This is a genomic window from Amycolatopsis sp. NPDC051903, from assembly GCF_044452505.1.
In the GTDB taxonomy this organism is placed as follows: Bacteria; Actinomycetota; Actinomycetes; order Mycobacteriales; family Pseudonocardiaceae; genus Amycolatopsis.
This window is the reverse complement of the sequence record NZ_JBITBT010000002.1, coordinates 240,813-352,841: the sequence shown is the minus strand read 5'-3', so window position 1 is coordinate 352,841 and position 112,029 is coordinate 240,813. Positions and strand designations below refer to the sequence as shown.

The window sequence follows — 112,029 nt, the reverse complement described above, 5'->3', positions numbered from 1 at the left end:
TCGCGGCGGGTGCCGCGGCATCGGCGGCGCTGCTGTCCGATGAGGACGTTGCGGACGAAGGGGTCGTGCCGGGCTCGGGAAAGGCGTCCGGGTGCCTGTCCGGGCTGGCGCCGGGGGAGCGGCGGTCGGCGAGCTGGGTGTACCCGAGTGGGTCGGGGTTGACGCACGAGGTCACGGCGTACCCGGGCCGGTCGGGTGCCGAAGTGGTGTCGGCGACGCAGTGTGCGGGTCAGGTGCTGGCGGTGCCGCCGCAGCCGGGTGTGACGGGCCAGCGGGCGTGGTGCGACGGTTCGACGTGCACGGTGCTGGTGGCGAAGGGCGAGTTGGTGTCGGCGTTGTGCGTGGTGGCGAGCACGCCGGCGCGGGCGGCGGACGCGGCGAAGCGGCTGTTGCCGCGGGTGGTGGCGAAGCTGGTCGCTCAGCCGTAGCGGTGGAACCACTCCTGAACGCCGGCGCGGCCGTCGGGGATGAACGGGCTGGCCGGGTCGAAGACCCACGCGCGGAGGTCGTCGAGTGGCATCCAGCGGCCTTCGGCGATCTCTTCGGGCTGGTGGCGGATGGGGCCGTCCCAGCGGACTTCGAAGGCGAAGTTGTGGCAGTGGACGGTGCCTTCGTCGTAGATCTTGGTGAACAAGGGTTCCGGTTCCACTCCGTGGACACCCAGTTCTTCGGCGAGTTCGCGGCGGGCGCACTCGGCGGGGGTTTCGCCCGCGGCGACGACGCCGCCGGCCCAGCAGTCCCAGGTGGACGGGAAGATGTCCTTGTCCGCGGTGCGCAGGTGGACGTAGACGGACTTCCCGTCGCCCGAACGGACGAGCACGACGCCGGCGGCGTGCCAGAGTCCTTCGGCGCGCACGTGGGAGCGCAGTGCCTGTCCGACGGCGCGGCCGGTCCGGTCATAGAGGGCAACGAGTTCGTCACTGCCTGGCATGGGGGCATCGTCGCACGCGTGCACCCCGTAGGGTGTTGGGTATGCGCCGGATCATGGGAACCGAAGTCGAGTACGGCATCGCCGTGCCCGGGGACGCCACGGCGAACCCGGTGCTCACCTCGACGCAGGTCGTGCTCGCCTACGCGGCGGCTGCTGACATTCCGCGGGCCCGGCGGGCCCGGTGGGACTACGAGGTGGAGTCGCCGTTGCGCGACGCGCGCGGGTTCGACCTGACGGGGCCGGGTGGGCCGGGGCACGATCCGGACGTGGAGGACCTGGGGGCCGCTAACGTCATCCTGACGAACGGTGCGCGGTTGTACGTGGACCACGCGCACCCGGAGTACTCGGCGCCGGAAGTCACGAACGCGCGGGACGCGGTGATCTGGGACAAGGCCGGGGAACGGGTGATGGAGGAGGCCGCCGTGAAGGCGGCGACCGTGCCCGGGCAGCCGGCTTTGCAGCTGTACAAGAACAACGTGGACGGCAAGGGCGCGAGCTACGGCACGCACGAGAACTACCTGATGGCGCGGTCGACGCCGTTCACAGCGGTGATCGCGGGGCTGACGCCGTTCTTCGTGTCGCGGCAGGTCATGTGCGGTTCGGGGCGGGTGGGGATCGGGCAGCAGAGCGAGGAAGCCGGGTTCCAGCTCTCGCAGCGCGCGGACTACATCGAGGTCGAGGTCGGGCTGGAGACGACGCTCAAGCGCGGGATCATCAACACGCGCGACGAGCCGCACGCGGACGCGGACAAGTACCGGCGGCTGCACGTCATCGTCGGTGACGCGAACCTGGCGGAGTACTCGACGTACCTGAAGGTGGGGACGACGGCGCTGGTCCTGGACCTCATCGAGTCGGGGATCCGGTTCGACGAGCTGAAGCTGGACGAGCCGGTGCGGGCGGTGCACAAGATCAGCCACGACCCGACGTTGAAGACGAAGGTCGAGCTGGCGAACGGGAAGAAGTTCACGGGGCTGGACCTGCAGTTCGCCTACCACGAGATCGCGGCGTCGAACCTGGAGCGCACGGGCGCGGACGAGGCGTCGAAGGAGGTTCTGCGGGTCTGGGGCGAGGTGCTGGACGCGCTGGCGCGGGATCCGCAGGAGTGCGCGGACCGGCTGGACTGGCCGGCGAAGCTGCGGTTGCTGGAGGGGTACCGGGAGCGGGACCAGCTGGCGTGGGGTGCGCCGCGGTTGCGGCTGGTGGACCTGCAGTACTCGGACGTGCGGCTGGCGAAGGGCCTGTACAACCGGCTGGTGACGCGGGGCTCGATGAAGCGGCTGGTCACGGAGGAGGAGGTCCAGGCGGCGATCACGACGCCGCCGTCGGACACGCGGGCGTACTTCCGGGGCCGGGCGCTGGAGAAGTATGCGACTTCGATCGCGGCCGCGTCGTGGGATTCGGTGATCTTCGACGTGGGCAAGGAGTCGCTGGTGCGGATTCCCACGCTGGAGCCGTTGCGGGGGACGAAGGCGCACGTCGGGAAGCTGCTCGACGCGGCGGCGACGGCGGAGGAGCTGGTCGAGGCCATCACCGGCTCGGACTAGGCCGAGGCGGTGGATCGGGACCGCGGTGTTGCCCCGAATGTCGGGGCCGCTGGGTAGGCTAGGAATCATCGGCCACACCGGGAGGCGAGATGGCGCAGGAGAAGATCGAGAAGCACGGCGGCGGCGACTCCGACGAGGAGTTCGAGGCCACCGGAGCGGCGGGCCAGGAGCGGCGCGAGAAGATGGGCGAGGACGTCGACACCATCCTCGACGAGATCGACGACGTGCTGGAGGAGAACGCCGAGGACTTCGTTCGCGCCTACGTGCAGAAGGGCGGCGAGTAGTCGTTCGCGGCCGGTGACCGTCCCCGGGCACACCCGGGGGCGGCGCCGGTCGGCGTGCCGCCGCGGGGTTCGCGGTGGTGTCGTGGCACGGTGTCGGCACAGCGCGCGCCCGGGTGTTCGCAGGACGGGCGCACAGCACAGATGGGAACCAAGAGCACGTATGGACAACACCTCCCCTCGGGCGGGTTTTTCGGGACCGGGCCTGCCTGCCTCCTACTTCTCGCCGGCGTCGTCGTCGTTCGCGGACTTCGTGCGGGAGCAGGCGCCTGAGCTGTTGCCGGCGCGGCGGGTGCCGTCGTCGGGCGCGGGTGAGCTCGGGGTGCCGCACGGGACGACGATCGTGGCGCTGACGTTCGCCGGGGGTGTGCTGATCGCGGGTGACCGGCGGGCAACGTCGGGGAACCTGATCGCGAGCCGGGACATCGAGAAGGTGCACGTCACGGACGAGTACTCGGCGGTGGGGATCGCGGGGACCGCGGGCCTGGCCGTGGAGATGGTGCGGTTGTACGCGGTGGAGCTGGCGCACTACGAGAAGATCGAGGGTGTGTCGCTGTCGCTGGACGGCAAGACGAACAAGCTGGCCGGCATGGTGAAGGCCAACCTGGACATGGCGATGGCCGGGCTGGCCGTGGTGCCGCTGTTCGTGGGGTACGACCTCGAGGCCGAGGACGCGAAGCACGCGGGCCGGATCGTGTCGTACGACGCGGCGGGTGGCCGGTACGAGGAGAACGCCGGGTACGCGGGTGTGGGTTCGGGTTCGTTGTTCGCGAAGTCGGCGCTGAAGAAGCTCTACGACCCGGATGCGGACGTCGAGGCGGCGGTGCGGACGGCGATGGAGGCGTTGTACGACGCCGCGGACGACGACACCGCGAGTGGCGGGCCGGACCTGGTGCGGCGGATCTTCCCGAGCGTCGTCACGATCACCGCGGAGCAGGGTGCGGTGCAGCTGCCCGCGGAGCAGACGGGCGCTGTCGCGGAGGCCGTGGTCGCGGGCCGGGCCGAGCGCAACCACCACCGGCAGAGCTGAGTGCCGTGACTTTCCCGAACGCTGAACCTTCGACCGCCGGTACACCGGAGAACGTGGAGCCGACACCGTGACGATGCCGTTGTATGCCTCTCCCGAGCAGTTGATGCGGGAGCGTTCCGAGCTGGCGCGCAAGGGTATTGCGCGCGGGCGGAGCGTGGTGGTCTTGAAGTACTCCGGCGGGGTGCTGTTCGTGGCGGAGAACCCGTCGGCGACGTTGCACAAGGTGTCGGAGATCTACGACCGGATCGGGTTCGCCGCGGTGGGCCGGTATTCGGAGTTCGAGAACCTGCGGGTGGCGGGGATCCGGCACGCGGATCTGAAGGGTTACCAGTACGACCGGCGTGATGTGAGTGCGCGGGCGCTGGCGAACGCTTACGCGGCGACGCTGGGCAGCATCTTCACCGAGCAGCTGAAGCCGTTCGAGGTGGAGGTGTGCGTGGCGGAGGTCGGGGCGAACCAGTCGGAGGATCAGCTGTACCGGCTGACCTACGACGGGTCGATCTTCGACGAGTCGCCGTTCGTGGTGATGGGCGGGCAGACGGAGCCGATCGGATCGAAGCTGAAGGACACGGTGGATCCGGAGAACGATCTGCGCACGGCGCTGGCGACGGCGATCGAGGGGTTGCGGGCGAGCGCGTCGTCGTCGAACGGCAACAACGGCGGGTCGGAGCCGGATCAGATCAAGCTCGAGGTGGCGGTGCTGGACCGGGAGCGGCCACGGCGTGCGTTCCGCCGGTTGACGGGGGCGGCGCTGGATGCGTTGCTGCCGGAGCCGCCGGCGAAGGACGAGGGTGACAAGCCGTCGGAGTCGTCGGAGTCGTCGGATGAGGGTGGCTCCGCGAAGGAGTGACGCTGCGAAGTGTGTCGGGTGGGCCGTCCGGGTTTCCGGGCGGCCCACCTGGCGTTTCGGGGTCGTTCAGGACGCGGGGGCGCTGGCGGGGCGGAAGTGTTCGTCGGCGAAGGCGAGCAGGTAGGGCAGGGTCGCGCGGGCGGTGTGCCAGGTGTGGTTGAAGCCGTGTTCGCTGTGGACGACGGCTTCCTGGTCGCGGCGGTGGAGGGCGTCGGCGATGCGGCGGGCGGTGGCGACGTCGGTGGGGGCGCCGGTGCCGACGGCGAGCATGACGGCGATGGGCTGGGGGAAGGCCATGGTGGGCAGGTAGCGGCGCGGGGTGTTGGCGGCGACGGCGGCGGGGTGGCCGCTGAGGATGCCGATGGAGTCGTTGAGGTCGTCGTAGGGCAGGGCGATGACGAGGGTGGCGAACTCGTCGAGGTGGTGCAGGCCGGTGTTGAGGGCGGCGAACCCGCCGCCGGACATGCCGCCGAGGGCGCGGTGGCGGCGGTCGGGGATGGTGCGGTAGCGGTGGTCGACCGCGGCGACGACCGTTTTCGCGAGGTAGGTCTCGAGCTGGGGGCCGCCGGGTACGTCGAGGCCTTCCCAGTCCTTGCTGGGCGCGCCGGCGGTGAGGTCGACGCTGACGGTGATCATCGGGGCGATCACGTGCTCGGTTTCGAGGCTGCGCAGCGTGTCGGGGGCGGCGCCGGAGGTGAGCCAGTCGCGGGGGCCGCCGTAGGGGTAGCCGTGGATGAGGTAGACGACCGGGTAGCGGCGGGCGGTGTTGGCGGGGTCGGTGTAGCCGGGCGGGAGGATCACGTAGTTCTCGCCGGAGGGCACGGCGTGGGCGGGGTCGGGCAGGCTCAGCACGTCGATGCGCTCGCCGCTGCCGGCCGGGCCCGGGTGGGTGGCCGCGGCGCTGTCGGGGGCGGCGTCGGGTTGGTCGACGCCGTCGTCGAGGAGCATGCCCACGGCGTCGGCGGCGCCGGAGCCGCGTTCGAACAGCCGGCTGAGGTCGTCGGGGGTGCGGACGTAGCCGACGTAGCCGTTGACGGCCGTGACGGCGGCGACGAGGAAGAGGACCGCCGTGCCCGCGGTGCCCCAGCGGCGGGCGCGCCGGTGGTGAGCCAGGGCGATGCTCACGGCGAGCACGGCGACCGCGGCACCGGCGGCGGTGAGCCAGATCAGGGGCGATTCGAGGGGCCCGAGGTCGCGCGCGTGGGCGGTGATGTCGGGTGGCAGCACGGGATCCGCGGCGGGGTGCGCGGTCATCGCGCCGCCGCGGGGCGGGGGCGGCGAGTGGCGCCGTGGGAGGGGAAACGCACGTGGGGGTCCCTGCCGGGTACGGGAGCGGGCAGGGGCGCCCGCAGCTGGCAAGATCAACCTACGGGCGGGGTGCTGTGGATTCGTTGAGAGCGGGTAAAGCGCGGGTCAAGCCCGGTCGTCGGGGTTGCGGTAGATCGTGAGCGCGCTGGGGCGGGCGCGGAACACGAACTCGTTGCCCAGCGGGCCGACCTCGCCGTCGGTGGCGACGCGGCGGTTGCCGTCGAGCAGTTCCACGCGCAGTTCGGGTACGTCGAGCTGCTGGTACACGTGGCTCGCGTTGAGGCTGTTGCTGATCATCGCCAGCAGGAACCGGGCCCGGGAGTAGGGCAGGTCGGCGCGCAGGTAGCGCACGTCGAGCAGGCCGGTGTCCAGGGCCGGGCGCCGGGAGGGGGCGAAACCCTTGGGGGAGTAGGTGCCGTTGCCGACGAAGATCAGCCAGACCTCGGCGCGCCGGCCGTTGAGCAGAATCGGCAGGGGTTTGGCGCGGCGCAGCACGCGGGCGAGCGCGAGCGCGGCCGCGGGCCACTTCGGGTGCTTCTCCTGCAGCTTCTCCCGCAGCCGCACCATTTCCGGGTAGCCGCCGAGGCTCGCGGTGTTGACGAACCAGCGGTGCCCGGCCTCGCCCGCGCCGTGGACTTCGACCTCACCGAGGTCGATGCCGACCGCGTTGCCCGCTTCGGTGGCGGCGTCGGCGTCGGGCATGGAGCGCACGCCGACGTCGCGGGCGAAGTGGTTGAGCGTGCCAGCGGGGATGAGGGCGAGCGGCAGTCCCCGTTCGGCGGCGACGGACGCGACGGCGGCGACCGTGCCGTCACCCCCGGCGACGCCGAGGGCGCGCACGGTGCCGCCCCGCGCGTCGATCTCGGACTTGAGCTGTTCGCGCAGGTCCTGGTGCGCGTCGGGGTAGAGCAGCGTGGCCTTCGGCCAGGCGTAGCGGACGTCTTCGGTGGGGTCAAGGCCGTCGACGCCGGAGTGGGGGTTGACCAGGGCCAGCATGTCCTCGCCGTCGCGCATCTCGGGCGCCTCGGCGGTGTGGGCGGTGTGGGCGGGCACGTCGGGGTGCAGGGGCCACCAGTGCCGCGTCAGCGTCGCGACGGTGACCCCGATGACCACGCCGGCGCCGACGTCGCTGGGCCAGTGCACCCCGGTGTGCACGCGCGAGTACGCGACCGCGCCGGCCAGCGGGGCGAGGGCGAGCCCCGCGCGGGGCGACTCCATCGCCACGGCCGTGGTGAACGCGGCCGCAGAAGCGGCGTGCCCGGACGGGAACGACGAGGACGTCGGGCGCTTGCGCAGCCGCCGGTGCTCGGGGACCTCGTCCTCGGCGGGGCGCCGCCGCGGGAACACCGGCTTGCCGAGCAGGTTCGCCGCCGCGCTCGCCCCGGCGATCGCGGCCACCCCGCGCAGGGCGCCCCTCCGCGTCGCGCCCTTGCGCGTGGCCAGCAGAGCCGCCACGACCCACCACAACCGGGATTTGTTCGCGGATTTGGAAAGCCAGCCGAGGAGGTCGTCGGCGCGCGTGCGCGGCAGCGCCGCACTGCGCGCGATGAGGGCCCGGTCGGTGCGTCCGACCTTCCGGAACGGGCGGCTGAGCTGGTGGAACACCGTCGCTGACCTCTTCTCCGCCAGGGGTGGCGCCGCGCCCGGTTCAGGCCGGTTCCGCGCGGTGTTTCTCGCGTTTGCAACGTACCGACCGCGTGTCGCCGCCCGAACGGCGCACCTCAGGTGGGGGTGCAGCGCCTACTCTGGTGGGATGCAGCGGCGGATCTTTGGCATCGAGACCGAGTTCGGGGTCACGTGCACCTTCCACGGTCAGCGCAGGCTCTCGCCCGACGAGGTCGCGCGGTATCTCTTCAGGCGGGTCGTGTCGTGGGGACGCTCGTCGAACGTGTTCCTCTCCAACGGCTCCCGGCTGTACCTCGACGTCGGGTCGCACCCCGAGTACGCGACGGCCGAGTGCGACGACCTCACCCAGCTGGTCACCCACGACAAGGCCGGTGAGCGGATCCTCGAGGACCTGCTGGTCGACGCCGAGCGGCGGCTGGCCGACGAGGGCATCGGCGGCGACATCTTCCTGTTCAAGAACAACACCGACTCGGCGGGCAACTCCTACGGCTGCCACGAGAACTACCTCGTGACCCGCGCCGGCGAGTTCTCCCGGATCGCCGACGTGCTGCTGCCGTTCCTCGTCACCCGCCAGCTGATCTGCGGCGCGGGCAAGGTCCTGCAGACCCCGCGCGGCGCCGTGTACTGCCTGTCGCAGCGCGCCGAGCACATCTGGGAGGGCGTCTCCAGCGCCACCACCCGGTCGCGGCCCATCATCAACACCCGCGACGAGCCCCACGCCGACGCCGAGCGCTACCGGCGCCTGCACGTGATCGTGGGCGACTCGAACATGGCCGAGCCGACCACGATGCTCAAGATCGGCTCCGCGAACCTGGTGCTGGAGATGATCGAGGCGGGCGTGCAGTTCCGCGACTTCACCCTGGACAACCCGATCAGGGCGATCCGCGAGATCAGCCACGACCTCACCGGCCGCCGCCAGGTGCGCCTCGCCGGCGGCCGCGAAGCGTCGGCGCTGGACATCCAGCGCGAGTACCACGCCCGCGCCGTGCAGCACCTCAAGGAGAACGGCTCCACCCCGGCCAACGAACGCGTCGTCGAACTGTGGGGCCGCGCCCTGGAAGCGGTGGAGCAGCAGGACTTCAGCAAGATCGACACCGAGATCGACTGGGCGATCAAGCACCGCCTCGTCGAGCGCTACCGCGCCAAGCACGACCTGGACCTGTCCAGCCCGCGGGTCGCGCAGCTCGACCTGGCCTACCACGACATCCGCCGCGGCCGGGGCATCTTCGACCTGCTGCAGCGCAAGGGCCTGGTCCGCCGCGTCACCGACGACGGTGAGATCGAGGCCGCGAAGGACACCCCGCCGCAGACCACCCGCGCGAAGCTGCGCGGCGACTTCATCGCCGCCGCGCAGGCCGCCGGGCGCGACTTCACCGTCGACTGGGTGCACCTGAAGCTCAACGACCAGGCGCAGCGGACCGTGCTGTGCAAGGACCCGTTCCGCTCGGTCGACGAGCGGGTGGAACGCCTGATCAGCTCGCTGTAGCCCCGGACCACCGCCGAAGGGGCCGTCCCGCACCGCCGGGACGGCCCCTTCGGCGTTCCCGACGAAAGTCGCCACCGGGGTGCGGCAGGATCGGCGGATGCGTGTCGTGCGTGCGTTGCTGGTCCTGTTCGGTGCCGTCCTCCCGCTCGTCGCCGGCGGCGTCGCGTCCGCGGCTCAGCGGCTCCCGTCGTGGCAGCTCACGCCCACCGGGACCACGGCGCAGTTCCGCGGGCTTTCGGCGGTCAGCGGCCGCGTGGCGTGGGTCAGCGGCACCGGGGGCACGGTGCTGCGCACCACCGACGCCGGGCGGACCTGGACACCGGTCGGCCCGTCGGGCGCCGGCACCCTGGAATTCCGGGACATCGAGGCGTTCGACGCCGACCACGCCGTGGTCCTCTCGATCGGCCCCGGCACCGACTCCCGGATCTACCGCACCGACGACGCCGGCCGGCACTGGCGCGAGACCTTCCGCAACCCCGACCCGGCCGCGTTCTACGACTGCGTCGCGTTCTTCGACCCCCGGCGCGGGCTGGCGATGAGCGACCCCGTCGACGGGAAGTTCCGCGTGCAGGCCACCGCCGACGGCGGCCGCACCTGGCGGCAGGTGCCCGAGGCCGCGTTCCCGCCCGCGCTGCCCGGCGAGGCCGGGTTCGCCGCGAGCGGCCAGTGCCTGACCACGTCCGGGCCGTTCGACGCGTGGCTCGCCACCGGCGGCGGCGCCACCGCCCGCGTGCTGCACACCGGCGACGCCGGCCGGCACTGGACCGTCGCCGCCACCCCGCTGCCCAGCAGCGCCTCGGCGGGGGTGTTCGCCCTGGCGTTCCGCACGCCGTGGCAGGGCGTCGCCATCGGCGGGGACTTCGCCGACCCCACCGCGCCGGGCCCGGCCGTCGCGCTCTCGGGCGACCGCGGCCGCACTTGGCGCACCCCGCCGCAGTACCCGGCGGGCTACCGGTCGGGGCTGGCGTGGCTCGGCGGGTCGGTCCTCGCCGTCGGACCCGGCGGCAGCGACGTAAGCCGCGACGGCGGCCGTCACTGGAGCTCCTTCGACACCGGCAGCTTCGACACGGTCGACTGCACGCCGCTCGGCAGCTGCTGGGCCGGCGGCACCGCCGGGCGCGTCGCCCGGCTGGCGCGCTAGAGGACCTGCCCGGTCGGGCGGACCATGATCTCGTTGACGTCCACCGTCGGCGGCTGCTCGAGCGCGTAGAGCACGGCGCGGGCCACGTCGTCGGCCTCGAGCTTGGGCTTGCGCTTCTGTTCGTCGGTGAGGATGTCGGTGTCGGTGATGCCAGGCTGCACCAGCGTCACCCGCACGCCGGTGCCCACCGCCTCTTCCCGGATCCCCGCGGCCATGCCGCTGACCGCCCACTTCGTCGCCGAGTACAGGCTGCCCTTGCGCGGGTAGCGGCCCGCGACCGAACCGGTCAGCACGAGGTGCCCGCCGGATTCGGCGAGCGCCGGCAACGTCGCGCGTGCCGTGAGCGCGGCGCCGTAGACGTTGGTCAGCACCAGCTCCCGCCACCGCTCGGGTTCCGCGCCGCCGTCGCCGAAGAACGACACCCCCATGCCGATCCCGGCGTTCGCGAACACCGCGTCGAGGCGGCCGAACCGGGCCAGCACCGCCTCCACGGCACGCGAGATGCCCGGCCAGTCGGCCACGTCGGCGGCCAGCGGCAGCGCCCGCTCTTCGCCGAGTTCCGCCGCGAGCGGTCCCACCGAGCCGGGGTTGCGTGCGACGAGCCCCACGCGGAACCCGGCGGCCACGGCCCGCCTCGCCGTCGCCGCGCCGATCCCCCGCGACGCTCCGGTCACCAGCAGCACACGTTCAGTCATGCCACCCAGGCTAGGGGTGTCCGCGCACGCACGAGAGGCGGCGAAAAACCCGCCGAGGCACGCCGACGCGGGTTCGGGGAACCTCACGAACGAGGACGAGAAGGAGAGCTAGGGTTAACGGGTGTCCACCGCACGCGCCGAACGGCTGGTCAACCTCGTGCTCGCCCTCCTGTCCACCCGGCAGTACCTCACCGCCGAGCGGATCCGCGGGATCGTGCCCGGGTACGCCGACGCGGTCAGCGACGAGGCCTTCTTCCGCACGTTCGAACGCGACAAGACCGAGCTGCGGGAGCTCGGCATCCCGCTGGAGACCGGTCGCAACTCCGCCTTCGACCCCGTCGAGGGCTACCGCATCGCCCGCCGCGACTACGAGCTGGGCGAGATCGACCTGGCCCCCGACGAAGCCGCCGCGGTCGGCCTCGCGGTGCGCCTGTGGGACTCGCCCGAGCTGACCGGCCAGGCCCAGGGCGCGCTCGTGAAGCTGCGCGCCGCCGGAGTGGAGGTCGACGACCAGGCCAACACCGTGATCGAACCCCGGGTGCGCGCCGAACCGGCTTTCGGGCCGCTGCTCGCCGCCGTGCAGCACGGCCAGGCTGTGCGGTTCGAGTACCGCCGCAGCGGCTCCCCGGAGCGCCGGATGCGCGAGCTCGAACCGTGGGGCGTCGTGTCGTGGCGCGCCCGCTGGTACGTCGTCGGGCACGACCGCGACCGCGGCGCCACCCGCTGCTTCCGGCTGTCGCGGGTCACCGGCGCGGTCACGCCCGTCGGCCCGCCCGGCGCCGTGACCCGCCCGGAAGGCGTCAACCTGCTCAAGCTCGTGTCGGTCACCGGCACTGGCGACGAGCAGAACCCCGTCACGACCGCCCGGCTGTGGATCGCCGACGGCCGCGCCGCGGGCGTCCGCCGCCGAGCGCAGGTCGTCGGCCGCGAAACCATCGGTGGCGAAGAGGGCGACATCGTCGAGATCGGCCTGTACTTCCCCGAATCGGCCGCCGACTGGATCGCCGCCCAGGGCCCCGACGTGCTCGTGCTCGAACCCGACGTGCTGGCCAAGTCCGTGCACCACCGGCTCGAGGCCGTCCTCGCCCGCGCCGAGCAGGGGAGCGCCCGGTGAGCGGATCCGGAGAGCGCATGCCGCGCCTGCTGGCGCTCGTGCCCTACCTGCTCGCGCGCCCGGGCGTGCGGATCGACGAGGCGGCCCACGACTTCGACGTCACCCCCCGGCAGCTGCGCAAGGACCTCGAGCTGCTGTGGATGTGCGGCCTGCCCGGCTACGGCCCCGGTGACCTCATCGACCTGTCCTTCGAAGGCGACACCATCGTCGTCACCCACGACGCCGGCATGAGCCGGCCCCTGCGCCTCACCGGCGGCGAGGCCACCGCCCTGCTCGTCGCGCTGCGGGCGCTCGCCGAAACCCCCGGCGTGGTCGACGGCGACGCGGTCCGCCGGTCCATCGCCAAGATCGAAGACGCGGCCGGGCAGGCCCAGCCCGCCGGGGTCGTGGTCGGCGGCGGTGTCCGCGAAGGCAAACGCGCCGCGAAGACCCGCGAGGAGGTCGCGGCCGCGCTGCAGGCCGGGCGCGCCCTGCGGATCCGGTACTACACCGCGTCCAAGGACCAGGTCACCGAACGCACCGTGGACCCGATGCGGCTGCTGATCGTGCAGGCCGTCGGTTACCTCGAAGCGTGGTGCCGCCGCGTCGAAGGGGTGCGGCTGTTCCGGCTGGACCGCATCGACGAGCTGACCGTGCTCGACGAACCGGCCGCGCCGCCCGCGCACGCCCGCCCCACCGACCTGTCCAACGGCGTGTTCTCCGCGCGGCCCGACCAGCAGGAGGCCGAGCTCGTGCTCGACCCCGACGCGCGCTGGGTCGCCGAGTACTACCCGTGCGAAGAGCTCGACGAGCTCGACGGCGGCCGGTTGCGAATCCGGATGCGCTACGCGGACGAGTCCTGGATGGTCCGCCTGGTCCTCGGACTCGGGGGAGATGCGCAGGTGGAGAGCCCCGTCACACTGGCCGACGCCGTTCGACGGCGAGCGGCCGACGCGGTGGCCCGATCCCGTCACCTACCGTCAACCTACGGCCGTTAAGGTAACCCACGTGTCGTACTTGCCCACCTACGTGCTGCTCGCGGCGGGCCTGCTCGTCCTGATCCTCCTGCTGGTGCGGACGATCAGAGTCTTGCGCGGCTTCCGCCGCACGGTGAGCATGGTGGCTGAGGACACCCAGGACCGGACCGGGCTCATCCGGGCCCGGTCGGCAGCACTTCGCGTGGCCGTGGCGCAGCGCCGCGAGACACCGGAAAACCAGTAAAATCGGCAACGACTCGAAACAAGGAGGCCACCCATGAACGCGCTGCAGCCGTGGCACATCATCCTGCTGGTGCTCGTCGTGGTTCTGCTCTTCGGAGCCAAGAGGCTTCCGGACGCCGCCCGCTCCATCGGCAAGTCCATGAAGATCTTCAAGGCCGAGACCAAGGACCTCACGGGCGAGCAGAAGGCCGAAGCCGAAGAGGCCGAGACCCGTCAGCTCCCGCAGTCGACGGCCCCGGCGCAGGACCAGCAGGTCGCCGACCTCCAGCGCCAGCTCGACGAGCTGAAGAAGCAGCAGGGATCGTCGGCCGACCAGCCGCAGAAGAACGCCAGCTGAGTCCCACCCGCACCACCCGGTCCCCGGTCCGCGGAGCGCGCTGAACCCCGGTGCGCTCCGACGGGCTATGACGAGAACGGAAAGACCAGTGGCGGAAGCCGCCAACGGCGCAGGTGCCGGCCGCAGCAGCAAACGGACCAGGCGCAGCCGTCGGAAGAACCCCGACGGCACGATGACGCTCATCGAGCACATCTACGAGTTCCGCCGCAGGCTGGGCTTCGCCCTGCTGTTCGTGGTGATCGGCGGCATCTTCGGGTTCATCTGGTTCGAGCAGCACCTTGGCCCGATCCCGTCACTGGGCAACATCGTCACCCAGCCCTACTGCGCCATCCCCCCCTCGCAGCGGTTCGGCGGCGACCAGGGCGGCTGCAAGCTCCTGCAGACCGTGCCGTTCGAAGCGTTCACGATCCGCCTCAAGATCGGTATCGCCGCCGGCGCGGTCCTGCTGTCCCCGTTCTGGCTCTACCAGTTCTGGGCGTTCATCGCCCCGGGCCTGTACTCGAAGGAGCGCAAGTACGCGCTCACCTTCGTCGGCTTCGCGTCCGTGCTGTTCGTCGCCGGCGCAGTGCTCGCCTACCTGCTCGTGCCGCACGCGCTGGCGCTGCTCGCCGGGTTCGGTCAGGAACAGTTCGTCACGGCGCTCACCGCGGACAAGTACATCTCGTTCATCCTGTCGCTGCTGGTCATCTTCGGCGTGAGTTTCGAACTACCGCTGATCATCGTCATGCTCAACATGGTCGGTGTCGTCAAGTACCAGCAGCTGCGCAAGTGGCGCCGCGGCATCCTGTTCGCGCTGTTCGTGTTCGCCGCGTTCGCCACCCCGGGCTCCGACCCGTTCTCGATGCTCGGCCTCGCCGGTGCGCTCACGATCCTGTTCGAGATCGCCATCCAGATCGCGCGCATCCACGACCGCAAGCGCGACAAGATCCGCGAAGACGAGGGCTGGGACAAGCTCGCCGACGACGAAGCCGCGCCCTTCAACTACACGCCGAGCACCGTCGAAGAAGACGAGCCCGCGACCTCGCCGCGCGCCACGACGACCGACGACATCACGTAGGCGCCCGTGGGCGTGAACGCAGCACTGGCCGTGCACCCGGCCTCCGGCCACGGAGCCGCCGCGCGCATCGCCGAAGCCGTCGCCGACCGGCTGCGCCCCGCCGTCGACCGGCTCGACGTGCTCGTCGCCACGAGCGTCGAGGAATCCCGCGCCCTCATGCGTTCCTCCCACACCGAGGGCCTCGACGTGCTCGTGGTCCTCGGCGGCGACGGCGCCGCCCACCAAGGTGTGCAGTTCTGCGCCGACCACGACGTCGCCCTCGGCCTCGTCCCCTCCGGCACCGGCAACGACCTCGCCCGCGCCCTCGGCACCCCACCCGACGCGCTCCAGGCCGCCGACGCCCTCGCCGCCGCGCTGCGCACCGGCACCCGGCGCCGCCTCGACCTCGGCCGCACCGCCGACGCGTGGTTCGCCACCGTCCTGTGCTCCGGCTTCGACGCCGCCGTCAACGCCCGCGCCAACAACCTGCACTGGCCCACCGGACCGCGCCGCTACGACGTCGCCATCCTCGCCGAGCTCGCCGCCTTCACACCCCGCCCCATCACCCTCCGCACCGACGAGCAGACCCTCGAACTCGACGCCACCCTCGTCGCCGTCGGCAACACCCCGTACTACGGCGGCGGTGTCCCCATCTGCCCCCGCGCCACCCCCGACGACGGCCTGTTCGACGTCACGATCATCGGCGCCGCCGGCCGCCTCCAGCTGCTGCGCCTGCTGCCCGGCCTGCGCACCGGCGCCCACCTCGGCCACCCCGCCGTCCGCACCCTGCGCACCCGCACCCTCGCCATCGACGCCCCCGGCACACCCGACGGCCGTGACTGGCCCGCCTACGCCGACGGCGAATCCCAGGGCACCACCCCCGTCACCGCCACGTGCGTGCCCGGCGCGCTCACAGTCGTCGCCCCGCTCCCGTAACCTGCCGGTCACCGAACGGTCGGCACGCCGCGTGCGGACTGTCGGTGCCGTGTGGAACCCTGAGTGGGTGGCCAGTAGCCCTTCACCATCCCCGGCCGAGGCCTATGCGGTCTCGCGCCGCCGCGGCAAGTACCCCGAGCTGACGCGCTTCGCCGGCGAGGTGTCCTTCGAGTTCGACGAGTTCCAGGTCCGTGGCTGCGAAGCCCTCGAAGACGGCCACGGGGTGCTCGTGTGCGCGCCGACCGGCGCCGGCAAGACCGTCGTCGGCGAGTTCGCGGTGCACCTGGCGCTGGCCGAGGGCCGCAAGTGCTTCTACACGACGCCCATCAAGGCGCTGTCGAACCAGAAGTACGCCGACCTCGTCGACCGCTACGGCACCGACGCCGTGGGCCTGCTGACCGGCGACACCTCCATCAACGGCAACGCCCAGGTGGTCGTGATGACCACCGAGGTCTTGCGGAACATGCTCTACGCCGGCAGCTCCAGCATCCCCGAGCTCGGCTACGTCGTGATGGACGAGGTCCACTACCTCGCCGACCGCTTCCGCGGCGCCGTGTGGGAGGAGGTGATCCTCCACCTGCCCGAACACGTCCGCGTCGTCGGGCTGTCGGCCACCGTGAGCAACGCCGAGGAGTTCGGCGAGTGGCTCGTGGAGGTCCGCGGCGACACCACCGTCGTCGTCGACGAGCACCGGCCCGTGCCGCTGTGGCAGCACATGCTGGTCGGCAACCGCCTGCTGGACCTGTTCGCCGGTCAGGACGAAGCCGACCCCGGCGCCGAGCTGAAGATCAACCCCGGCCTCCTGCGCCGCACCGAAGAGATCGGCCGCTTCGCCCCCGCGTCGCTGCGCGGCAACCGCGGTGGCCGTCGCGGCGCGCCCCGACCGCCGCGGTTCCGCCCGCCCTCCCGCGTCGACGTCACCGAACGGCTCGACGCGGCGGGCCTGCTGCCCGCGATCGTGTTCATCTTCTCCCGCGCCGGCTGCGACGCCGCCGTCGCCCAATGCGTGCGCTCGGGCCTGCGCCTCAACGGGCCCGAGCAGGTCGAGGAGATCCGCCGGATCATCGACGAGCGCACCGCCGACCTGCCCGAAGGCGACCTCGGCGTGCTCGGCTACTGGGAGTGGCGCGAAGCCCTCGAACGCGGCTTCGCCGGCCACCACGCCGGGCTGCTGCCCGCGTTCAAGGAGACGGTGGAGGAACTGTTCGTCCGCGGCCTGGTCAAGGTCGTGTTCGCCACCGAGACCCTCGCGCTCGGCATCAACATGCCCGCCCGCACCGTCGTGCTCGAACGGCTGGTCAAGTACAACGGCGAAGCCCACGTCGACCTCACCCCGGGCGAGTACACGCAGCTCACCGGTCGCGCCGGGCGCCGCGGCATCGACGTCGAAGGCCACGCCGTGGTCGCGTGGCAGCCCGGCGTGGACCCCAAGCAGGTCGCCGGCCTCGCCTCCACCCGCACGTACCCGCTGCGCTCCTCGTTCCGGCCCGGCTACAACATGGCCGTCAACCTCGTCGCCCAGGTCGGCGCCGACGCCGCCCGCGAGCTGCTCGAACAGTCCTTCGCCCAGTTCCAGGCCGACCGCTCCGTGGTCGGCACCGCCCGCCGCATCGAACGCAACAAGGAAGCCCTCAAGGGCTACGCCGAGGCGGTCACGGGCGACTTCGACGAGATGCTGGAGTACGTCGAGCTGCGCGCGAAGATCTCGGCGCGCGAGAAGGCGCTGTCGCGGCAGAACACCGCCGCCCGCCGCGCCGGCACCGCCGAATCGCTGGAGAAACTGCGCAAGGGCGACGTGATCGCCGTGCCCGCCGGCCGCCGCGCGGGCCTCGCCGTGGTCGTCGACCCGGGCCTGGACCCGATCCGCGAACCCCGGCCCGTGGTCGTCACCGAAGACCGCTGGTCGGGCCCGCTGTCGGTGGCCGACTTCCCGGCGCCGGTCGAGCCGCTCGGGCACATCCGCCTGCCCAAGCACCTCGAGCTCCGCTCGCCCAAGACCCGCCGCGACATCGCGTCGTCGCTGCGCAACGCGGGCATCGCCCTGCCCGGCCGGCAGCGTCGCCGCGCCGGCGCGGGCGACGACGCCGAGCTGAACTCGCTGCGCCGCGCCCTGCGCGCCCATCCCTGCCACGGCCTGGCCGAACGCGAGGCGAACCTGCGCTGGGTCGAGCGTTACCAGCGGTTGCAGGCCGAAACCGAGCAGCTCGAACGCAAGGTCGCCGCCACCACGCACTCGCTGGCCCGCGCGTTCGACCGCATCCTCGCCCTCCTCGGTGAACGCGGCTACCTCGGCCCCGGCACCGGCGAGGACCGCGTCACCGAGCACGGCCACCGCCTCGCCCGTCTCTACAGCGAGTCCGACCTGCTCGCGGCCGAGTGCATCCGCCACGGCGTGTGGGAGAACCTCGGTCCCGCCGAGCTCGCCGCGGTGGTCTCGACCCTCGTGTTCGAAGCCCGCCGCGACACGGCGGGGGAGCCGCGGCTGCCCGGCGGCGCCGTGCCCAAGGCCTGGGAGGAGACCACCAAGCTGTGGGTCGACCTCACCGAGGACGAACGCCGCCACCACCTCGACCGCACCCGCGAGCCCGACGCGGGCTTCGCGTGGCCGGTCTACCGGTGGGCGCGCGGCGAATCGCTCGAAAAGGTCCTCACCGCCGCCGAAACCAACGGCCAGGAGCTCTCGGCCGGTGACTTCGTGCGCTGGTCGCGTCAGGTGATCGACCTGCTCGACCAGATCCGCGACGTCCTCGGCAAGGCCGACCCCGTCGGCGCCGCCGCCGCGGACGCCGTGCGCGCCCTGCGCCGCGGCGTCGTCGCGGCCGGTGGCGCGTGAAATCGGCGTTACCCGAAAGGCGTTCGCGGGCACGCGGAGGTCACCGGTCGGACAGGGTGTGCGTGGACGCGTGTGCTCGGCCCCGACCTGTGGTTGGATCGCGCACGACACCGTGGGCCGCAGCCCCTCCCCGCGCGGGTGGAGCTGCGGCCACAGGCGAACAAGGCGGAGGCAAGCGATGAGCACGCCGTATGGCGGCAACGACCCCCAGCAGCCCCAGTACGGGCAGCAGCCGCAGTACGGGCAACAGCCGGGCGGCGCCTACCCGCCGAGCGGGCCGCAGGAACAGCAGCAGCCCTACAACCCGCAGCAATACGGCCAGCAGCAGCCCCAGCCCTACGACTCGCAGCCCACCCAGTGGGTGCAGCCCTCGCAGCCGCAGCAGCCCCAGTACGGCCAGCAACCGCAGTACGGGCAGCAGCCCGGTGGCTACACCCCGCCGCAGCAGCCGCAGTGGGGCCAGCAGCCGCCCCCGCAGCAGTACGGGCAGCCGTATGACCCCAACCGCCCGCAGCAGCCCCAGTACGGACAGCAGCCCGGCGGTGGCTACCCGCAGAGCGGGCCCCAGCAGCAGCCGCTCTACGGCCAGCAGCCGCCGAGCGGGCCGCAGGCCCAGCCCGGCCAGTACGACTACGGCCAGCCCACCGCCATCGCCCCGTCCGCCGGAGGCTCCGGTGAGCAGCCGAAGTCGAAGAAGGGCCTGTTCATCGGCGTCGGCGCGCTCGTCGTGGTCGTCGCGGTGGTCGCGGTGCTCGGGTTCGTCGCACCGGGCTTCTTCAAGACCGAGGTCTTCAACAACACCCAGATGCAGACCGACGTCGCGAAGCTGCTCACCGACACGTACAAGATCGAAGGCGTCAGCGGCGTCACCTGCCCGGCCGAGCAGAAGGTCTCCGACGGCGCCACGTTCGAGTGCACCGCGACCATCAACGGCAAGCCGCAGCAGGTGAAGATCACCGTCAAGGGCACCGACGGCAACTACGAGGTCTCACCGCCCGCCGCCGGCTGACCGGCGGTAAATCGGTGGACCACCCCGCGCGCGGCACAGGATGATCCGCTCATGAGCGACCACACCGTACGGCTGCTGAAGACCGCCGAGGAGCACCGCGCGGCCTGGAACCTGTTCCGGTCGTCCCTGCACGTCAAAGACGGCAGCGACGAGGAGTGGGAGCGCGTCGCCGACGCGCTCCAGGCCTCGCGCCGGTTCGGCGCCTACGACCCCGAGCTGATCGGCACGGTGTACGCGTTCGACGCGGAAACGGTCGTGCCCGGCGGCGCCCGCGTGCCGCTCGCGGCCGTCACCGGCGTCGGGGTCCGCGCCGGCCGGACCCGCCGCGGGGTGCTCAGCTCGATGATGTCCGCGCAGCTGCAGGACTTCGCCGAACGCGGTGTCACGCTCGCGACCCTGCACGCCAGCGAGGGCGTCATCTACGGCCGCTACGGCTACGGGGTCGCCACCCTCAGCCGCGACCTCACCGTCGAGCGCCACCGCGCCCGGCTGCGGCCCGACGTTCCGGCCGGCGGCGAGGTCAGCGTGTTCGGCCTCGACCAGGCCTCGATCCAGTGGCCCGACCTCTACGACGCCACGAGCCTGACCCGTGCCGCCGCGATGACCCGGCCCCCGTACTACTGGCCCCCGCACGAGAACTACCTGCGCCGTGAATCGAGCCCGATCGAGACCGCGGTGCACCGCGGTCCGGACGGCGTCGACGGCTTCGCCGTGTACCACGTCAACCGCGACGCGGGCCGCCAGAAGATGAGCGTGCTGCAGTTCCAGTACACCAACCCGGCCGCGTTCGCGGGGCTGTGGCGGTTCCTGCTCTCGGTCGACCTCGTCGACGAGATCTCCGTGCTCGCCCGGCCGCTCGACGAACCGGCGGAGCTGCTGTTCACCGACCCGCGCGCGGTCAAGATCACCGGCGTGGAGGACGAGCTGTGGCTGCGCGTGGTCGACGTCCCGGACGCGCTCGCCGCCCGCACCTACGCCCCGGCCGAACCGGTGGTGCTCGAGGTTCGGGACCCGCACTTGCCCGCTAACGACGGCCGCTACCGCGTGAGCGCGGACGGCGCGCAACGCTGCGACTCCGAGCCGGCGCTGCGCCTCGACGTCGCTTCGCTCGCGATGCTCTACTTCGGAGCGTGGCGCGCGTCCGACCTCGCCGACACCGGCCGGATCGAGGTCCTCGACGCGGCCGCCCCGGCGCACGTGGACACGCTGTTCGGCACGCGCCGCGCCGCGTGGTGCGGTACTTTCTTCTGACCTTGACGAAGGGCCCGCAACCGGGCTCCGGGGCGGAGGAGCGGGGACATGCGCGCCGTGGCGGTGCTGGGTCTGTGCGGCCTCGGGCTGCTGCTCACCACGAGCTGCTCGACCAACCCCGACCCCACGCCGCCCACGAAAACCGTGACCGTCACCCCAACCGCCGGCGCGTCACCGGGCAGCACCGGCAGCAGCGCGCCGCCGACCACGGGGCCGGGCCGGGTGTTCGACGCCAAAGCCATGAACGCCGCCGTGGCGAAGATCCTCACCGGCACCTACCAGCTGCACGACGTCGGCGAGGTCAGCTGCCCCGACCGGCAAGCCGTCACCGACGGCTCCACGTTCCAGTGCGTGGTCGAGATCGCGGGGGAGCCCAAGCGCGTGCCCATCACGGTCACCGGCACCGGCGGCGACTACCGCGTCGACGCCCCGCGATAACCGCGTGCGCGGGCGCGCCCGGCTTGGTTGGATCGCGGGATGAGTGACTTCGCGGTCCGCCCGATCACCGACTACGAACGCCGCCCCACCTTCGACCTGCTGCTACAGGCACTGCACTCGCCGCTGCCGACGGACGACGCGTGGGCCCGGTTCGGGGATTCCTGGGCCGCACCCGGGAAGTTCGGCGCCTTCGCCGCCGACCGTCCGATCGGGATCACGAGCGGATTCCCCACCACGATCGCCGTTCCCGGCGGTGCCTCGGTGTCCGCGACGGCGGTCGACGGTGTCGGCGTGCGCGCGGACTGGACCCGCCGCGGGGTGCTCACCGCGCTGATGTCCGCGCAGCTGACCGATCTCGCGGCGCGGGGCACCACCATCGCGTGCCTGCACGCCAGCGAAGCCGTGATCTACGGCCGGTTCGGCTACGGCCCGGCCGCGCTGAGCGCGACCGTCGAAGTCACCCGGCCCGCCCGGCTGCGGGACGGCGCCGCGGCCGGCGGCGCTGTGCGCCTGCTCGACCCGGCCGAGGCGCGCGACCTGATTCCCGTGCTGTACCACCGGATCGGCCTGCACCGGCCGGGCATGATCGCCCGGCCCGAACCGTGGTGGCCCATCGCGCACGACCGCCGAGTCACCCGCGACGGCGGCTACCGCGTGGCCGTCCACACCGGACCCGACGGCGACGACGGCTTCGCCCTGTTCTGCAGCGTGGACCAGACCACGCCGGGTGGTCCCGACCACGGCCCGCTGCTCGAAGTGCGCGACCTGCACGGCGCGAACCCCGAGGCGATCACCGCGCTGTGGGGGTTCCTGCTGTCGATCGACCTCGTCGCCACCGTGCGGGCCTCGGCCCGCCCGGCCGACGAACCCGTCGCGGTCCTGCTCGCCGACTTCCGCCGCGCCCGCACCACCGCACTCGAAGACGATCTGTGGGTCCGGCTGGTCGACGTGCCCGCCGCACTCGCCGCCCGTGCTTACGGCGCCGCGGAACCCGTGGTCCTCGACGTCGCCGACCGGCTGCTGCCGGCCAACACGGGCCGCTACCGCGTCGGGCCCGAAGGCGCCGAACGCACCGACGCCCCGGCCGACCTGCAGCTGGACGTCGACACCCTCGCCATGCTCTACCTCGGCGAGTGGCGCGCGACGACCCTGGCCCACGCCGGGCGCATCACCGCAGCCGACCCCGCCACGCTCACCCGCGCCGACAGGCTGTTCACCACCGACCTGCGCCCGTGGTGCGGCACCTTCTTCTGAGCCGCGCTCAGTCCTTCGGCAGCGCGGCCAGCAGCCGCTTCACGGAGTTGCCCAGGTTCCACCGCTCGGCCAGCTCCGCGACCCGGTCCGGGTCCGCGGGGCTCGTCGGCACCGCGTCCGGCCCCGACTGCGCCACCTCCGCGTCGACGGCGACCCGCACGACCTTCGGCGCCACGGCGAGGTAGTCACCCGCGTCCTTCAGCTTCAGCCGCATCTTCAGTGGCAGCCGCGAGTCGCCCGACTCCGCGGCCGCGACCAGCTCCTCCAGCGACCCGAACTGCGTGATCAGCTTCGCCGCCGTCTTCTCCCCGATCCCGGCGACCCCGGGCAGCCCGTCCGAGGGGTCCCCGCGCAGCGCGGCCATGTCCGCGTACGCCGGCCCGGCGTTCTCGGCCGGCACGCCGTAGCGCTCGGCGATCTCGCGCTGCCCCAGCACCTCGGCCTTCGCCCAGCCCTTGCCCACGTACACGACCGAAGCCGGCGTCGGCGTCGCACGCACCAGCTGGAACAGGTCGCGGTCACCCGTGATGACCTCGACCGGCGCCCCGGTCTCGCGGGTGGCGAGCGCGCCGATCACGTCGTCGGCCTCGTAGCCGGCGGCCTCGGCCGTGGCGAACCCGAACGCGGCCAGCACGTCGAGGATCACCGGCACCTGCGGCGTGAGCGTGTCCGGCACCTCCTCCACGTCGGGGGAGTCTTCGCTCGGTTCGGCGACCCGGTGCGCCTTGTAACTGGGCAGCAGGTCGGTGCGGAACTTCGGCCGCCAGTCCGCGTCCAGGCACGCGACCAGCCGCGACGGGCGCCGGTCGGTGAGGATGCGCGCCAGCGTGTCGGTGAACCCGCGCACGGCGTTGACCGGCGTCCCGTCGGGCGCGGTCATCGAATCGGGCAGCGCGAAGTACGAGCGGAAGTACAGGCTCGCGGAGTCGAGGAGGGCGAGTGGTCCGGTCACGCGCCCAGCCTGCCACGTCCGGCCGCCGCGCACGGCACGTGACGCGCCGCCCGGTTTCCACCCGTCCGCCGCGGGTAACCCCGCTGGGGAAGCGACGAGAGGGGAGTGGCGCGTGCGCGTACTGGTCACCGGGGCGTCCGGGTTCGTCGGCAGCCGCCTGGCCGAGGCGCTGACCGGCGCCGGCCACGACGTGCGGGCCATGACCCGCAACACGGCCGGCTACCGGGGCGCCGGGACCGCCGTGTACGGCGACGTCGACGACCGCGCCTCCCTCGAGAAAGCCCTCACCGGCGTCGACGGCGCCTACTACCTCGTGCACTCGCTCGACGCCCGCGACTTCGAACGCCGCGACGCCGCCGCGGCCCGCGCCTTCGCCCTCGCCGCCCGCGACGCGAACGTGGGCCGCATCGTCTACCTCGGCGGGCTCGGCGAAGACTCCGACCAGCTGTCCGCCCACCTGCGCAGCCGCCGCCAGGTCGAGCACCTGCTGGGCACCACCGGCGTGCCGGTGACCGTGCTGCGCGCCGGGATCGTGATCGGCCACGGCGGCATCTCGTGGGAGATCACCCGCCAGCTCGTGGAACACCTGCCCGCCATGGTCACCCCGCGCTGGGCCGCCACCCGCGCCCAGCCGATCGCGATCGCCGATGTCGTGCGCTACCTCGTGGGCGTGCTCGAACCCGCCGCGGCCGAAGGGCGCACGTTCGAGATCGGCGGCAGCGAACAGCTCGCCTACCTCGACATGCTGCGCCGCGTCGCGCGGCTCGAAGGCCGCAACCCCGTGATCCTGCCCGTCCCGCTGCTCACCCCGCGGCTCTCGTCCTACTGGCTCGCGCTCGTCACCGACGTCGACGTCACCACCGGCCGCACGCTGGTCGACTCGATGGTCAACGAAGTGGTGGTGCGCGACGACGCGATCCGCGACGTCGTACCGTTCGAACCCATGGACTTCGACTCCGCCGCGCTGGCGGCGCTCGCCGAACGCGCCCAGGCGGCCTGATGCGCCGCCGGCTGCTGGCCGCCGTCACCGCGGCCGGAACCGGCCTGCTCGGCTGGTCGCTCTCGACCGAACCGGGCTCCCGCCGCTTCCCCGTGCTGACCAACGCCGTCGCCGCCACGTGGGTCGCGGGCGGGCTCGCCGCCGGGCCGCCCCCGCGCGGGCACTCCCGCCACCCCGTCGCCGGACCGGTCGCGCTCGCGGCCGGCGCGTTCGGCGTGTTCTACGGCTGCGCGCTGGTCGCGCGGCGCATCCCGCCGTTGTCGCGCGCCCTGTCCGGCGTGCTCGCCTACGCCCACCGCGGCTCCGGACCGACGGTCTACGCCACCACGCTGGTCACCGGCGCGGCCGAGGAGGTCTTCTTCCGCGGTGCCCTGCAAGGCTCGCTCACCCGCGCGCCGGTCACGACCTCGACCGCCGTGTACGCGCTGTCCACTGTGGCCACCCGCAACCCCGCACTGGTGCTCGCGTCGATCGTGATGGGCACGCTGTTCGGGCTGCAGCGCCGCGCCACCGGCGGGATCCAGGCACCGCTGCTGACCCACCTCGTGTGGTCCGCGCTCATGCTCACCGCGCTGCCGCCGCTGTTCGAAACTCCGGCTCCCGCCCGGGTGACGGGCGGCCGCGCACGCCGGTACTAGGCTCAGCCGCATGTCGCGCCGATCCCTCCACACGCCCGCCCCGGACGCCGCTGCGCTCCGTGCCCGCCTCGACCGCGCCGCGCAGGCGGCCGCCGCCGCGGACACCGACGCCCTGCTGATCGCCCCCGGGTCCGACCTGCGCTACCTGCTGGGCCAGGCGGGCGGCTCGTTCGAACGGCTCACCACGCTCGTGATCCCCGCCGACGGCACCCCCGCCCTGGTCGTGCCCAAGCTGGAGGCTCCCGGCTACAGCGACGTCCCCACCGCCGACCTCGGCGTCGAGGTCCTGACGTGGGTCGACGGCGACGACCCGTACCGGCTGGTGGCCGACCGGCTCGGCAAGCCCGGCCGCGTCGCCGTCAGCGACTTCACCCCCGCCCTGCACGTGCTCGCGCTGCGCGGCGCCCTCGGCGACGCCGAGCAGACCCTGGCCGGCCCGGTGGTGCGTGAGCTGCGGATGCGCAAGGACGCCACCGAGATCGCCGCCCTGCGTGCCGCGGGTTCCGCGATCGACCGCGTCCACGCCCGCGTCGGCGAATGGCTGCGCCCTGGCCGCACCGAAGCCGAGGTCGGCGCCGACATCGCCGCCGCGATCGTCGAGGAGGGCCACGTGGTCGCCGACTTCGTGATCGTCGGCTCCGGCCCCAACGGCGCCAGCCCCCACCACGACGTCTCCGAGCGCGTGATCGAACGCGGCGACGTGGTCGTCGTCGACATCGGCGGCCCGCTGCCCGAGGGCTACAACTCCGACTCCACCCGCACCTACGCCGTCGGGGAACCGCGCGACGCCGACGTCGCCGCCACCTACGCCGTGCTGCAGCAGGCCCAGCAGGCCGCGGTCGACGCGGTCCGCCCGGGCGCCACGGCCGAATCGATCGACGCCGCCGCCCGCGACGTGATCGAGGCCGCCGGCTTCGGCGAGTACTTCATCCACCGCACCGGCCACGGCATCGGCCTCGACGTGCACGAAGAGCCCTACATCATCGCCGGCAACAGCCTGGCGCTGGAACCGGGCATGGCCTTCAGCGTCGAGCCCGGCATCTACCAGCCGGGCCGCTGGGGCGCCCGCATCGAGGACATCGTCGTGGTCACCGAAACCGGGGTGGAGGCCGTCAACACGCGGCCGCACGAACTCGTCGTGCTCGACGCATGAGCGGCCCGCTCGAGCCGCTCGACCAGGCGATCGTCCAGGAACTCGCCGCCGACGGCCGGCGCAGCTTCACCGACCTCGCCGAACGCGTCGGGCTGTCGGTGTCCGCCGTCCACCAGCGGGTGCGGCGTCTCGAACAGCGCGGCGTGATCCTCGGCTACACCGCCCGCCTCGACGGCGAGCAGATCGGCCTCCCGCTCACCGCGCTGATCTCGCTCACCCCGAACGACCCGGCCGCCCCGGACGACTACCCGCAGCGCATCCAGCACATCACCGAGATCGAGTCCTGCTACTCGGTCGCCGGCGACGAGTCCTACATCCTGCTGGTGCGCGTCGCGTCCCCGCTCGGGCTCGAGGACCTGCTGCGCCGGATCCGGGAAGCCGCGAAGGTTTCGACCCGCACCACGGTCGTCCTCTCGACCCCGTTCGAAGGCCGGTCGCCGACGCTGTAGCCGTGGTGGTGCCCCCGTTCGCGCGGGCACCACCCCAGCGCCCGATTTCAGCGCCCGATTTCCAGGACGATCTTGCCCGTCGTGGCGCCGGTTTCGAGGCGGCGGTGGACGTCCGCGACCCGGTCCCACGGCACCGTCTCCACCTGCACCCGCAGGTCCCCGCGCGCGGCGGCCGCCACCGCGCGGCGCAGTGCCCGGCCGGTCTGCGCGGGGTGCGCCGCGGCGAACGCGGCGAGGTTGAACCCGGACACCGTCTTGTTCGAAAACCACAATTCGTTGGCCGGAATCCCGACGTCCTCGGCGCCCGAGGCGTTGCCCATCACCACCAGGCGCCCCAGGGGCGCCAGCCGGTCCAGGCTGGCGAGGCGCGCGCCGCCCCCGATCATGTCCACGGCGATGTCGAACTCACCGGTCTCGGCGAGCCGCTCGCGCAGGACGACCTCGTCGTAGCCGAAACCCCGGGCGACGTCGAGCTTCGCGGCACTGCCGACGGTCCCGACGACGCGGCCCGCGCCCAGCAGCCGCGCCGCCTGGCCGAGCTGGCTGCCCACCCCGCCCGCGGCGGCGTGCACCAGCACGCTCTCCCCGGGTTCGATCCGCGCGATCCGATCGAGCACCAGCAACGCCGTGGTGCTGTTGGACGGCAGGGCGGCGGCGAGCGCGGGCGCTAGGCGGACGTCGTCGAGCGGGGCGACCAGATCCGCCGAGGTCACCGCCACCTCGGCGTACCCGCCGCTGTCCACGATGGTCAGCGCCACGACCGGCTGCCCGGCCCGCAGCCCCTCCACACCGGGGCCGAGGGCACGGATCCGGCCGGCGACCTCGATGCCCGGCACGAACGGCAGCGGCACGTCGACCACACCCCGCCGGTAGAGGACCTCGGCGAAGTTCGCGCCCGCGTGGGTCACGTCGAGCGACACCTGGCCGGGACCGGGTTCGGGAACGTCGAGTTCGGCGAAGCGCAGCACTTGTGCGCCACCGAACTCGGGAATGGTGATCGCCTGCATCCGCGCGTTCGCGGTGGTGGTGGTCATGGCACCGATCCTGCGGGCCCGGCGGCGGGGAAGGCAGTGTCAGCCGATGGTGGGTGTGCCACCACCAGGCACCGGCCGCATCAGCTCCTCGAGACGCTCGGCGGTGCCGGGGCGCGGGTGGTGCAGGATCAGGTGGTGCCCCGGGTGTTCCGGCACGGGGAACAGCGTGGCGTCGAACTCCAGGACCCCGGCCCGCGGATGGTCGACCGCCTTGACCGCGCTGGTGTGCTCGGCGGCGTCGTGGCGAGCCCACAGCTCGGCGAACTCGGGACTGACCTCGGCCAGATCCGCGGCAATGCGGTCGAACTCGGGGTCGTCGGGGTAGTGCGCGGCGTCGGCCCGAAACCCCGCCACGACCTCGGGCGCGGTCTCGGCCCAGTGCCGGTGCACCACGCGGTAGCGGGCGTTGGTGAAGAACGAGACGAGGCAGTTGTGGTCGGTCTTGCCGTAGCCGAACACCACCCGAGCGGCCTCGTTCACCGCGGCGAAGTTCCAGTGCCGGTCCCGCACGTAGCCCGGCCGCGGCGACCACGCGTCCAGCAGTCGCTGCAGCTGCGACGACGGCGGCACCGAAGGCGCGGCCTTTCGCTGCGGCGGGTTGAGCCCGGCGAGCCGGTACAGGTGAGCCCGCTCGACCTCGTCGAGCTGCAACGCCCGCGCGACCGCGTCCAGGACGTCGTCGGATACCTTGATGTCGCGGCCCTGTTCCAGCCACGTGTACCAGGACACCCCGACCCCGGCCAGCACGGCGACTTCCTCGCGCCGCAACCCCGGCGTGCGCCGCCGTCCCGCGTCGGGCAGCCCGGCGTCAGCCGGGGTGACCCGCTCGCGGCGGCTGCGCAGGAACTCCCGCAGCTCGGCGCGGCGGCGGTCCCGGGAGACGGTGGTGCTCACGCACCCACATTAGAGCCGCGGTGGGCCCGGCCGGGGCCGAACGGGAAGACCGCGATCGTGTCGAGCATCGTGCGGACGGCCTCGCGCCCGCCGGTCACGGTGAGCTCGGGCTGCTCGGCCTCGCGGGCCGAGGGCGGGCCGGTCAGGAACTTCGCGAGCGCGGTCCGGGTGGCCGTCACCGTCACGTCCGGCTCGCTCGTCTCGCCCCTCGTCAGCGTCCAGCGCTCGCCGTCGAAGCCGAGCACGTGAGACTCGCCGGCGACGCGCACCAGCCAGCGCACCGGATCGAGCGCCGCGCCTGCGTCTTCGAGCTTGAGCCGCAGCGCCCACAGCAGGTGTTCCGGATGGGTGGGTTCGCCCGGCTCGGGTGGCCGCAGCGCGTTGCGCAGGCCCCACCGCGCGAGCTGCTCCAGCACCGGGACGAGCTCCTGCCCGGCCGGCGTGAGCCGGTACCGGACCTCGCGCCGCCCCGCCTCGCGGTCGGCGGCGACGATCCCCTCGTGCTCCAGCGCCCGCAGCCGCTGGGTCAGTGTTTTGGGGGTGATGCCGCCCAGCGTGTCCGCCAGATCGGTGAACCGGCGGGGCCCGTGGACCAGATCGCGCACGACGAGCAGGGTCCACCGGTCGCCGAGCACGTCCAGGGTCTGCGCCATCAGGCAGTAGTGCCCGTAGGTCTGCGTCCGCCGAGCCGTATCCATGGAAGCTATCTTATGAATACTATCCTGGAGATAGCAAACCGACGGAAGGCGTGCCCACCATGGAGCTCGAAACCCAGTACTCCACCGGCCTGTCCCAGCCGGCCATCGAGCAAGCGCTCGTGGCGGCGGGCAAAGATCTCGACCACCTCGTCGCCGCCGACCTCGCCGTGCTCGAGGACTTCCACACCATGGGCCGGCTCGCCACCGGCGGCCTGGCCGACCTCGCGAAGATCACCGCCGACGACGCGGTGCTCGACGCGGGCAGCGGCATCGGCGGCACCGCCCGCTTCCTCGCCGACCGCTACGGCTGCCACGTCACCGCCGTCGACCTGACCGACGAGTACTGCCGCACCGCCCAGCGGCTCAACGACCTCGTCGGCCTCACCGGCATCGCCGTGCACCAGGGCGACGTGACCCGCCTGCCGTTCCCCGACGCCGCCTTCACCGCGGTCTTCAGCCAGCACGTCCAGATGAACGTCGCCGACAAAGCGGCGCTCTACCGCGAAGCCCGCCGCGTCCTCGCCCCCGGCGGGCGGCTGGCGATCTGGGACATCACCGCGGGCGAACCCGGGCCGCTGCCGTACCCCTTGCCGTGGGCCGACCGCGCCGAGTTCAGCCACCTCGTCCCCGCCGACGGGCTCCGCGAGACCGTCACCGCCGCGGGTTTCACCCTCGAAGACTGGACCGACCTCACGGCCACCGCAGCCGAAGTCATGCAAGCGTTCCTCGCCCTGCCACCCAACCCCCTCGGTCTGCACACGTTCGTCGCCGACTTCCCGGCGAAGGCCGCCAACCTCGCCCAGGCCCTGTCGAGCGGCCGGGTCCGCGCCATCCGGGGCCTCGCGCGCGTCGCCCCCTGATCCGGCTAAGACGGTCCCGGTCGAGTCTCGCCGCGTTACCCCAGTGCTCCTTGATCCGTTCGGCTGCGCGGTGATCCGAGGAGCCGCGACTTAGTGGCGCGACTCCGGATCACGCGCTCGCTAGACTGGCGCCCGCAACTCCGGTTCTCGGGAAAGGTCCCTCGTGACGCTCGGCATGGTGCTCGGCGACTCCTCGCGCACTTCGGCGCCGAGGCGATAACCACACCCCTCACCGGCCCCGGTCCGGGGCCGTCCGCACTCGTGCCCGAAGTGCTCGCCGTGCCCCCGCACGTCCGGACACCAGGAGCCCGAGGTTGCCCCCTGCTCACCTGCCGGCGCGGTTCGTACCCGCCGACAACCGCCTCACCGTCGCCGCCGCCCACCGGCTCGCCCGCGAAGGCACCGCCCTCCTGTGGCGCGGCGACTACCCCCAAGCGCGGCGGTTGCTCACCGCACTGGGCCGCCGGCTCGACCGGCACCCGCCCCGACCGGCCGGCGACCCCGCCGAGGCCTTCCACCGGCACCGCCGCGCGCGCCGGCACCGCGCCCGCGTGCTCGGCCATCTCCTCGTCGCCCTCGACGCGGACTACCGTCTCGACCTGCGCCGCGCCCCGGACGTCCGCGAAGCGTGCCGCGAGGCTTTCGGGCCCGCGACCGGACCGTCGGTGCTGCCGCTGAGCGAACTGCTCGGGGTACTCGCCGCCCACCAGTGGCGAGTGCGCGGGGTACCGGTCGCCGCCCTGGGTGCGCGGATCCACCCGCACTACGGCGTTTTCCCGCCCACCAGGAACGAGTACGTCGACCTCGTCGCCCAGGCGCCGTTTCCCGCGCGGGCGCGCACCGCGTTCGACCTGGGCACCGGCACCGGGGTCCTCGCCGCCGTGCTGGCCCGGCGCGGGGTGGGGCGGATCGTCGCCACCGACAGCAATCCGCGTGCTCTCGACTGCGCGCGCGACAACGCCGCCCGGCTCGGCCTCGGCGCCGTGATCGAGGTGGCGGGACCCGCTCTCTACCCGGACGGACGCGCGGACCTCGTCGTCGCCAACCCGCCGTGGCTGCCCGAGAACCCGGTGTCGGCCCTGGAGGAAGGTGTCTACGACCCGGGCAGCCGCATGCTGCGCGGCGTCCTGGCCGGGCTATCTGCCCACCTGACACCCGCCGGTGAGGGCTGGCTGGTGCTCTCCGACCTCGCCGAGCGCCTCGGTCTGCGCACCCGCGCCGAACTGCTCGACGGCATCGACGGTGCCGGGCTGCGCGTGGCCGGGCGGCTCGACACCGCGCCACGCCACCGCAAAGCGGCGGACCCGCACGACCCCCTGCACACCGCCCGTGCCGGCGAGGTGGTGTCCTTGTGGCGCCTCCGCCCGGCCTGACGGCTGGTACGATAAAAGGTATGGCAACACGTAAGGTGACACTTTCGCTCGACAGCGGTGCCCTCGAGTTCGCCGAGCGCGCCGCTCGCGCGCACGGGATCTCAGTCTCCTCCTGGCTGTCGAAAGCGGCCAGGCGCGAGGCGGTCAGGACCGGCTACACGCCGCAGCGGACCCCGGCGAAGCCGGCGGCCGAGGCGGACGAGGCGGAACGTTCCGAGGCCGAAAAGGACATGCGTGCGCAGGGGTGAAGTCTGGACGTACCACCCCCCGACCGAACCGGCCCGCGAACGGACGGTGGTGATCCTGTCCTCCGACGGGGTCAACGAGTCCGAACGACCCTGGCTGCTCGGCACGGAACTGCTCGACCGCGATCCGCAGGACATCCTCGGGGTCGCGATCGACGCGCGTTACTGGGTGTCCACCCTCAACCTCACCCGCCTGTACCGGCCGTGGCTGGCCGAGCGGATCGCCGAGATCGACCACGAGGTGCAGGAGCACATCGACGTCGCGCTGCGGGCCGCGCTCGACCTCTGAGCGGGGTCAGCGGTTCACGACCTCCGGCACGGCGTGCAGCTTGCCGTCCGGACCGGCCAGGCACGTGGCGTTGCCGTCGCGGACCGCGAGGAACTCCGACAGGCAGTCGGCGATCGCGGCGTGGCCGGCGGCGTTGGGGTGGAACGACTCCTGCAGCGCGTGCTGCGCCCGGTCCGTCTGCCCCAGGTCGCTCAGGTGCAGCGTCAGCCGCGTGAACCACTCCGACGCGGGGTCGGGACCGCCGCTGCACGCTTCGTGGTGCTCACCCGCGCGCGCGAGGTCGAGGAACCGCGCGCCCGACTGCACGGCCGCCTGCTTCAGGCCGGCCGACAGGGTGGTGATGCCCGTGGTGGAGATCCACTGCAGGTCGTCGGTGCGGAACGGGCAGCCGTTGAGGTTCTGCAGGTCCGCCGGGATGCCCGGGGCGACGGGGGTGGCGTAGGACTGCAGCACCAGCTGGTAGTCCGCCGGCACGTACCCGGCCTGCGCGAGGACCTTCTTCACGTCGCCGATCGCGTTGACGACCTTCGGCACCATCGCGTCCACTTTGGACCTCCACGTGGTCCGCAACACCGAGCTGCACGAAGGCGCGCCCGCGGTGAACCACGCCTTGAAGCACGCCGACACCTGCGCGGAGAACTGCGGGTCGTCGTTCGCGCCGATCGCGATCACCACGGCCGCGACCCGGTGGTTCTTGAGCACCCCGGCCAGCTGCTGCGCCTGCGACTGCTCGCCCCACTGCTTCACCCCGCCCAGCGCCACCTGCTCCGCCGGCGCTCCGGAGCACGCCAGGTTCACCCGTGCCGTCACGTCGGGGATCCGGACCTTCTGCACGAACGCGTCGGTCGAGCGGTGGCACCAGTCGCCGTTGCGGCCGTCGGTATCGGGTGTGTAGTGCCCCGCGCCCTCACCGGACACGGTGCTGTCGCCCATCGCCACCACCGTCAGCGGGCCCGTGCCGGGCGGGCCCTTGCGCGGCAGGGGCAGCCCGTTCTTGCTGCCGGGGCCGGAAAACACGAAAAAGCCCACGAGCACCGCTACGCAGGTCAGGACCAGGGCCCCCCACCACCACCGGAATCGTCGCATCGCCGTCCGAGTCTAGCGAGCACCACGAGCACCCGGAGCGTCCCCGGCCCGCGATGGGGCGCCGGGCACCACCGGGAACGGAGCGGATGTCGTGAACCGGCACGAGGCGGACGATCGGAGCAGCTCACCCGCGCGAGCCGTCCACACTGGACGGCTCCGGGCCGCCGGCGCTCAGCCGAGCGCGGCGCGTTTGCGTTCCAGCAGCGTCCGTTCGGCGGCGTTCCCGGTGAGGTCGATGGCCCGGGTGTAGGCCGCGGCGGACTCCTCGGTGCGGCCGAGCCGGGCCAGCAGGTCGGCGCGCACGGCGTGGAACAGGTGGTACCGGGTGAGCGCCAGCTCGTCCACGAGTGCCAGCGCCGGCCCGGGGCCGGCGACCTCCGCGATCGCGATCGCGCGGTTGAGCGCGACCACGGGCGTCTTTGCGAGGGTGAGCAGGTGGTCGTAGAGCTGGGTGATCTGCCGCCAGTCGGTGGTTTCGGCGGTGGCCGCGTCGCCGTGGACGGCGTTGATCGCGGCCTGCAGCTGGTACGGCCCGGGCCGGTCGCGGCGCAGGCAGCGGCGCACGAGGTCCTGACCTTCGGTGATGAGCGCGGTGTCCCAGCGGGTGCGGTCCTGGTCGCGCAGCAGCACCGCTTCGCCGTCGTCGCTCGTGCGGGCGGGGCGGCGGGCTTCGACGAGCAGCATGAGCGCCAGCAGGCCCAGCGCCTCCGGTTCGTCGGGCATGAGGTCCGCGAGCAGCCGGGCGAGCCGGATCGCCTCCGCGGCCAGATCGGGCCGCCCCAGCGCCGGGCCGGTGGTGGCGGTGTGGCCCTCGGTGAAGATCAGGTACAGCACTGCGAGCACCGCGCCGAGCCGGGCGGGCAGATCGGCGTCGGACGGCACCCGGTACGGGATGCCCGCGTCGCGGATCTTCGCCTTGGCGCGGGAGATGCGCTGCGCCATCGTCGGTTCCGGCACGAGGAACGCGTGCGCGATCTCGCCGGTGGTGAGCCCGCCCAGCAGCCGCAGGGTCAGGGCGACGCGGGCGGTGAGGGCGAGCGCGGGGTGGCAGCAGGTGAACACGAGCCGGAGCCGTTCGTCGCGCACGGGTCCCTCCTCGGCGGGTTCGGCGCGGGCGTGCAGCAGTGCGGCCTGCGCGTGCCGGTCGGCGCGGGCGGCCTCGCGGCGCAGCCGGTCGATGCCGCGGTTGCGCGCGGTCGTCACCAGCCAGCCGGCCGGGCTCGGCGGCAGCCCCTCGGCCGGCCAGCGGCTCGCCGCGACGGTGAAGGCCTCCTGGACCGCGTCCTCGGCGAGGTCGACGTCGCCGAACACCTTCACCAGCACGGCCACGGCACGGCCGTACTCGGCGCGGAACACCCGCGCGAGCACGGCCGCGTCCACAGTGGACACCTACTCGGCCCCCTGGAAGGGCCGGACCTCCACGGGCAGCGTGGTGATCGCCGCGATCCGCCCGGCCCAGCCGAGCGCGACGTCGAGGTCGGGCGCCCGCACGACCGTGAACCCGCCGAGGTGTTCCTTGCCCTCGGTGAACGGTCCGTCGGTCATCAGCACGTCCCCGTCCTTCGCGCGCACGACGGTGGCGGACGCGGCCGCGTGGAGGCCGCCGGCGAACACCCACGCACCGGCGGCGCGCAGTTCGGCGTTGAGGGCCTCGAGTTCGCCGCTGATCCTCGCGAGCACGTCCGCCGGGGGCGTGGGGCCGTCGGGCTGGTAGACGCTGAGCAGGTACTGCTTCATGGCTCGATCCTCTCCGGAAGTGGCTTCGCCCTCTACACGAACCGCGAACCCGCGTTTCGACACCACTCGGCCCGGAACCCGCCGGCGTCCGCCAGGAGGAGCCGTTACGGGTAACTGACGAGGTTCGACGGCGTCGTGCCCGACGGGGTGGCGGCACCGGTGTCGTTGACGACGTGGGTGATCGAGCCGCGCGTGTTGAGCGAGACCGTGAGCAGGCTGTGCAGCTTCACACCGGGGTTGTCGGGCACTTCGAACGCGTGGTAGCTCGACACGGCGGGGTCGGTGTCGAAGAAGCAGTAGCTGCCCAGGCCCCACCCCTCGTGCGCGGTGACGTCCGGCCCGACCTTGTAAGCCGCGTACCCGGCGACGCCCGCCGGGGAGTTCCACGAGGCCTGGTCCGGTACGTCGTAGGGCATCTCGTTCTGGAAGAAGATCGTCCGGCCGCGCTGACCGTTCCACACGACCTGGTACTTCTGGTAGTGCTCCACGAACAGGCCGGTGGCGAGCACGTCGTCGCCGGTGACGAGCACCCCGGTGTCGGCGGTGTTGGTGGTCCAGCCGACGGTGCCGGGGTTGCCGTGGTCGGCGCGCCAGGCCCAGGTGTGGTCGATGATCGTGTTGTCGCTGTTGACGACGAGGCTCGTGGCGGCCTTGCCCGCGACGTCGCCGCCGACGCGGAAGAACACGTCCTGCACCGTCGCCGGGTCCGCCGCGTGGTCGGTGTGCGAGCCGGCCGTGCCGACGGTCAGCAGCGCTTTCGAGCTCGTGGTGCCGGCGTCGAAGAGCAGGCCCTTGAGGCGGACGCCGTCGACGTCGGCCACGTGCATCGCGTCGATCCCGTTGTCGGGCACGAGCGTCGGGTAGCCGATGCCGAGCACGACGGTGCCGGGCCGGGTCACGTTCAGGGTCTGGTCGAGGTGGTAGACGCCGGGGGTGAAGAACAGGTCGCAGCCCGCGGCGAGGGAGCTGTTGATCGAGGCGGCGCTGTCCCCGGGCTTGACCACGTGGACCTGGCTCATCGGCACAGACGTGCCCGGGGTCGACCCGCCGGCCCAGCTGGGGCCGGACGCGCCGGTGCGCAGGGCGGGCAGGAACACGCGGTACTTGCCGCTGCCGTCGAGGTAGAGGTAGGGCACGTCCCGCGACACCGGCGTGGTGGCCAGCGTCGTCTCGGGCGGGGTCGGGAAGCTCGTCGCGGGTGCGCCGGTGGTGCCGGAGAAGACCATGTTCCACACGCCGCCGTCCCAGCTGCCGTAGGCGGAGTCGCGGGTGTACCACTGCTGCTGCGAAATCGACGCGGTCTGCCCCGACACACGGGTGTCGGCGACGTAGCCGCCGCTGGCGTAGCCGTAGCTCGCCGGGTAGAGCTGCAGTCCACCGTGGACGTCCATCCGGCGCAGCGGCGCGGCCTGCGACACGGCCCAGCGGTCGCTGCCGCTCGACGGGTTCACGGCCATGTTCTCCGCTGAGCGCCAGAAGTTCTGCAGCGCCGAGCCTTGGTCGGAGGCGTTGAAGGCGTCGACGGTGATGTCGCCGTTGATCGTCACGTCATCGGGGTTCTGCCCGAGCCCGGCCACCGAGGTGTAGTAGCCGAGGTTGTCGTGCACGGCGTAGGTACCGGGCTTGAACAGGTGCGCCACGCGCTTGTCGGTGAACTGAGCGGACTGCGTGTCCTTCAGGGCGTTGAAGTCCGCGTCGAGCTGAGCCTGGATCGTGGCGGCGGGTGTGCTCGGGTCGAAGATCCGCACGTTCGGGCCGAAGTCGGGCACGTCGGGCTGCCCCGTGCACCCGGCGGCCGAGGGTTCGGGCCCGTCGGCCGCCGACGCGAGGGGACCGGCGACGACCACCACACCGGCGGTGAGAAGAGCCGCCGCCAAGGCGGTACTCCATCGGGGGATGCGCTTGACCGTCAACCGGTTCACTCCGTGACACCTCCACCGCCGGCGCTCCGACCGGCTCGGAATCGTTGCAGATCACGACAAAGTAACCGCGGCACAGCACGGTGGACCTCACGTCTTGGTAACAGTTGTCTGGACCAATCAGGACACGGTTTGGAAATTTCTTTCATACAGAGGGGTGACCTCGAACGCGTTACATGGCAGCATTCGCTGGCACTGAGTGATCGGAGGTGGCCGCGATGGTGCGACTGAAGACCCTGACCCGGGTCCTGGTGGCGTTCGTGCTGGCTGTACCGCTCGCCCTGGCCACCACGAGCAGCGCGTACGCGACGTCGCGCCCCACCGGTGGCTTGGTCGATTTCGGGTGCGCCACGCACGGACAGCTGCACTGCCTGGGCAAAGCGATCAAATCCCCGAAGGGCCCGGGACCGAACGTGGTCTCGACCCCGGTCGGGTACGGCCCGGCGGAAATCCGTTCCGCCTACGGGCTTTCCGGCCTCCACGGCAGCGGCCGGACCGTCGCGATCGTCGACGCGATGGACGCGCCGACCGCCGAGAAGGACCTCGCGACCTACCGGTCCGCTCGCGGCCTGTCGCCGTGCACGACGGCCAACGGCTGCTTCCGGAAGGTCAACCAGCACGGGGCGGCGAGCCCGCTGCCGAAGCCGGACTACGGGTGGGCCGAGGAGATCAGCCTCGACCTCGACGCGGTGTCCGCGACCTGCCCCGATTGCCACATCCTCTTGGTGGAGGCCGATTCGCCCGACACCGACCCGCTGATGACCGCCGTCGACACCGCGGCGGCGACCCCGGGCGTCGTGGCGATCTCCAACAGCTACGGCGGCGCGGAAGACTCCACGATCAAGGCGGCCGACGCGCACCTGAACCACCCGGGCATCGCGATCACCGCGTCGTCCGGCGATGCGGGCTACGGCGTGAGCTGGCCGGCGTCCTCGCCCTACGTCACGGCGGTGGGCGGCACGACGCTGACGAAGTCCGTGGCCACCACTCGCGGCTGGAGCGAGACGACGTGGTCGGGCAGCGGCAGCGGGTGCTCCGCGCTGGAGCCGAAACCCGCGTGGCAGCACGACACCGCGTGCGCGAAGCGGACCGTCGCCGACGTCTCCGCGGTGGCCGACCCGAAGACCGGCCTGGGTGTGTACGACACCTACAACAGCTGCGGCGGCGGCACGACCTGCGACCTGATGCTGCAGCTCGGGCTCGCGCAGGGCGCCGACGGCTGGGTGCAGGTCGGTGGCACGAGCCTGTCCTCGCCGGTCGTCGCGTCGATCTACGCGCTGGCCGGGAATTCCGTGACGGCGGGATCCCAGCCGTACGCGCACCCGGGTGAGCTGTTCGACGTGACCTCGGGCACCAACGGCAAGTGCGGTGGTTCGTACCTGTGCACCGCCGGTCCCGGCTACGACGGGCCGACCGGGCTGGGCACCCCGCACGGCGCGGGCGCTTTCTAGGGGTGCACGGGGTGAAATTCGGCCCGTTGTGACCTCCTGAGGTGCCGGAGGAGGGTGGGGGTACCGGTGGCGTCACCGGGACGCCGCCCCCTCCGGCAGGAGGTGGACCGTGTTCGCGCGTTCCACGACGATCCAGATCCGGCAGGCGTCGATCGACGACGCGATCGCGCACGTCCGCGACTCGGTGCTGCCCGAAGCGCTCGCCACCGACGGCTGCGTGGGCCTTTCGATGCTGGCCTCCCGCAACGACGGCCGGTGCATCGTGACCACGGCGTGGCGGTCGGAAGAGCTGATGCACGCCAGCGCCCAGGCGATGGGTGTGGTGCGCCAGCGCGTCGTCGACATGTTCGGCGGCGAGCCGACGGTGGAGGAGTGGGAGATCGGTCTCGTGCACCGCGAGCACCGCTCCCACGACGGCGCCGCGGTGCGGGCGACCTGGCTGCGCGTGAAGCCCGAGCAGCTCGACCGGGTGGTCGACATCTTCAAGATGACGACCCTGCCCGCGCTCGCCGAGTTCGACGGGTTCGCCAGCGCCAGCCTGATGCTCGACCGAACGACGGGCCGGGGTGTGGCCTCGATCGGCTACGACAGCGCGGACGCCATGCGCCGCCTGGCCGAGAAGGCCTCCGCGCTGCGCACGACGACCCTGCGCGAAGCCGGCGCCGAGCGGCTGGACACCCGTGAGTTCGAGCTCGCGATCGCGCACCTGAACGTGCCCGAGATGGCCTGAGCGGTTCTTTCACACCATCCATCGAGCTCGGGTGTCCGGCGCACCCGACGCGAGGAACCTGACCGACGGCGCGACCGGCTGGGTGTGTGCGGCTCGAACGGCACCCGGCCAATCAGCCTGAGCTCGACCGGGCCCGGTTGATCGCCCCGTCGTGCGCCTGCCGCGCCCGATGCGGGCGGCGAACACGCTTGCGCCGCGCGGCCGGGCAAAGATCAGCCGAACGCGTGGCCGGCGAACTCCTGCCCTGATTCGAATGCCCGATTCTCGATGCGGTGAATTAATTACCCGCTTTCCGCGTGCATTCCGGGCGATTCAGAAACATATTGGCTCGACCAATCCGCGCCGTTACCGTGGTGCGATGATGATGTCCCGGCGTGCGGTTCTCGCCAGTGCCACGATGGCCGCGGCGGGTGGTTTGGTGGGGGCGGCTCCGGTGGCGCTGGCCGGGGGCCGGCCGCGCGTCGAGGACGCGTTGCGCGGGGCGATCCGGCGGTTGCCCGACCGTCCGGACGGGCCGCCCGCGGTCGTCGTCGCGGTCGGGCGCGGCGCGGAGCTGAGCCTGTACACCGCGGGAACGGCGCGGCTGGGCACCCAGCGACCGCCCCGGGCCGATGATCACATGCGGGTCGCGAGCGTGGCCAAGGCGTTCAGCGGCGCCGCTTCGCTCGCGCTCGTGAGCAGCGGCCGGCTGTCGCTGGATTCGACGATCGGGCGCACGGTGCGCGGGCTGCCCCGGCAGTTCTCGGACGTGACGCTGCGCCAGCTGCTCGGCCACACGAGCGGCATTCCCGACTTCAGCGGCACCCGCGCATTCCGCGACACGGTCAGCGCCAACTTGCTGAATCCACCGCCACCGCGGGAATTGCTGTCCTTCATCGCCGATGACGATCTGGAGTTCCGGCCGGGAAGCCGGTACGAGTATTCGAACTCCGACAACATCCTCGTGGGGCTCATGTGCGAAGCCGTGACCGGCAGCCGCTACGAGGAAGTGCTGAGCCGGCGCGTGCTGCAGCCGCTGGGCCTGCGCGACACGAGCCTGCCGCGCGGCGCCGCGATGCCGGCGCCCTTCCTGCGCGGCTACGACACCACCGGCCCCGGCGCGCCCGAAGACGTGACGAGCACGATCGCCGCCGGGTGGAGCTGGGCCTCCGGCGGGGTCGTCTCGACGCCGTCGGACCTGGTGCGGTTCATCCGCGGTTACGTCGGCGGCGCCCTGACCGACCGCAAGACCCGCGAAGCCCAGTTCCGGTTCCGGTCCGGCGGTTCCGAGCCGCCGGGGCCGGGCACGAACTCCGCCGGGCTGGCGCTGTTCCGCTACGACACCCGGTACGGCACCGTCTACGGCCACACCGGGAACACCCCGGGCTACACGCAGTTCGCGGCGGCGACCCCGGATGGCCGGGGTGGTGTCGCGGTGTCGATCACCGCGCAGATCACCCCGACGACCGGGCCGCCGCTGTTCGGGCAGCTGCGGGAGATCTTCGAACTCGCCGTCGGCGTGCTGCTCTCCCGCAGCTGACCCCTACCGGCCGAGCGCCGCGAGGGCGGGCGGCAGCGGGTCCCGGTGCAGCACCCCGAGCCGCTGCGTGGCGCGGGTGAGGGCGACGTAGAGCTCGGCCGCGCCACGCGGGCCATAGGCGAGGATCCGTGCGGGATCCACGACCAGCACCGCGTCGAACTCCAGGCCCTTCGTCTCGGCCGCCGGCACCGTGCCCGGCACCCCCGGAGGACCGATCACGACGCTGGTGCCCTCGCGCCCGGCCTCGTCGCGCGCGAACTCCTCGAGCGCGGTGGGCAGCCCGGTGTCGGTGACGGGCCGGGCCCAGGGCTGGATCCCGTTGGCGCGCACCGATTCCGGCGGGGTCGTGCCCGGGGCGAACTCGGCCAGCACTCCCGCGGCGACGGCCATGATCTCCGCCGGCGTGCGGTAGTTGACCGTGAGCGAGCGGTAGAGCCACCGGCCCGGCACGTACCGGTCCAGCATCGCGCCCCACGAGCGGGCCCCGGCCTCCGACCGGCGCTGCGCGAGATCGCCGACGACGGTGAACGAACGCCCCGGGCAGCGTCGCATCAGCACCCGCCAGTCCATTTCGGACAGCTCCTGCGCCTCGTCGACCACCACGTGCCGGTAGGTCCAGTCCCGGTCCGCCGCGGCGCGCTCGGCCAGCGACCGCGTGTCCTCCTCGGCGAACCGGCCGGCCAGGTCCTGGCCGTAGAGCAGGTTCTCCGCGGCCAGCTGCACGTCCTCGTCCTGCTCCTCCCGGTCGAGCTTGAGCTGGTCCAGCACCTGCTCGGCGTAGGTGGCTTCGGCGAGCCGTTCCCGTTCGGCGGTGCGTTCGGCCGCGGCGTCGGCGGCCTTGTCCCGGCCGAGCAGGTCGACGAGCTCGTGGAGCAGCGGCACGTCCGCGACCGTCCACTCGGCACCGCGGGCGCGCCCCAGTGCCGGGTCGGCGCCCGCCAGCTCGAGCCGCTCGGCCGATTCGTACAGCGGCGCCAGCAGGGTTTCCGGGGTCAGGATCGGCCACAGCTCGTCGACGGCCGCGGTGAACCGCGTGTCCTCGGCGAGTTCCTTGAGCAGGGTCCGGCGCAGGTCCTCCCACTCGTCGCGGTCCTCGCGCGAGAGCCAGCCGCGGCCGATGCGGTTGATCGCCCGCTCGGTGAGCACGTAGGTGACGATCTCGGTGAACACCGCCCGCGCCTCGTTGTGCGGCAGCCCGCTCGCGCGCGCTTCTTCGATCGCCCACTGCGCGGTTTCGGCGTCGATCCGGACCGTGACGCCGCCGAGGTCGATCGGCACGGGTTCGTCCGGCACCCGCTGCCGGTCGGCGATCGCGGCCGCGAGCACGTCGAGGATCTCCAGCGAGCCCTTCAGCCGCGTGGCCTCCGGTGTGTCCTCGGCCGTGACGCGCAGGCCGGGCACGAGGTCGCCGGTCGTCGTGAACACCACGTCGGTCTCACCCAGCGACGGCAGCACCCGGCCGATGTGGGTGAGGAACGCCGGGTTCGGCCCCACGACCAGCACGCCGTGGCGTTCCATCCGCTCCCGCTGCGTGTAGAGCAGGTAGGCGACGCGGTGCAACGCCACGACCGTCTTCCCGGTGCCCGGCCCGCCTTCGATCACCAGCACCCCCGGGTGCTCGAGCCGGATGATCTCGTCCTGCTCCGCCTGGATCGTGGCGACGATGTCGCGCATGCCTTCGCCGCGCGGCGCGTTGACCGCGGCCAGCAGCGCGGCGTCCCCGCCCTCACCGGCGCCGGGCCGGCCGAACACCTCGTCGGTGAACCCGGCCACGCCCCGCCCGCGCGGGTGGAACTGCCGGCGCCGCCTCATCCCCTCCGCGGTCGCACCCGTGGCGGTGTAGAACGGGCGAGCCGCGGGCGCCCGCCAGTCCAGCAGCACGGGCCGGTACCCGTCCTCCTCGTCGAACAACCCGATGCGGCCGATGTAGGACGCGTCGCCCTCGACGGTGTCCAGCCGGCCGAAGCACAACCCGTTGTCGACCACGTTCAGCCGCCGGACCTCCCGGTCGAGCGCGCGCACGGACACGTCGCGCTCCATGGCCGAACTCCCGTTGGTCCCCAGTGCCTTCTCGTATTCGCCCTGCACCCGCGCGCGCTCGGCGTCGAGCCGCCCGTACAGCCCGGCGACGTAGTCGCGTTCGGACCGCAGTTCCCGTTCGTACCCCTCAGCTGACAACAGACCCCTCACCATCACCCCGGCCCACTCCCGCGGTCGTCGTTTCCGCAGGTCGCGGGCATCAGGACGGTGATTGTGCGGCATCGCCCGGGTCTTGCCACAAGTCCCCGGGTGCGTTATATGTTGAGAGTGGCGGGGGAGCGTGTGCTCCGTTCGCCGATCTCCGGCCTTCTGCCGAACCTCGTGGTCACCTCAGGGCGCGTAGCTGCCGCCCGGCGGGAACGTCGCGGTGTCCGTCCACTGTGCACTGATCGGCCGGGGGCCGCGGACGGCCCCCGGCGCTCTGTTCAGTGGTTCTGCTCCGCCCACCACTTCTGCCCGGTCTCGGGCAGCGTCGCGATCGGGTCGTAGTACGGGTAGCGGCGCCGCAGCGCCTCCGGGTCCGCGTGTTCGATGCCGGTGCGGTAGTTCTTGGTCCAGTAGGAGATGCCGCGCTCGCGGTCGTAGTCGGCGAGCTGGTGGACCCAGCGCTTGCCGACGTAGGGGACGTCGCAGACGATGCGCGGGGTGGCGTAGCCCGGGAGGTAGCCCATGATCGCGTGCTGCAGCTCCTGGGCTTCCCACACGGCGACGCGCCAGTGTTCGGCGTTGGGGATCATGTCGCACATGTAGAAGTAGTACGGCAGGATGTTCGCCTCGCCCTGCAGTGCGAAGCACAGGTCCAGCAGCGCGGCCGGGGTGGCGTTGACGCCGCGCATCAGCACGCCCTGGTTGCGCACGTCGCGCACGCCGACCTCCAGCGCGGTGCGCGCGGCTTCCGCGACGAGTGGCGTGACCGACTGCGCGTGGTTCACGTGCGTGTGGATGGCCAGGTTCACCCCGCGCCGCTGGGCGGTGACGGCGACGCGTTCGAGCCCTTCGACCACCTTGGGCTGCAGCCAGTGCTGCGGCAGCGCCGCCAGTGCCTTCGTGGCGAGGCGCACGTCGCGGACGGTTTCGATGTCCATGAGGCGCATGAGGAAGGCCTCGAGCTGCGGCCAGGGCACGTTGGCGACGTCGCCGCCGGACACTACGACGTCGCGCACGCCCGGGGTGCGCTTGAGGTAGTCGATCATCGCGTCCTGGCGGTCGACGGGCTTGAGCGCGAGCTTGTGCTTCTCGACCTGCGCGGTCGAGTTCCCGACGAGGTCCATGCGGGTGCAGTGGCCGCAGTACTGCGGGCAGGTCGAGATCATCTCGGCCAGCACCTTCGTCGGGTACCGGTGGGTGAGGCCCTCGACGACCCACATCTCGGCCTCGTGCAGCGAGTCGCGTTCGGAGTGCGGGTGGCTCGGCCACGCGAGGTCGCGGTCGCTGCGCACGGGCAGCATGTAGCGGCGGATCGGGTCGGCGTAGAACGCCTCGGTGACCTTCACCGGGTCGCTGCCGGCGTCGGCGGCCATGGTGTTGAGCATCTGCGGGGGCAGCAGCATCGACATCGTCGCCATCTCGCGCTGGTCGGCGAGCAGGTCCTCGTAGAACCGCTCCTGCAGCAGGTCGCCCATCAGCGCGCGCAGCTGCTTGACGTTGCGCACGCAGTGCACGCGCTGCCACTGCGCGTCACGCCATTCGGCGTCGGTCACGTCGTGCCAGCCGGGGAACCGGCGCCAGTCGGGTTCCACCAGCTCCCTTCGCGCGTACTCGTAGGGCTGGTCTCCAGCGGCGGCGGCGCTGGGCACAGGTTCCTGGATCGCAGTCATCTGTACTCCAAGTCGTCGGTAACACGTAAAAATATCCTGTCACAACGTTCCCACGACGTAAATCTTTCTGCACGATGACGGTGCGGCGGCCCCGGTGCCCCGAGCGCCTCGGCTCACGCGGCCGGCCGGATGTTGTGGTTGACGCGGAAGAGGTTGCCCGGGTCGTAGACCTTCTTCACCGCGGCCAGCCGGTCGTAGCGCTCGGGCCCGTAGATCGCGCGCACCGCCGCCGCCGAGGTGCCCTCGTCGGCGGAGAGGAAGTTCGGCGCCTGCCGGTCCGCCGCCCACGGCGCGAGCGCGCCGACGACGTTGTCCAGCGCCCCGCGCAGTTCCGCGGCCCGGTCGGGCCCGCCGACGCCGAGCGCGAACACCACGAACGGCACCCCGCGCACCGGCACGGCGTTGGGCGCCGCGGGCTCGCGGTCCAGCGCGCCGCCGAGGGCGCGCAGTTCGACGCCCAGCAGCGGGCAGCCCGAACCCGGCCCCGTCAGCTCCACGAGCGCGTCGATCGTGGCGGCCGTGACCTCGCGCAGGCTCGTGGTGCGGTCGTAGTAGGGCAGCGGATCGGCCGGGTCGAGGTGGATGTCGCCGATCGCGGTGAACGGTTTGTCCGCCACCAGGTCCAGCAGCACCGGCGCGGCCGCGCGCAGTGGCGCGAGGAGCCGTTCGGCGTCGGCGGCGGAACCGAGGTGGGCGAAGCGCAGGTGCACCACGAACGCGCCGCGCAGCACCTCCGGCAGCTCCGGTGCGGGCGGCAGGCGCTGCACCATCACCGACGAAGTAGCTTCCTCGGGCAGCTGCTGCACCCACTCGCGCCACGCGTGCAGCACCGCGGCCAGGCGTTCCCCGGCGTAGTACAGGCCGCCGCCGTAGAAGCGGGTCACCGGGAACAGGTCGAACTCCAGCGCCGTGACCACGCCGAAGTTGCCCTTGCCGCCGCGCAGCGCCCAGAACAGGTCCCGCTCGGTCTCGGCGGTCACGTGCCGCTGGGTGCCGTCCGCGGTCACCACCTCGATGAGCCGCACGTGGTCGGCCGCGTACCCGCGGGACCGGCCGAGCGCGGGGCTCAGGCCGCCGCCGAGCGTGTACCCGACGACCCCGACGCCCGGCGCGGAACCGGCCAGCGGCGCCAGCCCGTGCCGGGCGGCCTCGGCCACGACCTGCGCCCAGCGTGCTCCGGCTTCCACCCGCGCGACGCGCCGTGCGGGGTCGACGGTCACGCCCGTCATGCGGCTCGTGGTGATCAGCACCGCGCCGTGCGCGGGCTGCACGACCTGGTGGGCCGTGGCCTTGATCGCCACGAGCAGTGATCGGCGGCGCGCGAACCGGACGGCGTTCTGCACGTCGGCCGTGCCCGCCGCGGCCACGACGAGCGCGGGCTCGAGCGGGTTGTTGACGTTGAAGCCGGCGCACTCGGCGGCGTACCCCGGCTCGCCCGGCAACAGCACCTCACCGTCGGTCACGGCGACGAGGTCGCTGATGTCTTCGGCCTGGATGAGCCCGGTCACCGGGCTCGCGACGTTCTGCTGCATCGAAGTCCCCTGTCTTCCGCGCCGCGGTTCGCCCCCGCCGCGCGTCCCCTTCGGCGGGCGCCTGCCGGCGCCGCCCCCTTCACCGACCAAGCACGTGCCGGGCGGCGAAATCCGTTCAGGTGACCTGGCTCACAGCACCACTGGGGCGGTGACGGACAGTGAGAAAGCCCGCCCCCGCCCGCCCCCGCCCGGGCCCGGGCGGGGGCGCGGGGGAGACTCGACACCGTGACGAACGACAGCACGACGCTCCTGCTCGGCGGCAGGATCTACACCCCGTCTTCACCCGACGCGACCGCGCTCGCCGTCTCCGGCGGCACCGTCGTGTGGGTCGGGCAGGACGCCCCGGCCCGCGCCCTGCACCCGGACGCCGAAGTGGTCGACCTCGACGGCGCGTTCGTCGCCCCCGCCTTCGTCGACGCCCACGTGCACGCCACCGCGACCGGCCTGCACCTGACGGGGCTCGACCTCACCGGCGTGCGCAGCGGCGCCGAACTGCTCGCCGCCGTACGAGCCGCCGTCGCCGCCGCCCCGGGCGAGGTCCTGCTCGCGCACGGCTGGGACGAATCCGGCTGGACCGAGGACCGCCTGCCCGGCCGCGCCGAGCTCGACGAGGTCGCGGGCGCGACGCCGGTGTACCTCAGCCGCGTCGACGTGCACTCCGCCCTCGTGTCCACCGCGCTCGTCGACCTCGCCCCCGAAGCCCGCACGGCCGAGGGCTTCTCGCCCGAGGGCCCGCTCACCCGCGACGCCCACCACCACGTGCGCGCCGCCGCACGCGCCGCGATCACGCCGGCGCGGCGCGCCGCCGCGCAACGCGCGTTCCTCACCGAAGCGGCCGCCCGCGGCATCGTCTCCGTGCACGAGTGCGGCGGCCCGGACATCGCCGGCCGCGACGACTTCGCCGGCCTGCTGGCCCTCGCGGACGAGCCCGGACTGCCGGAGGTCGTCGGCTACTGGGGCGAGCTCGGCGCGATCGGTACGGCCCGCGAGCTGGGCGCGCACGGCGTGGCCGGCGACCTGTTCGTCGACGGCGCCCTCGGCTCCCGCACCGCCGCGCTCACCAGCCCTTACACCGACGACCCGAGCACCTCCGGCGCGCTCTACGCCGACGCGGCCGGGATCGCCGAGCACCTCGCCGCCGCCACCGAGGCCGGGCTGCAGGCCGGCTTCCACGTGATCGGCGACGCGGCCGTCGCGGAGGTCGTGGAAGGGTTCCGGCTCGCGGAGAAGGAGGTGGGGCAGCGGGCGCTCGCCGCGCGCCACCACCGGCTCGAACACCTGGAGATGGTGACCGGCGAGCAGGCCCGCGCGCTGGCCGGGTGGGGTGTCGTCGCGTCGGCTCAGCCGCTGTTCGACCACGCTTGGGGCGGCCCGTCGGGCATGTACGCCGACCGCCTCGGCGGCGAACGCGCCGCCGGGCTCAACCCGTTCGCCGCGCTCGCCGCCGAAGGGGTCGTGCTCGCGTTCGGCTCCGACTCACCGGTGACCGCGCTCGACCCGTGGGCCGCCGTCCGCGCGGCCGTGCACCACCACACCCCCGAAGCGCGCCTCTCGGCGCGGGCCGCGTTCACCGCCCACACCCGCGCCGGCCACCGCGCCGCCGGCGTGAACGACGGCGTCACCGGCAGCCTCGTGCCCGGCGCGCCCGCGCACTACGCGATCTGGGACGCGCGCGACCTCGTCGTGGCCACCGCCGACACGCGCGTGCAGCGCTGGTCCACCGACCCGCGCTCCGGCGTGCCGCCGCTGCCGCGCCTGGACCCGGGCGCGTCGCTCCCGAAGTGCCTGCGGACCGTGCGCGGTGGGACGGTCCTGCACGACGAGTTCACGTCCGCCTCCTAGAGTTCGTGGGGTGGCAGTGACTGTCGCGGACCCCGAACCGGGCGCTCCGCACGAAACGACCTCGAAGCGCCCGAAGCGACGCCGCTTCTCCCGCGCCTGGCTGCTGCGCGTCGTCGCGGCCGGCGCCGCGGGCTACCTGTACTACCTCAGCTTCGCGCCGCGGCCGCTGTGGTGGCTCGCGCCGATCGCGTTCGCGGGGCTCGCGCTGGTCCTTCGTGGACGGTCGTTGCGCGGCGCGTTCGGCTACGGCTTCGTCTACGGCGCGGCGTTCTTCCTCGCGCTGCTGATCTGGCTGCAGGACTTCCTGGGCCGCGCGTTCGGGCCGTGGCCGTGGCTGGGCCTGTCGCTGACGCTGTCGCTCTACTTCGGACTCGGGGCGCTCCTGATCCGCGTGGTGTCCCGGCTGCCGCTGGCGCCGCTGTGGGGCGCGCTGGTGTTCGTCGCGCTCGAGACGCCGCGTGCGTGGTTCCCACTCGGCGGGTTCCCGTGGGGCCGCGTCGCGTTCAGCCAGCCCGAGGGCGCGTACCTGTCGCTGGCGTCCGTCGGCGGCGCGCCGCTCGTGGGTCTCGCCGTGGTGCTGAGCGGGTTCGGCCTCGCCGCCCTCGCGGCGCGGCTGTGGCAGGAGCGGCGGTGGCGTGACCGCCGCCTCATCGCGCCGCTGGTGTGCACGCTGCTGCCCGTCGTCGCGGGGCTCGCCCTGTGGCCCACCATCGGCACCGCCGCGCAGGACGGGTCGCTCACCGTCGCGACCGTGCAGGGCAACGCCCCCGACGTCGGCATCGCGCTCGAAGGCGAGCGGGACGTGCTGCGGCGCAACCACCTCGCCGAGAGCGCGAAGCTGCTCGCGCAGATCCAGGCCGGCCAGATCCCCAAGCCCGACCTGCTCGTGTGGCCCGAGACCGCCACCGCCGTCGAGGGCGACGACCCCGCGCTCGACCAGATGGTCAACGCCTACGGCGTGCCCGCGATCATCGGCGCCCTCTACCGGCTGCCCGACGGCACCGCGCAGAACTCCGCGATCGTGTGGGACCCGCGCACCGGGCAGGGCCAGCGCTACGCCAAACAGGACCTGGTGCCCTTCGGCGAGTACGTGCCGGCCCGCGACATCGCGCGGCTGGTGACCCCGTTCGTCGACGACACCGCCGACATGCGCCCCGGCGACGGCAGCAACGCGGCGCTGTCGGTCGCGGGCACCAAGGTCGGGGTGTTCATCTGCTACGAGACCGCGTTCGACGGCCCGGCGCGCGACGCGACGGACGAAGGCGGCGAACTGCTCGTCGTCCCGACCAACAACGCCTGGTACGGGCCGGGGGAGATGAGCTACCAGCAGCTGGCGATGTCGCGGCTGCGGGCGGTGGAGCACGGGCGCGCGGTGGTGGTCTCCGCGACGTCGGGCGTGAGCGCCATCGTGGCCCCTGACGGGACGATCACCGGCTCGACCAGCCTTTTCACCGCAGACGCCCTGGTCGAGCGCGTGCCGCTGCGGACGCAGACTACGCTGTCGGATCGACTCGGTGCGTGGACGGAGTACGGACTGCTGGCACTGGCGATCGCCGGTGTCGCCGGCGGGTTCGTACTCCGTTTTCGCACCCGGCGCGCTCGCGCCGGCACGACAGCAGGGGAAGCGGCGGGCTGAGCCGCCGGATTCGGAGGAGACGGATGGCGCAGGCGCCGCGGGGGGCCGAAGGTATCGAGCCGGTGCTGGTGGTGATCCCGACCTACAACGAACGGGACAACCTGGGCCCGGTTCTGGACCGGCTCCACAAGGCACTCCCGGACGTCCACGTGCTCGTCGTCGACGACGGCAGCCCTGACGGCACCGGTGAGCTGGCCCACGAACGCGCCGCGGGGGACGAGCGCGTCCACGTGCTCCACCGCACGGAGAAGGCCGGGCTGGGGAAGGCCTACATCGCCGGGTTCCGCTGGGGCCTGGCCCAGGGTTACGCCACCTTCGTCGAGATGGACGCCGACGGCTCCCACGCGCCGGAGGACCTCCCGCGCATCCTCGACGCCGTCGCGGACACCGACCTGTCGATCGGTTCCCGCTACGTCCCGGGCGGCAGCACCGTCAACTGGCCGCTGAGCCGCCAGCTCCTGTCCCGCGGCGCGAACCTGTACTCGCGCATCGCACTGGGGCTGAAGGTGTCGGACATGACGGCCGGCTTCCGCGCCTACCGCCGCCCGGTCCTGGAGAAGCTCGAGCTCGACGAGATCGCCTCGCACGGGTACTGCTTCCAGATCGACCTCACCCGCCGCACCGCCGACGCGGGCTTCGACATCGTCGAGGTCCCCATCACCTTCACCGACCGCGAGATCGGCCAATCGAAGATGAGCGGCGACATCATGCGGGAGGCCTTCTTCCGCGTGGCCGAATGGGGCGTGCAGCGCCGCTTCGGCCAGCTGCGCCGGCTCCTGCGCCGCTAGCGGAAAGTCGGATCGCGGGCAAACGCGGTTCCCCGGCGGGTGGCCGGGGAACCGCTTCCGCCTGCGCGGGGCCGGGAAGAGCTACCGGTCCGGTGACCGCTCGGGCACCCTCCGCACCGGGCCCGGACAGGCGAACGGCCCCCGTCGGGGGAGGTGACGGGGGCCGTTCGTTCGGTGGTGGGAGCCAGCTACGGGCCGAGACTCAGGCGGACCGGCTGGTCCGGCGTCCCTTGAGCTCGGCGAGACGTTCGTTCAGCAGGTCCTCGAGCTCAGGAATGGAGCGGCGCTCCAGCAGCATGTCCCAGTGCGTCCTGGGGGGCTTGACCTTCTTCTGCTCGGGCTGCCCGCCGTCGACGATCTCGGACTCGCTGCCGTGCAGGCGGCATTCCCAGACGGTCGGGATCTCGGCGTCGTCGGAGAACGGCACCTCGAACTCGTGGTTCTTGGGGCACGCGTAGCGCACGGTGCGCCGCGGGGCGAGGTCGTGATTGCGGTCGGTCTCGTAGCTGACCGCTCCCAGCCGGCTTCCACGGAGAACACGGTCGGCCATGATGGGGTCCTTTCAGTCAGCTCCGGATGGAGCCAGGGTGATGCTCACCCTATGCAACGATCCTGGCGTCCGGGGGATTCCCGGGTAACCATGTCGTTGCTCACGATGAGCTGCGTCACCCTTCGGCATCAGCTTCCTCTAGTGGGAGAGCTTTCGCGCTCCCGCGTGACGCGGATACCGCCTTCCAAGTGCGGATATCCCCCAGTTGGGCTACTGACGCTCCGTTCACGACAACCGTAACTGACCGTGGTGTGCCGTCGCCGGGCCCAGATCCCCCAACCGGAAGTGTCGGCGGCACAATACCTGATAGCGGAGCGTAGTTTGTTCGGCATCGGAACGTGCCGAAGCTGAAGTTTCAACTACGGATTGTTCGGTATCTGCCACGACAACGGTGTCACCCTCCCGGAGTATTTCGTCGTCGCGGACCCTCGCGTTGAACCGGCCGGGGCGGCCGCACCAGCACAGCACCTCGACCTGCACCGGCTGCAGCTCGTCGGCGACTTCGAACAGCCGGGCGGCGCCGGGGAACAGGCGGCTGCGGAAGTCGGTGGCGATGCCGAAGCAGTAGACGTCGATGCCCGAGTCGTCGGCCAGTTCCGCCAGCTGGTCGACCTGCGCGGGGGAGAGGAACTGCGCCTCGTCGACGATGATGTAGTCCACCGGCTGCCCCGCGGCCCACCGCTGCCGCACCAGGTCCCGCACGTCCGTGTCCGCCGCGACCTCCGTCGCGAGCCGCGTGATCCCGATCCGGCTGCTGATCTGCGGCGCGCCCGAGCGGTCGTGGCGCACCAGCACCAGTCCGCGCCGGCCCTGGCGCGCGTGGTTGTGGTCGATCTGCAGCGCGAGCGTCGACTTCCCGCAGTCCATCGGGCCGTAGCAGAACTTCAGCCGCCCGGCCCGGGTCTCCATCGCGGGGACCGGGGACAGCGCGTCGGTGGGATCGTCGGGCCCGGCGTCTTCGAGGACAGTCACGACGATCGACCCTATCCGGCCCCGGCGGGCCGCCTCACAGCACGGCGGGCGGACGGTTCCCGGCCGCGACGATCGCCCGCCGCACCGGCACGAGCGCCACGAACACGAAGCCGAGCACGAAGAACACCACCAGTGCCACGATCGCCAGCCGGAAGGACCCCGTCGCCTGTCCGACCCCGGCGAACACCAGCGGCCCGAGCCACGACGTGCCCTTCTCGCCCACGACGTAGAGCGAGTAGTACTGCGCGTCCTTCCCTGCCGGGATCATCTGGCTGAACAGCGACCGCGACAACGCGTTCGTCCCGCCCAGCACCAGCCCGATGCCCACCGCCACCGCGTAGAACTGCAGCGGCTGAGCCGGCTGGATGAAGTACGCGCCCGCCAGCACCACGACCCACAGCACCAGGCTCCCGAGGATCGCGCGCTTCGCCCCGGCCCGGCGCGCCACGAGCCCGTGCAGCACCCCGCCGACGTAGGCGAGGAACTGGATCACCAGCACCGTCACGATCAGCACCTCGTCGGAGAAGCGCAGCTCGTCCTTCCCGTACTGCGCCGACACCGCCACCACGGTCGAGATGCCGTCCGCGAAGATCAGGTAGCTGCCCAGGAACGCCAGCGTCAGCGGAAACGCCTTCGCCGCCACGACCGTCTGGCGCAGCTCCCGGAACCCCGCCCGCAGCACCGACACCCCCGGCTCGGTCGCCGTCGGCGTGTGCCGGCGGGGGAGCGCGCGCAGCGTCGGCACGGTGAACGCCGCCCACCACAGCCCCGAGGTGAGGAAGCAGATCCGCACCGCCGTCGAGGTGTCCACCCCCAGCGCGTCGCGGCTGAGGTAGAACGCCAGCTGCAACGCCAGCGCGAGCCCGCCACCGAGGTACCCGAACGCCCAGCCCTTCGCCGACACGTCGTCGCGCTCGTCCGGCTCTGCGATGTCGACCAGGAACGAGTAGTAGACCACCAGCGAGCCGCCGTAGCCGATGTTCGCGACGATGAACAGCGCCGCACCGAGCTGCCAGTCCGAACCGGCCATGAAGAACATCAGCGCCGACGCCGCCGCGCCGAGCCACGCGAACGCGCCCAGGATCCGCCGCTTGTTGCGGCTGCGATCGGCCACCGCGCCGGCGATCGGGAGCACCAGCACCTGCACCACCGTCGCCACCGACAGCAGGTAACCCCACGTCGACCCGGCGGGGAAGTGCAGCCCGAACAACGACACGTCGCAGTTGTGGAGCTTGTCGTCCACACCGGACGCGTCGACGCACGCGTTGTCCCCGTTAAGGGTGATGTTCTGTTTCGCGTCCGCGGCCGCGACAGTGCTCATGTACAGCGCACCGAACACCGTCGTCACCGACGAGTAGAACGGCGAATTGGCCCAGTCGTAGAAGTACCAGCCCCACCGTTCCCGCTTCTTGTCACGGGTCTCGGCCAGCGTCATCCACGGCTCCTCAGCGGTCGCGAAACTCCAGGTCAGGCGGCACACTATCGGCGCGCGCCCACCCGGCACCGCCGAACGGGTAAACCGTGTCCGGTTCGTCGCCCGCTGATCATCCGGGCTACGCCGAACGGCGCCCGGAATCGTGTTCGAACCTCTTCTTCGCGTGTCGCTGCGGTGATTCTTCGACGATTCGTGTGAGACTGGAGTTCGTGGTGTGACTCTTGTGGTCAATGGGTCGCGTGCTTACTGTGCAAGCCATGACCAACCGCGTTCGCACTGCTCACCGGGGTGCCGTGAGGATCCTGCTCCTCGCCGCGGCCGTCGTGGGACTGCAACTCGCCGCCACCGGCGCCGCGTTCGCGGACCCCTCTTCCAGCGCCTGGGCCAAGCTGCGGATGTGCGAGTCCAGCGGCCGCTACACCATCAACACCGGCAACGGCTACTACGGCGCCTACCAGTTCAACCTCGCCACCTGGCGCAGCGTCGGCGGCCAAGGCCGCCCCGACCAGGCCAGCCCCCGCGAACAGGACTACCGCGCGCTCTACCTCTACCGCATGCGCGGCTGGCAGCCCTGGGAATGCGGCACCATGCTCAACCTCGTCGGCGACGCCGACGCGCGCAGCAAACGCGTCCCGTCCTACGACGAATCCGCCTACATGGGCGGCACCGGCCTGCCCGCACCGCCGGCCCCCAAACCCCAGCCCGCGCCACCGTCCTCAGGCCCCATGCCAGCGTGGCCCGGCCTGGTCTACGCCTACGGCGACTGCGCACCCGCCCTCAGGACCTTCCAGCTGCGCATGAACGCCTACGGCTACGGCTTCACCGGCACCGGCTGCTACTACGACAAGACCAAAACCGCCGTGCTCGCCCTCCAGCGAGCCAACGGCATCAACGACTCCGGCCGCCTCGGCCCCAAAACGTGGAAAGCCGCCTGGCAGGGCAAACCCCCGCGCTGACCCGGCCCGAGGAACGGGCCCAGCCGGTGGGGTGGCCGCCGCGGCGGCCTCACCCGGCCTGCTGCTGCCACACACCCCGCTCCACCAGGACCTCCCGCAGCAGATCCGGCCGATCGGTCACGATCCCGTGCACCCCCAGATCCAGCAGCTCCCGCATCTGCACCGGATCGTCGATCGTCCACGTGTGCACCTCGAACCCCGTGCGCGTCGCCGCCCTCACGAACGAGCGGTCCACCACCGTCAACGGCCCCTGCTTCACCGGCACCTGCGCCAGGTACCCGCTCGCGAACCGGCCCAGCGGCAGCAACGGCGCCCACCCGTTCGCCCACAGCGCCAGCACCGACCGCGGCCCCATCGCCGTCAGCAGCTTCGGCCCCGCCAGCCGCCGCAACCGCGCCAGCCGCGAGTCCGAAAAGGACGCCGCCGCCACCCGGTCGAACGCACCCGTGCGCTCCAGCACCCGCACGAACGGCTCCACCGCGCTGTTCGCCTTCACATCCACGTTGAACCGCGCCTGCGGCAGCTCCTCCAGCACGTCCTCCAGCCGCGACAACGCCACCCGCCCGCCGACCTTGACGTGCTTGATCTGCTCCCACGTCTGCGTCGCGATCAACCCCGAACCATCGGTCGTGCGATCCAGCGTGCCGTCGTGGTGCACCACCACCACACCGTCCGCCGTCGCATGCACATCGGTCTCGACGTAGCGGTACCCCTCCGCCACGGCGCGTTGGAACGCCGGCAGCGAATTCTCCATCCCCGCCAGATCGCCGAGGTGCCAGCCACGGTGGGCGAACGCGCGGGGGAGCGGATCGGCCAGGTACTGAAACGGTGGGCGCATGCGAACAGTCTCCACCACCGGCATGGCCCCGGCATGAGAACACGATGGCCAGCTAGAGTCCGGCGGGTGAGGGAACTGGCCGAGCCGCCGATGACCGGTGACGAACGCGTCGTACCGCGCCGCACAGGCGCACCGAAACACTGCGGCTGGTGCGGCCGCCGCCTGCCCGAAGGCGGCAACGTCGGACGGCGCCGCCGCTACTGCGGCCAGTCCTGCCGCCAGCGCGCCTACGAACGCCGCACCGCCCTGCAACGCAGCGGCCTGCCCGAAGACGCCGTCGTCCTCTCCGACACCGAGATCGCCGCCCTCCAGGACCGGCTCTTCCAGCTGCGCTGCGCCGCCGAAGACATCGTCACCGCCGCCCAGGACGGCGCCGGCGCCGGCGAACTCAGCCGGCTCGCTGAAGAAGTCGCCCTCGCCGCGAAGGACCTCGAGCAGCTCCGCTGACCCGCGGGCGGACTACAGTCCGAAAGGTCACCCGGGGACACGCCGGCGGACCGCGCTCCCCGGCCGAGCGAGGGAGGCTTCCGTGCCCGAGACCACCGACGCGCCCGCCGCCTACACACCCGCGACCGAACTCGACGCCGTTCGCGAACTCACCGTAGGCAGCCTGCTCCGCACCGCCGCCGACCAGGCACCCGACGCGCCGGCGCTCGTCGAAGGCGTCCCCGACCCCGCCGCGCGCCGCCGCTGGACCTACGCCCAGCTCCTCGACGAAGCCGAACAAGCCGCCCGCGCCCTGCTCGGCCGCTTCGAACCCAGCGAACGCGTCGCCGCCTGGGCCAACAACATCCCCGAGTGGATCGTCCTCGAAATGGCCGCCGCACTCGCCGGCCTCACCCTCGTGACCGTCAACCCCGCCCTGCGCGAAGACGAACTCAGCCACGTCCTCGGCCAATCCGAAGCCGCCGGCGTCTTCCTCGTCCGCGACTACCGCGGCACCCCCATGGCCGACATCCTCACCCACGTCCGCGCCGACCTGCCCCACCTGCGCGAAGCCGTCCTGTTCGAAGACTGGCCCGCGTTCCGCGCCTCCGGCACCCCCACCCAGGCCCTCCCGGACGTCAAACCCGGCGACCCCGCCCAGATCCAGTACACCTCCGGCACCACCGGCGTCCCCAAAGGCGCCGTCCTGCACCACCGCGGCATCACCAACAACGCCCGACTGTCCTACTGCCGCACCCTCGACATGCGCCCGGGGGAGAACTTCGTCAACCCCATGCCCCTGTTCCACACCGCCGGCTGCGTGCTCGCCACCCTCGCCCCGATCGCCAGCCTCGGCACCCAGGTCCTCATGCCCTGGTTCGACCCCGGCCTCCAGCTCACCCTCATCGAGCAGGAGAGGGGAGTGGTCTTCGGCGGCGTCCCCACCATGCTCCTGGCCCTGCTCGGCCACCCCGCCTTCCGCACCACCGACCTCAGCTCCGTCCGCTACGCCCTCAGCGGCGGCGCCACCGTGCCACCCGCGCTCGTCCGCCGCGTCGAAGCCGCCCTCGGCGTGCCGATGTCGATCATCTACGCCCAGACCGAAGCCTCACCCGCCATCACCATGACCCGCCTCAGCGACACCGCCGACGACCGCGCCGAAACCCTCGGCAGGCCCCTGCCCGCCTGCGAGGTCAAGATCATCGACCCCGCCACCGGCGGCGTCGCCGCCAGGGGAGAGACCGGCGAACTCTGCACCCGCGGCTACCACGTCATGACCGGCTACCACAACCTGCCCGAACAGACCGCCGAAACCATCGACAGCGGCGCCTGGCTCCACACCGGCGACCTCGCCCGCATGAACGAACGCGGCTACCTCACCATCGAAGGCCGCGTGAAGGAGATGATCATCCGCGGGGGAGAGAACATCTACCCCCGCGAGATCGAACACGTCCTGCTCGACCACCCCGGCATCGCCGACGTCGCCGTGATCGGCATCCCCGACCCCACCTGGGGCGAACAAGTCGGCGCGTTCGTCGTGCTCCGCCCGGGCGCCGACGTGGCCGAACAAGACCTCTTCGACTACGTCCGCGACCACCTCGCCCCGCACAAGACACCCAAGGTCTGGCAGTTCGTCACCGAATTCCCCCTCACCGGCTCCGGCAAGATCCGCAAACACGTGCTCCGCGACCACTACCTCGCCGCGCACTGACCCGCCTCGATCCCTCACCCGGCACCGTCGGCGCCCAGCCCGTCCAGCGCGCGGTAGGTCCGGTTGCTCGCCGCCGCGGCCCGCTGCTCCCGCCCCGTCGCCTCGATGTAGTTCTGGCTCGTCGCCAGGCTCGCGTGCCCCAGCAGCGTCATGATCTCCGACGCCGTCGCCCCGTCCTCCGCCAGCCGCGTGGCGAACGTGTGCCGCAACGCGTGCAGGTTCGCCCCCGCTGGCACCCGGTCGTGCAGCCCGGCCCAGCGGTAACACGACTTCACCAGGTACTCCAGCGCCCCGCGCCCGATCGGTTCACCCGCCCGATCACGCAGCAACGGCTCCGCCGCCGGGAACCGCACCTGCGGAAACCGCCGACGGCACGAAGACGTGTAATCCTCGATCAGCTTCGCCAGCACCGGCTGCACCGGGATCGACCGATCCCGGCTGCCCTTGCCGTGGACGTGCAGCCGCAGCTCACCGTCACGCCCCACGACCGACCGCGGCGTGAGCGCTCGCATCTCCGCCGCCCGCAGCCCCGCGACGAGCCCGAGCGCGAGCACCAGGACGTCGCGCTCCGGCCACGGATCCCGCGCCCGCCGCGCACCGTCCGCCGCGGCGGTGAGCAGGCGCTCCGGAGTTTCCTCACCCCGCAACGGTTTCGGTGTCAGCGGCGGCGTCTTCGGCCGCGCCACCGCGCCCATCGGATTGCCCGCGAGCAAGCCGTCGGACACGCAGAAGGTGAGGAACTGGTTCCACGTCGACCACGCCCGCAGCACCGAGCTTTTCGCGTGGTCGTCGGCGAACGCGCCGAACGCGGCACGCAGTGCCGGAGCGGTGAGTTCGTCCACCACAAGGGTTTCCGGGGTGCGGCCGAGCTCGGCCAGCAGGAGAGTGGTGATCCCGGCGAGGTCGCGGCGGTACGCGGCGGTGGTGTGCGGCGAGTCCTTGCGCGGCCGCCGTGCCGCGAAGAACGCTTGCTGTGCCTCGGAAACCAGCATGTGGATCTTGTACCGCACGGCACCGACAGTTCTGCACGGCGGATGGTCATCCTATATGCTGCATAATGGCAATTATGCATGAAACACGGGTGGAGAGACGCCGGATCCCCTTGGGGGACAACGGTTCTCTCCGACTTGATCAAGACGCCCCGGGGCTGCGTTTCGCGGCGTTGTGAGCAACTGTGGCGACCTGCGTTCATCTGTTCGAGTGGCTGCGGGAACCCGCCTCGGGCGGACGCTGGGCGCGGGCTGGGCCTTCAGTGGCCCGCTGGGCACTTTGGCCGCGTTACTTCGACGTCCGGCCCGTCGCGTTCAATTCGTCACGGTGACGAATTGAACGCGGGTCACGGGGGGTCAGGTGGCCGAAACTCGGGGATCTTCGGTGAAGTCTCTCGGCGGCGCTCAGCCGTCAGGCCTGAGACCTGACGCTGCGGCGAGCTCCGACGGCGAGTGCGTCTGTGGCGCCCGAGGGCTCTGGCGAAGCTGTCTCGTCACCGTCGCGACCACGCCCGACCTGCGCCTCCGGAGCCCCTCTCCAGGCTTCCTTCCGCAGGTCAGCCAAGTGCCGATAATGTACATTATGTCAAGTAACTGAGATCGGCCCAGTTCCGGCGAACTCCCCTGACTGTCCGGTCTCGGCGACGATGACCAAGGCGCTCGACAAGCAGCCCTCCCGGGCAAACCGGCTCAGCTGACGCCCGTCCCTGCGGCAGTCCGGTTCTTGCGCTGGTTGGCGTTGAAGCGCGCCTTCTTCTGGCGGTTCCCGCACGTGTTCATGTCGCACCACTTGCGGGTGCGGCTTTGACTGCTGTCGAAGAAGGCGGCTCGGCAGCTCGGCGATGCGCACAAGGCCATTTTTCCGTCTCGTTCGCCCGCGATGATGCTGATCGCGTCGGCGGCGATCACGCTCAGAGCATCTTCTACGCGGGAAGGTGAGCCGAGTCGCCATTCACGATGGCGCTCGGGCGTCAGGACCGCCGCGGCGCGACCCTGAACGCTGCGGTCATTGATGATGTGAACGGCGGTCGCAGGGAGCGCCTCTTGGCTCGCGGTCGCCGTCGCGGCGGCGTGAATCGCTTCCCTCAGGTCCCGTGCGAGTTCGAGCTGGGCGGTGGTGCAGGAGTCCACGGCCAGGCCGTTCACCGCCAGCCAGTCGACGAGTCTCTGCGGCGTGGGAATGCGCTCCACGGCGTTGCCGCACCGCTCCGTCAGAGTCGCCGTGAAGCTGGTCGCCAGCACGCTTCCGAGGCGAAAGTCGGGGAACTCAGCACGCATGGAACCACCTTAGCCCGGTCTTTCGCGCGAGGACCGCTTGCATGCCGGCCTGACGACATGCTAGAACCAGCTTAGCCGGTTCCGCGATGGTCAGGAGGACTCATGTCCCGTCTCACCAGCGACGTGCAAGCGTTCGAAGCCCACGCACCCGACGCTGACCTCGGCGATCTGCGCGCGCGATTGGCCGCGGCGCGCCTGCCGGAGGCCGAGACAGTCCATCGCGCCGGGCCCGGCTCTCGCCGATGGGATCAGGGCGTTCCGCTCGCCGACCTCGTCGATGTCGTCAACTACTGGCGCACTGGGTACGACTGGCGGTCGTTCGAAGAACGCCTGAACCGGATCGGCCAATTCCGCACGACGATTGACGAGCTGGGAATCCACTTCCTGCACCGTCGATCCGCGCGCGCGGATGCCACTCCCCTGGTCTTGACGCACGGCTGGCCGGGCAGCGTTGCCGAATTCGTCGATGTGGTGGACGAGCTGGCAGATCCGAAAGACGCGGGCGCGCCGGCGTTCCACGTCGTGGTTCCCTCGCTGCCGGGTTTCGGTTACAGCGACAAGCCGGCCACCACCGGGTGGGGAACCGAAAAGATCGCGGCCGCGTGGGTGGAACTGATGGGACGGCTCGGCTACCGCGAGTTCGTGGCCCACGGCGGTGACTGGGGAGGCAACATCACCACGGTTCTCGGTGGCAGGTTCCCGGCGCACGTGCTCGGCATCCACACGACGTTCGCGGAGGGGCCGCCCGGGTTGACGATGGACGGGCTGACGGCGGTCGAGCGCAGGTGGGCCGAGGAAACCCATGATTTCTGGCACCACCGCGCGGCGTACGCGAAGCAGCAGGCGACCCGGCCGCAGACCATCGGCTACTCGCTCGTCGACTCGCCGGTCGGGCTTCTGGCCTGGATCCTCGACAAGTTCGCCGAGTGGTCGGACACCGAAGACAGCCCGTTCGAGACGATTTCCCGGGACCGGGTTCTCGACGACGTCACCCTGTATTGGCTGACGCGGACCGGTGCGTCGGCGGCTCGCATTTACTACGAGAGCCACAATTCGCTGGACCCCGAACTGCGGGTCGACGTCCCGTCGGCCGTCACCGTGTATCCCCGCGACATCGAGAAGTATCCGCGCCCCTGGGCGCAGGAGCGGTACCGGCGGATCGTCCGGTGGGGCTCGCCTGAAAACGGGGGACATTTTCCGTCGCTGGAGGTTCCCGAGTATTTCGTGAAGGACCTGCAGGAAGGCCTCGCGGCGGTGCTGGCCGCCGCTCGGTGAACACGGCTGGGTGCCGGGACGCTTCGCGCCGAATCGGCGGTGGGCGACAATGGACCGGTCCGCAGTGAGGAGACACGCGATGGCCAAGTACCTGCTGTTGAAGCACTACCGCGGCGCCCCGGCTCCGAAGAACGACGTGCCGATGGACCGGTGGACGCCCGAGGAGATCTCGAACCACGTCCGGTACATGCGCGACTTCGCGGCCAAGCTGGAAGGCACCGGTGAGTTCGTGGACAGCCAGGCGCTCTCCCCCGAGGGCACGTTCGTCCGCTACGACGGTGAGGGCCGTCCGCCGGTCACGGACGGTCCGTTCGCGGAGACGAAGGACGTGATCGCCGGCTGGATGGTGATCGACGTCGAGAGCTACGACCGTGCGCTCGAGCTGGCGGCGGAGCTGTCGGCCGCGCCCGGTGCCGGTGGCGAGCCGATCCACGAGTGGCTCGAGGTGCGCCCGTTCTACACCGAGCCGCCCACCATCACGGAGTGATCGCGGCGATGGATGAGGCCTTGCTCCGGAGCCTCACGCCGCACGTGCTCGGGATCCTCTGCCGCCGCGGTGCCGGTTTTGCGGCAGCGGAGGACGCGGTGCAGGACTCGCTGGTCGAGGCGTTGCGCGTGTGGCCGGTGGACCCGCCGCGGGATCCGAAGGGCTGGCTGGTCACGGTGGCGTGGCGGAAGTTCCTCGACGCGACGCGCGCGGATGCCGCTCGGCGCCGGCGCGAGGATCTGGTGGACGAGGAGCCGGAGCCCGGGCCGGTGCCGGGGGCGGACGACACGTTGCAGCTGTACTTCCTGTGCGCGCACCCGTCGCTGACGCCGGCTTCGGCGGTCGCGCTGACGTTGCGGGCCGTCGGCGGGCTGACGACGCGGCAGATCGCGCAGGCCTACCTGGTGCCCGAGGCGACGATGGCGCAGCGGATCAGCCGGGCCAAGCGCACGGTCGCCGACGTGCGGCTCACGCGGGCCGGTGACGTCGCCACGGTGCTGCGGGTGCTGTACCTGGTGTTCAACGAGGGGTATTCCGGTGACGTCGACCTCGCCTCGGAGGCGATCCGGCTGACGCGGCAGCTGGCGGCAGCGATCGAGCACCCCGAGGTGGCCGGGTTGCTGGCGCTCATGTTGTTGCACCACGCGCGGCGCGCGGCCCGGACCGCGCGCGACGGGAGTTTGGTGCCGTTGGTGGAGCAGGATCGCTCGCTGTGGGACACGGGGCTGATCGCCGAGGGGGTCGGGATCCTGCAGGCGGCGCTGGCGCGGGACCGGCTCGGTGAGTTCCAGGCGCAGGCGGCTGTTGCGGCGCTGCACGCGGACGCGCCGGTGGCCGAGGAGACGGACTGGGTGCAGATCGTCGAGTGGTACGACGAATTGGTGCGGTTGACGGACAGTCCTATCGTGCGGTTGAACCGGGTGGTGGCCGTGGGTGAGGCCGACGGTGCGCGCGCCGGTCTGGCGGCGTTGGCGGAGCTGGATTCCTCGCTGCCGCGGTATGCGGCGGTGGCGGCGTACCTGCACGAGCGCGACGGTGATCCGGTCACGGCGGCCCGGTTGTACGCGGAGGCGGCGCGGCAGGCGCCGAACCTGCCCGAGCGTGATCACCTGCTGCTGCAGGCGGCGCGGCTCAACGCGCCGGGTCGCTGATCCCTCGGCACCACTCCCCTTTTTTCGCGGCTGTTCGCGGTGTTCCTACGTCCAACAGGGACAGGCTGGACTCCGCCGACGGCGCAATACTCGTGGCACAGCTGCCCGGCACCGTCCACGTGCGACCCGTGCGGCGGCCGGGTTTCGGAAAACACGGGCAGACAAAGGAGCAGGTCATGAGCTTCGTCTCGGTCAATCCGGCCACGGGGGAAGTCGTGAAGGAGTTTTCCCTCCACTCGGATGAGGAGGTTTTCGCGGCGCTGGCGACGGCTGACCGGCGTTATCGCGAAGATTGGAAAGTGCGGCCGGTGGCGGAACGCGCGCGGATCGTCGGCCGGGCGGCGGAAATCTTGCGGGAGAAGCGCGACGAATACGTCGATTACTTGACGCTGGAAATGGGGAAGATTACCCGGTTCGGGTATCTCGAGGTGGATCTGGTTGCCGACATCCTGGATTACTATGCCCAGCACGGCGAGCGGTTCCTGGCGGCGCAGGAGCTGACCGAGGAGCCGGGTGCGACGGTGTACGCCGAGCCGATCGGGGTGATCCTGGCGATCGAGCCGTGGAACTTCCCGTACTACCAGCTGGCGCGGGTCGTGGCGGCTCAGCTCGTGGCGGGGAACGTGGTCATGCTGAAGCACGCGGAAAGCGTGCCGCAGTCGGCGCTGGCGTTCGCGCGGTTGTTCGAGGAGGCGGGTGCGCCGGAGGGCGTGTACACGAATCTGTTCTGCAGCATCGAGCAGATCGCCGCGTTGATCGACGATTTCCGGGTGCGCGGGGTGACGCTGACCGGTTCTGAGCGGGCGGGGACTTCGGTCGGTGCGCGCGCCGGGCAGAACCTGAAGAAGGTGGTGCTGGAACTGGGTGGCAGTGATCCCGCGCTGATCCTGCCGGGTGCGGATCTGGAGTACGCGGCGGAGCAGATCGTGCTGGGCCGGACGTTCAACTCGGCTCAGGGCTGCGTGAACATCAAGCGGGTGATCGTGGTCGGCCGCGAGCGCGGTGAGCAGCTGCTGGCTTCGCTGACGGAGCGGTTCGCGGCGATCGAGGTGGGCGATCCGAAGGACGAGGCGACGCAGCTGGGTCCGGTGGCGATGGAGCGGGCGCTGGACACGCTGCTCAAGCAGCTCGCGGACGCGAAGGCCGCAGGCGCGCGGGTCGTGGTGGGTGGCCACCGCGTGGACCGGCCGGGGTTCTTCCTGGAGCCGACGATCGTCACGGACATCGCGCCGGAGAACCCGTTGTACCAGCAGGAGGCGTTCGGGCCGATCCTGTCGTTCTACGTGGTGGACAGCGAGGAAGAGGCGCTGGCGCTGGCGAACGCGACCAAGTACGGGCTGGGCGGCTACGTGTTCGACACCGATGTCGAGCACGCCAAGGAGGTGGCCGCGCGGATCGAGTCCGGCATGGTCTACATCAACTCGTGTTTCTTCGATTCGCCGCGGATGCCGTTCGGCGGGGTGAAGAACTCCGGGTTCGGGCGGGAGCTTTCGGAGCTGGGCATCGGCGAGTTCCTGAACCGGAAGCTGATCCGCGTGGTCGAGCCCGCCTGATAGCCCTGGGAGAATCCGCTGCTTCTCCCCTGCGTGCCGAAACGCGCTGTGCCCCGGACCGCCGGTCCGGGGCACAGCGCTGTCCGCGTTACGCCAAGTCGAGCATTTCGAGGTAGTGCGGGTTGGTCATGATGCCGAGGATGTTGCCGAACGGGTCGACGACGGAGGCGGTGACGAAGCCGTGGCCGCGTTCGCGGATGCCGTCGAGTTCGGTGGCGCCGGCCGCGAGGAGCTTCTCCAGCGCGCCGGACAGGTCGTCGACGTGCCAGTAGAGCAGGGCGCCGCCCGGTTCGCGGGGCTGCGGGGGCAGGTACCGGCGGTCGACGATGCCGAGTTCGTCCTGGCTGTCACCGAGGCGGAACTCGACGTAGCCGGGGCGGGTGAAGTAGGGCTCGAGGCCGAGCACGTCGGAGTACCAGCGCTGCGCCGCAGGCAGGTCGTCGGCGGAGAAGTTCACGGTGGCCATTCCTCGCAACATCGCGGGCTCCTCTCGAGTCGGGTGAACCCAGGATGCCGGGCAAAAGTGGTCACCCACTGAGCACTTTTTTCAGCGACCACCGGGTGATGCGAGTGGATCGGCTGGTGGCGGTGCTGGTGCTGATGCAGGCGCGGGGCCGGGTGACGGCGGCTGAGCTCGCCGACGAGCTGGAGGTGTCGGTCGCGATGGCGCGGCGGGGCCTGGAGGCGTTGTCGGCGGCCGGGGTGCCGGTGTACCCGCAAGCGGGGCGCGGCGGTGGGTGGCAGCTCGTCGGCGGGGCGCGGACGGATCCGAGCGGGTTGACGGCGGCCGAGGCGCAGGCGTTGTTCGTGCTGGCGGGGCCCGCGGGCCGGGTGTCGCCCGACGTGCGGTCGGCGTTGCGGAAGCTGGTGCGGGCCTTGCCGGAGACGTTCCGGGCGGACGCGGAAGCCGCAGCCGCGTCCGTGGTGCTGGATCCGGCCGCCTGGGGTGCGGGTGAGCGGAGCCGGCCCGGGTTCGTGGACGTGCCGCAGCGGGCGACGGTGAGCCGGCGGCAGGTGCGGCTGGAGTACCCGAGCTGGGGTGGTGAGCCGGCCGAGCGCGTGGTGGATCCGTGGGGGCTCGTGGACAGGGACGGGGTCTGGTACCTCGTGGCGGGCACGGAGCGGGGCCGGCGGACGTTCCGGGTGGACCGGATTTCGGCGGTGACCGACGTGCCGGCGCGGCAGCCCGACGATCTGGCGGCCGAGTGGGAGCGGGTCGTGGCCGAGGTCGAAGACCGGCGGGGCCGGGTGACCGCCGAGGTGCTGGCGGAGCCCGCGCTGCTCCCCTGGCTTCGGCGGCAGTTCGGGCGGCTGTACCAGGTGGCGGGCGAAGACGGGGACCGGACGCGGGTCTCGCTCGGGGCGCCGACGGTCGAGTTCCTCGCGCGGGAGCTCGCCGGCTGGGGTGCCCGGCTGGAGGTGCTGGGGCCGGTTGAGGTGCTGACGGAGCTGGCGCGCCTCGGCCGCGAACTGGTGAGGCGCTACGGTTGACCGAAGTAATGAATCGATGGTTCACTTCTTGACGTGCCGTACCGCCGGACCCCGAAGGTGCAGGAGCGCCTCGACGCGCTGCGCGACGCGATCGTCGCCGCCGCGGTCGAGCAGCTGGCCGAGCACGGGTACGCCGGCTGTTCCGTGGCCGCGGTCGCCGAGCGTGCGGGGGTGGCCGTGGGCACGGTGTACCGCCACTTCCCCACCAAGGCCGAGCTGGTCGTGCGGGTGTTCCGGCAGGTCGTGACGCGAGAGGTCGAGGCGGTGCGGGCGGCGTCGGCGCAGCCCGGTGAACCGGCCGAGCGCGTGGCGGCGGTGTTCGAGACGTTCGCGGCGCGCGCGTTGAAGGCGCCGCGCCTGGCGTACGCGCTGCTGGCCGAGCCGGTGGACGCGTTGATCGACGCGGAGCGGCTCGAGTTCCGGCGCGCGTTCCGCGACGTGGTGGCCGAGCACGTGGCCGCGGGTGTGCGCGCCGGTGCCCTGCCCCCGCAGGACGCGGTGCTGACCGCGGCGGCGCTCGTGGGTGCGGCGGCCGAGGTCCTGATCGGCCCGTTGACCAGTGGTGATGTGAGTGATGTCGGTGAGTTGCGGACGTTCGTCGTCCGAGCCTTGGGAGGTAGCGGTGTCCACCACGCATGAAGTGACGAACCAGGTGCCGCCGTTGGTCTACGACGTCGCGGCCGATCCGGCGCTGCTGTCGGCGCTGGACCGCGCGGACGCGGGCTGGGCGGCCGAGGAGATCCACGAACTGGGCCGGCTCGCCGGGAGCGAGCACGCGCAGGAGCAGGGCCGGATCGTCAACGAGAACGAGCCGGTGCTGCGCACGCACGACCGCTACGGCCACCGGATCGACGAGGTGGAGTTCCACCCGTACTGGCACGAGCTGATGACCGTCGCCGTGTCGCACGGGCTGCAGGGTGCGCCGTGGCGCGACAGCCGGGCCGGGGCCCACGCGGCGCGCGCGGCGAAGCTGTACGTGTGGGGTCAGGTGGAGGCCGGGCACACGTGCCCGATTTCGATGACCTACGCGGCGATCCCGGCGTTGCGGGCCACTCCGGAGCTCGCCGAAAAGTACGAGCCGCTGCTGGCGGCGACCGAGTACGACTTCGGGCTGCGGGAGCCGAGCACCAAGCGCGGCCTGATCGCGGGCATGTCGATGACGGAGAAGCAGGGCGGGTCCGACGTCCGGGCCAACACCACCACGGCGACGCCGGCGGGTGACGGCAGCTACCGGCTCGTCGGGCACAAGTGGTTCACCTCCGCCCCGATGTCGGACCTGTTCCTCACCCTCGCGCAGGCGCCCGGTGGCCTGTCGTGCTTCGTGCTCCCCCGCGTGCTGCCCGACGGCACCCGCAACCCGATCCGGTTGCAGCGGCTGAAGGACAAGCTGGGCAACCGGTCCAACGCGTCGTCGGAGATCGAGTACGAGAACGCGGTGGGCTGGCTCGTCGGCGAAGAGGGCCGCGGCGTGCGCACGATCATCGAGATGGTGAACAACACGCGCCTGGACTGCGCGCTCGGGAGCGCGTCGAGCATGCGGCTCGGGGCGGTGCGCGCGGTGCACCACGCCACGCACCGGCACGCGTTCGGCAAGGCGCTGGTCGATCAGCCGCTGATGGCGAACGTCCTGGCCGACCTCGTAGTGGAGTCCGACGCGGCCGCGACGGTCTCGCTGCGCCTCGCCGCCGCGGGCGACCGAACCGGCGACGCGCAGGAGCAGGCGTTCCGCCGGCTCGGCCTGGCCGTGACGAAGTACTGGGTGTGCAAGCGCGCGCCGGTGCACGCGGCCGAGGCGCTGGAGTGCTTCGGTGGCAACGGGTACGTCGAGGAGTCGGGCATGCCGCGGCTCTACCGCGAGGCGCCGCTGATGTCCATCTGGGAGGGTTCGGGCAACGTCGCGGCGCTCGACGCGTTGCGCGCCATGGCTCGCCAGCCCGAGTCGGTGGCGGCGTTCTTCTCCGAGGTCGAACAGGCCTCGGGGGGCGACGCGCGGCTGGACGACGCCGTGGACCGGCTGAAGAAGGAACTGTCCGATCCGGACGGTCTGGAGTTCCGGGCGCGGCGCGTGGTGGAGTCGATGGCGTTGGTGCTGCAGGGATCCCTGCTCGTGCGCCACGGTGACCGTGCGGTGGCCGACGCGTTCTGCGCCACGCGGTTCGCCGGTGACTGGGGCCTCGCGTTCGGCACGTTGCCCGCGGGCACGGACACCTCCGCGATCATCGACCGCGCGCGGGTCTAACCGGCGCGTTCGGCGGACACGGGCGCTCGCGCCGCGCTAGGTTCGGCGGTCATGACCGCCTCTTCCGATGCAGATCACGTGTCCGCCACCCGGACCGCTTACAACACCGTTGCCGCCTCCTACCAGGAGCTGCTGAAGGATTCCCTCGCCGAGAGCCCGTGGGAACGGGCGATGCTGGACACGTTCACCGAGCTCGTCGGCGCGGGCGCGCGGGTCGGTGACCTCGGGTGCGGCACGGGCCGGGTCACGGCGTACCTCGCCACGCACGGGCTCGACGCGTTCGGGATCGACCTGTCCCCCGGCATGATCGAGGTCGCGCGCCAGTGGTACCCGGAGCTGGAGTTCGAGGTCGGGTCGCTGGCGGCGCTGCCGCTCGCGGACGCGTCGCTGCCCGGTGCGCTGGCGTGGTACTCGCTGATCCACACCCCGCCGGAGCGGCTGCCGGTGCTCGTCGCCGAGCTCGCGCGCGTGCTGGAGCCCGGCGGCCGGCTGCTCACGGGGTTCCAGCTCGGGACCGACGTCCGGCACATCACGGACGCCTACGGCCACGACGGTCTCTCGCTCGACGCCTACCGGCTCGACCCCGGCTTCGTCGGCGGGCTGCTGACCGACGCCGGGTTCTCGGTCGACGCGCGGCTGGTCTGCAAGCCGGAACCGCCGTACCAGACGCCGCAGGCATTCTTGCTGGCCACCAAGGAGAACAAGGAGAACTAGCCGCGCAGGCGGGCGAGCACGCCGTCGAGCGCGTGGCGCACGGCGCCGGGCACGCCCGCCTCCCGCAGGTCCGTCTTGAGCTGTTCGTTGATCCCGCCCGGCGTCGTGTGCTTCCCGGTCAGCGCGGCGAGCGAATCCGTGCCCAGCGACTGGCCGAGCTGGGCGAAGACGTGGGTCACGAACCCGTCGGCCTGCTCCGGTGCGACACCGTGCTCGGCGAGCCAGCCCGCGATGGTGGCCAGGTAGTCCAGGTGGGCGGCGAACGTGGCCGTCGCGGCGCTGAACGCGTCCAGCATCGCCTCGTCGCCCGGCACGACCACTCCACCCACCTGCTCGTAGAGTTCGCGCGCGACCGGGTCGTCGGGGTAGAGCGCGGTGAGACTCTGCCGGCGCTCGGCCTGCGGCAGTGGAATGGTCCGCACCACCGTCCGCGCGGGCGCGGTCCACTCCCGCAGCGCAGCCAGCGGGATGCCGGCCAGCGCGCTGAGCACCGTGTGCCCGGGCCGGAACCGCAGCTCCCCGACGACCTCGCGTGCCACGGCCGGGCGCACGGCGAGGACGATCGCGGTGGCGTTGCCGAGCACGTCCTGGTTGCCGGCGCAGACCCGGACGTTCGGGAACCGCTGCGCCAGCTCCCGGCCCACCGTCCGGCCTCGCGGCGACAGGAACACCTCCGGCGGCTCGGCGACACCGTCGCTGAGCCCGGTCACGATCGCCGCCGTGATCTCGCCGGCTCCGATGAACCCGTAACGCATGTCCCGCCTCCCGGTCCAGGGTCGTCCTGGTGCTCAGCCGCTCTAGTGTGGAGCCGACGATCGGAGGTCGCCCGTGCACGCGATGCACTACGAGATCACCCTGCCCGCCGGCTACGACATGGAGATCATCCACCGGCGGGTGCGCGAGCGCGGACCGCTGCTGGACGAGTTCCCCGGGCTGGGGCTCAAGGCCTACGGCGTGCGCGAGCGCGGCGTCGACGGCTCGCAGCTCAACCAGTACTCGCCCTTCTACCTCTGGCACGACCCCGCCGGGATGCACCGGTTCCTGTGGGAAGGCGGGTTCCGCGGGATCTTCGACGACTTCGGGCGCCCTCCGGTGCAGCACTGGACGGTGCTCGCGTTCGAGGAAGGGCCCGCCTTCGGCAGCACGCCGCGCGCGGCCGGCAAACGCGTCGAGGTGCTGCCGCGCGAAACCCGGCCCGGGCTGATCGTCGAGGACGAGGTGGCGCGGCTGGCCGGGCACGCGCGCCGCGACGGCGTGCACTCCGCGGCCTTGGTGATCGATCCGCGGGGCTGGGAGCTCGTGCGGTACACGCTGTGGGCCCGGGACGCTCCGGACGAAGACCCCGTGCGGTACCGGATCGGGCACGTGTCGGCGCCGGAACTGGCGAAACTGAGGCGTGGCAGGCAGTGGTGAACTCGGTACGGTGATCGTCGGACCGAGTGAGGGAGGACGATGACCCGCTTGCACGAACGCCGGATCCTCGTGACGGGCGCCGGATCCGGGATCGGGCGCGCGACGACGCTGAGGCTGCTCGAGGAGGGCGCGCGGGTGGTCGCCACCGACGTGTCCGAAGAGGGCGTCGCGGGCACGGCCGAGCTCGCCGGCGACGGCGAGCTCACGACCTACGCGATGGACGTCGCCGACGAGGAATCCGTCGTGCAGGGCACGAAGAAGGCCGTCGAGCACCTGGGCGGGCTCGACGTGCTCGTCAACGCCGCCGGCATCCTTCAGGCCTCGCACACGCACGAGACGTCGCTGGAGTTCTGGAACCGGATCGTCGCGGTGAACCTCACCGGCACGTTTCTGGTCACGCGCGAAGCGCTGCCCGCCCTGATCGCCGCGGGGAAGAGCGTGGTGATCAACTTCAGCTCGACCTCGGCGGGGTTCGCGCACCCGTACATGGCGGCGTACGCGGCGAGCAAGGGCGGCATCCAGGCCTTCACCCACTCGCTGGCGCTGGAGTACAGCAAGCAGGGAGTGCGCGCGGTCAGCGTCGCCCCGGGCAGCGTGAAGAGCGGCATCACCGACAACGCCGGCTCCTGGATGCCGCAGGACGTCGACTGGGCGCTGTTCGGCAAGCTGCTGCCGATCCTGCCCACCGACCTCGCGACACCCGTCGGCAATCCGGTCGGGCGGCCCGAGTCGGTCGCGGGTGTCGTGGCGATGCTGGCGTCGGACGACGGCGAGTTCATCACCGGCACCGAGATCCGCATCGACGGCGGCACCCACGCCTAACGGCGCACCGGCCGGAACTCCGCCAGGTCCGGTAACGGCGGGACCACTCGCGCGTACGCGTCGGCGGCGAGCACGCCTTCGGGTGGCCGGCCGCCGAGTGCCGCCAGCACTTCGGCCTCGGTGCGGCCGCGTGCGAGCAGCAGCACGAACGGGTCCGCGTCCAGCAGCCACGACACCTGGAACGACAACGCGGCCGCGTGCCGGCACGGGAGCTCGAAGCCCGGGCAGTCGCACTCCGGATCGAGGTCGCCGATGCCCGGCAGCAGCGGCACGTCGTCGGCCAGCTCCGGTGGCAGGTGCCGGTCCAGCAGCGCGGCGACGTGACCGGCCCGGGCGGCCGCGCGGCGCAGCAGCAGGTCCCAGTCCGCTGTGGACAGTTCCGCCAGGTGCACGCTCGTGCGGAACGGGCCGCCGTCGGCGTCGTCCACCGGCGCCGCGAACCGCCCCGGGCTCACCGTGATCGGCCCGACCAGCCCGGCCACGGCGTAGCCTCGGCCGCGGCGCAGCTGCCGCAGATCCAGCGCGGTGTCCTCCATCGCGCGCAGCCACGCCCGCCCCCACCACGTCCGCGCGAACGGCCCCCGCCCGGCACGAGTGGGGAACGGCGGAAACCCCTGCACCCGATCCGTCATCCCGGCCTCCTCAGCTGCACCAGCTCGGCCAGCTCCGCGTCGCTCAGCTCGGTCAGCGCCGCCTCACCACCGGTCAGCACGGCGTCGGCGAGCGCGCGTTTTTCCCGCAGCAGCGCGGCGATCCGGGCCTCCACCGTCCCTTCGGCCACGAGCCGGTGCACCTGCACCGGCTGCGTCTGCCCGATCCGGTACGCGCGGTCGGTCGCCTGGTCCTCCACCGCCGGGTTCCACCACCGGTCGTAGTGCACGACGTGGTCCGCACGCGTGAGCGTCAGCCCGGTCCCGGCCGCCTTGAGCGACAGCAGGAACACCGGCACCGCACCCGCCTGGAAACGGCGCACCAGTTCTTCGCGCTGCGCGACCGGGGTGCCGCCGTGCAGCAGCTGCGCCCCGATGCCGCGCGCGTCCAGGTGACGCTGCAGCAGGCGCGCCATCTTCACGTACTGGGTGAACACGAGCACCGCGCCGTCCTCGGCGAGGATCGTGTCGAGCAGCTCATCCAGCAACTCGAGCTTCCCCGACCGCCCGCTCAGCGGCGCGTCTTCTTCGCCGAGGTAGTGGGCGGGGTGGTTGCAGATCTGCTTCAGCGCGGTCAGCAGCTTCACGATCCGCCCCCGCCGGGCCATCCCGTCGCTCGCGCCCACCTCCGCCAGCAGCTCGCGCACCGCCGCCTCGTACAGCGCGGCCTGCTCGGTCGTGAGCGCCACGGGCCGGTCGGTCTCGGTCTTGGCCGGCAGCTCCGGCGCGATGCCCGGATCGGATTTGCGCCGCCGCAACAGGAACGGCCGCAGCAACCACGCGAACCGTTCGGCCGCGTCCGGGTCACCGGCCTCGACGCGCTTGGCCCACCGCGCGCGGAACTCCGTGAGGGATCCGAGCAGGCCGGGTGTGGTCCAGTCCAGGATCGCCCACAGCTCCGAGAGCGAGTTCTCCACCGGCGTGCCGGTCAGCGCCACCCGCGCCGCCGATCGCAGCGTGCGCAGTGCTTTCGCCGTCTCCGAGCGGTGGTTCTTCACGTGCTGCGCTTCGTCGGCCACCACCAGGTCCCACCTCAGCGCGGCCAGCGGCGCCGGGTCGGCGCGCAGCGTGCCGTACGTGGTGAGGACGAACCCGCCGAGGTCCTCGAGCGAGCGGGCGCCCCCGTGGAACCGCCGGACGGGTACGCCCGGCGCGAAACGGCGGATCTCCGCCTCCCACGTGCCCAGCAGCGACGCCGGGCAGACCACCAGCGTCGGGCCACTCGCGCGGTGCAGGTGCAGCGCGATCAGGGTGAGCGTCTTGCCCAGGCCCATGTCGTCGGCCAGGCACCCGCCCAGCCCCAGTGAGGTCACGGTGTCGAGCCAGCGCAGGCCGCGCAGCTGGTAGTCCCGCAGCGTCGCCGCCAGCCCGGCCGGTGGTTCGACCGCGTCGGGCAGCCGGGTGAGCCGCTCACGCAGCGACGCGAGCCAGCCGGAGGTGATCACCTCGACCTCGGCACCGTCCACTTCGGTCGTCCCGACCAGGACCGCGCTCAGCGCGTCGAGCGGGGTCAGCGGCTTCAACGCACGGTCGCGGGCCCGCGCCGCCGACGCCGGATCCAGCAGCACCCAGCCCTCACGCAGCCGCACGACCGGGCGCCGCGCTTCGGCCAGCGCGTCGAGCTCGGCCGCGGACAAGGTCGAGGTGCCGAGCGCGAGCTGCCAGTCGAGACCCAGCGCGGGCCCGCCGCCGAAGAACCCGCGCACGTCCTCGGGCACGTCCGGGGCGTGCACGACCGCACGCGCGGTCAGCCGGGTCAAGGCCGCGGGCCAGTGCACCGCCACACCCAGGCCGGCCAGCCGGTCCGCCGCGCCGCCGAGCAGTTCGCCCAGTTCCTCGTCGCCCAGCGGGACCTCCGCCGGAACGGGCGCGGCCAGCAGCGGCGTGAGCGACGGCCACACCTCGGCGCAGCGGCGCAGCACGAGCAGTACTTCGTGCCGGGTCGCCTGATCACCCGAGTGCCACACGTCGGCGGCGTCGGACAGCGTTTCGCCGTGGACCTGGACGACCGCGCGGAACCGGCCGTCGTCGAGGTCGACGGGTTCGATGCGCAGCGACACGCGTGCCGCCAGGCCCGCGACGTCGCGCAGGAACCGCAGCAGCAGCGGGAACGGTTCGGACAGCCGGGACGGGTCGCCGGGGAGCGGGGCGGCGTGCGCGTGCGGGGGCATCGCCTCGGCGAGGCGGCGCAACCACCGTTCCTCGTCCGGCTCCAGCGGTCCGGTCCACCCCGCCTCGGCCAGCCGTGCACCCGCCTCCGCGGCGAGCGCCCAGAACCGCGCGGACGCACCCGGCAGGTCCCGCAGACGCACGGACGCCTCGGCGACCGGCACCCGCACCGCCGGCACCGTGCGCAGCCCTTCGGGCAGCACGACCTCCACTGTCCCGGCCGCGCCCGCCACCGCGGGCGCGGAACCGTCCGGGCACCAGACCACCACGGACCCGGGTTCGACGAGCACGGCGCTCAGCGGCCCGCCCTCCCGTACCGGCGCACCGCCACCGGAACCAGCACCGCGAGCAGCACCACCGGCCACGCCACGGCCATCGGCACCGCGTGCTGCACCACCCACGACTCCCCCGTCCCCGCCGGATTCCCGAACAGCCCCCGCGCCGCCGTCACCGTCGACGACAGCGGATTCCACTCCGCGACCGCACCCAGCCACCCCGGCATCGCACTCGTCGCCACGAACGCGCTGGAGAGGACTCCAGCGCCTGCGCGGCCGTCACCGACGCCAGGAGCCCCAGCACGATCCCCAGCCACACCAGCGCCGCCCGCGGCAGGAGCAGCAAGCCGAACGCTCCCACCGTAGCCGCGAAGCCGAACCACTCCAGCAGCTCGTCGGCGCGGCGGCGGGCCGCCCGGGCGTCGAGGCGATGCAGCCGGCCGAACAGCACCAGGCTCGCCCGCCCCAGCACCAGCTCGTCCACCGCCGCCTGCTGCCCGACGAGCCCGATCACCTCCCGCACCCGCGCGGGCTCTCGCCGAACCGCTTGTGCAGGCCCGTCGCCCTGATCATCGAAGTCCCCTTCTTCGTACGCCGTACTGAGATGATAGCAAAACTCTGTACTACGTACGGCGAAGTACGGGGCAGAATACGGGGATGAGTACGGAGTACACCGGCGGCGGCGATCCGCGGCGCACGATCGAGCTGCTGTGGGGAGTGCCCGGACCGCCCCGGCGCGGCCCGAAACCCAAGCTCACCGTGGGTGAGGTGGTCGCCACCGCGATGCGCCTGGCCGACCACGACGGCCTCGACGCGGTGACGATGCGCCGCGTCGCCGACGAGCTCGGTGTCGCCCCGATGTCGATCTACACCTACGTGCCCGGCCGCGCGGAGCTCATCGACCTCATGCTCGACACCGCGCACGGCGAGCTCGACGCCGAGCTGCCCGCCACCGGCTGGCGCGACGCGATCACCGCCGTGGCCGAAGACCAGTGGCGGCTCTACCACCGGCACCCGTGGCTGCTGCAGATCACCGCCGGCCGCCCGCCGCTCGGGCCGAACACCTTCGCCAAGTACGAACGCGAGCTCACCGCCCTCGACGGGCTGGACCTGGACGACCTCGAACTCGACGCCGTGGTCACCCTCGTGACCGGGTTCGTGCACGGCGCCGCCCGCGGGTCGGTCGACGCCGTGCGGCTCGTGCGCCGCAGCGGACTCACCGACGCCGAGTGGTGGGCCCGCAGCGCCCCCGTCCTCGGCGAGATCCCCGGCGCCGACGCCGCGAACTTCCCGCGCGCCAGCCGCGTCGGCTCCGCCGCCGGCGAAGCCCACAACGCGGCCTCCGACCCCGAGCACCACTTCCGCTTCGGCCTGGCCCGCATCCTCGACGGGGTGGAACAGCTCGTCGAACGCCGCTGAAGCCGATCCGCTGGAGACTGTCGGTCCCCCGGTTTAGGTTCGAGCCGGATGTCGGTTTCGCCGGACGCCGTTCGTCGAGCGGGTACGAGCCGGCAACCGGAGGGAGCTGGGGTGGACGAGAGGCACACCGACGTCGACGCCGCGGTCGCCCGGGCGTTCCGGGAGGAGTGGTCACTCGTCGTGGCCACCCTCATCCGGGTCACCGGCGACTGGGACCTCGCCGAAGAGTGCGCCCAGGACGCCTTCGCCCTCGCCGTGCGCACCTGGCCGCGCGACGGCGTCCCCACCCGCCCCGGAGCCTGGCTCACCACCGCCGCCCGCCACCGCGCCGTCGACCGGCTCCGCCGCGACGCCGTCGGAGCGGGCAAGCTCCGGGAGGCCGCCCGCATGAACGTTCCCGAAGAGCCGACCTTCGCCGAACCCGACGACAGCGGCGTGACCGACGACCGGCTGCGGCTGATCTTCACCTGCTGCCACCCGGCGCTCGCCGTCGAAGCGCAGGTCGCGCTCGCGCTGCGGACCCTGGCCGGGCTCACCACCGCCGAGATCGCCCGCGCGTTCCTCGTTCCCGAGGCCACCATGTCCCAGCGGCTCGTGCGGGTGAAGCGCAAGATCCGCACCGCGGGCATCCCCTACCGCGTCCCACCCGCGCACCTGCTGCCCGAACGCACCGCCGCCGTGCTCGGCGTGCTGTACCTGCTGTTCAACGAGGGCTACACCGCCAGCGCCGGACCCGACCTGCAGCGTCCCGACCTCGCCGCCGAAGCGCTGCGCCTCGCCCGCGTGCTCGCCCGCCTGATGCCCGACGAACCCGAAGCCACCGGCCTGCTGGCCCTCATGCTCCTGCAGCACGCCCGCCGTGCCACCCGCGTCGGCGCCACCGGCGAACTGGTGCCGCTCGAGGAACAAGACCGCGGCCGCTGGGACGCCGAGGCGATCAGCGAAGGCACGGCGCTGCTGGAATCCGCGTTGCGCCGCCGCACCCCGGGCCCGTACCAGGTGCAGGCCGCCATCGCCGCCTGCCACGCCGGCGCGGCCCGGGCCGCCGACACCGACTGGGCCCAGATCGCCGGCCTCTACCGCGAACTGCGCCGCCACCTGCCGACCCCCGTGGTGGAGCTCAACCACGCCGTCGCCGTCGGCATGGCCTTCGGCGCCGAAGCCGGCCTCGCACTCGCCGACGAGCTCACCGCCCGCGGCAGCCTCGCCGGCTACCACCTCCTGCCCGCCACCCGCGCCGACTTCCTGCGCCGCCTCGGCCGCGCCGCCGAAGCCCACGCCGCCTACACCGCTGCGGTCGCCCTCGCCCGCACCGACGCCGAACGCAGTTACCTGCGCCGCCGGCTCGCCGAAGTAGCCGAAAAAACCGTCGCCGGAGTGTCTGTCCCGGCCGAGCCCGTTCGTCGGCTGGACGAACCGACCCGCGAACCGGAAGGGCCGCGATGATCACCCAAACCCTGCGCGTACCCGGCGCCGAGCTCACCTACGACGTCGACGGCAGCGGCCCCGTGCTGCTACTCGTGCCCGGCGGGCCCGCCGACGCCACGGTGTTCACCGCGCTGCGCCCGCAGCTGACCGCCCGCCACACCGTCGTCACCTTCGACCCGCGCGGCATCTCCCGCAGCCCCATCACCGGCGAACCCGGCCCCGACCTGGTCGGCGAGCACGCCGAGGACGTCCACCGCCTGCTCACCGAACTCGGTGGCGGGCCCGCGTCGGCGTTCGCCAGCAGCGGCGGCGCCGTCACCATGCTCGAACACACGCAGCGCTACCCCGGCGAAGTGGCCACACTCGTCGCCCACGAAGCGCCGATCAGCCGGTACCTGGGTGAACTGCTGGCCGACTTCCCCGACATCCCGGCGCTCTACCGCGAGCAGGGGGTCGAGGCGGCACTGGGCGCGTTCTTCAGCGCGTCCGGCTTCACCCCGCCGCCGCCCCCGCAGCACCCGACACCCGAAGAGCTGGAACAGGGCAAGCGGATGCACGCCAACTTCGGGTTCTTCTTCGGCCACCTCATGGCCGCCGTCGGTGCCTGGGAACCCGACCTCGACGCCCTGCGCGCCGCCGGCACCCGCATCGTCGTCGGCGTCGGCACGACCTCGGCCGGCACCCCCGCCCACACCGCCGGGCTCGCGCTCGCCGACGCGCTGGGTCAGGTCCTCGTCGAGTTCCCGGGCGACCACGGCGGGTTCGCGACCGAGCCCGTCCCGTTCGCCGCCCGTCTCACCGAAGTCCTCACGCAGAACCAGGAGACCCGCTGATGCGCTACCTGCTGATGATCGCCGGGGAAGAACCCACCGAGGAACAGAAGATCGCCGGCTGCGGCGGCTGGTCCGACGACCTGCTCGCCCGCGGCATCCTCGTCGGCGGTGGCGGCCTGCACCCGCCCGCCACCGCCACCACCGTCCGCGTCCGCGGCGGCGACGTGCTGCTGTCCGACGGCCCGTTCGCCGAGAGCAAGGAACAGATCGGCGGCTACGCCGTGATCGAATGCGGCGACCTCGACGAAGCCGTCGACATCGCCGCCCGCCACCCCGCCGCCGCCTACGGCACCATCGAAGTCCGCCCGATGCTCTGATCCACAGCCATCAGTTCCGACCCGAGGAGAAGTCCCATGCCGTCCGTGGTGGACCGCGAAGACCAGACCTACGTCGGCTACTGCGCGACCGTCGGAATGGACGGGCTGCGCGAGGTCGCCCACCGCATCGCCACGCTCGTCGCGGCGCTGGCCGAACGCGGCGTCGAACCCACCGGAGCACCGTTCTTCCGCTACCTCGTCATCGGCCCCGGCATGACGAGCCTGACCGTCGAAGCCGGCGTGCCCGTGACCGAGCCGGTGGAGCTCGGCGAGGAGTACTTCACCGCCGTCGTCCCGGGCGGGAAGTACGTCAAGGCCACCCACCACGGCGCGCCGGACGGCCTCGTCGCCGCCACCGCCGCGCTACTCGAGTGGGGCGCGAGCGAAGGCGTGCGCTGGGACCGCCGGCAGGCCGCCGACGGCGAGCACTGGAGCGGCCGGCTCGAGGTCTACCGCACCGACCCGCGCGTCGAACCCGACGCCACCCGCTGGGAGACCGACCTGTACTTCCGGCTCGCGGACTGACCGCCCGCGGGGAACCGGCCCACCTCAGCCGGTTCCCCGCACCAGCCACCCGGCGAGCAGGCACGCGAACCCGCCCGTCGACACGAACGCGCGCAGCAGGTTCCAGCGCACCCAGCTCGTCTCGAACCGTGCCCGCAGCTCGGCCAAACCCGCCGTGCCCCGTTCCAGCGCGTTGTTCATCGGGATGTTCTTCGCCGCCGAGATCAGGATCATCGCCAGCAGCAGCGCGCACCCGGCGATCAGCCACGGCAGCGCCCGGCGCCCGCCGGCCACCAGGTCCAGCACCACCGCGGCCGCGGCCAGCAGCGGCGCGCCCAGGAACGTCAGCAGGAACCAGCCGTTGACGATCGCGATGTTGATCTGGCGCATCGCCGTCACGAACGTGTGGTCGTCCGCACGCGCCAGACCGGGCATCACCGACACCGCGTAGGAGTAGAACAACCCCGCGATCAGCCCGGCCGCGACGATCGCCACCACCAGCACCACTCCGGCCACTGTGGACATCCCGTGCTCCCTTCCCCTGAGGGGTTCCCTCACCGCGTCCACACACCGGCCGCCGCGCTCGCCCGCGCGTAGTCGCCGAAATCGCGGGCCGGGCGCCCCAGCACCCGCTCCACGTCACCGGTGACGTGGGAGTTGCGCCCGTCCAGCACCCGCGCGAACAGCTCCACCAGCACCCGCGCCTCGTCGGCCGGCACCCCGCCCTCGGCCGCGAGCCGCACGAACTCGTCCGGCGAAACCGGACGATAGCGGACATCCCGCCCCGTCGCGGCCGAGATTTCCGCGGCGACGTCAGCGAAGGTCAGCAGGCGCGGGCTGGTCAGCTCCAGCGTCTGCCCGTCCAGCGAACCGGTGGTGAGGGCCTCGGCCGCGATGTCGGCGACGTCGCCGGCGTCCACGAACGGCTCGGTCACCGCGCCGGCCGGCAGCGCGATCTCACCCGCCAGCACCGGTTCGAGGAAGAAGTGCTCGCTGAAGTTCTGGAAGAACCAGCTCGCCCGCAGCACCGTCCACGCCGCACCCGACTCGCGCACCACCCCCTCGCTCACGGCCGCGTCCTCCTCGCCACGGCCTGACAGCAGCACGATCCGCTCGGCCCCCGCCGTCACCGCCCGTGCGCAGAACTCCCGGATCACCGGCGCCGCCCACGGCACCACCAGATCCGGGTAGAAGGTCACGTAAACCGCGGAGACGCCCTCGAGCACCGGCGCCCACGTCGTCTCGTCCGCCCAGTCGAACCGCGGCTCGCTGCCCCGCGACACCGCCCGCACCTCGACGCCGCGCGCAGCCAGCCGCTGCGTCACCCGGCGCCCCGTCTTGCCCGTACCGCCCAGAACCAGAGTCGTTTTCGTCATGAGTGTCAGTGAAGCCCGAACCGGTGAGACGCTCCATCGTTCATCAGCTCGATGCCATGCGTCAGCGTCTACACTCACGCCATGGATCCGCTCGCGGCTCTCCTCGACGGCCCCCGCGCGCACGGCGCGTTCCTCCTGCGCTCGGTGCTGAACCCGCCGTGGTCGCTGCGCATCGAGGACGAAGCACCGCTGACGCTCGTCGCCGTCGTCACCGGCGACGCCTGGGTCGTGCCCGACGGCGGCGACGCCACCCATCTCGGCGAGGGCGACGTCGCCATCGTCCGCGGCCCCGACCCGTACCTGTTCGCCGACGACCCGGCCACCCCGCCGCAGGCGGTGATCCTGCCCGGCCAGGAATGCCGCACCCCCGGCGGCGAGCACCTCACCGACCTCGTCGACACCGGCGTCCGCACCTGGGGCAGCGACACCGGTGACACCGGCGGCTCTTCGGTGCTGCTCACCGGCACCTACCCCCACGTCGGCGAAGTGTCGAAACGGCTGCTCACCGCACTGCCGCAGGTGCTCGTCGTGCGCGCGGCCGACTGGGACAGCCCCCTCGTGCCGTTGCTGGCCGACGAGATCGGCAAGGACGTGCCCGGCCAGGCCGCGGTGCTCGACCGGCTGTTGGACCTGCTGCTCATCGCCGTGCTGCGCACCTGGTTCGCCCGCCCCGGCTCAGCCACACCGGCCTGGTACCGCGCGCATGACGACCCCGTCGCCGGTCGCGCCCTGCGGCTGCTGCAGGACCGGCCCGCCCACCCCTGGACGGTCGCCGGGCTCGCCGGCGAAACCGGCGTCTCGCGCGCCGCGCTGGCCCGCCGCTTCACCAGCGCCGTCGGGGAACCGCCGATGGCCTACCTCGCCGCCTTCCGCCTCGCCCTGGCCGCCGACCTGCTGCGCAGACACCCCGACGCCACCATCGGCGCCATCGCCCACCGGGTCGGCTACGGCAGCGCGTTCGCGCTCAGCGCCGCGTTCAAACGCCAATACGGCCGCAGCCCCCAGCAGTACCGCACCCGCGTGCCCGCGTGACGGTCCGGCTCAGCCGGGGAGCACGTCCGGGAACCCGAACAGGGCGAACAGCGCCGGATCGTGGAACGCGACCACGCGTGAGATGCCGGTGACCGTGGCGGCCAGCACCACGACGTCGTGCGCCCGCAATACACCACCGGGATCGCGGTGGTACGCCACGGCCGCGGGCTGACCGTTGGCGGTGGTGGGGAGCATCCGCCAGTCGCCCGGCGCACCGAGCACGTACGCGTCGAGCATGCGCAGGCAGTTCACCCGGCCCGCCTGCCAGTCGCGGAACGGCGTCGCCTCCAGCGTGGCGTCCGCGCGCAGCACGTGTTCGAGCAGACTCACGTCGGAGCGCCCGAAAGCCTCCAGGTACCCCTCCAACAGCGCGCGGGCCCGCGCGTCGGCCGGTTCGAGCAGCTCCTCGGGTTCGGGCTCCAGCTCGGCCAGCCGGGCCCGGGCGCGCTGCAGCCCGCTCTTCACCGCTGCCGTGGTGGTGCCGAGGATCTGCGCGGTCTCGGCCGCGCTGAACGCCAGCACCTCGCGCAGGAGGAGGATCGCGCGCTGGCGCGCGGGCAAGTGCTGCAGGCTCGCGACCAGCGCCAGCCGCAGCGACTCGCGCGCGATCACCGCGGTCGCCGGATCGTCACCGGGTGGCCGGGTGTCGGGCATCGGTTCCAGCCACGCGACCTCATCCGGTGCCACCTGGCGCGGCGGGCGATCGGGCGCGGCTCGCGGCCCGGTCAGGCCCGAGGGCAGCACCCGCATCCGGCGCGGCCGCACGGCGCTCAGACACACGTTGGTCGCGATCTTGTACAGCCACGACCGGACCGACGCGCGGCCTTCGAACCCGCCGTAGGCCCGCCACGCTCGCAGATACGTCTCCTGCACCAGGTCCTCGGCATCGTGCGCCGAGCCGACCATGCGGTAGCAGTGCGCCACCAGCTCCCGGCGGAACCGCTCGGTCTCGGCGGCGAACCGGTCCGCCTCCGCCGCCTCCCGCACCCGCGCCGTCATGCCGCGAGCCTAGGCCGCGCCCGGCCGGCTCCGGGCGCATCCGAGTGGTGCCCCCTCGTGGATCGCTCGTTCACCATGCGCTGCTCCTCGGTTCGCGGCCCCGCCGGTCGGGGCCCCCACCCAGAACGACCGGGGCAGCGGTGCGAAGGAATCGAAACCCAGGTCAGGGCCGCAACGCCAGTTTGCCGACGGTCGCCCGGGCCGCCAGCTCCGCGAGCGCCTTCGGACCGTCGGCCAGGTCGTACACGGCAGGGCGGACGGGAGCCAGGACACCCGCCGCGACAAGAGCGGACAGCTCACCCAGCACCTCGCCGAACATCCGCGGCGCGGCCCGCATCAGCACGCCGAGGTTGAGGCCGACGAGGTGGACCTGGTGCTCGTACACCAGCTGCCAGTTGGTGATCGCGGCTTCCCCGCCCGCCAAGCCGAAGACGACGACCCGGCCCGTGACCCGCTTCGCCGCGGCCAGGCTCGCGGCGAACGTGGCACCACCCGCCGACTCGAGCACCAGATCGGCACCGGCACCCCCGGTCAGCCGCAGCACCCCGGCCGCGAGGTCGCCGTCGCGGGAGTCCAGGACGTGGTCGGCGCCCAGCGCCCGCACCGCCTCGTGCTTGCCCGGTGACGCGGTGGCGACGACCGTCGCGCCGTAGTGCTTGGCCAGCACCACCGCGGCCTGGCCGGTCGCGCCCGCCGCGGCGTGGATCAGCACGGTCTCCCCGGCGGCGAGGCCACCCAGGGGCCTGAGCGCGGCCAGCGCCGCCGGCCAGTTCACCACCAGGCCCAGCGCCTGCTCGGCCGTCCACCCCGCCGGCACGGGCATCGCCCCGGCCGCGGGCAGGACCACGTACTCGGCGAACGCCCCGTCCCCGACGCCGACGACCAGCGTCCCCGGTGCCGGACCGGTCACCGCCTCACCCAGCGCCACGACCTCGCCGGCGGCCTCGAACCCCGCCACGTACGGCGGGCGCGGGCCACCCCGGAACACCCCGCACGCCTTCGACACGTCCGCGAAGTTGACTCCGGCGACGGTGACCCGGACCAGCACCTCACCCCGCCCCGGGGTCGGCACCGGCGCGTCGGTGATCAGGCGGGCGTCGCTCGGGCCGAGCAACGACGTCTGCTGCACAGCCCGCATGACGGCGGGAATCCTCACGGCGACCAGCTCCCTCGCTTCACCGCGGACCGCCACTGCGTCGATCCGCACGGTTCGACGAGGTAGACCCCGGTCACCGGGCAAAGGAACCGGGCGCCACACCAAGACCCGCCACCGATCACCTGGCTTCCGTGCTCAGCCGCGACGAAATCGTCGCGACCGAGCACAGAGTCCACACCGCGGGCCGGCCGGTCAGGCCGTCACCGCGCGCTCGGCACCGGCGATGTGGTCCACGAACCCGTAGGCGAGCGCCTCGTCGGCGTCGAACCAGCGGTCGCGATCGGCGTCGGCGGTGATGCGCTCGACCGGCTGCCCGGTCTGGGCCGCCGTGAGTTCCGCGATGCGGCGCTTCATCTTCCCGAACACCTCGGCCTGGATCGCGATGTCGCTCGCCGCCCCCGAGATCCCCGCCGAGGGCTGGTGCATCACGACCCGGGCGTTCGGCAGCAGGTGCCGCTTGCCCGGTGTGCCCGAGGACAGCAGGAACTGCCCCATCGACGCCACGAACCCCAGCCCCCACGTGGCGACGTCCGGCTTCACCAGCTGCATCGTGTCGTAGATCGCCATCCCCGCCGTCACCGAACCCCCCGGCGAGTTGATGTAGAACGTGATGTCGCGCTCGGCGTCGTCGGCCGCCAGCAGCAACAGCTGCGCCGTGATGCGGTTCGCCACCTCGTCGTTCACCTCGCTGCCGAGGAACACGATGCGGTCCCGCAACAACTGCTCGTACACCGATTCGTTCCCCTGCTGCCCGCCCGCGTGCAACTCGGGCACCGCCGTCAGCGTCATCGTCGCCTCCTGCCTGTCTCGTGATCCCTGACCGCACCGAACGTAGGAGCTGCGGCGGTTCCGCGGGGCCGTCGTTCGCTCACGGCGTGGCCGGTTCGCTGCGAGCGATCACCCACCTCCGCTCACGGGATCGGGTGATGTGGATCATGAAGGTGAACGGGTGCGACGCCGCATCCGTGTGAGTGGAGGCCCTCCGTTCGCCACACCGAAGGATTCGTGATGACCGATTTTCCGTTCCGCTTCGGGGTTTCCCTGCTCAGCGTCGGGTCCCGCGCCTCGTGGCGCGACCGCGCGCGCCAGGCCGAGGACCTCGGCTACGACGTGCTGCAGGTGCCCGACCACCTCGGCATGGCCTCGCCGTTCCCGGCGCTGGTCGCCGCCGCCGACGTCACCTCCCTGCGGCTCGGCACGTACGTGCTCAACGCCGGTGTCCTCAGCCCCGCCTACCTCGCCCGCGACGTCGCCGACGTGCACCGGCTCACCGACGGCCGCTTCGAGCTCGGGCTGGGCACCGGGTACGCGCCGAACGAGTTCGCGGCCGTCGGCCGGGACATGGGCAGCGGCGGTGAACGCATCCGCAAGCTCGCCGAGACGCTGCAGGCCACGCGGGACCTGCTCGCGGCCGAGGCCGACAAGCCCGAGCCGCCGATCATGCTGTCGGGCGCCGGCGATCGCATGATCCGGTTCGCCGCGCGCGAAGCCGACATCTTCAGCTTCTCGATCATGGCCGGCATCAGCCCGGACACCGCCCCGGACGATGCGTTCGCCGGGCGCGTGCAAACACTGCGCGACGCCGCCGGAGACCGGATCGGCGAGATCGAACTCAACCTGTTCGTCGCCGCCGTCGGGGCGAGCGCGGACCAGGTGGACCTCTCGATCGTGCGCCAGGCCAGCGGCCTCGGCGACGACGAGCTCAGCCAGGTCCCCGGCGTCCTGGTCGGTTCGCCGCGCGAGCTCGCCGAACGGCTGCAGCGCTACCGCGAGACCTACGGCGTCACCTACATCAGCGTGCTCGAACCGCACATGGCCGCGTTCGCCGAGGTCATCTCGCACCTGCGCTGACGCCCGTGGCGCCCGGGGGACCGCACCAGCACACCCCGGGCACCGCGGCCGCCGTGGCCCGGTGAGCCGGATTACCGCTTAAGCGGGAAGATCGACCGCGTGGACACCGCCTTCGGCCCGACGACCCGGGTGATGCACGCGATGGAACAGCTGTGGGCCGAGATCCGCCGACGGCACCCCGACGTGCCCGAAGCGATCCTCGTGCTCGCGTCCGGCACGATGGGGACCACCACCGAGATCCACGGCCACTTCGCCCGCTCGCGCTGGCACGTCGGCGACGGCGTCGAACCGCGCGCCGAGTTCTTCCTCGGCGCCGAAGGCCTGCGCCGCCCCGCGGCCGAGCTGCTCGCCACCACGTTGCACGAAGCCGCCCACGGGCTCGCCGCCACGCGGGACATCGTCGACGTCAGCGACGGGCGCTACCACAACAAACGCTTCGCGGCGCTCGCCCGCGAGCTCGGCGTCCGGGCCGAGCAGGCCGACCGCATCGGCTGGTCCGCCACGACCGCCCTGCCCGCGACGATCGACTCCTACGCCGAGCACCTGCGGGTGCTGGAACGGGCTCTCACGGTGTGGCGGCACACCGAGCACGAGGTCGCGCTGCGAGCCCAGGCCCCCGGCCCGCAGCCGGAGGACCCGGACTCGCCCGAGCTCGTCACCGCCGCGCCGGTCCGGGTGGTGATCGCGCCCGTCGACGGGCGCGGCGCGCACCGCGGCGGCCCGAACTACGTCGCCGCCGTGTGCGGCTGCGAGCCACCACGCCGGGTCCGCGCGGCCCGGTCCGTGCTGGAACTGGGCCCGATCACCTGCAGCCTCTGCGAGACGCCCTTCGCCGAGATCGGCTGACCCGTCAGGTGAAGCAGTACGAGTCCGACGAAGCGTCGCCGCCCTCCAACCGGATCTGGTGCGGGCGCAGGCCCCGGAAGTCGTCGCCGTGCAGGAAGCACTTCCCGTCGACGCGCAGGCCGCCACCCGCGTCGGGATCGGTCTCGAGCTTCGCCAGCCACGCCCCGACGCCGTCCGGGTAGAACTGGTCGTCCCACGAGCCGTAGAGGGAGTTGGTGAGGTAGATCCGGCGGCCGTCGCGGCTCACCTCGACCATCTGCGGGCCACCCGAGAGCCGCAGCGACGGCGCGGCCGGATGCGGCACCCGGCCGGTGATGCCCCCGAGCCGCACCGAACCGGTCTCCCGCGGGTGCGCCGGGTCGCTGACGTCGAACTGCTTGAACTCCCCGGTGCCCCAGCAGGACACGTACAGGAACCGGTCGTCCACCGTGAGCGCGATGTCGGTGATCAACGGCGGTACGGCACCGAACGGCTTCAACGCCGGCGGCAGATCCGCGGCGTCGGCGGGCTCGGCCGGCACGGTGATCACCTTGTCCGCCGTCCACGTGCCGCCGTCGCGGTGCCAGCGCCACACCGACGCCGACAAGTCCTCAGTGGACACCACGACCCCGACGAACCCCCACGTGGCCTCCGGGTCGTGCGCCGGGCGCAGCTCGAGCACCATCTGGTGCTGCTCACCCAGGTCGACGCTCTGGAGGTGGCGGCCCTCGGCCAGGTCCCAGAAGTGCAGCGCGTGCCCGTACTTGTTCCCCAGCAACAGCTCCGGGTTGATCCCGTCCTCGATCATCGCGGGCGTGCCCCACTCGCTGCTGATCAGGGTGTTGCGGTTGAGGTGCCACCACGCGTCGTAGGCGAGGTATTGCGGGCCCCGGTCCGTCTCCCACGCGCGGAGCACTTCGAACGTGTCGTGGTCGAGCAGCGCGATCCCGCCCGGCCCACCGGAACCGTCCCCGGCGCCCAGGCACGACAGGTAGACGCCGTCCGGCCCGCAGTGCGAGGTGTGCGGGCGGGAGTACCCGGCCTTCTCGGCGAGCTCCGCCGCGGTCACCGTCTTGTGCAGCGCGGGACGGCGCGGGTCGGGCTCGGTGTCGAAGACGTGGATGTTGGACGAGCGCAGCCCGGGCAGCAGCAGGAACCGCCGGCGCAGCCCGTTCGTCTCGTGCCCCTTGTGCGCGAACGCGCTGCTGCACGCGTTCCACCCGAAGTGGTGCAGCTCGTCCCCGGTGGTCGGCAGCTCCGACCAGCCGACGACGCTGCCGTAGCTGTCCGACCCGGGATCGACGTCGACCGTGGCCAGGGCGTCCGGGGTGCGGCCCGTCCGGTCGAACGCCACGACGTACGCGAGCGTCTCCGGCGGGGCCGCCACCGCGTCGCCGGGGCTGCGGTAGAACGTCGGATCCGCTGTTACTTGCGGTGCTTGCCCGGTCATCACGTTCTCCTTCCCCGTGTCCGGTTCGGCCAATGTCCCGCTCACGCGGGCATGGTCACAAGGACGGACGTGGTACCGGTGAAAACTTCGAGGTCAGGCCCGCGGCGGCTCACCGGGGACGTCCAGCAGCTCCGCCAGCAGCGCGGCGCGCAGGTCGGTGCCCTCGGCGGGGTCGGTCAGGGCGAGCCGGTGGACCCGCGACAGCCGCGCCCGCAAGGCGGTGTGAGCCTCGGCCTCGCGGGCCAGCCGGGACGCGGTTTCGTCGAGGCGGGTGGAGAGGACGGCCGTCTGGCGGTGGTGCTCGGTGCGGGCCTCGGCGGCGGCGGTCGTGGCCGTGTGGTGGTCGGTCAGCGTCGCCTGGAGGCGGCTGTTCACGTCGTCGGCGCGCGTGCGGACGGTGGTGAGCTGAGCGGTGAGCGCCTCGCGGGTTTCGTCGGCGGCCAGGAGGGCCTCGCGGGCGTCGTCGAGCTGGGCGCGCGCCTCGGCGAGGGTGCCGAGGGCGGCGTCGCGTTCGGTGGTGCGGACGGCGAGCTCTTGTGAGCGCTGGGCGAGGTCCGCGGCCATGGTGTCGGCGCGCGTGCGTTCGGTGCGGGCGTCGGCGGTCGCCTGCTCGGCCCGTTCCGTGGCGGCGGTCGCGGTGGCTTCGGCGCGGGCGCAGGCCAGCTCGGCGGTTTTGCGAGCCGTCACGGCGGCCGCGGCAGTCTCCGCCGCGGCGTCGGCGCGTTCTTCCTGCTCCCGGGCGTGGGTCTGCGCGGCGGCCTTGGCTTCTTCGGCTCCGGTGGCGCGGGCGTCCGCCGCCTGACGCAGCCCGTCGGCCTCGACGGCGCGGGCTTCCGCGGTTTCGGCGCGGGCGAGCGCGGCGGTGACCTCGTCCTGGGCGCGCGCGGCGACGCTGTCGAGTGCGTTGCGCAGCGTCTGCAGCGGCTCGCCCAGCTCCGCGGCGGCCCGGACGAACTCGCCGGCCGCCTCCGTCAGCCCCGTGTGCGGCGCCGAGTCACCCAGCGCCTCCCGCAGCGCCTGGTCCGCCGCGGCGAGCTGCTTGCACGTGCGGTCCCCGGGCCAGCGCCGATCGGGACAGAACTCGAACGGCCGGCCTCCGCGCGGCCCCGGTGGCGGCAACGGCGCCCGGCACTGGCGAAACCCGCACAACGAAACGGCCCGGTCCTCGATCACAGCTCCCTCAGTCACGTTCTGAACCGTAGCGTATTGAGTTACGTTATCTCTAACCAAGGTTGCGGTTAGCTAACTCGATACATATGTCAGCTACAGAACAGAGCTTTTGTTGCTAAGCTGGTCGAGATCGGAAATGTTCGACGGAGAGTGGCGGGCCATCAGCTGTGAGTGAGAACGTGGGACTGATCGCGCCGACCGACGGCGACCCGAAAACTGGGTACCCCCTCGCGGCCGACGCCGAGGTGTGGCCGGGAGTCCCCGACCCCGCCGCGCTCCTCGCCGCGATCGCCGACTGGCTCGCCGGCTACGGAAACCACGCCACCCGGCGCACCTACGCCGAAGGTCTCGGACTGCCCGTCACCGCCGCCGACCTCGCCGCCTGGGTGCGCACACCATCCCGGCCCGAACCGGGCGCGGCCACCACGGAAGCCTGGCGTGCCGCCGTTCTCCACTACGCCGACGCCCTGCGCCTCACCGGCAGCACCACAACGCCCACCACAGCTCCCCCACCGGCGCCCCGCGGCCGGCTACGCGCGCACCACTGGTTCCGCTGGTGCGTCACCCGCGGCCTCGACCCGTCGGCCGCCACGTCGGCCGACGTGAAGAGCTGGCTCGACACCCTCGCCACCGCGAACGCCGCACCCGCCACACGCGACCGGATGCTCGCGACCGTCAAGGCGCTCTACGGTTACCTCGCCGACGTCGGGCTCGTCGCCGGCAACCCCGCCGCCCTCAACCGGCGACGGCTGGGCCTGGCGACCGCCGCGAGCAGCACGTCGGGCACCGTCACGCTGACCACGCGGCAGGTCCGCGCGCTCTACACCGCCGCCGGCACCCCGCGGCGCGGGGCGAGCCCGCTGGACACGGCTCGCGCGGTGGCGGTGGTCGCGCTGTTCACGCTCGGTTTGCGCGTGAGCGAGCTGTGCGGGCTGGACCGCGCGGACCTGCACGTGACGCGGGGCCGCCGGGCGTTGCGGGTGCTCGGGAAGGGCGGCAAAACCCGCGTCGTCTACCTCAGCGCGCCCGCGGAGAACGCGCTGCTGGCCTACCTGAAGGTCCGCGACACCGCCGCCGCATCGGGCGAGACCACCGTCGAGCGGCGCACGCAGCAACGGCACGCACCCGCGACGCCGCTGCTGGAAACCCGCACCGGCAACCGCTACCAGCGCCAGGCGATCTGGCAGCTGCTGCGCCGCATCACCGCGAGCGGCGGGCCGGAATTGGACCCGATCGCCGGCGCGATGCACCCGCACGCGCTGCGCCACTTCTACGTCACGACGGCCGTCGAGGCGGGCGCGCAGCTCGTGCACGTCCAGGCCGACGTCGGCCACAGCAGCATCGACACCACGCAGCAGACCTACGACCACGCCGCCCGCGCACCCGAACGCAGCGCCGTCGACCTGGTCGCCGGCAGCTGGTTCGAGCCCGAGGCCTAGTCACTACGCTGGCGCAAGACCCACCAGCAGGAGAACCGGTGCCCCACCCCTCACTCACCGCCGACTGCGGCAGCTGCTTCGGCCTCTGCTGCGTCGCGCTGACCTTCACGCGCTCGGCCGACTTCGCAGTCGACAAGGCCGCCGGCGACCCGTGCCCGAACCTGCGGCCGGACTTCGGCTGCGGCATCCACGACCGCTTGCGGGACAAGGGTTTCCCCGGCTGCGCGGTCTACGACTGCTTCGGCGCGGGCCAGCAGGTCTCCCAGGTGACGTTCGGCGGCCGCGACTGGCGCGCCGACCCCGGCCGCGCGAAGCAGATGTTCGCCGCCCTGCCCGTGATGCGCCAGGTGCACGAGCTGCTGTGGTACCTCACCGAAGCCCGTTCGCTCGAGGCCACCCGTGAGCTGCACGCCGACCTCGACACCGCGCTCGCCGAGACCGAACTGCTCACCCGGGCCGATCCGGACACCCTCCTCGCGACCGACGTCGCCGGGCACCGCGCCCGCGTCGACGTGCTGCTGCAGCGCACGAGTGAGCTCGTCCGCGGAGCCGGCACCAAGAAGAAGAAGAACCGCCGCGGCGCCGACCTGATCGGCGCCAAGCTCGCGGACGCGGACCTGCGGGGCGCGACCCTGCGCGGCGCGTACCTCATCGCCGCGGACCTGCGCCGCGCTGATCTTCGCCAAGCCGACCTGATCGGGGCGGACCTGCGCGACGCGGACGTGCGGGGCGCGGACTTCACCGGCAGCCTGTTCCTGACCCAGTCGCAGGTCAACGCCGCCCGCGGCGACGCGAAGACTCGGCTGCCGCAGCGGCTCACCCGGCCCGCTCACTGGTGACCGGTCGCGTCGACCCGACCACCACGCCACCCAGGCGCGCGACCCAGCTGCCGCACAGGCAGCGCACGTAGTCGGCGCGGCTGCCGCGCGAACCGGGAACAACGGCGGACGCCGGCAGTTCGGCCAGCGGCCAGCCACAACGAGGGCAACGGTTTTCGTCCATGCCCCGATCGTGCTGTAATGAGTCAGTGCACTTCAACCCTTACGGAGGCTCGGGCGCGCAGGTGGCCGCGGCGCTCGCGACGCTCGTGCTGAGCGAGCACCCCACCGCCGACGACGTGCTGCGCACCTGCCGGGACCACGGCATGGCCCTCACCCGGCCGACCGGCGGTGAAGCTGCGCGGATCCTCGTGTGGGGCCGCAAGCTGCGCGCGGTCTTCGCCGCGGACCCGGGCGAACGGGTGGACCTGGTCAACGAACTGCTCGCCACGGCGGCGTTCCGGCCCCACATCTCCGGCCACGACGGCAAACCCCCGCACCTGCACTACGCCGCCGAGCACGCCGGGACGGTGGAGCGCATGCAGGCGCACTCGGCCGGTGGGCTCGCGCACCTGGTGTGCGAAGCCCCGGACCGGTTCGGCGTCTGCGCGCGCGAAGGCTGCGGGATCGCCTTCGTCGACACCTCCCGCAACGGGCGTCGCCGGTTTTGCTCCACGCGCTGCGGCACGCGGGTCAACGTCGCCGATCACCGCGCCCGCAAGATCGGCGCCTGAGCGCCGCGGTCAGCCCATCTGGTCGTGGATCCAGTCGAGGATCGTGTCGACGCGGGCGGTCGTCTCCAGCCCGGGCTGGGGGCAGTCGGGCCCGTTGTCCTCGATCGCGACGAGCCGGCCGTGCTGGTCGCCGTCGGGGACGAAGAACGGCGAGCCCGAGTCGTCGTGGCACGGGCTGTTCTCCACCGTCCGCGCCTCCAGCGGCGTCATCTGCAGTTCCGTGTGGTGGATCTGCTCCACCTGGAAGTGGCCGCGTTTCATGTGATCGGCGGGCGCGACGACGGTGGGCGAGAGCGACCCCCACCCGACGAAGTCCACCTTCTCCCCGACCTCGGGCGGGCCGGTGGGCAGGGTCAGCGGGGTGATGTCGGTGATCGGCTCGCTCAGCTTGACCAGCGCGAGGTCGTTGACCGGCGACTGGCGCACGTCCACGGCCTGCACCACGTGCCCGCGCGGATCCTGGTCGTTGATCTTCCCGACGGCCACGGTCATGTGGTAGCGCGGGGCGCCGCCGACGCGGGTGCCGTCGAGGTCGTGGAAGCAGTGCCCGGCGGTGATGATCCAGTCCGGCGCGATCAGCGAGCCGCTGCAGCCACCGCCGCGCACGCCCCCGCCGACGACCGGGATGTCCTTCGACGTCAGCTTCGCGTTGAACGGCATGACGCTCGGCGGCAGAGCCGGCGCCGTGCTGGCGGGTGCGGCGTTCACCGTCGCCTCGGCGGCCTGGCCGCCCGAGCCCGGCCGCGAACGGGCCACCTTCGCCGACTCGCTGTTGCCGGCGGCGGACGCGGTCGCGCCCTTCTGGACGGTGACGTAGCCCGCGGCGATTCCCGCACCTGCGACGATGGCGAGGGCCATCGCGCCGTGCCGGGACCGGCGGTGACCGGATCGTGATCTCACATGGGCAACAACGTTGGGAGACTCCCAATAGTTCAGCCATCCGTGGAGAAATCTCAGCGAATCTCGTCACTCTGTGACACCGCTGCCCATCGGGGCACGAATCAGGCTGCACTAGGGTGCCCATTATGACCAACCGCTTGGTATCTCTGGGTGACTCCTTCACCGAAGGGGTCGGCGACGCCGACCCGGCCGCGCCGAACGGGGTGCGCGGCTGGGCCGACCGCGTCGCGGAGGTGCTCGCCGCGCGGGAACCGGACTTCCGCTACGCCAACCTCGCCATCCGCGGCAAGCTGCTGCCGCAGGTGCTGGCCGAGCAGGTCGAACCGGCGATCGCGATGGAACCGGACCTGGTCACGCTCTACGCGGGCGGCAACGACCTGATGCGTCCCAGGGCCGACGTCGACGCCCTCACCGACTCCTACGAGCTCGCTGTCTCCCGGCTGCGCGGCGCCGGCGCGCGGGTCGTGTTGTTCACCGGCGTCGACGGGGTCGAGGACGCCCTGTTCCGGCAGATGCGCGGGCGCGTCGCGATCTACAACGAGCACGTGCGCGGCATCGCCGCCCGCCACAGCGCGCTGCTGGTGGACATGTGGTCGATGCGGCAGCTGCGGGACCGCCGGATGTGGGCGCCCGACCGGCTGCACCTCAACGCCAAGGGGCACCTGGAGATCGCCATCGCAGTACTCGACGTCCTCGGCGTGCCGCACGAGCTCACCCCCGCGGAGCTGGGCCCGCGGCCCCGGCTGAGCACCAGGGAACTGCGGGCGGCGAACCTGCAGTGGGGCCGCGAGTACGCGTGGCCGTGGGTGCAGCGGCGGCTGCGCGGCGAGTCCTCGGGTGACGCGATGAGCCCGAAACGCCCGAAGCTGGAGCCGTTCGGGCCGGTGTCAGGCGCGGTGCGCCGCTGACATCGCGGGCCGCAGCCCGTCGAACAGGATCGCGACGACGCGGTCACGCAGGTCGCGGTCGGTGCCGACGTGCTCGGCCGCCTTGGCCGTGCCGATGATCACCGGGATCAGCTCGCCGACGGTGACGTCGCCGCGCACCGCGCCGGCGTCCTGAGCGCGGCACAGCAGCACCCCGAGTGCGTCGAGCAGGCGGGCGCCGACGACCGAACCCGCGGTCGGCACGCTCACGCCGGACGCGCTGAGGGCTTCGAAGTAGGCGTTCTTCGCGCTGGACATCTCGATCCAGCTGGTGAGGAACGTGAAGAACGCGACCCCGGCGTCGGGCGATTCCTGCGCGACGACCGTCTCGGCCTCGTCGACGAAGCGGTGCAGCCGCGCGAACAGCACGGCTTCGAGCAGGGCTTCCTTCGTCGGGAAGTGCCGGAACACCGTGCCGACACCCACGCCCGCCTCCCGCGCGACCTCCTCGGTCGGGGCACCGGTGCCCTTGGCCGCGAACACCGTTTCCGCGGCTTCGAGCACCTTCGCCCGGTTGCGCCGGGCGTCGGCGCGCAGCGGTTTGGACTCCGTCACGGTGTCTGATCGTAGCCGGGCTCAGCCGGGAAGCACGCTGAGCACGCGTTCGAGTGCCCGCGGCACGTGCGAGCGCCAGCCGCCACCCATGATCCGCCGCGCGACGCGCTGGGACTCGTCGCCCGGGTCGAAGCCCTCGTGGCTGAGGAACAGCCGCGTGCCGCGGCCTTCCGGGACGAGCCGCCAGGTGACGGTCCACTGCGGACCCCACTGGATGCTCAGCTCGCGTTCGGGATCGGCCACGAGCACCTCGCACTGCACCGGCCCGCCCGCGAACCCGGCCGCGGGCACCGGCTGGGCGAGCAGCTCGAACCGGTGCCCCACCACGGGTTTGATGTCGTTGGGCATGTTCAGCCAGCGTTCGAGCAGGTCGGGCTCGGTCAGCGCGCGCCACACCTTGCGGGCGGGGTGCGGGAGGAACTGGTCGACGTGGATCGCCGTCGGGTCCTCCGGGGTCGCGGTCACAGGTCCTCCTCGTCGAGCAGGTCGCGCAGGGCCGTGAGCTTCGTGCGCCAGAACTCCTCGAACGGGCTCAGCCACGACGCCACTTCCTCGAGCGGGCCGGCTTCGAGCGAGTAGACGCGGTTGCGCCCGGTCCGCTCCTCGGTGACCAGGCCGGCTTCGCGCAGCACGCGCAGGTGCTCCGAGAGGCTGGGGCGGCGCATCGCGAAGCGCTCGGCGAGGTCACCGGCGGCCATCGGGCCGTCGAGCAGCAACCGCAGCACCTCGCGGCGCGCCGGGTTGGCCAGCGCGGCGAAGACGTCGTCGTTGACGGGCACTGCGCTCAGTTCGGCCGGTCGCCGAACGCCGAGGGCTCGAGCAGGCCGACGCCGTTGCCGTCGAGGTCCTTGATCGAGGTCGCCCGGCCCCACGGCATCGGCTGTGGGTCGGGGACGTCGATCCCGTTGGCGCGCAACGCCGTGACGTCGGCGTCGAGGTCGGTGGTGTCGAGCTGGAAGTGCAGCGGCCCGGCCGGCTGCACCCCGCTGATCGGGTAGTCGACGAGCACCAGGCCCGTCTGCGCGCCCTTCGGCGCCACCATCACGAACCGGCCGGCGGGCCCGGCGCGGTCGACGACGACGTCGAAACCGAGCTTGCCGACGTAGAAGTCACGGGCGGCGGCCTGGTCGGCCACCGGCACCGTGACGAACTGGATGCGGGAGACGGTCATGGCCCGACAATAGGTAGGAGAATTCCTACGTGTCAAGGTCGGTGGCCGCTGTGCTCGCTCCGCGCGGCGAGCATCCTGCCGCCCCGCCCGGCCTGACACGGCGGGCGCTGAGGACTGGTCCGGAACACTTGTGTCACCGCGTTCCCGAAATCGAGCCAGGTGGGGTGCTGTCATTTGCGCCGGCGCACCACGCTCGAGAAATTCGGCGCTCGATTTCCTTGCTGTTCCGCCAATTCCGAGCGGCCGTGACTGCGCGGCCGGAATTACTTCGCGTCGCCTTCGAACCGCACCCGCGCCGGGTTCGGTTCGACCCACGGCTGCGCGCGGCGACCCCACACCTCGGCGGTCGGGGTGAGCCACGACCGGTCGTCGAGGGTGCCGCCTTTGACGATCAGGATGTCGGGCGTCTCGTGGAGCACGGTGAAGATCGGCGTGCCGCACTCGCCGCAGAACAGCCGGTCGCGCAGGTGGCCGTTCTCGGTTCCGGTGGTCTGGTGGGACCGGGGGGTGCCTTCGATCTTGACCGCGTCGCGGGTCACGAGGACGTTCTCCGAGTAAGCCGAACCGGTGTGGCGCTGGCAGTCGTCGCAGTGGCAGAGCACGACGAGTTCGGGCTCCGCCTCGAACCGGTACGCGATCGAGCCGCACAGACAGTGCCCGGTTCGCACCTCGGGGGCCGTCGTGCCGGTGCTCGTCATTTTCTGGTTCTCCTTCGCGTTTTCGCCGGGTGGTGTCGCGCCCGGCCGGAAATGGTGGCACCTCCCGGCGAGTCCCACGTGGACGGTGCCGGGAAGATCTGTCCCGAGTATCGCCGCCTTTTCGCGTTCGAGCCTGTCCCTGGTGGACGTAGGCACACCGCCTGCAGGGCAGCCGAAGATCAAAAGCGGCTGGACCGTCCGGTGAATTCCGGACACGGTGGGTGACAGCGTGAAACGACCTGGCTGGATCGTTCGTCAGGAATCGTCAAACCGGCTACGGTGCCTCACACTATTGAGTGACGTCTGTCACGAGAGGTGTGCAGCATGGTTCTAGGCGACAACGAAGTCAGCCAGTCAGTCGAAGCTTCCTCCGGAGACCGTCGGGTGCAGGTGCGGCGAGCGGCGCTCGCCGGGTCGATCGGCACGACGATCGAGTGGTACGACTTCTTCCTCTACAACACCGCCGCGGCGCTGGTTTTCCCGCACTTGTTCTTCCCCGCCTCCAGCGGGTACGCGGGCGCGATGCAGTCGTTCGCGACCTACGCCGTGGGGTTCGCGGCGCGCCCGATCGGTGCGGCGATCTTCGGGCACTGGGGCGACCGGCTCGGGCGCAAGGCGACGCTGATCGTCACGCTGCTGCTGATGGGCCTCTCGTCGGCGGTGGTCGGGGTGCTGCCGGGAACGGAGTCGATCGGCATCGCCGCACCGCTGATCCTGGTGCTGCTGCGGCTGGTGCAGGGCATCGCGATCGGTGGTGAGTGGAGCGGATCCGTGCTGCTCGCGATGGAATGGGGTGATCAGCGCAAACGCGGGCTGCTGGCGAGTTTCGCGCAAGTCGGCGTGCCGGTCGGGCTGGTGCTGGGCACCGGTGGCATGACGCTGCTGTCGGCGACGCTGTCGACCGAGCAGTTCAACTCGTGGGGCTGGCGGATCCCGTTCCTGCTGAGCCTGGTGCTCGTGATCATCGGCCTGGTGATCCGGTTGCGGATCCTCGAAACGCCGATGTTCGCGGCGGTGGTGGCGAACAAGAAGACGTCGAAGGCGCCGGTGAAGGACGCGGTGCGCCACCACTGGCGCGAGATCCTGCTGTCGGCCGGGCTGCGCTTCAGCGAGCAGATGCCGTTCTACCTGTTCACCAGCTACGTGCTCGTCTACGTCGCGGAGCGGCCGGAGTTCAGCAAGACGTTCATCCTCAACGCGGTGCTGGTCGGGGCGGCGGCGGAGCTCGTGCTCATCCCCGTGTTCTCCCAGCTGTCCGACCGCATCGGCCGCAAGCACGTGTACCTCGCCGGTGCCGTGCTCACCGGGGTGATCGCGTTCCCGTACTTCACGATCCTCAGCCACGGGGGGCACGCGCTGGTGTTCCTGGCGGTGATCGTGTCGCTGGTGGCCCACGCGATGCAGTACGGGCCGGAGGCCGCGCTGATCGGGGAGAGTTTCCCGACGCACCTGCGCTACGGCGGCGCCGGGCTGGGGTACCAGCTGGCGTCGGTGTTCGCGGGCGGGCCGGCGCCGCTGCTGGCGACCTGGCTGCTGCACCTGACCGGAACGCCGTACTCGGTGTCGATCTACATCGTGCTCTCGGCGGTGGTGACGATCCTGTGCGTCGTCGCGCTGCCGGACCGGTCGAAGGCGAACATCGAGGACGCGAGCGTGTACGCGCGCTGACGGACGAAAAACGGGGCGGGGCACCGGAATTCCGGTGCCCCGCCCCGTTGTCTGCGAGGTTGCTCAGTGACCCTGCGGAGGCGGGCCGCCCTGCGGGCCACCGAACGGGCCCTGCTGCGGGAACGGGCCGCTGCCCGGTCCCTGCGGCCGGCCGCCGCCGAACTGCTGCGGCGGGCCCTGGTACGAGCCACCCGGCGGGGCGGTCGGGGGCTGGGGCTGCGGGAGCGACGGCGGAGCCTGCTGCTGCATGCCCGGCGGCGGGGTGGCCGGCGGCTGCGGGCGTTCGGGCGCGGGCGGCGCCGGGGGCTCGTCGGCCTCTTCCGCGCCGGCTTCGAGCGACGGAGTGCCGCCGCCGATGGCGCGGCGGTGCGGTTCGGTGCCGAGCGGGCCCGGGACCTCCTTGCGCGCCACGGCTTCCGCGGCGGCGACGGCCTCGGCGACCTTCGGGTCGCTCGTGGTGTCGAACCAGCCGGCGACCTCGTCGTCCTCGAGGTCGGGCTTTTCGGGGGTGTCGTCCTTCGGCGGTTCGTAGCGGAACACGCCGTCGTCGCCCGGGGCGCCGAGGGCGCGGGCGAAGCCTTCGAGGGCCTTGCCGTAGTCGCTCGGGATCATCCAGACCTTGTTCGCGTCGCCCTGCGCCATCTGGGGCAGGGTCTGCAGGTACTGGTAGGCGAGCACCTCGGGCGTCGGGCGGCCGGCCTTGATGGCGGCGAACACCTTTTCGATGGCCTTCGCCTGGCCCTGCGCCTGCAGGTAGCGGGCGGCGCGTTCACCCTGTGCGCGCAGGATGCGGGACTGCCGTTCGGCTTCGGCCGCGAGGATCGCCGCCTGCTTCTGGCCTTCCGCGGCGAGGATCTGGCTCTGCTTCTGGCCTTCCGCCGTCTTGATCGACGACTCCCGCTGGCCTTCGGCGGTGAGGATCATCGCGCGCTTCTCGCGGTCGGCGCGCATCTGCTTCTCCATCGAGTCCTGGATCGACGGCGGCGGCTCGATCGCCTTGAGCTCCACGCGCGCGACGCGGATGCCCCAGCGGCCGGTGGCCTCGTCCAGCACCCCGCGCAGCTGGCTGTTGATGGCGTCGCGGGAGGTCAGCGTCTCCTCCAGGCTCATGCCACCGACCACGTTGCGCAGGGTGGTGGTGGTGAGCTGCTCGACACCGATGATGTAGTTGGAGATCTCGTACACCGCCGCGCGCGAGTCGGTGACCTGGAAGTACACGACGGTGTCGATGTTGACCGTCAGGTTGTCCTCGGTGATCACGGGCTGCGGCGGGAACGAGACGACCTGCTCGCGCAGGTCGATCCGCGCGCGGACCTTGTCCAGGAAGGGCACCAGGAACGTCAGGCCGGGCGAGGCGACCGTGCGGAACCGGCCGAGGCGCTCGATCACCGCCGACTGGGCCTGTGGCACCACCATGATCGCCTTGACCACCGTGATGATGACGAACAGTGCCAGTAGCGCGACCACGACGATCGCTATAGTCGACAAGAGCGTTTCCCCTTACCTAGTACCGATTTGCGACGTTCCGGCGAAGTCACGACAAGACGTCCACCACGGCGGTGGCACCGGAGATCTCGACGACGGTGACGCTGGTGCCGGGGGCGATCGGCGGCTGCGCCTCGTGCACGGCGCGCGCGGACCACACCTCTCCCCCGATCTTCACCTGGCCGGCATCGAAGTCCACTGTGGACACGACAACGGCGCGGGCGCCGATGAGCGCGTCCGTGCCCGTGCGCACGTGGGAGCCGGCGAGGAAGCGCCGCTTGAGCGCGGGGCGGGCGAGGGCGAGCAGCGCGACGGAGCTGACGGCGAACACGGCGACGTCGATGAAGAGGTTGCCGGTGATCGCTTCGGACCCGGCACCCAGCAGGGCGGCGATGCCGAGCATGATCAGCACGAAGTCGCCGGAGATGACTTCCGCGATCATCAGGACGATGCCGATGATCAGCCAGATCAGTGCCGCTGCCATGTGCTCATGCTCTCAGATCGCGCCGGTTCGCACCGGGCAAGTGACTCGACGTGACCGACGCGTGACCTTGCCCGAACCGGACACATCGGACGCTTATTCGGCGGGTTCGGTGACGAAGTCGATGAGCCGCTCGACGGCGCCGATGAGCGGGGTCTCGAGGTCGCGGAAACTGCTCACCGCGGCGAGGACCCGTTGCCAGCCCTCGTAGGTCTCGCCCCAGCCGAGCGCCTCGCAGATGCCGACCTTCCACTCCACGCCGCGCGGGATCTCGGGCCACGAGCGGATGCCGACGGCCGCGGGTTTCACCGCCTGCCAGATGTCCACGTACGGGTGACCGGTCACGAGCACCTGCTCGTCGCGGATCTGCCCGACCAGTCGCGACTCCTTGCTGCCCTTGACGAGGTGGTCGACGAGCACGCCGAGCCGCCGTCCCGGGCCGGTGCCGAACTCGGCGATCCGCTCGGCCAGCACGTCGACGCCGTCGAGCGGTTCGACGACCACGCCCTCGACCCGCAGGTCGTGGCCCCAGACGCGTTCGACGAGCTCCGCGTCGTGCTTGCCCTCCACCCAGATCCGCGAATCCCGGGCGACGCGGGCCTGCAGGCCCTGCACCTTCACCGAGCCGGACGCCGACACCCGCCGCACCGGTGCCGCGGCCTGGCGGACGGGCACGAGGGTGACGGGTTTGCCCTCCAGCAGGAACGCCGCCGGCCCGAGCGGGAACACGCGGTGCCGGCCTTTCGCGTCCTCGAGGACGACGTTGCCGTACTCGATCTTCACGACCGCGCCGCAGTAACCGCTGGCGGGATCCTCGACCACGAGCCCCGGCTCGGCCGGCACGTCGGGCACCTTCCGCTTGCGCGGACCGGCCAGCACGTCGTCGTACGAATGTGAGCGCACGGCCGAGCACGCTAGTGCTGCGGAGGGGGCCGCGTCGTCGCGCCACGCCGGGCGGCGGGAGTTCCTTACGCGGCGAGCCGCAGCACCGCGTCGGTGAACGGAGTGGGGCCGGTGCGGCGCAGGGGTCCCATGGCGACGAGCGGGGCGAGGGCGACGCACCACGCCCGGGTGCGGGCGGGGTCGGGCAGCACGGCGAGGCCGTCGTCGAGGGTGCCGCCCGCCGACAGCGGCAGGTAGGCCCAGTCGACGGCGTCGAACGCGGGGTCACCGAGGCACGGGCGCGGGTCGATGGCGACGATGCCCCGGCCGGGGCCGGCGTCGAGGACGTTGCCGGGGTGCAGGTCGCCGTGGACGAGGGCGAGCGGGCCGGTCGTGGCGAGCGTGGCGGCGCGGGCGCGGCCGGTGTGCAGCAGCTGCCACGGCAGGTGCGCTTCGGCGGCCGAGCCGCGCAGGCGGCGTTCGGCGAGGTCGAACATCGCGTGCACGCGCTCGAGCTGGGTGGGGAACGCGCCGGTGGCCGAAACGCCGTGAAGCTGGGCGAGCAGGTCGCGGACCTGGTCCCACGGGATCTCGGCGTCGGTCAGGGTCGTGCCGGGCGTGAGTCCTTCGAGCAGGAGCGCGCCTTCGGTGAGGTCGGCGTCGAGCACCTGCACGACCCGCGGGAGGCCGGCCCACGCCCGCAACGCCAGGGTTTCGGCCGCCACGATCGCCGGGTCGGGACAGAGTTTCAGCACGCGCGGTCCGGCCGGGCTGTCGCACAGCAGGGTGCGGCCGGTGTTGCCCGGGCGGGCTCGCGCACGGTGAGGTCCCAGCGGGTGGCCAGGCGCGCGACGAGGGCGGGCAGCGCGTCGCACCACGGTTCGACCGCGGGGCCGAACCGGTCGATCAGCCGGGCGCGGGCCGCGGTGTCGAGCGCGTCGGTCAGAACAGCGGCCAGGGGATGGCGCGCCAGTCGTCGCCCGGTTCGGGGAAGACGGCTTCGGCGAGCAGGAAGTCGGTGCGCTGTTCGAGGGCGCGGATCTCGAACGTGGTGAGGTGCTCACCGAGCTCGGCGCCGAGCTGCCCGTCGAGGTCCGAGCGCAGTTTCCGCAGTTTGTCCGCGGTTTCGGCGCCGAGGGGTTCGCCGATCCAGCCCCACAGCACGGTCCGCAGCTTGGGGTCGGTGTGCAGGCAGATGCCGTGGTCCACGCCGTAGACGCGGCCGTCGGTGCCGGCGAGCAGGTGCCCGCCCTTGCGGTCGGTGTTGTTCACGACGACGTCGAGCACGGCGAGCTCACGCATGCCGGGGTGGTCGGCGTGGACGAGGACCGCGGGTTCGCCGAGCCGGTCGTGGGCGTGCAGCACCGTGCGCCAGCCTTCGGGGACCTCGTCGGGCGCGCAGACGTCGACGAGTTCGTCCTCTTCGGCGGTTTCCACCCACAGCTGCACCATGCCGGGCCCGAACGGCCCGTCGCGCAGCACCGTGGGCGGGATGGCGCCGAGGCCACTGCGGTCGGCGATCATCGCGGTCGCGACCTCGCGGCCCGCGAGCGTGCCGTCGGGGAAGTCCCACAGGGGCCGCTCCCCCGACACCGGCTTGTACACCACGCGGCCGGTCACGCCGTCGAGTTCGATCGCGCAGAAGAGCGTGACGTTGGAGGCGTCGACGAGCCGGCCCTCGACGTCGATGCGCCCGTGGGTGACGAACTCGCGGGCAGCGGGGTCCGAAGGCTCCGGAGCAGTGGTCGCCACGCCCGGCCTCAGTCCTCGGCCACGTCGACGTCGCGGCGGTAGCCGTTCTGCCGCGGGCAGATGTGCCCGGTGGGGTCGAGGGGCTCGCCGCACAGCGGGCAGGGCTTGCGGCCGGCGTTGACGACGCGGTCGGCGCGCTCGGCGAACGCGCGGGCGGCGACCGGGGTGAGGAACACCCGCACGGCGTCGGGTCCTTCCTCGGTGTCGTCGAGCACGACGGTCTCGTCGACCTCACCGTCGGTGATCGCGAGCAGCTCGATCACGACGGCGCTGGAGTCGGCGTCCCAGCCCAGGCCCATGGTGCCGACGCGGAACTCCTCCTCGACGGGCACCGTGAGCGGGTCCACGTCGAGCTGGTCCTCGGGGACGTCGGCGGGCACGTCGGCGCCGAAGCGGCTGGCGACCTCCTCCAGCAGCGAGCTGAGGCGCTCGGCGAGGACGGCCACCTGCTGTTTCTCGATCGTCACGCTGATCGTCCTGACATCTTCCGACGCCTGGAGGTAGAACGTGCGATCGCCGGGCTCGCCGACGGTTCCGGCGACGAACCGGTCGGGCTTGCGGAAGACGTGGATTACGCGAGACATAGCACCCTCGACCCTAGGCCACGGGCGCTTGATCGGCATCCGCCGCCCCTGGTTGACCGGGATTTCGGTGCGGTGCGTGCGGGTGCGGACACGCAGCGGATCGCCGTTAGGCTTTCCGGGTGCCACAGATCTCTGCATACGGAACCTGGACCTCACCCGTTTCGGCGGCGGACGTCGCGGCGGCGGGGGGTGGCGCACAGTGGCTCACGACGGTCGGTGACGAGCTGTGGTGGGCCGAAGCCCGGCCCGCGGAGGGCGGCCGGGTGGCGCTCGTGCGGGAAGTGCCGGGCGGCGTCGAGGACGTGCTGCCGGCGCCGTGGAACGTGCGCAACCGCGTCCACGAGTACGGCGGCCGGCCCTGGGTGGCGACCGGTGGCGCGGTGGTGTTCACGCACTGGGCCGATCAGCGCGTCCACACCTCCGTCGACGGGGTGGTGACGCCGCTGACGCCGGAACCGGCCGAGCCGCAGGGTGTGCGCTACGGCGACCTGCGCCCCGGGCGCGAGGGTGAGGTGTGGGCGGTGCGCGAGCGCAGCACCGGTCCGCGGCGCACGGACGTCGCGCGGGAGCTGGTGGCGATCTCGCTCGACGGTTCGGGTGAGCGTGTGCTCGTGGAGGGGCACCGGTTTTTCACCGCGCCGCAGCTTTCGCCCGATGGTGCGCACGCGGCGTGGCTCGCGTGGGACCACCCGGCGATGCCGTGGGACGGCACGGAGCTGTTCGTCGCGCCCGTCGGCGAGGACGGCGTGTTCGGGACGGCGAAGGTGCTCGCCGGTGGCCGCGACGTGGCGGTGTGCCAGCTGGAGTGGGAGACGGCGGACAGCCTGCTGGCGCTGCTGGACCCGGATGGCTGGTGGAACCTGCACCGCGTTTCGCTCGACGGATCGGTGACGAACCTGGCGCCGGTGCAGCAGGAGTTCGGCGGCGCGATGTGGAAGCTCGGGGCGAGCTGGTTCACCCCGCTGGGCGGTGGCCGCCACGCGGTCCTCGCGTCGGGGCAGCTGTCGGTGCTCGACGAGCACGACGGCTCGGTGACGCCCGTGGCCGCCGAGCTGAGCGAGTGGTCGGCCTCGGGGCTGGCCGCCGTGCCGGGCGGGGTCGTGGGGATCGCGGCCGGCGCCGACCGGGAGAGCGCCGTGGTGCGTGTGGACCTCGGAACGGGCTCGTGGACGGCGCTGACACCGCAGCCGGCGGACTTGCCGGCGAAGGAGTACCTGCCGGTGCCGCGGGAGCGCGTGTTCACCGCGGCCGACGGCGCGCGGATCCCCGCGTTCGTCTTCCCGCCGGCCAACCCGGACTTCGTGGCGCCCGAGGGTGAGCTGCCGCCGTATCTGGTCCACGTGCACGGCGGGCCGACCGGGCGCAGCGACGCGGCGCTGGACCTGACCGTCGCGTACTTCACCAGCCGCGGCATCGGCGTCGTGGCCGTGAACTACGGCGGTTCGACCGGCTACGGCCGGGCGTTCCGGGAGCGGCTGCGCGAGCAGTGGGGCGTCGTGGACGTGCAGGACTGCGTCGCGGTGGCCGAGGCGCTCGTGGCCGAGGGCTCGGCCGACGCGGCGCGGCTGGCGATCCGCGGTGGCAGCGCGGGCGGGTTCACCTCGGCGGCGTCGATCACGATGACCCGCACGTACGCGGCCGCGACGATCAAGTTCCCGATCCTCGACCTCGCGACCTGGACCGGCGCGGGCGGCGAGACGCACGATTTCGAGTCGCAGTACCTCGAGGGGCTGGTCGGGCCGTACCCGGAGACCGAGGAGCGGTACCGGGAGCGGTCACCGATCACGCACGCGGAGTCGCTGGCCGGGCCGGTGTTGTTCCTGCAGGGGCTGGAGGACCAGATCTGCCCGCCGGAGCAGGCGGACCGGTTCGTCGCGGGCCTGGCCGGCCGCGGCGTCGACCACGCCTACCTGCGGTTCCCGGGTGAGCAGCACGGGTTCCGGCGCGCGGAGACGATCGTGACGGCGCTGGAGGCGGAGCTGTCGTTCTACGGGCAGGTGCTCGGGTTCGCGACACCCGACGTGCCGAAGCTGGAGCTCTCGCGATGAGACCACCACGGCTGGTGGCGGGTGACACGGTGGCGCTCGTCGCGCCGTCCGGGCCGGTCGCGCCGGACCTGCTCGACGGGGCGCTGCCGGTGCTGCGCGGCTGGGGTGTGAAGGTCCGCGTGGGTGACGCCGTGCGTGGCTGCGGGGCCGGCTACCTGTCGGCGCCGGACGAGGTGCGAGCGGCCGAGTTCACCGATGCGTGGCTCGACCCGGAGGTCGCGTGCGTCCTGGCCGCGCGCGGCGGGTACGGGGCGCAGCGGATGCTGGACCTCGTCGACTGGCCCGCGCTGCGCGCCGCCGGGCCGAAGGTGCTGGCGGGCTCGTCCGATGTGACTGCGCTGCACCGCGCCGTCGCGACGCACCTGGATGTGGACACGCTGTTCTCCCCCATGCCGGCTTCGGTCCTGTTCGACGAGGCGGCGGCCGAGCACTTGCGGCACACGCTGTTCGAACCCGAACGCACCCGCGTGCTGCGCGCCCCGGGCTCGGACGTGCTCGTGCCCGGCCGCGCGTCGGGTGTGCTGGTGGGCGGGAACCTGTCGCTGCTCGCGGCGGGCCTGGGCACGCCCGAGCAGGGTTCGGCGCGCGACGGGATCGTGCTGCTGGAGGACGTGACCGAAAGCAGCTACCGGATCGACCGGATGCTCACGCAGCTGCTGCGTGCCGGTTGGTTCGCCGGGGCGCGCGCGGTGGTGCTCGGCTCGTGGGCCGCGTGCGGCGACCCGGAGGAGATCCGCGCGCTGCTGCTGGAGCGCCTGGCACCCCTGGGGATCCCGGTGCTGGGCGATTTCGGGTTCGGGCACGTGGCGTCATCGCCGACGCTGCCGCTGGGCGCGCGGGCTTCGCTGGACACCGAACTCGCCACGATCACCCTCGACTCCCCCGCGTTGGCCTGATCATGCGTTTGTCCGCTGCGGAAGCCCGCGCCCGCTTCACCGCTTCGCGTGTGGCCCGGCTCGCCACCGTCTCCGCCTCCGGCGTCCCGCACCTGGTCCCGGTGACCTTCGCCGTGGCCGGCGACGAGATCGTCTTCGCGGTCGACCACAAACCCAAGTCCACGACCTCCCTGCGGCGCCTGGCGAACATCGCGGAGAACCCGTCGGTCTCCTTCCTGGCCGACGCCTACTCCGACGACTGGACGCAACTGTGGTGGGCCCGCGCGGACGGCGTCGCCCGCGTCCTGGACGCCTCCTCGCGGGCCGAGCCGGTGTCGTGGCTGGTGGCGAAGTACCCGCAGTACGCGCAGCACCCGCCGGAACACGCGGTGGTCTCCACGACGGTCCACTCATGGCACGGCTGGGCGGCTTCGTAACGATCACCCGATGATCGTCGATCTTGGTGCCGTGCACAGACGAATTTTGTGGAAAACGGCGGTGGCGTCCGGTCTCGCGGTGCTGGTCACCGGGTGCTCGTCAAGTGCGGTGCAGCCGCCGGTCAGGTCGGTTCCGAAGCCGCCTGAGTCGAGCAGCGTGCCGCCTTCGTCGGTGGTGCATCCGCCGACGCTGGAGCGGTTGCTGCCGACGGACGACGAGCTCGCGAAGGTCGGGCAGGACGAGTACGTGCAGCCGGTCGAGTACATCATCGGTGAGACGACACCGTTGCGGCTGGTGAACGCGTGCGGTGCTCCGCAGCCCTGGGACGCCAAGGCCAAGCTGGGGGCGCAGGCGCACTCGAGCGATCACCACGGGGAAATCGCGCAACTCGTGGCCGAGTACGACGGTTACACCGGTGCCCAGGTCGTGGACGGCGTGAAGAAGGCGCTCGCCTGCGGCCACGTGACGGTGCGGGACCTCGATTTCACGTCGGTCAGTGAGTTCACGGCGCCGAAGGTGGCGGAGGCGCAGTACGGGTTCTGTGCGGCGCCGACCGAACGCATCGGCGTGCGGATCTGCGTGCTGGTGTTGGGCAAGGGTGACCGTGCCGAGTCGCTCTTGTTCAAGAACACGGACTGGATCGACAAGGAGGGCCAGTCCGTGTTGAAGAAGGTCGCGCCGCTGTTCGCCGAGGCCCTCGGCCGGCCCTAGTCGCCGGACGTGGTGGTGGTTGCCGCGGGGAGGAACTGTTCTTCCCGCGGCTTGCGCCACGCCGTGATGAGGCCGAGGGGGTCCGGGCGCAGCAGTGAGGCGGCGGCGTAGAGGCTGACCACGACGACGATCGCGATGAACCACCAGTCGTAGAGGGCCTGTTCGCCGGTCGGGTAGTAGACGAGGGTGACGAAGACCGACACGGCCACGACCGCGGACAGGTTGCGCCGCTCCCAGGGGAACGCCGAGATGAGCACGAAGCCCCAGGTGAGGTACCAGGGCAGGGTCGGCGGCATGAGGATCGCGACGGCCAGCAGGGTGATGGCGGCGCGGTAGACGGCCTGCGGGCCGCCGTCGCGGGAGAGCCACCACTGGCGGATGCCGAAGGCGGCCAGTGCGAGCATCGCGAGGGCGCGGGCCACCGTCACGAAGGGCGAGGACGGGACGTTGGCGACGAGGTGCACGAGGTTGTACACGGCTTCGCCGATGCCGGTCGGGAAGTTGAGCCAGTTCGCGATGAGCTGGGGTGCCTTGAGGCCCGACCACCAGCCGAGGTTGAGCGAGCCGAGCGAGAGCCACGTGCCGGCGACGAACACGGGCAGGAAGAGCCCGACGGACGCGGCGCCGGCCTTGAAGAAGTTCTTCACCTTCGACTCGCCGCTCATGTTCGCGGCCCACATCCACACGAGGAAGGGCAGCGCGACGGCGGCGGTCGGTTTGATGAGCATGCCGATGGTGACGAGCACGACCGCGACGACGTGCTTGCGCTCGAGCGCGGCGAGGACGCCGGTGGTGAGGAACCCGAGCATCATCAGGTCGTTGTGGGGGCCGCCGAAGAGGTGGATGACCATCATGGGGCTGGCGACCGCGAGCCACAGCGCCACGGGCAGCTTGCCGCCGAGGTGCTTGACGAGCCGCGGGAGCGCCCAGAGCGTCATGCCGAGGCCGACGAGCAGGACGACGCGGGTGAGGATCACGCCGGCGATCATGTTGTCCTGCGTGACGGACACGATCCCCTTGGAGATCAGCAGGAACAGCGGCCCGTACGGGGCGGGGGTGGTCTGCCACAGCGGGTGCACGTTCTGCACGACGTTGGGCAGCACGTCGAGTTCGGCGGGGCCGTTGGCGTACGGGTCGAGCCCGTAGAGCAGCTGGGCGCCCTGGCCGAGGTAGGAGAAGACGTCGCGGGTGAACAGCGGCGGCGACACCAGCAGGGGCGCCATCCAGCACAGCGCGGCGACCAGGATGGGCTTGCTGCCGATGCGGCCGGCGAGCACGTAGCGGCCCAGGCGGACCCACGCCCACACGACGAGCGCGAAGCCGAGGTACAGCAGCCCGTTGGCGAGCGCGCGGCCGTGGCCGTAGCGGATCCACGACAGCGGGCCGTGGCCGAGGACGGGGTCGCGGATCAGGATGCCACCGGCGCCGAGCGCGGCGAGCATGAGCAGCGTGGTCCCGATGGTGCCCATCGCGATCGTGCGGTACGGGAATCGCGAGGGCGTGAGGAACTGCGCGTCCGGGGCGCTGAACACGGACGGCTGCGCGGAGTCGGTGGTGGTCGCCATTTCGATCCAGGAGATTACCGGGTGAATCTTCGCCTCACTGCACGGGCTCCCGCACAGACGGTGTTCGCGCACCTGTTCGCACGCCGAGTGCTCGGTTGGCCCGGTTCGCGTGGTCGGTCCTGTTGGGGGCGGGTTGCCTGCTCCGGCCTACGCCTCGGCGAGGAGCCGGCGCCGGACGTCGGCCAGGGCGGCGGTGTTCGCCCCGGCTGCCAGGAGGTACTGGCGGGCGTCGAACCCGTCGAGGGTGGTGAGCAGGGCTTCGGTGGTCGTGGTGCCGCGTTCGCCGAGGAGGGCCGCGATCATCGGGCTCTGGTCCGCGACGCCGAGTGCGGCGTAGAGGGGCCGGACGGCTTCGGTGGACAAGTCGTAGTCGGCGGCGATGGCCCCGGGTTCGACGTCGGCGAGGGACAGCAGCAGGAGTGCGGTCAGGCCGGTGCGGTCCCGGCCGGAGCCGCAGTGGACCAGCACGCCGCCGGGTTCGGCTGCGGCGATCGTTTCGATGAGCGCGGCGCAGCGCGCCGCTTTGTGGCGGAGGAACAGCGGGTAGTAGAGCGGGCTGCCGTCGAGTTCCTCGTCGCTGATGCGGCGCCAGAGTCCGGTGTCGTCGACGTCGTCGAGCGGGAATTCGACGCGGGTGAGGCCGGGTGGTCCGCCGGCGCCGGCGGGGTCGGCGGCGAGCCGGGCCGAACCGGTGAACGCCGCCTGTTGGGCACCGGGCCGGATCTCGGCGGGGTTGCGCAGGTCGATGACGGTCCGCAGGCCGGCCGCACGCGCCTGGGCCCAGCCCGTCGCGGTGACGAAGCGCAGGTCGGCGGCGCGGTAGAAGGCGCCGCGGCGGGTGGTGGCGCCGGCGCGGGTGGGCAGGTCGCCGAGGTCGCGGGTGTTGAAGAAGCCTTCCCAGGTGACGGTCCGGTCCACGTCAGCGCCCGGTCCCCGCGCGCTGGGCGGTGCCGCCGGGCAGGGCCGCGAGCAGGGAGCGCGTGTACTCGTGCCGGGGGTCGAGCAGGACCTGTTCGACGGTGCCGGTTTCGACGAGTTCCCCGCGGTACATGACGGCGACGCGGTCGGCGATGTTCCACGCAAGGCCGAGGTCGTGGGTGATCACGAGGCCGGCGAGGCCGAGTTCGCGCCGCAAGCGCAGCAGCAGGGCGAGGATTTCACCGCGCACGGACGCGTCGAGGGAGGCCACGGGTTCGTCGGCCACCAGCACGGCCGGTTCGAGGGCCAGGGCGCCGGCGATGACGACGCGCTGGCGCTGGCCGCCGGACAGTTCGTGGGGCAGGCGGTCGAGGAACTTCTCCGGCGGGCGCAGTTCGGCGGCTTCGAGGGCGCGCAGCACCGTTTCGCGTTCGGCGGGCAGGCCGTGGATGCGCGGGCCTTCGGCGACGGCTTCGTAGACGGTGTGGGCGGGGTTGAGGGCGCTGGTGGGGTCCTGCAGCACGAGCTGGACCTTGCGCCGGTAGGCGCGCAGCGCGGCGCCGCCGGCCGGGATGGGCTGGCCTTCGTGGCGCACGGCGCCGGAGTCGGCTTTCTGCAGCCCGAGCAGGGTGCGCGCGAGGGTGGTCTTGCCGGAGCCGGACTGGCCGACGAGCGCGACGATCTCGTCGCGGCCGACGGCGAGGTCGACGCCGTTGACTGCGTGGATGCGCTTGCCGGTGCGGTCGCGGAAGCTCACGTGCAGCCCGGCCGCTTCGAGCAGCGGGGTGTCGCCGGGCCCGGCGCGGTGCTCGGGTTCGGGCGGCAGCGGGGTGCTGGTGGCCGGGGCGAAGCGGGACACGGGGTCGCCGACGGTGGGGAACGCGGCGGCGAGTGCGCGGCTGTGCTCGTGGTGCGGGTCGGTCATGAGCTCGGCGCTGGGGCGTTCCTCGACGAGCTGCCCGTCGTACATGACGGCGATGCGTTCGCAGGTCGCGGCGAGCACGGACAGGTCGTGGCTGATCATCACGAGCCCGATGTCCTGCTCGGCGACGAGTTTGGACAGCAGTTCGAGGACCTGCGCCTGCACGATCACGTCGAGCGCGGTGGTGGGTTCGTCGGCGATCACGAGGCGGGGTGAGCAGGCCAGCGCCATCGCGATCATCACGCGCTGTTTCTGCCCGCCCGACAGTTCGTGGGGGTAGGCGCCGGCGCGGGAGGGCGGGAGGTCGACCTGCTCCAGCAGTTCGGCGACGCGGGCCTTGATCTTGGCTTCGCCGGGCTGCGGCCCGTTTTCGGGCGGGTGCAGGCGCAGGGGTTCGGCGATCTGCTCGCCGATGCGGCGCACGGGGTTGAGGGCGTGCATCGCGCCCTGGAACACCACGGACGCTTCGGCCCACCGCACCGCGCGCAGCCGGCCCCAGCGCATGGTGGTGACGTCTTCTCCGTCGAGGAGGATTTCACCGCTGACCTCGGCGCTGCGCGGCAGGAGACGCAGCACGCTCATGGCGACGGTGGACTTGCCGGAGCCGGACTCCCCCGCCACGCCGAGCGTGCCGCCGGCTTCCAGGCGCAGGTCGACGCCGCGGACGGCGGGGACGTCGCCGCCGCCGGTGCGGTAGGTGACGCCGAGGTTCTTGAGTTCGAGCAGGGCGGTCACGGGTGTTGTCCTTTGAGCCTGGGGTTCAGCACCGTCTCCAGCCCGCGGCCGACGAGGGTGAAGAACAGCACGACGAGCACGATCGCGATGCCCGGCGGGAGGAGGTTCCACCACGCCCCGCGGCTGACGGCGCCGTTGTTGAGGGCGGTCTCGAGCATCGCGCCCCAGGAGATCGCGTTGGGGTCGCCGACGCCGAGGAACGCCAGCGTCGCGTCGGCGATCACGGAGTTGCCGACGACGAGGGTGGTGTTGGCGAGCACGAGCGGGAACACACCGGGCAGCACGTGGCGGCCGATGACGTGCAGGTGGCCGCCGCCGAGGGCGCGGGAGCGCTCGATGTAGGGACGGCTTTCGATGGTGAGGGTCTGCGCGCGCACGAGGCGGGCGGTGCTGGGCCAGGCGGTGACGCCGATGGCGAGGATGATCGTGCGGGTGCCCTGCGGCAGCACCGCCGACAGCGCGATCGCGAGGATCAGCGAGGGCAGCACGAGGAAGAAGTCGGTGAACCGCAGCAGGATCGCCGACACCCAGCCGCCGAAGTGCGCGGCGGCGATGCCGACGATCGTGCCGATCAGGACGCTGAGCACGGTGGCGGAGAACCCGACGAGCAGGGAGAGCCGGGTGCCCCAGATCGTCATGAGCAGCACGGAGCGGCCGTCGATGTCGGTGCCGAGCCAGAACTGCCCGTCGGGCGGGCTGAGCGGGTGGCCGGTGGCTTTGGTGACGTCGAGGCCGTCGGAGTCGCTGATCAGGGGCAGCAGGACCGCGACCGCGACGGTCAGGGCGAGCAGGCAGAAGCCGATCAGAGCGCCCCGCTGGGCGGCGAAGTCGCGCCAGGTGCGCGCGACCGCGGCCCGGCGGCGGCGCCAGGCGATGGCGCGCGGGGTTTCGGCGGGGGCGGTGGTGGTCATGCGGTGCGCACCCTCGGGTCGAGTACGCGGTAGAGCAGTTCCGCGAACAGGTTCATCAGGACCACGGCGCTCGCCAGGACGACGAGCACGCCTTGCAGGACGGGCAGGTCGGGGCCGTGGATCGCGTCGTAGGTGAGCTGCCCGAGGCCGGGCCAGGAGAACACGGCCTCGACGGTGACGGCGCCGGAGACGACCATGCCGAACTGCATGAACACCAGCGTCACGGTGGGCAGCAGCGCGTTGGGCACGGCGTGGCGGCGGCGGACGAGGTCGTCGCGCAGGCCTTTGGCGCGGGCGGTGGTGAGGTAGTCGGCGTTCATCTCCCCCAGCAGCGAGGAGCGCATCACCAGCATGTACTGCGCGTAGAACACCGCGAGCAGCGTGACGCAGGGCAGCACGAGGTGGTGCAGCACGTCGAGGGTCTGCGGGAGGAAACCCGGTGCGGTGTCGGGTGAGTGCATGCCGCGGCTGGGGAACAGTCCGCCGGTGACGACGAGCAGCAGCAGGCCGAGCCAGAACTGTGGTACAGACCACAGGGTCAGGGCGATGCCGGTCTGGGCGCGGTCGAAGAAGCTGTCGCGCTTCCACGCGGCGCGGATGCCGAGCCACAGGCCGATCGCGATCGCCAGCACGGTGGCGCTGCCGACGAGCAGCACGGTGGGCCAGAGGCGTTCGCCGATCATGTCGAGCACGGGACGGCGTTCGATGTAGGACTCGCCGAAGTCGCCGCGGAACAGGCCGGTGAAGTAGTCCCAGAACTGGGTGAGCACGGGCTTGTCGATGCCGAGGCGGTCGCGCAGTTCGGCGATCTGGGCGGGGTCGGTGGGCCGTTCGCGGACCATGAACGCCACGGGGTCGCCGGGCAGGAGCCGGAACAGCAGGAAACCGAGCACGATCACGAGCAGGATGCTGGCGATCGCTTCGGCGACCTTCGTCAGGACGAACCGGAGGGTGCCGGTCCCGGGGCGGGGGGGGGGGGGGGGGGGGGGGGGCCCGCGGGGGGGGGGGGGGGGGGGGTGGGGGGGCGGGTGGGGGGGGGGCCCCGGGGGCCGGCGCGCTGCGCGCCCGGCGCGCGGAG

At 72.2% G+C, this 112,029-nt stretch carries 111 protein-coding genes and 2 pseudogenes (1 of these 113 cut by a window edge); 62 read left to right on the top strand and 51 right to left on the bottom strand.

The window, feature by feature from the left end:
- Positions 1-428, top strand: partial view of a hypothetical protein gene (locus ACIA77_RS05915; protein WP_395884648.1) — the 3' portion only. Its footprint begins 202 nt before the window's first position; 428 of the gene's 630 nt are visible here — the last part of the coding sequence; the start codon falls outside the window, past its left edge; the stop codon is at positions 426-428.
- Here the strand turns inward: ACIA77_RS05915 and ACIA77_RS05910 are convergent.
- Positions 419-931 (bottom strand): NUDIX domain-containing protein, encoded by a 513-nt coding sequence (locus ACIA77_RS05910; protein ID WP_395884647.1) that lies wholly within the window; start codon positions 929-931, stop codon positions 419-421. The genes ACIA77_RS05915 and ACIA77_RS05910 overlap by 10 nt on opposite strands.
- Positions 932-972: 41 nt before the next feature.
- On the opposite strand from ACIA77_RS05910, the gene dop reads away from it, so the two are divergent.
- The 4 genes from dop (at position 973) to prcA (ending at position 4,636) form a co-directional block, all read left to right on the top strand.
- Positions 973-2,475, top strand: a complete 1,503-nt coding sequence (gene dop, locus ACIA77_RS05905) for a depupylase/deamidase Dop (RefSeq protein ID WP_395884646.1) — start codon at positions 973-975, stop codon at positions 2,473-2,475.
- An 89-nt stretch (positions 2,476-2,564) separates the two neighbouring features.
- Entirely contained in the window at positions 2,565-2,759 is a 195-nt protein-coding gene (locus tag ACIA77_RS05900; RefSeq protein WP_204096274.1) for a ubiquitin-like protein Pup, read from the top strand.
- A 160-nt stretch (positions 2,760-2,919) separates the two neighbouring features.
- Positions 2,920-3,786: a proteasome subunit beta gene (gene prcB / locus ACIA77_RS05895; protein ID WP_395884645.1), complete on the top strand. Its 867-nt coding sequence runs from the start codon at positions 2,920-2,922 to the stop codon at positions 3,784-3,786.
- Between the two features lie 67 nt (positions 3,787-3,853).
- Positions 3,854-4,636, top strand: coding sequence for a proteasome subunit alpha (gene prcA, locus ACIA77_RS05890; RefSeq protein WP_395884644.1), 783 nt, complete (start codon positions 3,854-3,856; stop codon positions 4,634-4,636).
- A gap of 66 nt (positions 4,637-4,702) precedes the next feature.
- Here prcA and ACIA77_RS05885 read toward each other — a convergent pair whose 3' ends face one another.
- Positions 4,703-5,890: an alpha/beta hydrolase gene (locus tag ACIA77_RS05885; protein ID WP_395884643.1), complete on the bottom strand. Its 1,188-nt coding sequence runs from the start codon at positions 5,888-5,890 to the stop codon at positions 4,703-4,705.
- Positions 5,891-6,049: 159 nt separating this feature from the next.
- Complete coding sequence (locus ACIA77_RS05880) at positions 6,050-7,549, bottom strand: bifunctional phosphatase PAP2/diacylglycerol kinase family protein (protein WP_395884642.1); 1,500 nt, start codon at positions 7,547-7,549, stop codon at positions 6,050-6,052.
- A gap of 148 nt (positions 7,550-7,697) precedes the next feature.
- Here ACIA77_RS05880 and pafA point away from each other — a divergent pair, with 148 nt between their 5' ends.
- Together pafA and ACIA77_RS05870 are read left to right on the top strand one after the other, a co-directional pair.
- Positions 7,698-9,056, top strand: a complete 1,359-nt coding sequence (gene pafA / locus ACIA77_RS05875) for a Pup--protein ligase (RefSeq protein WP_204096269.1) — start codon at positions 7,698-7,700, stop codon at positions 9,054-9,056.
- A 97-nt stretch (positions 9,057-9,153) separates the two neighbouring features.
- Positions 9,154-10,197, top strand: coding sequence for a WD40/YVTN/BNR-like repeat-containing protein (locus tag ACIA77_RS05870; RefSeq protein ID WP_395884641.1), 1,044 nt, complete (start codon positions 9,154-9,156; stop codon positions 10,195-10,197).
- Here the strand turns inward: ACIA77_RS05870 and ACIA77_RS05865 are convergent.
- Positions 10,194-10,892, bottom strand: a complete 699-nt coding sequence (locus tag ACIA77_RS05865) for an SDR family oxidoreductase (protein WP_395884640.1) — start codon at positions 10,890-10,892, stop codon at positions 10,194-10,196. The two genes, ACIA77_RS05870 and ACIA77_RS05865, sit on opposite strands and share 4 nt — an antisense overlap.
- Before the next feature lie 121 nt (positions 10,893-11,013).
- Between ACIA77_RS05865 and ACIA77_RS05860 the strand changes: the two genes are divergently transcribed.
- From ACIA77_RS05860 to ACIA77_RS05810, 11 genes are all read left to right on the top strand, one after another.
- On the top strand, positions 11,014-12,006 hold the full coding sequence (locus ACIA77_RS05860) for a helix-turn-helix transcriptional regulator (protein ID WP_395884639.1): 993 nt from the start codon (positions 11,014-11,016) through the stop codon (positions 12,004-12,006).
- Positions 12,003-12,983, top strand: coding sequence for a helix-turn-helix transcriptional regulator (locus ACIA77_RS05855; RefSeq protein ID WP_395884638.1), 981 nt, complete (start codon positions 12,003-12,005; stop codon positions 12,981-12,983). Before ACIA77_RS05860 ends, ACIA77_RS05855 begins: the two co-directional genes overlap by 4 nt.
- A 10-nt stretch (positions 12,984-12,993) precedes the next feature.
- Complete coding sequence (locus ACIA77_RS05850; protein ID WP_395884637.1) at positions 12,994-13,206, top strand: bacteriophage holin; 213 nt, start codon at positions 12,994-12,996, stop codon at positions 13,204-13,206.
- A 33-nt stretch (positions 13,207-13,239) separates the two neighbouring features.
- On the top strand, positions 13,240-13,542 hold the full coding sequence (tatA, locus tag ACIA77_RS05845; RefSeq protein ID WP_395884636.1) for a Sec-independent protein translocase subunit TatA: 303 nt from the start codon (positions 13,240-13,242) through the stop codon (positions 13,540-13,542).
- 88 nt (positions 13,543-13,630) lie between these two features.
- Complete coding sequence (gene tatC / locus ACIA77_RS05840; protein ID WP_395884635.1) at positions 13,631-14,599, top strand: twin-arginine translocase subunit TatC; 969 nt, start codon at positions 13,631-13,633, stop codon at positions 14,597-14,599.
- A 6-nt stretch (positions 14,600-14,605) separates the two neighbouring features.
- Entirely contained in the window at positions 14,606-15,514 is a 909-nt protein-coding gene (locus tag ACIA77_RS05835; RefSeq protein ID WP_395884634.1) for a diacylglycerol/lipid kinase family protein, read from the top strand.
- Between the two features lie 67 nt (positions 15,515-15,581).
- Positions 15,582-18,347, top strand: a complete 2,766-nt coding sequence (locus ACIA77_RS05830; RefSeq protein ID WP_395884633.1) for a DEAD/DEAH box helicase — start codon at positions 15,582-15,584, stop codon at positions 18,345-18,347.
- A gap of 178 nt (positions 18,348-18,525) precedes the next feature.
- Complete coding sequence (locus ACIA77_RS05825) at positions 18,526-19,356, top strand: DUF4333 domain-containing protein (protein ID WP_395884632.1); 831 nt, start codon at positions 18,526-18,528, stop codon at positions 19,354-19,356.
- Between the two features lie 51 nt (positions 19,357-19,407).
- Positions 19,408-20,607 (top strand): GNAT family N-acetyltransferase, encoded by a 1,200-nt coding sequence (locus tag ACIA77_RS05820; RefSeq protein ID WP_395884631.1) that lies wholly within the window; start codon positions 19,408-19,410, stop codon positions 20,605-20,607.
- Positions 20,608-20,655: 48 nt separating this feature from the next.
- On the top strand, positions 20,656-21,045 hold the full coding sequence (locus ACIA77_RS05815; protein ID WP_395884630.1) for a DUF4333 domain-containing protein: 390 nt from the start codon (positions 20,656-20,658) through the stop codon (positions 21,043-21,045).
- A gap of 39 nt (positions 21,046-21,084) precedes the next feature.
- Positions 21,085-22,299: a GNAT family N-acetyltransferase gene (locus tag ACIA77_RS05810; protein ID WP_395884629.1), complete on the top strand. Its 1,215-nt coding sequence runs from the start codon at positions 21,085-21,087 to the stop codon at positions 22,297-22,299.
- 7 nt (positions 22,300-22,306) lie between these two features.
- On the opposite strand, the gene ACIA77_RS05805 is transcribed toward ACIA77_RS05810, so the two are convergent.
- Entirely contained in the window at positions 22,307-23,251 is a 945-nt protein-coding gene (locus ACIA77_RS05805) for a 5'-3' exonuclease H3TH domain-containing protein (RefSeq protein WP_395884628.1), read from the bottom strand.
- A gap of 112 nt (positions 23,252-23,363) precedes the next feature.
- On the opposite strand from ACIA77_RS05805, the gene ACIA77_RS05800 reads away from it, so the two are divergent.
- The 4 genes from ACIA77_RS05800 to ACIA77_RS05785 are packed head-to-tail and all read left to right on the top strand — an operon-like array spanning position 23,364 to position 26,491.
- Entirely contained in the window at positions 23,364-24,251 is an 888-nt protein-coding gene (locus ACIA77_RS05800) for an NAD(P)H-binding protein (protein ID WP_395884627.1), read from the top strand.
- Positions 24,251-24,889 carry a lysostaphin resistance A-like protein gene (locus ACIA77_RS05795; protein ID WP_395884626.1) on the top strand — a complete coding sequence of 213 codons (639 nt, stop codon included), beginning with the start codon at positions 24,251-24,253 and terminating at the stop codon, positions 24,887-24,889. The genes ACIA77_RS05800 and ACIA77_RS05795 overlap by 1 nt, the downstream gene beginning before the upstream one ends.
- A 10-nt stretch (positions 24,890-24,899) precedes the next feature.
- Positions 24,900-26,042 carry a M24 family metallopeptidase gene (locus ACIA77_RS05790; RefSeq protein WP_395884625.1) on the top strand — a complete coding sequence of 381 codons (1,143 nt, stop codon included), beginning with the start codon at positions 24,900-24,902 and terminating at the stop codon, positions 26,040-26,042.
- The gene (locus ACIA77_RS05785) at positions 26,039-26,491 is read left to right on the top strand and encodes an Lrp/AsnC family transcriptional regulator (protein ID WP_009078207.1); all 453 of its coding nucleotides are present in this window, start codon (positions 26,039-26,041) and stop codon (positions 26,489-26,491) included. Before ACIA77_RS05790 ends, ACIA77_RS05785 begins: the two co-directional genes overlap by 4 nt.
- Before the next feature lie 47 nt (positions 26,492-26,538).
- On the opposite strand, the gene ACIA77_RS05780 is transcribed toward ACIA77_RS05785, so the two are convergent.
- Genes ACIA77_RS05780 through ACIA77_RS05770 form a run of 3 tightly spaced genes read right to left on the bottom strand, consistent with a single transcriptional unit; the run spans position 26,539 to position 29,117 of the window.
- Entirely contained in the window at positions 26,539-27,525 is a 987-nt protein-coding gene (locus tag ACIA77_RS05780; protein WP_395884624.1) for a zinc-binding alcohol dehydrogenase family protein, read from the bottom strand.
- Positions 27,526-27,564: 39 nt separating this feature from the next.
- On the bottom strand, positions 27,565-28,419 hold the full coding sequence (locus ACIA77_RS05775; protein WP_395884623.1) for a helix-turn-helix transcriptional regulator: 855 nt from the start codon (positions 28,417-28,419) through the stop codon (positions 27,565-27,567).
- A complete protein-coding gene (locus ACIA77_RS05770) occupies positions 28,416-29,117 on the bottom strand; it encodes a winged helix-turn-helix transcriptional regulator (protein WP_395884622.1) in 702 nt (233 codons plus the stop codon). The genes ACIA77_RS05775 and ACIA77_RS05770 overlap by 4 nt, the downstream gene beginning before the upstream one ends.
- 59 nt (positions 29,118-29,176) lie before the next feature.
- Between ACIA77_RS05770 and ACIA77_RS05765 the strand changes: the two genes are divergently transcribed.
- The 4 genes from ACIA77_RS05765 to ACIA77_RS05750 all read left to right on the top strand — a co-directional run bounded on the left by ACIA77_RS05765 (position 29,177) and on the right by ACIA77_RS05750 (position 31,884).
- The gene (locus tag ACIA77_RS05765; protein WP_395884621.1) at positions 29,177-29,977 is read left to right on the top strand and encodes a class I SAM-dependent methyltransferase; all 801 of its coding nucleotides are present in this window, start codon (positions 29,177-29,179) and stop codon (positions 29,975-29,977) included.
- A 314-nt stretch (positions 29,978-30,291) separates the two neighbouring features.
- Positions 30,292-31,350 carry a methyltransferase gene (locus ACIA77_RS05760; RefSeq protein ID WP_395884620.1) on the top strand — a complete coding sequence of 353 codons (1,059 nt, stop codon included), beginning with the start codon at positions 30,292-30,294 and terminating at the stop codon, positions 31,348-31,350.
- Positions 31,351-31,370: 20 nt separating this feature from the next.
- Positions 31,371-31,598 carry a hypothetical protein gene (locus ACIA77_RS05755; protein WP_395884619.1) on the top strand — a complete coding sequence of 76 codons (228 nt, stop codon included), beginning with the start codon at positions 31,371-31,373 and terminating at the stop codon, positions 31,596-31,598.
- Positions 31,585-31,884, top strand: a complete 300-nt coding sequence (locus ACIA77_RS05750) for a hypothetical protein (protein WP_395884618.1) — start codon at positions 31,585-31,587, stop codon at positions 31,882-31,884. Before ACIA77_RS05755 ends, ACIA77_RS05750 begins: the two co-directional genes overlap by 14 nt.
- Before the next feature lie 6 nt (positions 31,885-31,890).
- Here ACIA77_RS05750 and ACIA77_RS05745 read toward each other — a convergent pair whose 3' ends face one another.
- From ACIA77_RS05745 to ACIA77_RS05730, 4 genes are all read right to left on the bottom strand, one after another.
- Positions 31,891-32,970 (bottom strand): GDSL-type esterase/lipase family protein, encoded by a 1,080-nt coding sequence (locus ACIA77_RS05745; protein WP_395884617.1) that lies wholly within the window; start codon positions 32,968-32,970, stop codon positions 31,891-31,893.
- Positions 32,971-33,141: 171 nt separating this feature from the next.
- Positions 33,142-34,359, bottom strand: coding sequence for an RNA polymerase sigma factor (locus ACIA77_RS05740; protein WP_395884616.1), 1,218 nt, complete (start codon positions 34,357-34,359; stop codon positions 33,142-33,144).
- Positions 34,360-34,707 (bottom strand): YciI family protein, encoded by a 348-nt coding sequence (locus ACIA77_RS05735; RefSeq protein ID WP_395884615.1) that lies wholly within the window; start codon positions 34,705-34,707, stop codon positions 34,360-34,362. It abuts the gene before it with no gap.
- Positions 34,708-34,811: 104 nt separating this feature from the next.
- Positions 34,812-36,584, bottom strand: a complete 1,773-nt coding sequence (locus tag ACIA77_RS05730; RefSeq protein WP_395884614.1) for a hypothetical protein — start codon at positions 36,582-36,584, stop codon at positions 34,812-34,814.
- 260 nt (positions 36,585-36,844) lie between these two features.
- Between ACIA77_RS05730 and ACIA77_RS05725 the strand changes: the two genes are divergently transcribed.
- From ACIA77_RS05725 to ACIA77_RS05715, 3 genes are all read left to right on the top strand, one after another.
- Entirely contained in the window at positions 36,845-38,077 is a 1,233-nt protein-coding gene (locus tag ACIA77_RS05725) for a peptidase S8 (RefSeq protein ID WP_395884613.1), read from the top strand.
- Between the two features lie 109 nt (positions 38,078-38,186).
- Entirely contained in the window at positions 38,187-38,807 is a 621-nt protein-coding gene (locus tag ACIA77_RS05720; protein ID WP_395884612.1) for a hypothetical protein, read from the top strand.
- Between the two features lie 358 nt (positions 38,808-39,165).
- Entirely contained in the window at positions 39,166-40,326 is a 1,161-nt protein-coding gene (locus tag ACIA77_RS05715) for a serine hydrolase domain-containing protein (RefSeq protein ID WP_395884611.1), read from the top strand.
- Between the two features lie 3 nt (positions 40,327-40,329).
- Here ACIA77_RS05715 and helR read toward each other — a convergent pair whose 3' ends face one another.
- The 3 genes from helR to ACIA77_RS05700 all read right to left on the bottom strand — a co-directional run bounded on the left by helR (position 40,330) and on the right by ACIA77_RS05700 (position 45,715).
- Positions 40,330-42,504 carry an RNA polymerase recycling motor ATPase HelR gene (helR, locus tag ACIA77_RS05710; protein ID WP_395884610.1) on the bottom strand — a complete coding sequence of 725 codons (2,175 nt, stop codon included), beginning with the start codon at positions 42,502-42,504 and terminating at the stop codon, positions 40,330-40,332.
- 287 nt (positions 42,505-42,791) lie between these two features.
- Positions 42,792-44,183 carry a KamA family radical SAM protein gene (locus tag ACIA77_RS05705; protein ID WP_395884609.1) on the bottom strand — a complete coding sequence of 464 codons (1,392 nt, stop codon included), beginning with the start codon at positions 44,181-44,183 and terminating at the stop codon, positions 42,792-42,794.
- A gap of 113 nt (positions 44,184-44,296) precedes the next feature.
- Positions 44,297-45,715: an FAD-binding oxidoreductase gene (locus ACIA77_RS05700; protein ID WP_395884608.1), complete on the bottom strand. Its 1,419-nt coding sequence runs from the start codon at positions 45,713-45,715 to the stop codon at positions 44,297-44,299.
- Positions 45,716-45,940: 225 nt separating this feature from the next.
- Between ACIA77_RS05700 and ACIA77_RS05695 the strand changes: the two genes are divergently transcribed.
- From ACIA77_RS05695 to ACIA77_RS05685, 3 genes are read left to right on the top strand one after another with little or no spacing between them, the layout of a single operon-like run.
- Positions 45,941-47,557 carry an amidohydrolase gene (locus tag ACIA77_RS05695; protein WP_395884607.1) on the top strand — a complete coding sequence of 539 codons (1,617 nt, stop codon included), beginning with the start codon at positions 45,941-45,943 and terminating at the stop codon, positions 47,555-47,557.
- Between the two features lie 10 nt (positions 47,558-47,567).
- Entirely contained in the window at positions 47,568-49,193 is a 1,626-nt protein-coding gene (gene lnt, locus ACIA77_RS05690; protein ID WP_395884606.1) for an apolipoprotein N-acyltransferase, read from the top strand.
- 23 nt (positions 49,194-49,216) lie between these two features.
- Complete coding sequence (locus ACIA77_RS05685) at positions 49,217-49,981, top strand: polyprenol monophosphomannose synthase (protein ID WP_395884605.1); 765 nt, start codon at positions 49,217-49,219, stop codon at positions 49,979-49,981.
- Between the two features lie 202 nt (positions 49,982-50,183).
- Here ACIA77_RS05685 and ACIA77_RS05680 read toward each other — a convergent pair whose 3' ends face one another.
- The 3 genes from ACIA77_RS05680 to ACIA77_RS05670 all read right to left on the bottom strand — a co-directional run bounded on the left by ACIA77_RS05680 (position 50,184) and on the right by ACIA77_RS05670 (position 52,938).
- Positions 50,184-50,531 (bottom strand): RNA polymerase-binding protein RbpA, encoded by a 348-nt coding sequence (locus ACIA77_RS05680; RefSeq protein WP_204096238.1) that lies wholly within the window; start codon positions 50,529-50,531, stop codon positions 50,184-50,186.
- A gap of 225 nt (positions 50,532-50,756) precedes the next feature.
- Positions 50,757-51,503: a thymidine kinase gene (locus ACIA77_RS05675; protein WP_395884604.1), complete on the bottom strand. Its 747-nt coding sequence runs from the start codon at positions 51,501-51,503 to the stop codon at positions 50,757-50,759.
- Positions 51,504-51,537: 34 nt separating this feature from the next.
- Positions 51,538-52,938: an MFS transporter gene (locus ACIA77_RS05670; RefSeq protein WP_395884603.1), complete on the bottom strand. Its 1,401-nt coding sequence runs from the start codon at positions 52,936-52,938 to the stop codon at positions 51,538-51,540.
- A gap of 257 nt (positions 52,939-53,195) precedes the next feature.
- Here ACIA77_RS05670 and ACIA77_RS05665 point away from each other — a divergent pair, with 257 nt between their 5' ends.
- On the top strand, positions 53,196-53,894 hold the full coding sequence (locus ACIA77_RS05665; RefSeq protein WP_395884602.1) for a transglycosylase family protein: 699 nt from the start codon (positions 53,196-53,198) through the stop codon (positions 53,892-53,894).
- A gap of 49 nt (positions 53,895-53,943) precedes the next feature.
- On the opposite strand, the gene ACIA77_RS05660 is transcribed toward ACIA77_RS05665, so the two are convergent.
- Positions 53,944-54,732: a glycerophosphodiester phosphodiesterase gene (locus ACIA77_RS05660; RefSeq protein WP_395884601.1), complete on the bottom strand. Its 789-nt coding sequence runs from the start codon at positions 54,730-54,732 to the stop codon at positions 53,944-53,946.
- A 90-nt stretch (positions 54,733-54,822) separates the two neighbouring features.
- Here ACIA77_RS05660 and ACIA77_RS05655 point away from each other — a divergent pair, with 90 nt between their 5' ends.
- Both ACIA77_RS05655 and ACIA77_RS05650 read left to right on the top strand, forming a co-directional pair.
- Positions 54,823-55,179 (top strand): hypothetical protein, encoded by a 357-nt coding sequence (locus ACIA77_RS05655; protein ID WP_395884991.1) that lies wholly within the window; start codon positions 54,823-54,825, stop codon positions 55,177-55,179.
- 82 nt (positions 55,180-55,261) lie between these two features.
- On the top strand, positions 55,262-56,869 hold the full coding sequence (locus ACIA77_RS05650) for an AMP-binding protein (protein WP_395884600.1): 1,608 nt from the start codon (positions 55,262-55,264) through the stop codon (positions 56,867-56,869).
- Positions 56,870-56,883: 14 nt separating this feature from the next.
- On the opposite strand, the gene ACIA77_RS05645 is transcribed toward ACIA77_RS05650, so the two are convergent.
- Together ACIA77_RS05645 and ACIA77_RS05640 are read right to left on the bottom strand one after the other, a co-directional pair.
- Positions 56,884-57,879 (bottom strand): tyrosine-type recombinase/integrase, encoded by a 996-nt coding sequence (locus tag ACIA77_RS05645; RefSeq protein WP_395884599.1) that lies wholly within the window; start codon positions 57,877-57,879, stop codon positions 56,884-56,886.
- 669 nt (positions 57,880-58,548) lie between these two features.
- A complete protein-coding gene (locus ACIA77_RS05640) occupies positions 58,549-59,136 on the bottom strand; it encodes a CGNR zinc finger domain-containing protein (RefSeq protein WP_395884598.1) in 588 nt (195 codons plus the stop codon).
- A gap of 102 nt (positions 59,137-59,238) precedes the next feature.
- On the opposite strand from ACIA77_RS05640, the gene ACIA77_RS05635 reads away from it, so the two are divergent.
- The 4 genes from ACIA77_RS05635 (at position 59,239) to ACIA77_RS05620 (ending at position 63,602) form a co-directional block, all read left to right on the top strand.
- Complete coding sequence (locus tag ACIA77_RS05635) at positions 59,239-60,411, top strand: epoxide hydrolase family protein (RefSeq protein WP_395884597.1); 1,173 nt, start codon at positions 59,239-59,241, stop codon at positions 60,409-60,411.
- A gap of 79 nt (positions 60,412-60,490) precedes the next feature.
- The gene (locus tag ACIA77_RS05630; protein WP_395884596.1) at positions 60,491-60,898 is read left to right on the top strand and encodes a YciI family protein; all 408 of its coding nucleotides are present in this window, start codon (positions 60,491-60,493) and stop codon (positions 60,896-60,898) included.
- Positions 60,899-60,906: 8 nt separating this feature from the next.
- Positions 60,907-62,049, top strand: coding sequence for an RNA polymerase sigma factor (locus ACIA77_RS05625; protein ID WP_395884595.1), 1,143 nt, complete (start codon positions 60,907-60,909; stop codon positions 62,047-62,049).
- Positions 62,050-62,225: 176 nt separating this feature from the next.
- Positions 62,226-63,602: an aldehyde dehydrogenase family protein gene (locus ACIA77_RS05620; RefSeq protein WP_395884594.1), complete on the top strand. Its 1,377-nt coding sequence runs from the start codon at positions 62,226-62,228 to the stop codon at positions 63,600-63,602.
- 88 nt (positions 63,603-63,690) lie between these two features.
- Here ACIA77_RS05620 and ACIA77_RS05615 read toward each other — a convergent pair whose 3' ends face one another.
- Positions 63,691-64,080, bottom strand: a complete 390-nt coding sequence (locus tag ACIA77_RS05615) for a VOC family protein (RefSeq protein ID WP_395884593.1) — start codon at positions 64,078-64,080, stop codon at positions 63,691-63,693.
- Between the two features lie 86 nt (positions 64,081-64,166).
- On the opposite strand from ACIA77_RS05615, the gene ACIA77_RS05610 reads away from it, so the two are divergent.
- Genes ACIA77_RS05610 through ACIA77_RS05595 form a run of 4 tightly spaced genes read left to right on the top strand, consistent with a single transcriptional unit; the run spans position 64,167 to position 68,046 of the window.
- Positions 64,167-65,093: a helix-turn-helix transcriptional regulator gene (locus ACIA77_RS05610; RefSeq protein WP_395884592.1), complete on the top strand. Its 927-nt coding sequence runs from the start codon at positions 64,167-64,169 to the stop codon at positions 65,091-65,093.
- A gap of 33 nt (positions 65,094-65,126) precedes the next feature.
- Complete coding sequence (locus tag ACIA77_RS05605; RefSeq protein WP_395884591.1) at positions 65,127-65,732, top strand: TetR/AcrR family transcriptional regulator; 606 nt, start codon at positions 65,127-65,129, stop codon at positions 65,730-65,732.
- Positions 65,716-67,332 (top strand): acyl-CoA dehydrogenase family protein, encoded by a 1,617-nt coding sequence (locus ACIA77_RS05600; protein WP_395884590.1) that lies wholly within the window; start codon positions 65,716-65,718, stop codon positions 67,330-67,332. The genes ACIA77_RS05605 and ACIA77_RS05600 overlap by 17 nt, the downstream gene beginning before the upstream one ends.
- 51 nt (positions 67,333-67,383) lie before the next feature.
- The gene (locus ACIA77_RS05595) at positions 67,384-68,046 is read left to right on the top strand and encodes a class I SAM-dependent methyltransferase (protein WP_395884589.1); all 663 of its coding nucleotides are present in this window, start codon (positions 67,384-67,386) and stop codon (positions 68,044-68,046) included.
- Here the strand turns inward: ACIA77_RS05595 and ACIA77_RS05590 are convergent.
- Positions 68,043-68,801: an NAD(P)-binding domain-containing protein gene (locus ACIA77_RS05590; RefSeq protein WP_395884588.1), complete on the bottom strand. Its 759-nt coding sequence runs from the start codon at positions 68,799-68,801 to the stop codon at positions 68,043-68,045. The two genes, ACIA77_RS05595 and ACIA77_RS05590, sit on opposite strands and share 4 nt — an antisense overlap.
- 82 nt (positions 68,802-68,883) lie before the next feature.
- Here ACIA77_RS05590 and ACIA77_RS05585 point away from each other — a divergent pair, with 82 nt between their 5' ends.
- Together ACIA77_RS05585 and ACIA77_RS05580 are read left to right on the top strand one after the other, a co-directional pair.
- On the top strand, positions 68,884-69,459 hold the full coding sequence (locus tag ACIA77_RS05585) for a DUF4865 family protein (RefSeq protein WP_395884990.1): 576 nt from the start codon (positions 68,884-68,886) through the stop codon (positions 69,457-69,459).
- A gap of 39 nt (positions 69,460-69,498) precedes the next feature.
- Positions 69,499-70,281 (top strand): SDR family NAD(P)-dependent oxidoreductase, encoded by a 783-nt coding sequence (locus ACIA77_RS05580; protein WP_395884587.1) that lies wholly within the window; start codon positions 69,499-69,501, stop codon positions 70,279-70,281.
- On the opposite strand, the gene ACIA77_RS05575 is transcribed toward ACIA77_RS05580, so the two are convergent.
- The 3 genes and pseudogenes from ACIA77_RS05575 to ACIA77_RS05565 all read right to left on the bottom strand — a co-directional run.
- Positions 70,278-70,913 carry an SWIM zinc finger family protein gene (locus ACIA77_RS05575; protein ID WP_395884586.1) on the bottom strand — a complete coding sequence of 212 codons (636 nt, stop codon included), beginning with the start codon at positions 70,911-70,913 and terminating at the stop codon, positions 70,278-70,280. The genes ACIA77_RS05580 and ACIA77_RS05575 overlap by 4 nt on opposite strands.
- On the bottom strand, positions 70,910-73,390 hold the full coding sequence (locus ACIA77_RS05570; protein WP_395884585.1) for a DEAD/DEAH box helicase: 2,481 nt from the start codon (positions 73,388-73,390) through the stop codon (positions 70,910-70,912). The genes ACIA77_RS05575 and ACIA77_RS05570 overlap by 4 nt, the downstream gene beginning before the upstream one ends.
- Positions 73,391-73,395: 5 nt before the next feature.
- Positions 73,396-73,751: pseudogene (locus ACIA77_RS05565) on the bottom strand (ABC transporter permease); the annotation flags it as partial.
- A 281-nt stretch (positions 73,752-74,032) separates the two neighbouring features.
- Between ACIA77_RS05565 and ACIA77_RS05560 the strand changes: the two are divergent.
- From ACIA77_RS05560 to ACIA77_RS05540, 5 genes are all read left to right on the top strand, one after another.
- On the top strand, positions 74,033-74,794 hold the full coding sequence (locus ACIA77_RS05560; RefSeq protein WP_395884584.1) for a TetR/AcrR family transcriptional regulator: 762 nt from the start codon (positions 74,033-74,035) through the stop codon (positions 74,792-74,794).
- A gap of 111 nt (positions 74,795-74,905) precedes the next feature.
- Complete coding sequence (locus ACIA77_RS05555) at positions 74,906-76,240, top strand: RNA polymerase sigma factor (protein WP_395884583.1); 1,335 nt, start codon at positions 74,906-74,908, stop codon at positions 76,238-76,240.
- Positions 76,237-77,055 carry an alpha/beta fold hydrolase gene (locus tag ACIA77_RS05550; RefSeq protein ID WP_395884582.1) on the top strand — a complete coding sequence of 273 codons (819 nt, stop codon included), beginning with the start codon at positions 76,237-76,239 and terminating at the stop codon, positions 77,053-77,055. The genes ACIA77_RS05555 and ACIA77_RS05550 overlap by 4 nt, the downstream gene beginning before the upstream one ends.
- Positions 77,055-77,372: a YciI family protein gene (locus ACIA77_RS05545; protein ID WP_395884581.1), complete on the top strand. Its 318-nt coding sequence runs from the start codon at positions 77,055-77,057 to the stop codon at positions 77,370-77,372. Before ACIA77_RS05550 ends, ACIA77_RS05545 begins: the two co-directional genes overlap by 1 nt.
- A gap of 36 nt (positions 77,373-77,408) precedes the next feature.
- Positions 77,409-77,897 (top strand): GyrI-like domain-containing protein, encoded by a 489-nt coding sequence (locus ACIA77_RS05540; RefSeq protein ID WP_395884580.1) that lies wholly within the window; start codon positions 77,409-77,411, stop codon positions 77,895-77,897.
- Positions 77,898-77,921: 24 nt separating this feature from the next.
- On the opposite strand, the gene ACIA77_RS05535 is transcribed toward ACIA77_RS05540, so the two are convergent.
- Positions 77,922-78,401 carry a DUF1772 domain-containing protein gene (locus tag ACIA77_RS05535; RefSeq protein WP_395884579.1) on the bottom strand — a complete coding sequence of 160 codons (480 nt, stop codon included), beginning with the start codon at positions 78,399-78,401 and terminating at the stop codon, positions 77,922-77,924.
- Positions 78,402-78,430: 29 nt separating this feature from the next.
- Positions 78,431-79,252 (bottom strand): NmrA family transcriptional regulator, encoded by an 822-nt coding sequence (locus ACIA77_RS05530; RefSeq protein WP_395884578.1) that lies wholly within the window; start codon positions 79,250-79,252, stop codon positions 78,431-78,433.
- Between the two features lie 81 nt (positions 79,253-79,333).
- On the opposite strand from ACIA77_RS05530, the gene ACIA77_RS05525 reads away from it, so the two are divergent.
- Positions 79,334-80,284: an AraC family transcriptional regulator gene (locus ACIA77_RS05525; RefSeq protein WP_395884577.1), complete on the top strand. Its 951-nt coding sequence runs from the start codon at positions 79,334-79,336 to the stop codon at positions 80,282-80,284.
- Between the two features lie 9 nt (positions 80,285-80,293).
- On the opposite strand, the gene ACIA77_RS05520 is transcribed toward ACIA77_RS05525, so the two are convergent.
- From ACIA77_RS05520 to ACIA77_RS05510, 3 genes are all read right to left on the bottom strand, one after another.
- A complete protein-coding gene (locus ACIA77_RS05520; RefSeq protein ID WP_395884576.1) occupies positions 80,294-81,283 on the bottom strand; it encodes an RNA polymerase subunit sigma-70 in 990 nt (329 codons plus the stop codon).
- 163 nt (positions 81,284-81,446) lie between these two features.
- The gene (locus tag ACIA77_RS05515) at positions 81,447-82,421 is read right to left on the bottom strand and encodes a zinc-binding dehydrogenase (protein ID WP_395884575.1); all 975 of its coding nucleotides are present in this window, start codon (positions 82,419-82,421) and stop codon (positions 81,447-81,449) included.
- Between the two features lie 210 nt (positions 82,422-82,631).
- A complete protein-coding gene (locus tag ACIA77_RS05510; RefSeq protein ID WP_395884574.1) occupies positions 82,632-83,228 on the bottom strand; it encodes a ClpP family protease in 597 nt (198 codons plus the stop codon).
- Positions 83,229-83,447: 219 nt separating this feature from the next.
- On the opposite strand from ACIA77_RS05510, the gene ACIA77_RS05505 reads away from it, so the two are divergent.
- Positions 83,448-84,290 carry a TIGR03621 family F420-dependent LLM class oxidoreductase gene (locus ACIA77_RS05505; protein WP_395884573.1) on the top strand — a complete coding sequence of 281 codons (843 nt, stop codon included), beginning with the start codon at positions 83,448-83,450 and terminating at the stop codon, positions 84,288-84,290.
- A gap of 99 nt (positions 84,291-84,389) precedes the next feature.
- A complete protein-coding gene (locus tag ACIA77_RS05500; protein WP_395884572.1) occupies positions 84,390-85,136 on the top strand; it encodes a hypothetical protein in 747 nt (248 codons plus the stop codon).
- A 4-nt stretch (positions 85,137-85,140) separates the two neighbouring features.
- On the opposite strand, the gene ACIA77_RS05495 is transcribed toward ACIA77_RS05500, so the two are convergent.
- Positions 85,141-86,610 carry a selenium-binding protein SBP56-related protein gene (locus ACIA77_RS05495; protein ID WP_395884571.1) on the bottom strand — a complete coding sequence of 490 codons (1,470 nt, stop codon included), beginning with the start codon at positions 86,608-86,610 and terminating at the stop codon, positions 85,141-85,143.
- Positions 86,611-86,658: 48 nt separating this feature from the next.
- Entirely contained in the window at positions 86,659-87,753 is a 1,095-nt protein-coding gene (locus tag ACIA77_RS05490; protein ID WP_395884570.1) for a response regulator receiver protein, read from the bottom strand.
- 149 nt (positions 87,754-87,902) lie between these two features.
- Here ACIA77_RS05490 and ACIA77_RS05485 point away from each other — a divergent pair, with 149 nt between their 5' ends.
- Together ACIA77_RS05485 and ACIA77_RS05480 are read left to right on the top strand one after the other, a co-directional pair.
- Entirely contained in the window at positions 87,903-89,174 is a 1,272-nt protein-coding gene (locus ACIA77_RS05485) for a tyrosine-type recombinase/integrase (RefSeq protein WP_395884569.1), read from the top strand.
- Positions 89,175-89,212: 38 nt separating this feature from the next.
- The gene (locus ACIA77_RS05480; protein ID WP_395884568.1) at positions 89,213-90,013 is read left to right on the top strand and encodes a pentapeptide repeat-containing protein; all 801 of its coding nucleotides are present in this window, start codon (positions 89,213-89,215) and stop codon (positions 90,011-90,013) included.
- On the opposite strand, the gene ACIA77_RS05475 is transcribed toward ACIA77_RS05480, so the two are convergent.
- Positions 89,991-90,176 carry a hypothetical protein gene (locus tag ACIA77_RS05475; RefSeq protein ID WP_395884567.1) on the bottom strand — a complete coding sequence of 62 codons (186 nt, stop codon included), beginning with the start codon at positions 90,174-90,176 and terminating at the stop codon, positions 89,991-89,993. The two genes, ACIA77_RS05480 and ACIA77_RS05475, sit on opposite strands and share 23 nt — an antisense overlap.
- A 25-nt stretch (positions 90,177-90,201) precedes the next feature.
- On the opposite strand from ACIA77_RS05475, the gene ACIA77_RS05470 reads away from it, so the two are divergent.
- The gene (locus tag ACIA77_RS05470) at positions 90,202-90,726 is read left to right on the top strand and encodes a CGNR zinc finger domain-containing protein (protein ID WP_395884566.1); all 525 of its coding nucleotides are present in this window, start codon (positions 90,202-90,204) and stop codon (positions 90,724-90,726) included.
- 9 nt (positions 90,727-90,735) lie between these two features.
- Here the strand turns inward: ACIA77_RS05470 and ACIA77_RS05465 are convergent, their stop codons facing one another.
- Positions 90,736-91,584, bottom strand: coding sequence for a S1 family peptidase (locus tag ACIA77_RS05465; protein ID WP_395884565.1), 849 nt, complete (start codon positions 91,582-91,584; stop codon positions 90,736-90,738).
- 167 nt (positions 91,585-91,751) lie between these two features.
- Here ACIA77_RS05465 and ACIA77_RS05460 point away from each other — a divergent pair, with 167 nt between their 5' ends.
- Positions 91,752-92,534, top strand: coding sequence for an SGNH/GDSL hydrolase family protein (locus ACIA77_RS05460; protein ID WP_395884564.1), 783 nt, complete (start codon positions 91,752-91,754; stop codon positions 92,532-92,534).
- Here ACIA77_RS05460 and ACIA77_RS05455 read toward each other — a convergent pair.
- The 5 genes from ACIA77_RS05455 to ACIA77_RS05435 all read right to left on the bottom strand — a co-directional run bounded on the left by ACIA77_RS05455 (position 92,514) and on the right by ACIA77_RS05435 (position 94,976).
- Positions 92,514-93,107 (bottom strand): TetR/AcrR family transcriptional regulator, encoded by a 594-nt coding sequence (locus ACIA77_RS05455; protein ID WP_395884563.1) that lies wholly within the window; start codon positions 93,105-93,107, stop codon positions 92,514-92,516. The genes ACIA77_RS05460 and ACIA77_RS05455 overlap by 21 nt on opposite strands.
- A 21-nt stretch (positions 93,108-93,128) precedes the next feature.
- Positions 93,129-93,572, bottom strand: a complete 444-nt coding sequence (locus ACIA77_RS05450) for an SRPBCC domain-containing protein (RefSeq protein ID WP_395884562.1) — start codon at positions 93,570-93,572, stop codon at positions 93,129-93,131.
- Positions 93,569-93,886: an ArsR/SmtB family transcription factor gene (locus ACIA77_RS05445; protein WP_395884561.1), complete on the bottom strand. Its 318-nt coding sequence runs from the start codon at positions 93,884-93,886 to the stop codon at positions 93,569-93,571. The genes ACIA77_RS05450 and ACIA77_RS05445 overlap by 4 nt, the downstream gene beginning before the upstream one ends.
- 5 nt (positions 93,887-93,891) lie before the next feature.
- Positions 93,892-94,278 carry a VOC family protein gene (locus ACIA77_RS05440; protein ID WP_395884560.1) on the bottom strand — a complete coding sequence of 129 codons (387 nt, stop codon included), beginning with the start codon at positions 94,276-94,278 and terminating at the stop codon, positions 93,892-93,894.
- A gap of 263 nt (positions 94,279-94,541) precedes the next feature.
- Positions 94,542-94,976: a GFA family protein gene (locus ACIA77_RS05435; RefSeq protein ID WP_395884559.1), complete on the bottom strand. Its 435-nt coding sequence runs from the start codon at positions 94,974-94,976 to the stop codon at positions 94,542-94,544.
- Between the two features lie 324 nt (positions 94,977-95,300).
- On the opposite strand from ACIA77_RS05435, the gene ACIA77_RS05430 reads away from it, so the two are divergent.
- A complete protein-coding gene (locus ACIA77_RS05430) occupies positions 95,301-96,644 on the top strand; it encodes an MFS transporter (protein ID WP_395884558.1) in 1,344 nt (447 codons plus the stop codon).
- A 63-nt stretch (positions 96,645-96,707) separates the two neighbouring features.
- Here ACIA77_RS05430 and ACIA77_RS05425 read toward each other — a convergent pair whose 3' ends face one another.
- From ACIA77_RS05425 to ACIA77_RS05400, 6 genes and pseudogenes are all read right to left on the bottom strand, one after another.
- Positions 96,708-98,060, bottom strand: a complete 1,353-nt coding sequence (locus ACIA77_RS05425; protein ID WP_395884989.1) for an SPFH domain-containing protein — start codon at positions 98,058-98,060, stop codon at positions 96,708-96,710.
- A 118-nt stretch (positions 98,061-98,178) separates the two neighbouring features.
- Positions 98,179-98,613 carry an NfeD family protein gene (locus ACIA77_RS05420; protein WP_395884557.1) on the bottom strand — a complete coding sequence of 145 codons (435 nt, stop codon included), beginning with the start codon at positions 98,611-98,613 and terminating at the stop codon, positions 98,179-98,181.
- Positions 98,614-98,706: 93 nt separating this feature from the next.
- Positions 98,707-99,513, bottom strand: a complete 807-nt coding sequence (locus ACIA77_RS05415; RefSeq protein WP_395884556.1) for a DUF3097 domain-containing protein — start codon at positions 99,511-99,513, stop codon at positions 98,707-98,709.
- 247 nt (positions 99,514-99,760) lie between these two features.
- Positions 99,761-100,247, bottom strand: a pseudogene (locus ACIA77_RS05410) (aminoglycoside phosphotransferase family protein); the annotation flags it as partial.
- Positions 100,248-100,434: 187 nt separating this feature from the next.
- The gene (locus ACIA77_RS05405) at positions 100,435-101,244 is read right to left on the bottom strand and encodes an SCO1664 family protein (RefSeq protein WP_395884555.1); all 810 of its coding nucleotides are present in this window, start codon (positions 101,242-101,244) and stop codon (positions 100,435-100,437) included.
- Positions 101,245-101,252: 8 nt separating this feature from the next.
- Positions 101,253-101,828, bottom strand: a complete 576-nt coding sequence (locus ACIA77_RS05400; RefSeq protein ID WP_395884554.1) for a DUF3090 domain-containing protein — start codon at positions 101,826-101,828, stop codon at positions 101,253-101,255.
- Between the two features lie 119 nt (positions 101,829-101,947).
- Here ACIA77_RS05400 and ACIA77_RS05395 point away from each other — a divergent pair, with 119 nt between their 5' ends.
- From ACIA77_RS05395 to ACIA77_RS05380, 4 genes are read left to right on the top strand one after another with little or no spacing between them, the layout of a single operon-like run.
- Positions 101,948-103,876, top strand: a complete 1,929-nt coding sequence (locus ACIA77_RS05395) for a prolyl oligopeptidase family serine peptidase (protein ID WP_395884553.1) — start codon at positions 101,948-101,950, stop codon at positions 103,874-103,876.
- A complete protein-coding gene (locus tag ACIA77_RS05390; RefSeq protein ID WP_395884552.1) occupies positions 103,873-104,772 on the top strand; it encodes an LD-carboxypeptidase in 900 nt (299 codons plus the stop codon). Before ACIA77_RS05395 ends, ACIA77_RS05390 begins: the two co-directional genes overlap by 4 nt.
- A gap of 2 nt (positions 104,773-104,774) precedes the next feature.
- Entirely contained in the window at positions 104,775-105,188 is a 414-nt protein-coding gene (locus ACIA77_RS05385; protein WP_395884551.1) for a TIGR03668 family PPOX class F420-dependent oxidoreductase, read from the top strand.
- Positions 105,189-105,198: 10 nt separating this feature from the next.
- Positions 105,199-105,900, top strand: coding sequence for a hypothetical protein (locus ACIA77_RS05380; protein ID WP_395884550.1), 702 nt, complete (start codon positions 105,199-105,201; stop codon positions 105,898-105,900).
- On the opposite strand, the gene mptB is transcribed toward ACIA77_RS05380, so the two are convergent.
- From mptB to ACIA77_RS05355, 5 genes are all read right to left on the bottom strand, one after another.
- Positions 105,897-107,465 carry a polyprenol phosphomannose-dependent alpha 1,6 mannosyltransferase MptB gene (gene mptB / locus ACIA77_RS05375; protein ID WP_395884549.1) on the bottom strand — a complete coding sequence of 523 codons (1,569 nt, stop codon included), beginning with the start codon at positions 107,463-107,465 and terminating at the stop codon, positions 105,897-105,899. The two genes, ACIA77_RS05380 and mptB, sit on opposite strands and share 4 nt — an antisense overlap.
- Positions 107,466-107,612: 147 nt before the next feature.
- Complete coding sequence (locus ACIA77_RS05370) at positions 107,613-108,383, bottom strand: tyrosine-protein phosphatase (RefSeq protein WP_395884548.1); 771 nt, start codon at positions 108,381-108,383, stop codon at positions 107,613-107,615.
- Position 108,384: 1 nt separating this feature from the next.
- Positions 108,385-110,040 (bottom strand): nickel ABC transporter ATP-binding protein NikE, encoded by a 1,656-nt coding sequence (gene nikE / locus ACIA77_RS05365; protein WP_395884547.1) that lies wholly within the window; start codon positions 110,038-110,040, stop codon positions 108,385-108,387.
- Complete coding sequence (locus ACIA77_RS05360; protein WP_395884546.1) at positions 110,037-110,951, bottom strand: ABC transporter permease; 915 nt, start codon at positions 110,949-110,951, stop codon at positions 110,037-110,039. The genes nikE and ACIA77_RS05360 overlap by 4 nt, the downstream gene beginning before the upstream one ends.
- Positions 110,948-111,889 carry an ABC transporter permease gene (locus tag ACIA77_RS05355; RefSeq protein WP_395884988.1) on the bottom strand — a complete coding sequence of 314 codons (942 nt, stop codon included), beginning with the start codon at positions 111,887-111,889 and terminating at the stop codon, positions 110,948-110,950. The genes ACIA77_RS05360 and ACIA77_RS05355 overlap by 4 nt, the downstream gene beginning before the upstream one ends.
- Positions 111,890-112,029 lie beyond the last annotated feature (140 nt).

Bases quoted from the DNA above. Each gene is read 5' to 3' on its own strand.
- ACIA77_RS05910 (WP_395884647.1), bottom strand. From the start codon at position 931: ATGCCAGGCAGTGACGAACTCGTTGCCCTCTATGACCGGACCGGCCGC.
- dop (WP_395884646.1), top strand. From the start codon at position 973: ATGCGCCGGATCATGGGAACCGAAGTCGAGTACGGCATCGCCGTGCCC.
- ACIA77_RS05900 (WP_204096274.1), top strand. From the start codon at position 2,565: ATGGCGCAGGAGAAGATCGAGAAGCACGGCGGCGGCGACTCCGACGAG.
- prcB (WP_395884645.1), top strand. From the start codon at position 2,920: ATGGACAACACCTCCCCTCGGGCGGGTTTTTCGGGACCGGGCCTGCCT.
- ACIA77_RS05885 (WP_395884643.1), bottom strand. From the start codon at position 5,890: ATGACCGCGCACCCCGCCGCGGATCCCGTGCTGCCACCCGACATCACC.
- pafA (WP_204096269.1), top strand. From the start codon at position 7,698: ATGCAGCGGCGGATCTTTGGCATCGAGACCGAGTTCGGGGTCACGTGC.
- ACIA77_RS05870 (WP_395884641.1), top strand. From the start codon at position 9,154: ATGCGTGTCGTGCGTGCGTTGCTGGTCCTGTTCGGTGCCGTCCTCCCG.
- ACIA77_RS05865 (WP_395884640.1), bottom strand. From the start codon at position 10,892: ATGACTGAACGTGTGCTGCTGGTGACCGGAGCGTCGCGGGGGATCGGC.
- tatA (WP_395884636.1), top strand. From the start codon at position 13,240: ATGAACGCGCTGCAGCCGTGGCACATCATCCTGCTGGTGCTCGTCGTG.
- ACIA77_RS05825 (WP_395884632.1), top strand. From the start codon at position 18,526: ATGAGCACGCCGTATGGCGGCAACGACCCCCAGCAGCCCCAGTACGGG.
- ACIA77_RS05820 (WP_395884631.1), top strand. From the start codon at position 19,408: ATGAGCGACCACACCGTACGGCTGCTGAAGACCGCCGAGGAGCACCGC.
- ACIA77_RS05815 (WP_395884630.1), top strand. From the start codon at position 20,656: ATGCGCGCCGTGGCGGTGCTGGGTCTGTGCGGCCTCGGGCTGCTGCTC.
- ACIA77_RS05810 (WP_395884629.1), top strand. From the start codon at position 21,085: ATGAGTGACTTCGCGGTCCGCCCGATCACCGACTACGAACGCCGCCCC.
- ACIA77_RS05795 (WP_395884626.1), top strand. From the start codon at position 24,251: ATGCGCCGCCGGCTGCTGGCCGCCGTCACCGCGGCCGGAACCGGCCTG.
- ACIA77_RS05790 (WP_395884625.1), top strand. From the start codon at position 24,900: ATGTCGCGCCGATCCCTCCACACGCCCGCCCCGGACGCCGCTGCGCTC.
- ACIA77_RS05785 (WP_009078207.1), top strand. From the start codon at position 26,039: ATGAGCGGCCCGCTCGAGCCGCTCGACCAGGCGATCGTCCAGGAACTC.
- ACIA77_RS05780 (WP_395884624.1), bottom strand. From the start codon at position 27,525: ATGACCACCACCACCGCGAACGCGCGGATGCAGGCGATCACCATTCCC.
- ACIA77_RS05770 (WP_395884622.1), bottom strand. From the start codon at position 29,117: ATGGATACGGCTCGGCGGACGCAGACCTACGGGCACTACTGCCTGATG.
- ACIA77_RS05765 (WP_395884621.1), top strand. From the start codon at position 29,177: ATGGAGCTCGAAACCCAGTACTCCACCGGCCTGTCCCAGCCGGCCATC.
- ACIA77_RS05755 (WP_395884619.1), top strand. From the start codon at position 31,371: ATGGCAACACGTAAGGTGACACTTTCGCTCGACAGCGGTGCCCTCGAG.
- ACIA77_RS05745 (WP_395884617.1), bottom strand. From the start codon at position 32,970: ATGCGACGATTCCGGTGGTGGTGGGGGGCCCTGGTCCTGACCTGCGTA.
- ACIA77_RS05735 (WP_395884615.1), bottom strand. From the start codon at position 34,707: ATGAAGCAGTACCTGCTCAGCGTCTACCAGCCCGACGGCCCCACGCCC.
- ACIA77_RS05725 (WP_395884613.1), top strand. From the start codon at position 36,845: ATGGTGCGACTGAAGACCCTGACCCGGGTCCTGGTGGCGTTCGTGCTG.
- ACIA77_RS05715 (WP_395884611.1), top strand. From the start codon at position 39,166: ATGATGATGTCCCGGCGTGCGGTTCTCGCCAGTGCCACGATGGCCGCG.
- ACIA77_RS05705 (WP_395884609.1), bottom strand. From the start codon at position 44,183: ATGACTGCGATCCAGGAACCTGTGCCCAGCGCCGCCGCCGCTGGAGAC.
- ACIA77_RS05700 (WP_395884608.1), bottom strand. From the start codon at position 45,715: ATGCAGCAGAACGTCGCGAGCCCGGTGACCGGGCTCATCCAGGCCGAA.
- ACIA77_RS05685 (WP_395884605.1), top strand. From the start codon at position 49,217: ATGGCGCAGGCGCCGCGGGGGGCCGAAGGTATCGAGCCGGTGCTGGTG.
- ACIA77_RS05680 (WP_204096238.1), bottom strand. From the start codon at position 50,531: ATGGCCGACCGTGTTCTCCGTGGAAGCCGGCTGGGAGCGGTCAGCTAC.
- ACIA77_RS05670 (WP_395884603.1), bottom strand. From the start codon at position 52,938: ATGACGCTGGCCGAGACCCGTGACAAGAAGCGGGAACGGTGGGGCTGG.
- ACIA77_RS05665 (WP_395884602.1), top strand. From the start codon at position 53,196: ATGACCAACCGCGTTCGCACTGCTCACCGGGGTGCCGTGAGGATCCTG.
- ACIA77_RS05660 (WP_395884601.1), bottom strand. From the start codon at position 54,732: ATGCGCCCACCGTTTCAGTACCTGGCCGATCCGCTCCCCCGCGCGTTC.
- ACIA77_RS05655 (WP_395884991.1), top strand. From the start codon at position 54,823: ATGACCGGTGACGAACGCGTCGTACCGCGCCGCACAGGCGCACCGAAA.
- ACIA77_RS05640 (WP_395884598.1), bottom strand. From the start codon at position 59,136: ATGCGTGCTGAGTTCCCCGACTTTCGCCTCGGAAGCGTGCTGGCGACC.
- ACIA77_RS05635 (WP_395884597.1), top strand. From the start codon at position 59,239: ATGTCCCGTCTCACCAGCGACGTGCAAGCGTTCGAAGCCCACGCACCC.
- ACIA77_RS05630 (WP_395884596.1), top strand. From the start codon at position 60,491: ATGGCCAAGTACCTGCTGTTGAAGCACTACCGCGGCGCCCCGGCTCCG.
- ACIA77_RS05625 (WP_395884595.1), top strand. From the start codon at position 60,907: ATGGATGAGGCCTTGCTCCGGAGCCTCACGCCGCACGTGCTCGGGATC.
- ACIA77_RS05620 (WP_395884594.1), top strand. From the start codon at position 62,226: ATGAGCTTCGTCTCGGTCAATCCGGCCACGGGGGAAGTCGTGAAGGAG.
- ACIA77_RS05615 (WP_395884593.1), bottom strand. From the start codon at position 64,080: ATGTTGCGAGGAATGGCCACCGTGAACTTCTCCGCCGACGACCTGCCT.
- ACIA77_RS05610 (WP_395884592.1), top strand. From the start codon at position 64,167: ATGCGAGTGGATCGGCTGGTGGCGGTGCTGGTGCTGATGCAGGCGCGG.
- ACIA77_RS05595 (WP_395884589.1), top strand. From the start codon at position 67,384: ATGACCGCCTCTTCCGATGCAGATCACGTGTCCGCCACCCGGACCGCT.
- ACIA77_RS05590 (WP_395884588.1), bottom strand. From the start codon at position 68,801: ATGCGTTACGGGTTCATCGGAGCCGGCGAGATCACGGCGGCGATCGTG.
- ACIA77_RS05585 (WP_395884990.1), top strand. From the start codon at position 68,884: ATGCACTACGAGATCACCCTGCCCGCCGGCTACGACATGGAGATCATC.
- ACIA77_RS05580 (WP_395884587.1), top strand. From the start codon at position 69,499: ATGACCCGCTTGCACGAACGCCGGATCCTCGTGACGGGCGCCGGATCC.
- ACIA77_RS05575 (WP_395884586.1), bottom strand. From the start codon at position 70,913: ATGACGGATCGGGTGCAGGGGTTTCCGCCGTTCCCCACTCGTGCCGGG.
- ACIA77_RS05560 (WP_395884584.1), top strand. From the start codon at position 74,033: ATGAGTACGGAGTACACCGGCGGCGGCGATCCGCGGCGCACGATCGAG.
- ACIA77_RS05550 (WP_395884582.1), top strand. From the start codon at position 76,237: ATGATCACCCAAACCCTGCGCGTACCCGGCGCCGAGCTCACCTACGAC.
- ACIA77_RS05545 (WP_395884581.1), top strand. From the start codon at position 77,055: ATGCGCTACCTGCTGATGATCGCCGGGGAAGAACCCACCGAGGAACAG.
- ACIA77_RS05540 (WP_395884580.1), top strand. From the start codon at position 77,409: ATGCCGTCCGTGGTGGACCGCGAAGACCAGACCTACGTCGGCTACTGC.
- ACIA77_RS05535 (WP_395884579.1), bottom strand. From the start codon at position 78,401: ATGTCCACAGTGGCCGGAGTGGTGCTGGTGGTGGCGATCGTCGCGGCC.
- ACIA77_RS05530 (WP_395884578.1), bottom strand. From the start codon at position 79,252: ATGACGAAAACGACTCTGGTTCTGGGCGGTACGGGCAAGACGGGGCGC.
- ACIA77_RS05525 (WP_395884577.1), top strand. From the start codon at position 79,334: ATGGATCCGCTCGCGGCTCTCCTCGACGGCCCCCGCGCGCACGGCGCG.
- ACIA77_RS05520 (WP_395884576.1), bottom strand. From the start codon at position 81,283: ATGACGGCGCGGGTGCGGGAGGCGGCGGAGGCGGACCGGTTCGCCGCC.
- ACIA77_RS05515 (WP_395884575.1), bottom strand. From the start codon at position 82,421: ATGCGGGCTGTGCAGCAGACGTCGTTGCTCGGCCCGAGCGACGCCCGC.
- ACIA77_RS05510 (WP_395884574.1), bottom strand. From the start codon at position 83,228: ATGACGCTGACGGCGGTGCCCGAGTTGCACGCGGGCGGGCAGCAGGGG.
- ACIA77_RS05505 (WP_395884573.1), top strand. From the start codon at position 83,448: ATGACCGATTTTCCGTTCCGCTTCGGGGTTTCCCTGCTCAGCGTCGGG.
- ACIA77_RS05475 (WP_395884567.1), bottom strand. From the start codon at position 90,176: ATGGACGAAAACCGTTGCCCTCGTTGTGGCTGGCCGCTGGCCGAACTG.
- ACIA77_RS05465 (WP_395884565.1), bottom strand. From the start codon at position 91,584: ATGGCCCTCGCCATCGTCGCAGGTGCGGGAATCGCCGCGGGCTACGTC.
- ACIA77_RS05460 (WP_395884564.1), top strand. From the start codon at position 91,752: ATGACCAACCGCTTGGTATCTCTGGGTGACTCCTTCACCGAAGGGGTC.
- ACIA77_RS05440 (WP_395884560.1), bottom strand. From the start codon at position 94,278: ATGACCGTCTCCCGCATCCAGTTCGTCACGGTGCCGGTGGCCGACCAG.
- ACIA77_RS05435 (WP_395884559.1), bottom strand. From the start codon at position 94,976: ATGACGAGCACCGGCACGACGGCCCCCGAGGTGCGAACCGGGCACTGT.
- ACIA77_RS05430 (WP_395884558.1), top strand. From the start codon at position 95,301: ATGGTTCTAGGCGACAACGAAGTCAGCCAGTCAGTCGAAGCTTCCTCC.
- ACIA77_RS05425 (WP_395884989.1), bottom strand. From the start codon at position 98,060: ATGGTGGTGCCACAGGCCCAGTCGGCGGTGATCGAGCGCCTCGGCCGG.
- ACIA77_RS05420 (WP_395884557.1), bottom strand. From the start codon at position 98,613: ATGGCAGCGGCACTGATCTGGCTGATCATCGGCATCGTCCTGATGATC.
- ACIA77_RS05400 (WP_395884554.1), bottom strand. From the start codon at position 101,828: ATGTCTCGCGTAATCCACGTCTTCCGCAAGCCCGACCGGTTCGTCGCC.
- ACIA77_RS05390 (WP_395884552.1), top strand. From the start codon at position 103,873: ATGAGACCACCACGGCTGGTGGCGGGTGACACGGTGGCGCTCGTCGCG.
- ACIA77_RS05385 (WP_395884551.1), top strand. From the start codon at position 104,775: ATGCGTTTGTCCGCTGCGGAAGCCCGCGCCCGCTTCACCGCTTCGCGT.
- ACIA77_RS05380 (WP_395884550.1), top strand. From the start codon at position 105,199: ATGATCGTCGATCTTGGTGCCGTGCACAGACGAATTTTGTGGAAAACG.
- mptB (WP_395884549.1), bottom strand. From the start codon at position 107,465: ATGGCGACCACCACCGACTCCGCGCAGCCGTCCGTGTTCAGCGCCCCG.
- ACIA77_RS05360 (WP_395884546.1), bottom strand. From the start codon at position 110,951: ATGACCACCACCGCCCCCGCCGAAACCCCGCGCGCCATCGCCTGGCGC.